The organism is Corynebacterium sp. HMSC074C11 (genome assembly GCF_001809455.1).
In the GTDB taxonomy this organism is placed as follows: Bacteria; Actinomycetota; Actinomycetes; order Mycobacteriales; family Mycobacteriaceae; genus Corynebacterium; species Corynebacterium amycolatum.
The window spans coordinates 234,852-346,179 of record NZ_KV797729.1 but is presented as its reverse complement, the minus strand read 5'-3'; the positions used below and the strand labels follow the sequence as shown (position 1 = coordinate 346,179).

At 57.1% G+C, this 111,328-nt stretch carries 97 protein-coding genes, 2 tRNA genes and 1 pseudogene; 62 read left to right on the top strand and 38 right to left on the bottom strand.

Going from position 1 to position 111,328, the window contains the following annotated elements:
• The 3 genes and pseudogenes from HMPREF2614_RS05345 to HMPREF2614_RS05335 form a co-directional block, all read left to right on the top strand.
• Positions 1-347 (top strand): annotated as a pseudogene (locus HMPREF2614_RS05345) (cobyrinate a,c-diamide synthase); the annotation flags it as partial.
• A 10-nt stretch (positions 348-357) separates the two neighbouring features.
• Positions 358-1,449 (top strand): uroporphyrinogen-III C-methyltransferase, encoded by a 1,092-nt coding sequence (gene cobA / locus HMPREF2614_RS05340; protein WP_038628700.1) that lies wholly within the window; start codon positions 358-360, stop codon positions 1,447-1,449.
• The gene (locus HMPREF2614_RS05335) at positions 1,442-1,723 is read left to right on the top strand and encodes a hypothetical protein (protein ID WP_224786668.1); all 282 of its coding nucleotides are present in this window, start codon (positions 1,442-1,444) and stop codon (positions 1,721-1,723) included. Before cobA ends, HMPREF2614_RS05335 begins: the two co-directional genes overlap by 8 nt.
• Here HMPREF2614_RS05335 and HMPREF2614_RS05330 read toward each other — a convergent pair.
• On the bottom strand, positions 1,720-2,457 hold the full coding sequence (locus HMPREF2614_RS05330) for a YaaA family protein (RefSeq protein ID WP_052155635.1): 738 nt from the start codon (positions 2,455-2,457) through the stop codon (positions 1,720-1,722). The two genes, HMPREF2614_RS05335 and HMPREF2614_RS05330, sit on opposite strands and share 4 nt — an antisense overlap.
• Positions 2,458-2,517: 60 nt before the next feature.
• Between HMPREF2614_RS05330 and HMPREF2614_RS05325 the strand changes: the two genes are divergently transcribed.
• A complete protein-coding gene (locus HMPREF2614_RS05325) occupies positions 2,518-4,290 on the top strand; it encodes a proline--tRNA ligase (RefSeq protein ID WP_038628703.1) in 1,773 nt (590 codons plus the stop codon).
• On the opposite strand, the gene HMPREF2614_RS05320 is transcribed toward HMPREF2614_RS05325, so the two are convergent.
• Positions 4,287-5,252, bottom strand: a complete 966-nt coding sequence (locus HMPREF2614_RS05320) for a DUF4439 domain-containing protein (RefSeq protein WP_224786669.1) — start codon at positions 5,250-5,252, stop codon at positions 4,287-4,289. The two genes, HMPREF2614_RS05325 and HMPREF2614_RS05320, sit on opposite strands and share 4 nt — an antisense overlap.
• Positions 5,253-5,353: 101 nt before the next feature.
• Between HMPREF2614_RS05320 and rimP the strand changes: the two genes are divergently transcribed.
• The 9 genes from rimP to HMPREF2614_RS05275 all read left to right on the top strand — a co-directional run bounded on the left by rimP (position 5,354) and on the right by HMPREF2614_RS05275 (position 15,133).
• Entirely contained in the window at positions 5,354-5,926 is a 573-nt protein-coding gene (rimP, locus tag HMPREF2614_RS05315) for a ribosome maturation factor RimP (protein ID WP_038628707.1), read from the top strand.
• Positions 5,923-6,909 carry a transcription termination factor NusA gene (gene nusA / locus HMPREF2614_RS05310; RefSeq protein ID WP_038628709.1) on the top strand — a complete coding sequence of 329 codons (987 nt, stop codon included), beginning with the start codon at positions 5,923-5,925 and terminating at the stop codon, positions 6,907-6,909. The genes rimP and nusA overlap by 4 nt, the downstream gene beginning before the upstream one ends.
• 171 nt (positions 6,910-7,080) lie before the next feature.
• The gene (locus HMPREF2614_RS05305; protein WP_038628710.1) at positions 7,081-7,473 is read left to right on the top strand and encodes a YlxR family protein; all 393 of its coding nucleotides are present in this window, start codon (positions 7,081-7,083) and stop codon (positions 7,471-7,473) included.
• A 129-nt stretch (positions 7,474-7,602) separates the two neighbouring features.
• A complete protein-coding gene (gene infB, locus HMPREF2614_RS05300) occupies positions 7,603-10,320 on the top strand; it encodes a translation initiation factor IF-2 (RefSeq protein ID WP_070560375.1) in 2,718 nt (905 codons plus the stop codon).
• Positions 10,321-10,340: 20 nt separating this feature from the next.
• Positions 10,341-11,069 (top strand): hypothetical protein, encoded by a 729-nt coding sequence (locus tag HMPREF2614_RS05295; RefSeq protein ID WP_049181202.1) that lies wholly within the window; start codon positions 10,341-10,343, stop codon positions 11,067-11,069.
• Between the two features lie 455 nt (positions 11,070-11,524).
• The gene (gene rbfA, locus HMPREF2614_RS05290) at positions 11,525-11,956 is read left to right on the top strand and encodes a 30S ribosome-binding factor RbfA (RefSeq protein ID WP_016422588.1); all 432 of its coding nucleotides are present in this window, start codon (positions 11,525-11,527) and stop codon (positions 11,954-11,956) included.
• A gap of 42 nt (positions 11,957-11,998) precedes the next feature.
• Complete coding sequence (locus HMPREF2614_RS05285; RefSeq protein ID WP_038628714.1) at positions 11,999-13,060, top strand: DHH family phosphoesterase; 1,062 nt, start codon at positions 11,999-12,001, stop codon at positions 13,058-13,060.
• Between the two features lie 4 nt (positions 13,061-13,064).
• A complete protein-coding gene (locus HMPREF2614_RS05280) occupies positions 13,065-14,441 on the top strand; it encodes an MATE family efflux transporter (protein ID WP_080972860.1) in 1,377 nt (458 codons plus the stop codon).
• On the top strand, positions 14,420-15,133 hold the full coding sequence (locus tag HMPREF2614_RS05275; protein WP_038628715.1) for a 4'-phosphopantetheinyl transferase family protein: 714 nt from the start codon (positions 14,420-14,422) through the stop codon (positions 15,131-15,133). Before HMPREF2614_RS05280 ends, HMPREF2614_RS05275 begins: the two co-directional genes overlap by 22 nt.
• Positions 15,134-15,149: 16 nt before the next feature.
• On the opposite strand, the gene truB is transcribed toward HMPREF2614_RS05275, so the two are convergent.
• The gene (gene truB / locus HMPREF2614_RS05270; protein WP_038628717.1) at positions 15,150-16,136 is read right to left on the bottom strand and encodes a tRNA pseudouridine(55) synthase TruB; all 987 of its coding nucleotides are present in this window, start codon (positions 16,134-16,136) and stop codon (positions 15,150-15,152) included.
• Between the two features lie 64 nt (positions 16,137-16,200).
• On the opposite strand from truB, the gene HMPREF2614_RS05265 reads away from it, so the two are divergent.
• The 7 genes from HMPREF2614_RS05265 (at position 16,201) to galK (ending at position 26,179) form a co-directional block, all read left to right on the top strand.
• Positions 16,201-17,196, top strand: coding sequence for a bifunctional riboflavin kinase/FAD synthetase (locus tag HMPREF2614_RS05265; RefSeq protein WP_038628719.1), 996 nt, complete (start codon positions 16,201-16,203; stop codon positions 17,194-17,196).
• 141 nt (positions 17,197-17,337) lie between these two features.
• Positions 17,338-17,607 carry a 30S ribosomal protein S15 gene (gene rpsO, locus HMPREF2614_RS05260; RefSeq protein ID WP_016422594.1) on the top strand — a complete coding sequence of 90 codons (270 nt, stop codon included), beginning with the start codon at positions 17,338-17,340 and terminating at the stop codon, positions 17,605-17,607.
• Between the two features lie 526 nt (positions 17,608-18,133).
• The gene (locus tag HMPREF2614_RS05255; protein WP_038628721.1) at positions 18,134-20,401 is read left to right on the top strand and encodes a polyribonucleotide nucleotidyltransferase; all 2,268 of its coding nucleotides are present in this window, start codon (positions 18,134-18,136) and stop codon (positions 20,399-20,401) included.
• A gap of 158 nt (positions 20,402-20,559) precedes the next feature.
• Entirely contained in the window at positions 20,560-21,516 is a 957-nt protein-coding gene (locus tag HMPREF2614_RS05250) for an aldose 1-epimerase family protein (RefSeq protein WP_049181206.1), read from the top strand.
• A gap of 282 nt (positions 21,517-21,798) precedes the next feature.
• Positions 21,799-23,460, top strand: a complete 1,662-nt coding sequence (locus HMPREF2614_RS05245) for a sodium:solute symporter family protein (protein WP_210384471.1) — start codon at positions 21,799-21,801, stop codon at positions 23,458-23,460.
• A 16-nt stretch (positions 23,461-23,476) separates the two neighbouring features.
• Complete coding sequence (locus HMPREF2614_RS05240; RefSeq protein WP_038628733.1) at positions 23,477-23,758, top strand: hypothetical protein; 282 nt, start codon at positions 23,477-23,479, stop codon at positions 23,756-23,758.
• 9 nt (positions 23,759-23,767) lie between these two features.
• Positions 23,768-26,179, top strand: a complete 2,412-nt coding sequence (gene galK, locus HMPREF2614_RS11400; RefSeq protein ID WP_081914019.1) for a galactokinase — start codon at positions 23,768-23,770, stop codon at positions 26,177-26,179.
• Between the two features lie 29 nt (positions 26,180-26,208).
• Here the strand turns inward: galK and HMPREF2614_RS05230 are convergent, their stop codons facing one another.
• Positions 26,209-27,597: a DHA2 family efflux MFS transporter permease subunit gene (locus HMPREF2614_RS05230; RefSeq protein WP_246815676.1), complete on the bottom strand. Its 1,389-nt coding sequence runs from the start codon at positions 27,595-27,597 to the stop codon at positions 26,209-26,211.
• 265 nt (positions 27,598-27,862) lie between these two features.
• Here HMPREF2614_RS05230 and dapB point away from each other — a divergent pair, with 265 nt between their 5' ends.
• From dapB to HMPREF2614_RS05175, 11 genes are all read left to right on the top strand, one after another.
• Entirely contained in the window at positions 27,863-28,615 is a 753-nt protein-coding gene (gene dapB, locus HMPREF2614_RS05225; protein WP_083300200.1) for a 4-hydroxy-tetrahydrodipicolinate reductase, read from the top strand.
• 20 nt (positions 28,616-28,635) lie between these two features.
• Positions 28,636-29,388 (top strand): FAD-dependent thymidylate synthase, encoded by a 753-nt coding sequence (thyX, locus tag HMPREF2614_RS05220; RefSeq protein ID WP_070560368.1) that lies wholly within the window; start codon positions 28,636-28,638, stop codon positions 29,386-29,388.
• Positions 29,389-29,446: 58 nt separating this feature from the next.
• A complete protein-coding gene (dapA, locus tag HMPREF2614_RS05215; protein ID WP_038628744.1) occupies positions 29,447-30,352 on the top strand; it encodes a 4-hydroxy-tetrahydrodipicolinate synthase in 906 nt (301 codons plus the stop codon).
• Positions 30,352-32,451, top strand: coding sequence for a ribonuclease J (locus tag HMPREF2614_RS05210; RefSeq protein ID WP_038628746.1), 2,100 nt, complete (start codon positions 30,352-30,354; stop codon positions 32,449-32,451). The genes dapA and HMPREF2614_RS05210 overlap by 1 nt, the downstream gene beginning before the upstream one ends.
• An 89-nt stretch (positions 32,452-32,540) precedes the next feature.
• Positions 32,541-33,158 (top strand): TIGR03085 family metal-binding protein, encoded by a 618-nt coding sequence (locus HMPREF2614_RS05205; protein WP_016422602.1) that lies wholly within the window; start codon positions 32,541-32,543, stop codon positions 33,156-33,158.
• A 105-nt stretch (positions 33,159-33,263) separates the two neighbouring features.
• A complete protein-coding gene (locus tag HMPREF2614_RS05200) occupies positions 33,264-36,560 on the top strand; it encodes a DNA translocase FtsK (RefSeq protein ID WP_070560365.1) in 3,297 nt (1,098 codons plus the stop codon).
• Between the two features lie 236 nt (positions 36,561-36,796).
• On the top strand, positions 36,797-37,930 hold the full coding sequence (locus HMPREF2614_RS05195) for a TerC family protein (protein ID WP_016422604.1): 1,134 nt from the start codon (positions 36,797-36,799) through the stop codon (positions 37,928-37,930).
• A gap of 31 nt (positions 37,931-37,961) precedes the next feature.
• A complete protein-coding gene (gene pgsA / locus HMPREF2614_RS05190; protein WP_016422605.1) occupies positions 37,962-38,528 on the top strand; it encodes a CDP-diacylglycerol--glycerol-3-phosphate 3-phosphatidyltransferase in 567 nt (188 codons plus the stop codon).
• A gap of 24 nt (positions 38,529-38,552) precedes the next feature.
• Complete coding sequence (locus HMPREF2614_RS05185) at positions 38,553-39,095, top strand: CinA family protein (protein ID WP_038629583.1); 543 nt, start codon at positions 38,553-38,555, stop codon at positions 39,093-39,095.
• A gap of 51 nt (positions 39,096-39,146) precedes the next feature.
• Positions 39,147-39,581, top strand: coding sequence for a helix-turn-helix domain-containing protein (locus tag HMPREF2614_RS05180; RefSeq protein ID WP_038628748.1), 435 nt, complete (start codon positions 39,147-39,149; stop codon positions 39,579-39,581).
• A 141-nt stretch (positions 39,582-39,722) separates the two neighbouring features.
• Positions 39,723-40,550, top strand: coding sequence for a PspA/IM30 family protein (locus HMPREF2614_RS05175; protein WP_038628750.1), 828 nt, complete (start codon positions 39,723-39,725; stop codon positions 40,548-40,550).
• A 5-nt stretch (positions 40,551-40,555) separates the two neighbouring features.
• Here the strand turns inward: HMPREF2614_RS05175 and HMPREF2614_RS05170 are convergent, their stop codons facing one another.
• From HMPREF2614_RS05170 to HMPREF2614_RS05160, 3 genes are read right to left on the bottom strand one after another with little or no spacing between them, the layout of a single operon-like run.
• Positions 40,556-41,176, bottom strand: a complete 621-nt coding sequence (locus HMPREF2614_RS05170; RefSeq protein WP_038628752.1) for an energy-coupling factor transporter transmembrane component T family protein — start codon at positions 41,174-41,176, stop codon at positions 40,556-40,558.
• Positions 41,173-41,874, bottom strand: a complete 702-nt coding sequence (locus HMPREF2614_RS05165; RefSeq protein WP_038628754.1) for an energy-coupling factor ABC transporter ATP-binding protein — start codon at positions 41,872-41,874, stop codon at positions 41,173-41,175. The genes HMPREF2614_RS05170 and HMPREF2614_RS05165 overlap by 4 nt, the downstream gene beginning before the upstream one ends.
• A gap of 33 nt (positions 41,875-41,907) precedes the next feature.
• A complete protein-coding gene (locus HMPREF2614_RS05160) occupies positions 41,908-42,525 on the bottom strand; it encodes a biotin transporter BioY (RefSeq protein ID WP_038628756.1) in 618 nt (205 codons plus the stop codon).
• Between the two features lie 79 nt (positions 42,526-42,604).
• Between HMPREF2614_RS05160 and HMPREF2614_RS05155 the strand changes: the two genes are divergently transcribed.
• The 5 genes from HMPREF2614_RS05155 (at position 42,605) to HMPREF2614_RS05135 (ending at position 47,228) form a co-directional block, all read left to right on the top strand.
• Complete coding sequence (locus HMPREF2614_RS05155; protein ID WP_080972864.1) at positions 42,605-42,838, top strand: DUF3046 domain-containing protein; 234 nt, start codon at positions 42,605-42,607, stop codon at positions 42,836-42,838.
• Between the two features lie 304 nt (positions 42,839-43,142).
• Entirely contained in the window at positions 43,143-44,246 is a 1,104-nt protein-coding gene (recA, locus tag HMPREF2614_RS05150; protein ID WP_038628758.1) for a recombinase RecA, read from the top strand.
• Between the two features lie 43 nt (positions 44,247-44,289).
• Positions 44,290-44,898 (top strand): regulatory protein RecX, encoded by a 609-nt coding sequence (locus HMPREF2614_RS05145; RefSeq protein ID WP_038628760.1) that lies wholly within the window; start codon positions 44,290-44,292, stop codon positions 44,896-44,898.
• Positions 44,899-45,004: 106 nt separating this feature from the next.
• A complete protein-coding gene (miaB, locus tag HMPREF2614_RS05140) occupies positions 45,005-46,552 on the top strand; it encodes a tRNA (N6-isopentenyl adenosine(37)-C2)-methylthiotransferase MiaB (protein WP_049181215.1) in 1,548 nt (515 codons plus the stop codon).
• Positions 46,545-47,228, top strand: a complete 684-nt coding sequence (locus HMPREF2614_RS05135; protein ID WP_246815674.1) for an Rv2732c family membrane protein — start codon at positions 46,545-46,547, stop codon at positions 47,226-47,228. The genes miaB and HMPREF2614_RS05135 overlap by 8 nt, the downstream gene beginning before the upstream one ends.
• A gap of 235 nt (positions 47,229-47,463) precedes the next feature.
• Here HMPREF2614_RS05135 and HMPREF2614_RS05130 read toward each other — a convergent pair whose 3' ends face one another.
• Positions 47,464-48,828 carry a DUF349 domain-containing protein gene (locus tag HMPREF2614_RS05130; RefSeq protein ID WP_038628764.1) on the bottom strand — a complete coding sequence of 455 codons (1,365 nt, stop codon included), beginning with the start codon at positions 48,826-48,828 and terminating at the stop codon, positions 47,464-47,466.
• Between the two features lie 161 nt (positions 48,829-48,989).
• Here HMPREF2614_RS05130 and HMPREF2614_RS05125 point away from each other — a divergent pair, with 161 nt between their 5' ends.
• Genes HMPREF2614_RS05125 through dapF form a run of 3 tightly spaced genes read left to right on the top strand, consistent with a single transcriptional unit; the run spans position 48,990 to position 51,619 of the window.
• Positions 48,990-49,694 (top strand): class III extradiol ring-cleavage dioxygenase family protein, encoded by a 705-nt coding sequence (locus HMPREF2614_RS05125; RefSeq protein ID WP_038628766.1) that lies wholly within the window; start codon positions 48,990-48,992, stop codon positions 49,692-49,694.
• Between the two features lie 43 nt (positions 49,695-49,737).
• On the top strand, positions 49,738-50,664 hold the full coding sequence (miaA, locus tag HMPREF2614_RS05120) for a tRNA (adenosine(37)-N6)-dimethylallyltransferase MiaA (RefSeq protein WP_081914046.1): 927 nt from the start codon (positions 49,738-49,740) through the stop codon (positions 50,662-50,664).
• Positions 50,665-50,695: 31 nt separating this feature from the next.
• Positions 50,696-51,619: a diaminopimelate epimerase gene (gene dapF, locus HMPREF2614_RS05115; protein ID WP_038628768.1), complete on the top strand. Its 924-nt coding sequence runs from the start codon at positions 50,696-50,698 to the stop codon at positions 51,617-51,619.
• A 60-nt stretch (positions 51,620-51,679) separates the two neighbouring features.
• On the opposite strand, the gene HMPREF2614_RS05110 is transcribed toward dapF, so the two are convergent.
• Positions 51,680-52,459: a hypothetical protein gene (locus HMPREF2614_RS05110; RefSeq protein ID WP_038628770.1), complete on the bottom strand. Its 780-nt coding sequence runs from the start codon at positions 52,457-52,459 to the stop codon at positions 51,680-51,682.
• 280 nt (positions 52,460-52,739) lie between these two features.
• Between HMPREF2614_RS05110 and HMPREF2614_RS05105 the strand changes: the two genes are divergently transcribed.
• From HMPREF2614_RS05105 to HMPREF2614_RS05090, 5 genes are all read left to right on the top strand, one after another.
• On the top strand, positions 52,740-52,997 hold the full coding sequence (locus HMPREF2614_RS05105) for a FeoA family protein (protein WP_052155604.1): 258 nt from the start codon (positions 52,740-52,742) through the stop codon (positions 52,995-52,997).
• A gap of 44 nt (positions 52,998-53,041) precedes the next feature.
• Positions 53,042-55,027: a ferrous iron transport protein B gene (gene feoB, locus HMPREF2614_RS05100; protein WP_038628772.1), complete on the top strand. Its 1,986-nt coding sequence runs from the start codon at positions 53,042-53,044 to the stop codon at positions 55,025-55,027.
• A 102-nt stretch (positions 55,028-55,129) separates the two neighbouring features.
• The gene (locus tag HMPREF2614_RS11040) at positions 55,130-55,447 is read left to right on the top strand and encodes a hypothetical protein (RefSeq protein WP_141737497.1); all 318 of its coding nucleotides are present in this window, start codon (positions 55,130-55,132) and stop codon (positions 55,445-55,447) included.
• 75 nt (positions 55,448-55,522) lie between these two features.
• Entirely contained in the window at positions 55,523-57,076 is a 1,554-nt protein-coding gene (gene hflX / locus HMPREF2614_RS05095; protein ID WP_224786652.1) for a GTPase HflX, read from the top strand.
• Between the two features lie 36 nt (positions 57,077-57,112).
• Complete coding sequence (locus tag HMPREF2614_RS05090) at positions 57,113-58,456, top strand: uracil-xanthine permease family protein (protein WP_083300199.1); 1,344 nt, start codon at positions 57,113-57,115, stop codon at positions 58,454-58,456.
• 91 nt (positions 58,457-58,547) lie between these two features.
• On the opposite strand, the gene HMPREF2614_RS05085 is transcribed toward HMPREF2614_RS05090, so the two are convergent.
• From HMPREF2614_RS05085 to lexA, 5 genes are all read right to left on the bottom strand, one after another.
• A complete protein-coding gene (locus HMPREF2614_RS05085; protein WP_038628774.1) occupies positions 58,548-58,820 on the bottom strand; it encodes an HPr family phosphocarrier protein in 273 nt (90 codons plus the stop codon).
• A 140-nt stretch (positions 58,821-58,960) separates the two neighbouring features.
• Positions 58,961-61,120, bottom strand: a complete 2,160-nt coding sequence (locus HMPREF2614_RS05080; RefSeq protein ID WP_052155605.1) for a PTS fructose transporter subunit IIABC — start codon at positions 61,118-61,120, stop codon at positions 58,961-58,963.
• A gap of 35 nt (positions 61,121-61,155) precedes the next feature.
• On the bottom strand, positions 61,156-62,127 hold the full coding sequence (locus HMPREF2614_RS05075) for a 1-phosphofructokinase family hexose kinase (RefSeq protein WP_038628776.1): 972 nt from the start codon (positions 62,125-62,127) through the stop codon (positions 61,156-61,158).
• Entirely contained in the window at positions 62,124-62,903 is a 780-nt protein-coding gene (locus HMPREF2614_RS05070; RefSeq protein ID WP_016422628.1) for a DeoR/GlpR family DNA-binding transcription regulator, read from the bottom strand. The genes HMPREF2614_RS05075 and HMPREF2614_RS05070 overlap by 4 nt, the downstream gene beginning before the upstream one ends.
• A 93-nt stretch (positions 62,904-62,996) precedes the next feature.
• Positions 62,997-63,698 carry a transcriptional repressor LexA gene (gene lexA, locus HMPREF2614_RS05065; protein ID WP_038628778.1) on the bottom strand — a complete coding sequence of 234 codons (702 nt, stop codon included), beginning with the start codon at positions 63,696-63,698 and terminating at the stop codon, positions 62,997-62,999.
• An 865-nt stretch (positions 63,699-64,563) separates the two neighbouring features.
• Here lexA and nrdR point away from each other — a divergent pair.
• The gene (gene nrdR / locus HMPREF2614_RS05060; protein ID WP_038628780.1) at positions 64,564-65,046 is read left to right on the top strand and encodes a transcriptional regulator NrdR; all 483 of its coding nucleotides are present in this window, start codon (positions 64,564-64,566) and stop codon (positions 65,044-65,046) included.
• Here nrdR and hrpA read toward each other — a convergent pair.
• The 3 genes from hrpA to HMPREF2614_RS05045 all read right to left on the bottom strand — a co-directional run bounded on the left by hrpA (position 65,043) and on the right by HMPREF2614_RS05045 (position 71,688).
• Positions 65,043-69,098 (bottom strand): ATP-dependent RNA helicase HrpA, encoded by a 4,056-nt coding sequence (gene hrpA, locus HMPREF2614_RS05055; RefSeq protein WP_038628782.1) that lies wholly within the window; start codon positions 69,096-69,098, stop codon positions 65,043-65,045. The two genes, nrdR and hrpA, sit on opposite strands and share 4 nt — an antisense overlap.
• A gap of 93 nt (positions 69,099-69,191) precedes the next feature.
• Entirely contained in the window at positions 69,192-70,124 is a 933-nt protein-coding gene (locus HMPREF2614_RS05050) for an oxygen-dependent tRNA uridine(34) hydroxylase TrhO (RefSeq protein ID WP_038628784.1), read from the bottom strand.
• A gap of 61 nt (positions 70,125-70,185) precedes the next feature.
• Positions 70,186-71,688, bottom strand: a complete 1,503-nt coding sequence (locus tag HMPREF2614_RS05045) for a DUF1846 domain-containing protein (protein WP_070560360.1) — start codon at positions 71,686-71,688, stop codon at positions 70,186-70,188.
• A gap of 215 nt (positions 71,689-71,903) precedes the next feature.
• Here HMPREF2614_RS05045 and HMPREF2614_RS05040 point away from each other — a divergent pair, with 215 nt between their 5' ends.
• Both HMPREF2614_RS05040 and HMPREF2614_RS05035 read left to right on the top strand, forming a co-directional pair.
• Entirely contained in the window at positions 71,904-74,006 is a 2,103-nt protein-coding gene (locus HMPREF2614_RS05040; protein ID WP_038628790.1) for a neutral/alkaline non-lysosomal ceramidase N-terminal domain-containing protein, read from the top strand.
• Between the two features lie 143 nt (positions 74,007-74,149).
• The gene (locus tag HMPREF2614_RS05035; protein ID WP_070560359.1) at positions 74,150-75,367 is read left to right on the top strand and encodes an MFS transporter; all 1,218 of its coding nucleotides are present in this window, start codon (positions 74,150-74,152) and stop codon (positions 75,365-75,367) included.
• Between the two features lie 125 nt (positions 75,368-75,492).
• Here HMPREF2614_RS05035 and HMPREF2614_RS05030 read toward each other — a convergent pair whose 3' ends face one another.
• Together HMPREF2614_RS05030 and HMPREF2614_RS05025 are read right to left on the bottom strand one after the other, a co-directional pair.
• Positions 75,493-76,017 carry an alkylhydroperoxidase, AhpD family gene (locus HMPREF2614_RS05030; protein ID WP_038628796.1) on the bottom strand — a complete coding sequence of 175 codons (525 nt, stop codon included), beginning with the start codon at positions 76,015-76,017 and terminating at the stop codon, positions 75,493-75,495.
• 5 nt (positions 76,018-76,022) lie between these two features.
• Positions 76,023-76,619 carry a peroxiredoxin gene (locus HMPREF2614_RS05025; RefSeq protein ID WP_016422637.1) on the bottom strand — a complete coding sequence of 199 codons (597 nt, stop codon included), beginning with the start codon at positions 76,617-76,619 and terminating at the stop codon, positions 76,023-76,025.
• A 105-nt stretch (positions 76,620-76,724) separates the two neighbouring features.
• On the opposite strand from HMPREF2614_RS05025, the gene HMPREF2614_RS05020 reads away from it, so the two are divergent.
• Complete coding sequence (locus HMPREF2614_RS05020; RefSeq protein WP_038628799.1) at positions 76,725-77,657, top strand: hydrogen peroxide-inducible genes activator; 933 nt, start codon at positions 76,725-76,727, stop codon at positions 77,655-77,657.
• Between the two features lie 75 nt (positions 77,658-77,732).
• On the opposite strand, the gene HMPREF2614_RS05015 is transcribed toward HMPREF2614_RS05020, so the two are convergent.
• Positions 77,733-80,252 carry a DEAD/DEAH box helicase gene (locus tag HMPREF2614_RS05015; protein ID WP_141745471.1) on the bottom strand — a complete coding sequence of 840 codons (2,520 nt, stop codon included), beginning with the start codon at positions 80,250-80,252 and terminating at the stop codon, positions 77,733-77,735.
• A 42-nt stretch (positions 80,253-80,294) separates the two neighbouring features.
• Entirely contained in the window at positions 80,295-81,512 is a 1,218-nt protein-coding gene (locus HMPREF2614_RS05010) for a PAC2 family protein (protein ID WP_038628806.1), read from the bottom strand.
• 229 nt (positions 81,513-81,741) lie between these two features.
• Here HMPREF2614_RS05010 and HMPREF2614_RS05005 point away from each other — a divergent pair, with 229 nt between their 5' ends.
• The gene (locus HMPREF2614_RS05005) at positions 81,742-82,854 is read left to right on the top strand and encodes a DUF4192 domain-containing protein (protein WP_224792282.1); all 1,113 of its coding nucleotides are present in this window, start codon (positions 81,742-81,744) and stop codon (positions 82,852-82,854) included.
• Between the two features lie 26 nt (positions 82,855-82,880).
• Here the strand turns inward: HMPREF2614_RS05005 and galE are convergent, their stop codons facing one another.
• The 6 genes from galE to HMPREF2614_RS04975 form a co-directional block, all read right to left on the bottom strand.
• Positions 82,881-83,864, bottom strand: a complete 984-nt coding sequence (gene galE, locus HMPREF2614_RS05000; RefSeq protein ID WP_038628810.1) for a UDP-glucose 4-epimerase GalE — start codon at positions 83,862-83,864, stop codon at positions 82,881-82,883.
• The gene (locus HMPREF2614_RS04995; RefSeq protein ID WP_038628813.1) at positions 83,861-84,541 is read right to left on the bottom strand and encodes an iron-dependent transcriptional repressor DtxR; all 681 of its coding nucleotides are present in this window, start codon (positions 84,539-84,541) and stop codon (positions 83,861-83,863) included. The genes galE and HMPREF2614_RS04995 overlap by 4 nt, the downstream gene beginning before the upstream one ends.
• A gap of 304 nt (positions 84,542-84,845) precedes the next feature.
• The gene (locus HMPREF2614_RS04990) at positions 84,846-85,835 is read right to left on the bottom strand and encodes a sigma-70 family RNA polymerase sigma factor (protein WP_049181537.1); all 990 of its coding nucleotides are present in this window, start codon (positions 85,833-85,835) and stop codon (positions 84,846-84,848) included.
• Positions 85,836-85,971: 136 nt separating this feature from the next.
• Positions 85,972-86,406 (bottom strand): D-aminoacyl-tRNA deacylase, encoded by a 435-nt coding sequence (dtd, locus tag HMPREF2614_RS04985; RefSeq protein ID WP_070560354.1) that lies wholly within the window; start codon positions 86,404-86,406, stop codon positions 85,972-85,974.
• Positions 86,407-87,972: a DUF7782 domain-containing protein gene (locus HMPREF2614_RS04980; RefSeq protein WP_070560352.1), complete on the bottom strand. Its 1,566-nt coding sequence runs from the start codon at positions 87,970-87,972 to the stop codon at positions 86,407-86,409.
• A 38-nt stretch (positions 87,973-88,010) separates the two neighbouring features.
• On the bottom strand, positions 88,011-88,550 hold the full coding sequence (locus HMPREF2614_RS04975; protein WP_016422647.1) for a DUF3099 domain-containing protein: 540 nt from the start codon (positions 88,548-88,550) through the stop codon (positions 88,011-88,013).
• A gap of 174 nt (positions 88,551-88,724) precedes the next feature.
• Between HMPREF2614_RS04975 and HMPREF2614_RS04970 the strand changes: the two genes are divergently transcribed.
• From HMPREF2614_RS04970 to HMPREF2614_RS04955, 4 genes are all read left to right on the top strand, one after another.
• Positions 88,725-88,973, top strand: a complete 249-nt coding sequence (locus tag HMPREF2614_RS04970) for a DUF3039 domain-containing protein (protein WP_005509477.1) — start codon at positions 88,725-88,727, stop codon at positions 88,971-88,973.
• Positions 88,970-90,715, top strand: a complete 1,746-nt coding sequence (locus HMPREF2614_RS04965; RefSeq protein WP_070560350.1) for a DEAD/DEAH box helicase — start codon at positions 88,970-88,972, stop codon at positions 90,713-90,715. Before HMPREF2614_RS04970 ends, HMPREF2614_RS04965 begins: the two co-directional genes overlap by 4 nt.
• Positions 90,716-90,754: 39 nt before the next feature.
• The gene (locus HMPREF2614_RS04960; protein WP_049181533.1) at positions 90,755-91,195 is read left to right on the top strand and encodes a hypothetical protein; all 441 of its coding nucleotides are present in this window, start codon (positions 90,755-90,757) and stop codon (positions 91,193-91,195) included.
• A gap of 282 nt (positions 91,196-91,477) precedes the next feature.
• A complete protein-coding gene (locus HMPREF2614_RS04955) occupies positions 91,478-93,085 on the top strand; it encodes an SLC13 family permease (protein WP_049181532.1) in 1,608 nt (535 codons plus the stop codon).
• 412 nt (positions 93,086-93,497) lie between these two features.
• Here the strand turns inward: HMPREF2614_RS04955 and HMPREF2614_RS04950 are convergent, their stop codons facing one another.
• Positions 93,498-95,084 (bottom strand): RNA polymerase sigma factor, encoded by a 1,587-nt coding sequence (locus HMPREF2614_RS04950; RefSeq protein WP_070560347.1) that lies wholly within the window; start codon positions 95,082-95,084, stop codon positions 93,498-93,500.
• Positions 95,085-95,480: 396 nt separating this feature from the next.
• On the bottom strand, positions 95,481-96,236 hold the full coding sequence (gene ppgK / locus HMPREF2614_RS04940; protein WP_070560345.1) for a polyphosphate--glucose phosphotransferase: 756 nt from the start codon (positions 96,234-96,236) through the stop codon (positions 95,481-95,483).
• A gap of 118 nt (positions 96,237-96,354) precedes the next feature.
• Here ppgK and HMPREF2614_RS04935 point away from each other — a divergent pair, with 118 nt between their 5' ends.
• Positions 96,355-97,248: an inositol monophosphatase family protein gene (locus tag HMPREF2614_RS04935; protein ID WP_049181526.1), complete on the top strand. Its 894-nt coding sequence runs from the start codon at positions 96,355-96,357 to the stop codon at positions 97,246-97,248.
• 10 nt (positions 97,249-97,258) lie between these two features.
• On the opposite strand, the gene HMPREF2614_RS10885 is transcribed toward HMPREF2614_RS04935, so the two are convergent.
• Positions 97,259-97,867, bottom strand: coding sequence for a LytR C-terminal domain-containing protein (locus HMPREF2614_RS10885; protein WP_158407486.1), 609 nt, complete (start codon positions 97,865-97,867; stop codon positions 97,259-97,261).
• Positions 97,868-98,070: 203 nt separating this feature from the next.
• On the opposite strand from HMPREF2614_RS10885, the gene HMPREF2614_RS04925 reads away from it, so the two are divergent.
• Complete coding sequence (locus HMPREF2614_RS04925; RefSeq protein WP_038628842.1) at positions 98,071-98,367, top strand: DUF4193 family protein; 297 nt, start codon at positions 98,071-98,073, stop codon at positions 98,365-98,367.
• A 109-nt stretch (positions 98,368-98,476) separates the two neighbouring features.
• Here the strand turns inward: HMPREF2614_RS04925 and HMPREF2614_RS04920 are convergent, their stop codons facing one another.
• On the bottom strand, positions 98,477-98,953 hold the full coding sequence (locus HMPREF2614_RS04920; protein ID WP_038629599.1) for a DUF3093 domain-containing protein: 477 nt from the start codon (positions 98,951-98,953) through the stop codon (positions 98,477-98,479).
• Between the two features lie 166 nt (positions 98,954-99,119).
• On the opposite strand from HMPREF2614_RS04920, the gene dut reads away from it, so the two are divergent.
• From dut to HMPREF2614_RS04905, 3 genes are all read left to right on the top strand, one after another.
• Positions 99,120-99,572, top strand: a complete 453-nt coding sequence (dut, locus tag HMPREF2614_RS04915) for a dUTP diphosphatase (RefSeq protein WP_038628845.1) — start codon at positions 99,120-99,122, stop codon at positions 99,570-99,572.
• A 118-nt stretch (positions 99,573-99,690) separates the two neighbouring features.
• The gene (locus HMPREF2614_RS04910) at positions 99,691-100,470 is read left to right on the top strand and encodes a DUF3710 domain-containing protein (protein WP_038628848.1); all 780 of its coding nucleotides are present in this window, start codon (positions 99,691-99,693) and stop codon (positions 100,468-100,470) included.
• A gap of 134 nt (positions 100,471-100,604) precedes the next feature.
• On the top strand, positions 100,605-101,870 hold the full coding sequence (locus HMPREF2614_RS04905) for a class I SAM-dependent RNA methyltransferase (protein WP_038628851.1): 1,266 nt from the start codon (positions 100,605-100,607) through the stop codon (positions 101,868-101,870).
• Here the strand turns inward: HMPREF2614_RS04905 and HMPREF2614_RS04900 are convergent, their stop codons facing one another.
• Positions 101,871-103,172, bottom strand: a complete 1,302-nt coding sequence (locus HMPREF2614_RS04900; RefSeq protein WP_049181522.1) for an HRDC domain-containing protein — start codon at positions 103,170-103,172, stop codon at positions 101,871-101,873.
• A 40-nt stretch (positions 103,173-103,212) separates the two neighbouring features.
• Positions 103,213-103,803, bottom strand: coding sequence for a DUF3000 domain-containing protein (locus HMPREF2614_RS04895; RefSeq protein WP_038628853.1), 591 nt, complete (start codon positions 103,801-103,803; stop codon positions 103,213-103,215).
• A 134-nt stretch (positions 103,804-103,937) separates the two neighbouring features.
• Between HMPREF2614_RS04895 and hemE the strand changes: the two genes are divergently transcribed.
• The 3 genes from hemE (at position 103,938) to hemQ (ending at position 107,416) form a co-directional block, all read left to right on the top strand.
• Positions 103,938-105,047, top strand: coding sequence for a uroporphyrinogen decarboxylase (hemE, locus tag HMPREF2614_RS04890; protein WP_070560342.1), 1,110 nt, complete (start codon positions 103,938-103,940; stop codon positions 105,045-105,047).
• Between the two features lie 105 nt (positions 105,048-105,152).
• A complete protein-coding gene (gene hemG, locus HMPREF2614_RS04885) occupies positions 105,153-106,631 on the top strand; it encodes a protoporphyrinogen oxidase (protein WP_052155607.1) in 1,479 nt (492 codons plus the stop codon).
• Between the two features lie 86 nt (positions 106,632-106,717).
• The gene (hemQ, locus tag HMPREF2614_RS04880; protein ID WP_016422664.1) at positions 106,718-107,416 is read left to right on the top strand and encodes a hydrogen peroxide-dependent heme synthase; all 699 of its coding nucleotides are present in this window, start codon (positions 106,718-106,720) and stop codon (positions 107,414-107,416) included.
• Positions 107,417-107,507: 91 nt separating this feature from the next.
• Here the strand turns inward: hemQ and msrB are convergent, their stop codons facing one another.
• From msrB to HMPREF2614_RS04865, 3 genes are read right to left on the bottom strand one after another with little or no spacing between them, the layout of a single operon-like run.
• Positions 107,508-107,933, bottom strand: a complete 426-nt coding sequence (gene msrB / locus HMPREF2614_RS04875) for a peptide-methionine (R)-S-oxide reductase MsrB (protein WP_016422665.1) — start codon at positions 107,931-107,933, stop codon at positions 107,508-107,510.
• Positions 107,926-109,314 (bottom strand): glycosyltransferase family 87 protein, encoded by a 1,389-nt coding sequence (locus HMPREF2614_RS04870; RefSeq protein ID WP_224792280.1) that lies wholly within the window; start codon positions 109,312-109,314, stop codon positions 107,926-107,928. The genes msrB and HMPREF2614_RS04870 overlap by 8 nt, the downstream gene beginning before the upstream one ends.
• A gap of 11 nt (positions 109,315-109,325) precedes the next feature.
• The gene (locus HMPREF2614_RS04865; protein ID WP_038628857.1) at positions 109,326-110,138 is read right to left on the bottom strand and encodes a dihydrofolate reductase family protein; all 813 of its coding nucleotides are present in this window, start codon (positions 110,136-110,138) and stop codon (positions 109,326-109,328) included.
• Positions 110,139-110,241: 103 nt separating this feature from the next.
• Between HMPREF2614_RS04865 and HMPREF2614_RS04860 the strand changes: the two genes are divergently transcribed.
• Entirely contained in the window at positions 110,242-110,739 is a 498-nt protein-coding gene (locus HMPREF2614_RS04860; RefSeq protein ID WP_016422668.1) for a ferritin, read from the top strand.
• Positions 110,740-111,056: 317 nt separating this feature from the next.
• Here HMPREF2614_RS04860 and HMPREF2614_RS04855 read toward each other — a convergent pair.
• Positions 111,057-111,129 (bottom strand) — tRNA-Gly (locus tag HMPREF2614_RS04855).
• 27 nt (positions 111,130-111,156) lie between these two features.
• A tRNA-Val gene (locus HMPREF2614_RS04850) sits at positions 111,157-111,231 on the bottom strand.
• Between the last annotated feature and the right edge of the window lie 97 nt (positions 111,232-111,328).

The following is a 111,328-nucleotide window of genomic DNA, read 5'->3' as shown; positions in this document are numbered from 1 at the left end:
ATCTCGGTGGGCGCCGTATGTGCGGCATCATCCCGGGGCGAGCGCACATGGCACGGTTGAAGTTGGGGTACCGCGAGGCTGTGGCTCTGACTGATTCTGCATTGTGCCCGGTAGGTACGCGCGTACGCGGTCACGAGTTCCACAAGACAGCGCTCACTGATGACACCGCAAGTGTCGCTGCTGCGGCCGGGTGGCAACCCGCCTGGGGTTGGCGTGGATATCAAGGCGAGACAGTTCGCGACGGCTTCGTTTCCGAGTCTGGGCGGATTCATGCCGGTTACCTGCATGTTCATCCGGCGGGTGCGCCGGGCAACGTCAGTCGCTTTGTTGCTTCGTGCGCCGGGTAAAGTATTAGCTATGAGTTTGCTTCTCAAAGACTACGGTGTGTTGGTGATTGGCGGTTCCACGGCTGCAGAGCGCGTGATTCCTCGGTTGTTGGACTCTGGCGCTGACGTCACTGTGTGTGAGGGTGGGGAAGTAACAACTGCGATTGAGGCCTGGGCTGCAGACGGCCGTATTACTTTGACCCGCACTGGTTTTACCGAGGCGATGAGCTGGGGCAAGGCTCTCATGGTCTGCTGTGACGAGTCGTTGCTGCGTGAGGTGACACTCGAGGGACACCGCCGAGGTATTCTCGTCGACGATGAAACCGGGACATCCAGCCCGCTTACTCCTGCGGCGCTGACCGGCCGTCGCGCGTCGCGCGCAGGTGACCTGGCAGGTCAGGTCGCACTCGTAGGCGGTGGCCCGGGCGATCCTGGTCTGATTACCGTTGAGGGGCGTCGCCTGCTCCGGCTTGCCGACGTCGTCGTCGCAGACCACCTCGGTCCACTGTCGCTGCTCGGTGACTTGGAGCCGGATGTCGAGATCATTGATGCCGGCAAGCTTCCTTACGGTCGCGCCATGGCTCAGGAGCGCATCAATGAACTGCTAGTTCATCGTGCCCGCGAGGGCTACTTTGTGGTCCGGCTCAAAGGTGGCGATCCGTACATCTTCGGCCGCGGTTTTGAAGAGCTTCACGAGCTGCAGAAGGCAGGGGTACCGGTTCGAGTTGTGCCGGGTATCACCTCGGCACTGGCGGTACCGGGGACGATTGGCATCCCAGTTACCATGCGTGGCGTCAACCACGAATTCACTGTCGTGTCCGGTCACGTCCCACCGGGGCACAAGACTTCGCTAGTCAATTGGGATGCGCTTGGCCGCATGCACGGCACTATTGCCATCATTATGGGAGTTAAGAACGGGCCGAAGATTGCCGAGGCTCTGATGAAGGCCGGCCGCAGCCCGAAGACTCCGGCTGCAGTCATCCAGGACGGCACGCTGCCGAATCAGAAGTCGCTACGCTGCACGCTCGGTGAACTGGGTGAAAAGATGGTCGAAGAAGGAATCAAGCCGCCCGCAGTTATCGTCATCGGTGAAGTCGCCGGTCTGGATGAGGGCGATGAGTAAGAGCAACAAGTCGAGCAACAACAAGTCGAAGAAGCGTGAGCCAGAGCAGCAAAAGGCAGGGCTTGTTACCCGACTGCTTGCCGACGACCAGCTGCGTAGCGCCATCTGGATGGGCGCTGCGACCTTCCTCGTGTTCTACCTCGGAGCCATGATCATCTTCCGCCTCCTTCTCCTCGGCGGAGAAGGCTCGCGATACGACAGCATTTTCATCGCCGTCATTGCGCTCATTGCTGCCATTGTGGCAGGCCGGAAGCGCTACAACGACGACATTTAGTTTTCCGGGACGCGGAAGATGAGGGCGCCGTCGTCAAGCGAGACGTTGTATCCTGCGGCGCGCGCGATGTCGACGGCCTCTGTGGGGGCGGTCGGTGCTGTGTCGGAAAGGGCGATGGCACGGGCAAATAGGCCCTTGTAGTGCTTGTTGAAGTGGCTGACGATTTTGCCCTCGGCGGTGAGCACGGTCATCGTTGTCGCGGTCTTGACTTTGCCCAAATTGGCGTAGGTGCCGGAACGAAGGTCGATGAGGAAGTCGACATCATTGAGAGCCTCGGTGATGGCGGTGCCCCAGCGGCGCTTCATCGTGGGAGCTGCGTCGGCAGGCTGATCCGCGAAGGGGAGCTTGACCGTGCCAGAGAGACGGTAGCGGGGGATGAGGTCGTCCCCGCCAATGACGCCGAAGAGCGCTGATCCGATGGCGAGTCGAGCACGGCCGGTTTCCGGCAGGTCGCTGGGGGAGAGTGCGTCGTAGAGAACCCCCGTATAGCGCTCGAGAGCCGGCATGGTCGGCGACTCTAGGAGTGCAGCATTAGCTGTGACTTCGTCAGCGAGACGTGGCCCCAGTTTCAGTGTTTCCATCGCGGCTTCCCTGTTCGCACTTAACGCCACGAGATCGGCTGCAATGTGCTCGCGGATGGAGTTGAGGGAGCCGAAGCTCAGCGAGGAAAAGTCCACTGCGGGATGGCTGCCACCAGTGGCTTTGGTTTCAGATGGGGGTAGGACTACGAGCATGGGCACCATAGTAATGCCCCGCATGTTGCGAAGAATGATCGACGGGTAAAATCAGCATTCATGATTACGCGAATGTCCCAGCTGTTCCTACGCACACTGCGCGAGGATCCTGCTGACGCCGAGGTCCCTAGCCACAAGCTGCTCGTCCGTGCCGGCTACATCCGGCGAACTGCCCCTGGTGTGTACTCCTGGCTGCCCCTGGGCTTGAAGGTTCTGCGCAACGTAGAGAAGGTTGTGCGCGAGGAGATGGAAGGCATTGGCGCACAGGAGCTGGCATTCCCTGCACTGCTCCCGCGTGAACCGTACGAGGCGACGAATCGGTGGACCGAATATGGCCCCGAGCTGTTCCGTCTGAAGGATCGCAAGGGCGCGGACTACCTGCTGGGGCCGACGCACGAAGAGATGTTCGCGCTGGCTGTCAAGGATCTTTTCAGCTCCTACAAGGATTTCCCGACAACGCTGTTCCAGATTCAGACCAAGTACCGCGACGAGGCCCGCCCGCGCGCGGGTATTCTGCGTGGCCGCGAGTTCGTGATGAAGGACTCCTACTCCTTCGACATGGACGACGAGGGGCTGGCGAATTCTTATCAGCTGCACCGCGGTGCGTACCAGCGAATTTTTGACCGGCTGGGCATTAAGTACGAAATCTGCCACGCCACCTCCGGCGCTATGGGCGGTTCGGCCTCCGAGGAGTTCCTGGCTGTTAGCGAAAATGGCGAAGACTCCTTCGTAGTCTCCACCGACGGTGAGTACGCCGCCAACGTTGAAGCCGTGAGAATCCCGGCAGTCGAACCGCAGCCGATTGAGGGGCAGCCGGAGGCGAAGGTTTACGAGTCTCCGAACTGCACCACCATTGCAGCGCTTGTTGATTGGGCCAATGGCGCGGACCTCGGATGCGAGGTCACCGCTGCCGATACTTTGAAGTGCGTTCTCGTCGCCGTCGACCCGAAGAAGGTCGATAAGGAGGGCAACGCCCTGCCGGAACAGCTCACCGCAATCCTGGTTCCCGGTGACCGTGAGGTCGATGAAAAGCGTCTCGAAGTCGCATTTGAACCGGGTGAGGTGCGCTTGCTGGAGGACAAGGACTTCGCAGCCAATGACTTCCTGATTAAGGGCTACGTCGGCCCGCAGGGGCTCGCTGATCACGGCGTGAAGGTCCTAGCTGACCCACGCGTAGCGGAGGGCACGAATTGGATTGTGGGCGCCAACGAGGAGGGTAAGCACATCGTCGGTGTGGTCGCCGGTCGCGACTTCCAGATCGACGGCATTTGCGATGTCGCCGAGGTTCGCGACGGCGATCCGGCACCGGAGGAACACGGCACACTGAAGATTGAGCGAGGCATTGAGATTGGCCACATCTTCCAGTTGGGCCGCAAGTACACCAACGCCTTTGAAATTGACATCCTCGATGTCAACGGTAAGCGTGCTCGTCCGACGATGGGGTCCTACGGCATTGGTGTGTCCCGTCTGGTTGCTGTCCTCGCAGAACAGCAGTTGGATGAAAAGGGCCTCAAGTGGCCAGTTGCCGCAGCACCGTACAAGGTTCACATCGCTGTGGCCGGTAAGAACGCCGAAGCAGCTGAGGCCGCTGAACGTCTGGCGGAAGACCTCAGTCAGCAGGGCATTGAGGTGCTTTTCGACGACCGTCCGAAGGTCAGCCCCGGTGTGAAGTTCAAGGACGCTGAGTTGCTGGGTACGCCGTTTGTGGTCATCTTTGGCCGTGGCTACGCGGACGGCAAGGTGGAGCTGCGTAACCGCCTGACCAACGAGACCGACGAGGTCGCCGCTGACGGCATTGCAGATCACGTCGCGGAGTTGGTTCGCAAGGCTTAGAGTCCCGGCAGCGGCTCCAAGTTGTTGCCACCTAGCGCTGCCACTCCGGCGGCAGCCACGCCAGCTGCCTGCAGTGCGAACATACGTATCCGAGGGTTATTGGCAGCGAGCAATACGTCTTCCCACGCCTGGGCGCAATAGCGCTCCAACGCAATCATGTAATCGACGGGTGCCGTGTCCGGTGAAGGAGCATCTTCCGGCATATAGCCAGGTGCGCTCTTCGGCACCTCAACGTCGGAATCCTCCAAAATTAGCCGGGCACGATCGCGCAAAATACGGTGGCGCTCGCCACGAGCCAAAAGAGCAGTAGTGGTATCGCCTCCGACACGTGGTGCGGCGACGCCAACACCGTAAATCATCATGTATTCGGCTTGCAGTGCCTTAGTCATCTGTTCTCCGGCACCCGAGATTTCATCCCTGTCACTGGGAATCAATGGGACAATCTCCTCCCACTTAGCGCCCGCAGCACGCAGAGCGAGGACTATACCGCCATCGACAGCCGTGGCAAGGCGCGCAGTGTGCTCCTCCCGCAATGCAGTGCGTGAATCCAGAGCCTTCGTCAGTACTGGACTATTTCGCGAGTCCGTGAGCAGTAACTTCGCATCGACACCGGCAGCCAGGGATCCTGGGACTGCGACGTCCGAGCCGCATTCATCGACAGGTTTACCGTCCTTGCGGGTACCGCAGGCGCGTGTGATTTCCTTATCCAGTTCGGTGACCTGCGCGGAGCGCACAGCTGCGAGGTCAGGATCGGCGTCGGTAAGCGAATGTGCATCGCGCGCCGCCAGTGCGTGGAGAACCTCAATGGCGTAATCCGGGCGTGGTGCCACCAGATGCGAGCACGCGGAGAGCGCGGGAAGTGATCCCACGGCGAGGGCAGCAGCGAGGAAGCCACGGCGCGAGAGAGTGCGAGTGCGACGCGATGCGGAAGCAAAACTGGGGGCGGGAGGTTCAACAATCACCTCACTATGGTGCCACGGCGGGCGGCACTTTGTATCAATGCGGTGCGTGGCAAGTGCCCAGGTGCGCAATTCCTAGCACTTGACCTGTAGACTCTACGACTATGGCGATACCCGCACCCGAGAAAATTGAACAGTTTGTGAGCCCGGCGCTCGCACAAATCGGCCTGGCTGTGGAAGATGTCAAGGTCGTTCGCGCCGGCGCAAAGTCACAGGTCATTGTGTTGGTTGACGCAGATGAGCGTCCTGACCTCGATGTTCTGGAACAGGCCACGCATGAAGTATCTTCCGCTCTGGATGCCGCGGAGGCACGTGGCGAAGCCGACTTCGGCGCTCAGGGCTACACCTTGGAAGTTTCCACTCCTGGTATTGACGCACCGCTGACGCAGCCACGACACTGGCGCCGTAACCGTGGTCGCATTGCGGAAATTTCGCTTGCCGACGGTTCCGCGATTGCAGCCCGCATTGGTGCGCTGTCGCCGGATGAAGAATCCATCATTCTCGTTACCTCTAAAGGGCCAAAGGGGCGGTTGAAGGCTGTTGGTCAGCGTGTCCAATTAACCAATGTGGCCCGTGCAGTGGTACAAGTTGAATTCTCTAATCCGCCCGCAGCCGAGAAAGATTTTGCGGGACTAGACTATGACGATGCCTTGACCAGGCTGGAGGATAACAAGTGAAGATTGAATTAGCTGCCCTGCGAACCTTGGAAAGGGAAAAGGGTATTCCTGTCGACGAAATGCTGGGACTGGTCGCCCGGGCATTGCGTGAAAGTTACCGTAATACCACCGCACCGGCACAGTATGCGCGCGTCGAAATCGACCGTGAGACCGGTGACGTCATAGTCTTTGCTCAGGAGCGAGACGACGAGGGCAATCTCATCTCCGAATGGGACGATACTCCGGAGGACTTTGAGCGTACCGCTGCATTCGCTGTTCGTCAGACCATCCTTTCGCGTCTGCGGGATGCGGAAAGCGACAAGGTTCTCGACGAATACGCAGACCTGTCTAACCAGGTCATTTCCGGCGTGGTCCAGCGCGATGTCTATGCCAATGAAAAGGGCATTGTCGTCGTCCACATCGGTTCGGAGGCCAATGGTCGCGACGGTATTCTGATGCCGGCTGAGCAGCTGCCAGGTGAGGAACTCAAGCACGGTGACCGCATCAAGTGCTACGTCGTCGGTGTGAACAAGACACCGCGGGGTGTCGCGATTCACCTGTCACGCACGCACCCGGAGCTCATTCGTAAGCTCTTCGAACTTGAAGTTCCGGAAGTTGCCGATGGGGCAGTGGAATTGATTTCGATTGCACGCGAGGCTGGTCACCGCACCAAGGTTGCTGTACGTCCCACGGTCAAGGGGCTCAACGCTAAGGGCGCCTGCATTGGGCCGCGCGGTCAGCGTGTGAGCTCGATTATGAATGAGCTCAAGGGCGAGAAGATTGACATCATCGACTACGACGAGGATCCGGCGAAGTTCGTTGGTAACTCGCTGGCGCCAGCCAAGGTCGTTAGTGTCAAGATTTTAGACATGGATGAGCGCCGTGCACATGTTGTGGTGCCCGACTACCAGCTCTCGCTTGCTATCGGCAAGGAGGGACAGAATGCCCGTCTGGCGGCTCGTCTGACCGGCTGGCGAATCGATATCCACTCCGACGCGGAGTAGACGCAACGTCAGCGTCCCAGCGGTTGCGAAAGTGGCGGGAAAGTGCCTAGGGGGTTGGCACTTTTCCGCCTTTTCGGGTTATGCTGGGAAGTGGCCAAACGACAAGGCGTGATTTTTCTATGCGAATTTTCGCGCTGAATTTCTTAGCAGGAAGGTGGGTGCGTCAGGAGTATGACGGCTTCGCGGGTGACAAACCCGAATTCGACAACTCATACACCTGCACCCACACGTACCTGTATTGCAACTAAGCAGCGTCGCAATTGCTCGGAGCTGCTGCGCATTGTCGCTACCACCCGTTCAGATGGCTCAGTAGCCGTCGTTGCTGATCCGCGTCGTCGGATGCAGGGACGAGGTGCCTGGATTACCCCAACACTAAAAGCTTGGGAGATCGCCGACAAGCGCCGTGCATTTGGCCGCGCACTGAAGGTATCTACGCAGGTAGATGCGTTTCCGGTTAAACAGTTTATCGCCACGCACTACGAAGCGGCGGAGGTTTTCGCCCCCGCTGGCGATGTGCGTGTCGCTAAGCAGGGAGGCAGGAAAAATGACAACAGAAAGACCTGAACACTGATGAGCACACGATGAAGCATCAGCGATGAACGGCAATAGATAAGAGGGAGCCCTGCAGGCGCTCTCGGTGCGTGGACGAATCCGCCATCGGGCGCTGCTCGGCCCCCACTAGTGAGGAGAGCAGTGTCCGGAAAGCTACGTGTCCATGAGCTCGCTAAGCAGCTCGGGGTCACCAGCAAGGAACTACTCGCCGAGCTGAAGGCTCAGGGCGAGTTTGTTAAGACCGCTTCTTCGACGGTGGAACCACCCGTCGTCAGGAAGATGAAGAAGGTCTACGAAGAGAAGAATGCTGGTGCAGGTGCTGACGCGTCTGCACAGACCCCAGCTACGAAGGCTGCAGCTAAGCCTGCTGCTAAGTCGGGTGCCAAGCCAGCAGCTAAGCCAGGCGCTAAGCCGGCTGCACCAGCGGCGGCAAAGCCAGGTGCCAAGCCAGCAGCACCGTCCCGTTCGCCGAAGCCGGGACAGGAAATGCCACGCCCGCCGAAGCCTGCTGGCCCGAAGCCGGGGCCGAAGCCAGGCGCACGCGCACCGCGTGTGGCGAACAACCCATTCTCGACCGGCGGATCTTCCCGTCCGGCACCGCGGCCGTCCAACATGCCGCGTCCGCAGGGCGGTCCTGGCCGTCCGGGGCCGAAGCCGGGTGGACGCCAGGGTGGTCCTCGCCCGCAGGGCGGAAACGGCCGTCCGGGGCCGAAGCCAGGAGCACGTCAGGGTGGCCCGCGTCCACAAGGTGGACAGGGCCGCGGTAATAAGCCGGGCGGCAATCGCCCGACTCCGGCGATGATGCCTTCGCACCCGAACCCGGGACAGATGCCTGCAAAGGCAAGCCGCGGTGGCGGCGGCGGCTTCGGCGGCCGTGGTCGCGGCCCGGGTGGTCCGGGTGGTGGACCGCGCGGTGGTCGCGGCGGACGTCGCGGTGGAACTGCAGGTGCATTCGGGCGGCCAGGAGGCGCCCCGCGTCGCGGACGCAAGTCGAAGCGTCAGAAGCGCAACGAGTACGAGGCGATGCAGGCACCATCCGTGGTGGGTGGCGTCAAGCTGCCTAACGGTAAGGGCAAGACCATTCGCCTCGCACGCGGCGCATCGTTGTCTGACTTCGCTGAGAAGATCAATGCCGATGCCGCAGCACTGGTTCAGGCATTGTTCAACCTCGGTGAAATGGTTACGGCAACTGCATCGGTATCCGACGAGACCCTGCAGCTGCTCGGCGACGAGATGGACTACAAGGTCCAGGTTGTTTCGCCAGAGGATGAGGACCGCGAACTGCTTGAATCCTTCGACCTCCAATTCGGTGAGGATGAAGGCGACGATGAGGACCTGGAACAACGCCCGCCAGTGGTAACTGTGATGGGTCACGTCGACCACGGTAAGACGCGCCTGTTGGACACGATTCGTAAGGCCAACGTTGGTGGCCACGAGTCCGGTGGTATTACCCAGCACATCGGTGCCTACCAGGTGCCGGTGGAGCTCGACGGCGAGAAGCGCAAGGTTACCTTCTTGGATACCCCTGGTCACGAGGCGTTTACCGCCATGCGTGCTCGTGGTGCCAAGTCGACCGATATCGCGATTCTGGTTGTTGCAGCTGATGACGGCGTCATGCCGCAGACGGTTGAGGCTATTAACCACGCCAAGGCCGCTGATGTGCCGATTGTCGTTGCAGTCAACAAGATTGATAAGGAAACTGCAGATCCGCAGAAGATTCGTGGTCAGCTGACTGAATACGGTCTCACTGACGAAGAGTGGGGCGGCGACACTATGTTCGTCGATATTTCCGCTAAGCAGGGCCTCAACATCGATCAGCTTCTCGAAGCAGTGCTGTTGACTGCCGACGCTTCGTTGGATTTGCGCGCCAACCCGGATATGGACGCTCAGGGTGTCGCCATCGAGGCTCACCTTGACCGCGGCCGTGGTCCGGTGGCAACCGTTATCGTTCAGCGCGGTACGTTGCGCGTCGGTGACTCCATCGTTGTCGGTGACGCATATGGTCGTGTTCGCCGCATGGTCGATGAGTACGGCAACGACGTCGATGAGGCCGGTCCCTCCCGTCCGGTTCAGGTGCTCGGCCTGACCTCCGTGCCGGGTGCTGGTGACAACCTCCTGGTTGTTGACGAGGATCGTACGGCCCGCCAGATTGCAGACCGCCGCGACGCACGTCGTCGTAATGCACTGCAGGCACGTCGTCGCAAGCGCGTCTCCCTGGAGAACCTGGACGAGATCCTGAAGGAGACCAACACCCTCAACCTGATCCTGAAGGGCGACAACGCCGGTACCGTCGAGGCACTGGAAGAAGCCTTGCTCAAGATTGAGGTCGACGACGAGGTCGCACTGAACATCATCGACCGTGGTGTCGGTGCTGTTACTCAGACCAACGTCACGCTGGCTGCTGCGTCTGACGCCGTCATCATCGGCTTCAACGTTCGCTCCGAGGGCAAGGCCACCGAGGTTGCCAACGCTGAGGGCGTTGACATCCGCTACTACACGGTGATTTACCGTGCTATCGAGGATGTCGAGGCTGCTCTGAAGGGCATGCTCAAGCCGGTCTACGAGGAGAAGGAGATTGGTCGTGCAGAGATTCGCGCCATCTTCAAGTCCTCCGCAGTTGGCCTCATCGCCGGCTGTATGGTCGAGTCCGGCAAGGTCCGCCGCAACGCGAAGGCTCGCCTGGTTCGTGACGGCAACGTCATTACGGATTCGGCGACTATCGAGTCGCTGAAGCGAGAGAAGGACGATGCTACCGAGGTGGCAGCCGGTTACGAGTGCGGTATGGTGCTGTCTTACCCGGACATCCAGGTGGACGACGTTATCGAGGTCTACGAGATGGTCGAGGTTCCGCGTACGTAGCAACGTAGGCTAAACACTGCGTGAACTTTGATAAGGCGCTCCCTTCGGGGAGCGCCTTTTTGCGTATGGTGCTCGTTATGGGCTTAAAAACTAATCTCTTTGCGCTCTCGGATGAGCTGCCGCGAACGAATATTTTGAGTTATCCTCCTGCGAGCGCAGAGGAGACTCTTGCGCAATTGGACAAGATTTGGCCAGGGAAGTTCGCCTTTGATTCCGAAGTAACCATTGAGGATGGTCATAATTGGTACTTCCACGCGGTAGCGTTTGGGCCAACGCTGCTTTTCGGGACCGACGACGTATACGACCTAATTGAGGACGCAGCGTTGGCGAATGATCCGCGTGCAAGTTGGTCACTATGCATCAATAGTGTTGTCGATTCGTGCCACTATACGACTCCCACCAGAGAATTAGGGGCAAGCTGCGAAGACTATGATTTTGACATGCAGCGGTTTTTCAGCTCGGGAAGATTGTTGGATTTCGAGGTACCGTTCGCTAACGGTGAACACGTCGAGGTACTACATCCGACGGATGTGGCTGAATGGGAACAAACCCATGGCAGCGTAGCGCCCAAGGATAAAAACGGTGAGGTAAGTTATCTTTTTCATCCGCTGGAGCTAGGTAATGCTGCGGTTAAATGGATTTTCGGTATCGAGGGAGAAACACCATTGCAGGACAGCGTGATGGATTCACTGCCTGACTGTTCTCATGTTAATGGGTTACCGATGTACAACTTCGTGGAGCGCCGTTAAGAGCATACGGGTAGGCCGTTAGCTGTAGGCAAAGATTCTGAGCTGCTCCCTGGCGTGACTTTTCCGACCGTTGAATTGGTGTGGGGCAGCGGGCTTTGCTTTTGAGGAGACCACGTTTCAGCTGCGCAATTCCGTGGTAGCGACCCCAAGCCGTCGATGACATCGATGATGGCGGCAGTGTTGTCGTGATGATTAATAGGCTATTAACAAAGGGCGAGCGTGCGGCGAAGCAAGTGGCTGCACCCGGTAGACGGGCTTAGGCGAAGTCGCGAAAAATGCGGTTCGAAGTTGAGTAGTGTTTTGCGTGTTAGTATTAGCAGTCCTTTGTATTGAACCGTTTTTGCCGGATCCCAAATGGGTCTTTGTCAGCGAAGGGGCACTTCAGGCCTCACGCTATATGGGGTCTAGCTACGAATGGTTGCGCACAGATATAGATAGATAGGGAGTAGCCGAAAATGGCAGATCCAGCACGCGCGCGCAGGCTGTCCAAGCGTATTCAGGAGATTGTCGCCAGCGCAATCGAGCGTGAGATTAAGGACCGGCGTCTGGAGTTTGTGACTATCACCGACTGCCGCGTCACCGGCGATTTGCACGACGCCACAGTCTTTTACACTGTGCGCGGACGTACACTCGACGAGGAACCGGACTACGAGTCGGCAGCAGCAGCGCTGGAAAAGGCAAAGGGGCAGCTGCGTTCCCTAGTCGGTCGTGGCACCGGTGTGCGCTACACACCGACGCTGGCTTTTGAGGTTGACACGGTGCCGGAGATCTCCGCGCACCTTGAGGAGCTGCTTGATAAGACTCGCGCGCGCGACGCGGAATTGGCTGAGCAGGCCAGAAACGCAAAGCCCGCAGGCGATGCCAACCCATACCGCGACGAGGAGTAAAACTCTCCGCCGGCCACATCTATCGATGAAAGGGGCACCCACGTGACCACTTCTCCGCAGGCTCAGGAGCAGGCAGCTCACCAGCTTTCCCAGGCGATTAATCGCCGCATGTCCAAGCCGATTCAGCAGATGCAGGATATGCTTGCCGACGCTAAGAAAGTCGGCGTCATTGCCCATGTTCACCCTGATGCGGATGCGATTGGTGCCGCATCTGCGATGGTCATGGCACTTGTACAGCGTGGCATTTCGGCTGTCGCCAGCTACGGTGAGAGCGATTTGCCTGCCAAGTCGCTGCTGACCATCCCCGGATGGGAACGCTTCGTCGAGTACACGGACCTGGATGAAGACATTGACACGTGGGTGACTGTCGACTGCGCAAGCCCGGGGCGTCTCGGTGCGCTCGAAGATCGCGTGATGGCCTCCGATCGCGTTATCAATGTTGACCATCACGCGACCAACACTCGCTTTGGGTCCGTCAACATGATTGATGAACTCGCAGAGTCCTCGACCATGGTGCTCCTGGACTTCTTTGGGGTCTGGGGTATCAAGCTGACCACGCCGATGGCTCATGCTCTCTACGCCGGGCTGTTGACGGATACCGCGTCGTTCCAGTTCGGCCGTTCTCGCATGCACACTGCAGCGGCGCGCCTGCTGGATAAGGGGCTCGATCCGCGCACGATTGGTGCACAGCTGCTGGAAGAGCATCCGTTTGCCTACCTGCCGTTCCTGGGCACGGTGCTTTCCACCGCGACATTGGTGCCCGAGTGGGGCGACGGCGCAGGCCTAATCCACGTCGTCATTGAGTACGACCAGACCGCCGAAGTTGGCCACGATGAGATTGAATCCGTCGTGGACATTGTGCGTACGACCAATGCGGCCGATGTCTGTGCGGTACTTAAGGAGTATGAGCCAGGCCAGTGGGCGGTCTCGCTGCGTTCTCGCGAGCTTGTCGATGTCTCCCAGGTCGCCCTGGAAATTGGCGGCGGTGGCCACGAGCGCGCAGCCGGCCTGACTCGCGAGTGCAGCAAGGATGAGCTGTTGCAAGCCATCCTGGACACCAGCGATGTCGCAGCCCAGGCACGCCGAGGCACAAGCGAGGCCTAGGGGATTGTCGGACTCGCGAGAAACTCAGGAGCGCACTGAGATTGAGCAAACTGGCATAGAGCGAACCGGGCACAGTGCGAAGTCAGATGTCAGCCTTCGCGCAATCGTTTCGCTGGCGCTGCCAGCGTTGGGCGTTCTTGCTGCGCCCGCACTCTATGTGCTGCTGGATACGGCTGTCATCGGTCGGCTCGGAGCCGTCCAGCTTGCGGCGCTTGCTGCTGGTTCGACGGTATTTTCCGTGGTAACTACGCAGCTTACTTTCTTGGCTTACGGCACGACTGCCCGATCAGCGCGAGCCTTTGGCAGGGGCAACGTGGACGAGGCGGTCGAAGAGGGGGTGCAAGCGACGTGGGTCGCCATCTTTGTGGGCCTTAGCCTCTTTGCCATCATCGTGGGGTTGGCACCGGTATTTACCGGTTGGTTAGCTCCTCATCCGGAGGTCGCTCATGATGCCGGGCAATGGTTGCGAGTTGCTGCTTTCGCCATTCCGCTGACGTTGATTGCGCAGGCTGGAAATGGTTGGTTACGAGGTATCCAAAACACCCGCTCGCCGCTGCTATTTGTGCTCTCAGGCCTTGTTCCGGCCGCCATTGTGATTGTGCCTCTAGTCCGCGCCTTCGGTCTCGAGGGCTCTGCAATGGCCGTCCTTTTCGGCGAATTGATTACCGGCGGGCTGTTCCTCCGCAGTCTTTTCAAGGAGTGCTCTAACCGCAAGCTCTCCATGCGCCCGAATGGCGCCATTATCAAAAGCCAGCTGGTCCTCGGTCGCGATCTCATCGTTCGCTCCTTGTCCTTCCAGGTAGCGTTCCTCTCTGCCGCCGCGGTTGCTGGCCGCGTTGGGCCGACCACGCTAGGTGGGCACCAGGTCATGCTGCAACTGTGGAATCTGATCTCGTTGGTGCTCGACTCGCTAGCGATTGCTGCACAGACGCTCGTCGGTGCAGCGTTGGGCGGTAGCTCCACGGCCGTTGCCCGCTGGACTGGCAAGCGAGTTACTGTCTGGTCAAGCGTCATTGCTCTCGGCCTAGCGGCCGTCTTCGCAGTGGGTAATGCCAATATCGTCCGCATTTTTACCGACTCCATAGGCGTGATTGACGCAGTCACCGCCGGACCATGGTGGATTCTTGTCGCAATGATTCCTATCGGCGGTGTCGTCTTCGCGCTCGATGGCGTGTTGCTCGGCGCCGGCGATGCAGCCTTCCTCCGTAACGCCACCGTTAGCGCGGTCCTGTGCGGATTCCTCCCGCCGGTCTGGCTGGCTCAGGCATTTGGTTGGGGGCTGACCGGCGTATGGTGTGGTCTCTTGGCATTCATGATTCTGCGACTCATCTTTGTCGCTACCCGTTTCCGTGGAGAGAAATGGTACGGCATCAGCGCATGAGTGTGCTTGCCGACGTTCAGGAGTACCTGGCCGGGCATTTACCCGCCGGTAGCCGGCTGGTCATTGACTCCAATGCCGAGCGTCCTTTTAGTGATGCGGAATTGCAGCAGCTCCGTAGTGCTGAATTGAGGCTGTCTGATAGTGCAGCACCTGCTCGAATCCGTGATTTCACCCGAGGACGCCTCGCTGCACATGAGGCGTTGCAACGGCTAGGAGAGTCTGCCCCAGGTGGGATTGGCGTGTCGACCACTGGAGCGCCGCTGTGGCCGCGAGGAGTCGTGGGGTCAATTAGCCACTGCGACGGGGCCGTGGCAGCTGTGTCCGCGAGCGCTGAACAGCTGCAGGGGATTGGCATCGATGTCGAGGTCGAGCAGACTCTAGAGTTAGGAATCATCGATGCAGTCTTGCGCACTGACGAAGCTCGCCTGGATCCGCTGGTGCAATTTAGCGCCAAGGAATCAGTGTACAAACTCTGGGAGCCGATAGTCGGGCAGTGGCTAGACTTCGACGAAGTTTCCGTGCAACCGAGGAAGAGACGGATAGCAGCGCGAGGTTTTTCCCGAGGACTCGCAGGCGGACCTCTACAGCTAACATTTCACCGTGAGATTCCCGACGCCTTCCGCGGAGTAAAGGGCTTCTGGGCCCGCGGCGCAGGCGTCGTTGCCACCGCGGTGTGGCTCGAGCAGTGTTAAAAGCCTTGAGAAGTAGTTACAGCGTGGCCGGGCGTACCACGAAGACCGTCTTGGCCCGTTTGCCGGATTCTGTGAGCAGCGCCGGGACCTTTCCCGTCGGAGACACCGCCGCATAGACTCCAGGTTTTCCGATTGGCTCCAGCCACTTGCCCTGAGCCAAATCAGCCGCCTGCTGTTCAGTTATTTCGCGGGAATCAAAGCAACGCAGGCAGGCCGCGTCCAGACTCATCGGCAGCAAGGAAGCGGCGCGCTCCGGAAGGGGGCGTCGCATCTCAGCAATTTCTGGATTGGCGGTGTCGAATTGCTCGGCTTTCGCTGTGAGCTCGTCGATAGTCAATGCTTCTTCAATAGTGAAAACGCCGGCGGCAGTACGTCGCAGAGCGGTGAGATGACCACCGACTCCCAGTGCATCCCCCAAGTCACGAGCTAAGGCGCGGATGAAAGTGCCAGCAGAGCAGTCGACCTCCACGTCGATATCGATGCACTCCCCGGGACGGGAAGGATTGGAGTCGTGGCGGATGTCCAGAACCTCATAGCGGGTGATTGTCACCGGGCGCGCTGGGATATCGACCTTCTCGCCACGGCGGATGCGCTCGTAGGCGCGGACACCGTCAATCTTCACTGCGGATGCCGCCGCAGGTTTTTGCATGATCGTGCCGGTGAACTTCGCAATTTCCTCTCGAACCATTTCATCGGTCACCGATGCCGCTGACGATTCGGAGAGCAACTCGCCTTCGGCGTCGTCGGTAAGTGTGGCAGCGCCGAGCCGAATGGTGGCTTGGTAGGACTTCGTGTCCGCGTGGACATGGGGTAGGAAACGCGTGCCGCGGCCGATGCCGAGGACGAGCACACCGGTGGCCATTGGGTCGAGGGTGCCGGAGTGGCCGACCTTCTTGGTGCGGAAGATTCGACGGAGTTTGCCCACTACATCGTGGCTTGTCCAGCCTTGGGGCTTGTCGACGATGACAATGCCGGAGTCTGCAATCGGATCGAAGTCGGTCATAGACGCAATCCTATGTTGCGCTATATGCGGTGTGTTAAACGGTGACCAGTTACACTAGCTCTTTGTGGAGATTTGGTATGGCTTGGACAATGCACCCGAAGACCTGGGGGACACGGTCGTAACCATCGGAGTGTTCGATGGTATTCATCTAGGGCATAAGCGCCTGATAGCTGCTGCGGTCAGTGACGCTCGCGCTCGTGGCGTGAAGTCGCTGTTGATGACTTTCGACCCCAACCCCGTAGCGCTGTTTGCCCCGGATAAGGTGCCGCCGGCACTGTCCACCGTGTCCCGTCGTGCCGAGCTGGCAGAAGCGGAGGGAATTGATGCCATGCTCGTCGTGCCCTTCGACAAGAACTTCTCCAGCATCCCCCCAGAAGACTTTGTACGCACCGTTATCCGCGACAAGCTGAATGCACAGGCCGTCTTTGTTGGCCAGAACTTCACCTATGGGCAGAAGGCCGCAGGTACTGCCGAGACTATGCCGGAGCACGGCCGTAAGTGTGGGGTCGACGTCACCATCGTCGACCTCCTCGACGTCACTGCCGCGGATTCGACCGAACGCGTTTCGTCGACACGTATTCGCGGTTTGCTTGCCGACGGAGCGGTGTCCGCAGCCGCCTCGTGTCTCGGGTACTTCTACCGTGTCGATGGTGACGTTATTCCCGGTCAGGGGCGTGGGGGAGCGCAGCTGGGTTTTCCGACCGCCAATATTGACTTCGCTGAGGGCTTGGCAGTCCCGGCTGATGGTGTCTACGCGGCATGGTTTACGGCTCAGCCGACGGCAGCCCGCCCGGAGCCGGACCCGAAGGGCGATATCGAGTTTGGGGTGCGCTACCCAGCAGCCGTGTCGGTGGGCACTAATGTGACCTTTGGAGACACTGATCGAACGGTCGAGGCCTACGTGATTGACCGTCACGCGGACCTCTACGGCATCGCCGGGCAGGTTGAGTTTGTCGATCGGATTCGCGGAATGGAGAAGTTCGACTCGGTCGAGGAGCTCATTGACCGGATGAACCAGGACGTAGTAGACACCGAGGCCATTTTGGCAAAGACCGATTAGCTGTTAAAGTAAAACGTCGGCTGTGACTGCGGTCCACAAGTAGTTGCGAGGAACCAGCTGCCAGACGCTGTTTGGTTCCGGGAAAGCCGAGAATGTGGACTGAAAAAACGACCATAATTTGATTCAAGGAGTTAGATTTACATGGCTTTGAACACTGCAGAAAAGGCTGAGATTCTCAAGGAGTTCGGCCTGCACGAGACCGACACCGGTTCCCCGGAGGCTCAGGTTGCACTGCTGACCGCTCGTATTCGTCAGCTGACCGAGCACCTGAAGTTCCACAAGCACGATCACCACTCTCGTCGTGGTCTGCTGCTGCTGGTCGGTCGCCGCAAGGGCCTGCTGCAGTACCTGCAGGACAATGACGTTGAGCGCTACCGTAAGCTGATCGAGCGCCTTGGTCTGCGCCGCTAAGGTTTCCCTTAAGGTCCTGTTTGTCAGAGCGTCATTGGTGTAAGTTGCTCTGTTAATTCAAGGCTTTTAAGCTTTTAGACCCGCCGTTTGGATTTCCATTGAATGGAAGCTCACGGCGGGTCTTTTTGGTCACTTGTCGTTGTGGTATTCACTCATCGATGCGCTGTAGCGTGGCCACAAGTGAATACCTCATCGACATGTGGAGGGGGCTGATCGACAGCGTGCGCATAAGTGTCGGGGCACCATCGATAAGACACGGTAATTCGTCGACAAGACACGGTAATTCGTCGACAAGACACGGTAATCCATCGATGAGTGAAGAGAAGTCATCGATAAGTGCCCCCGCTCCGCAAACTCCTAGAACCCCGCGTAGGTGCAAGAACCCAGATGGCAGTGAGAGATCTCCGATCCGTCCAATACGAGAACTTTCTGCGTTAGCTGGTAGAATGCGTGACGCAAACGAAGTTCATTCGATCTTTTACAGGCGACATCGATGATCGCCGCTATTTCTAGGAGTAAGAAACCTATGGCCAACAGCAAGGCTGTTGAATTTTTCTTTGATGAGGATTTCGGTATTACCGAGGCCGTTGCTACCATCGACAATGGTGATTTCGGCACCCGCACCATTCGCTTTGAAACGGGTCAGCTGGCTCGTCAGGCCGATGGTTCGGTGACCACCTACCTGGACGAGGAGACCATGCTCCTGTCCACCGTCACCGCTTCCAACCAGCCCCGCGAGGGCTTTGACTTCTTCCCGCTGACCGTCGACGTTGAAGAGCGTATGTACGCTGCGGGCAAGATTCCGGGTTCGTTCTTCCGCCGTGAGGGCCGCCCGTCCACCGACGCCATCCTGGCATGTCGTCTGATTGACCGTCCGCTGCGCCCGACCTTCGTCAAGGGCCTGCGCAACGAGGTACAGGTTGTCGTCACCGTCATGTCCTGGGATCCGAAGGATTGCTACGACGTCGTCGCAATCAACGGCGCGTCAGCTGCAACTCAGCTTTCCGGGCTGCCGGTTTCCGGCGCTGTCGGTGGTGTCCGCATCGCGCTTGTCGCCGATGACAAGCATCCGGAGGGTGCATGGGTCGCTTTCCCGACCGAGGAGCAGCACGAGCAGGCTCTGTTCGAGATGGTCGTCGCTGGCCGCATCGTCACCCGTAAGCGTCGCGGTAAGAACGTCGAAGATGTCGCCATCATGATGGTGGAGGCCGGAGCAGGGGAGACCGTCGTCAAGCGTATTTCTGACGGCGCACCGGCACCGACTGAGGACATCGTCGCCGCGGGCCTCGAGGCTGCAAAGCCGCACATCAAGGTTCTGTGTGAGGCACAGAAGGGGCTGGCTGAGCGCGCAGCGAAGGAAACGCAGGAGTTCCCGCTGTTCCCGGCATACAGCGATGAGATTTTTGATGCAGTCGAGAAGAAGTCTGCTAAGAAGCTGGCCAAGCTGCTCACCATCCCGGGTAAGCAGGATCGAGATGACGCCACCAACGAGTACATGGAGGACGTCGAGGGGCAGCTGCTGGAGCGCTTCGTCTCCGATGATGTCGACGAGCAGGCTGCATCTAAGCAGATTCGCGCTGCATACAACGCAGTGATGAAGCAGATTGTCCGTGAGAAGATTCTGGCTGAGGGCTTCCGCATCGATGGTCGCGGTGTTACCGACATTCGTGACCTGGGCGTTGAGGTCGGCTTGATTCCGCGTGCCCACGGCTCTTCGCTGTTTGAGCGCGGCGAGACCCAGATTCTGGGTGTCACCACTTTGGACATGCTGAAGATGGAACAGCAGATTGACTCGCTGACCCCGGTTACTTCCAAGCGCTACATCCATCACTACAACTTCCCGCCGTACTCCACCGGCGAGACCGGTCGTGTTGGCTCTCCGAAGCGCCGCGAGATTGGTCACGGGGCACTGGCTGAGCGCGCTCTGCTGCCGGTCGTGCCGTCCCGTGAGGAGTTCCCGTATACCATTCGCCAGGTCTCCGAGGCCCTTGGATCTAATGGTTCGACGTCCATGGGTTCGGTCTGTGCTTCGACTCTGTCGCTGTACAACGCCGGTGTGCCGCTGAAGGCTCCGGTTGCCGGTATCGCCATGGGCCTGGTTTCCGGCGAGGTTGACGGTGAGAACCGCTTCGTCGCGCTGACCGATATCCTCGGTGCCGAGGACGCATTCGGTGACATGGACTTCAAGGTCGCTGGTACTGCGGACTTCATTACCGCACTGCAGCTGGACACCAAGCTCGACGGTATTCCGTCGAAGGTTCTGGCCGATGCCCTGTCCCAGGCTCGTGACGCACGTCTGGCCATCCTGTCCACCATGGCCGAGGTCATCGAGTCTCCGGACGAGATGAGCGGTCTTGCTCCGAAGATCACCACCGTTAAGGTTCCGGCGTCCAAGATCGGTGAGCTCATCGGCCCGAAGGGCAAGACAATCAACGGCATCACCGAGGAAACCGGTGCTGATATCTCCATCGAGGACGATGGCACCGTATTTGTCTCGGCAACTTCCGGTAAGGCTGCGGACGCTGCAATTGAGCAGATTAATGCAATCGCTAACCCGCAACTGCCGAAGGTGGGCGAGCGCTACCTGGGAACTGTCGTGAAGACTGTCGCTTTCGGTGCTTTCGTCTCCCTGACTCCGGGCCGTGACGGTCTGATTCACATTTCCAAGCTCGGTGGCGACAAGCGCATCGAGAAGGTTGAGGATGTCATCAATGTCGGCGACAAGATTCAGGTCGAAATCGCTGATATCGACAACCGCGGCAAGATTTCGTTGGTTCCAGTCGAGGACGACTAATGCTTGGCGACGGAGGATGTGCTGTATGTAGCCTCCGACAACGCGAGTAGCGATGGCGCGGTTAGGTCACAAATTGACCTAACCGCGCTTTTTGTTTTGGGTTAATCTCGGGTTTCGAAGGGATTAATTTTCGAACCCACGTGGAAGGTGATTTGCGCATGCAACTTGTCGCGCACGATCATGAATTCATCGACATTTCCGCCGGTGACTACGTCGCAAGTATTTCCCAGTTCGGTGGTGGCCCGAGATCACTGGAGTACTGTGGTCTGCCACTGCTGACAGACTATCCCAAGGGATTCAATCCACCGTTGTCCGCAGGTACGCTCCTGGCTCCGTGGCCGAACAGGGTCGCTGACGGAGTGTTTATCTTCGGTGGGGAAGTCCATCGGTTAGATATTTCGGAGCCGTCCCGGGCGAATGCTATTCACGGGTTTGTTGCAGATCGCATTTGGACCGTGGTCGATGCTGATGACAGCAGCGTCACCTTGCATGTGGAAGTTGAGCCGCAGTCGGGCTGGCCTTGGGAACTCGGTATGACCGTGCGTTGGCAAGTCACCGCTACAGACGGCCTATCGGCTGAGTTCACAGTGCATAATCGCAGCGATAGGGAGTGCCCGTTTGGTCTGGGCTGGCATCCTTACCTAAGCGCTTTGGGCGCTGATTTCGACAGTTGCACACTTCGGTTGCCCGTTGATAAAAACCTGCCACTGGAACCAATTCGAAACCTGCCCGCTGGCCCAGCGGTGCCAGCGGAGACAGTGATTCCCAGCCTTCGAGAGGGAGTATCTCTGGATGGACTGTGGCTGGATCACTGCTTCCTTGCTGCCGAGGAAACAGCCGAGAATGGCTCACCGCGCCGTCGTGAAGCGCATTTGGTTGGACCAAATGGCAAGGGTGCTGTGCTCTGGGCCGATGATGAATTCCGGTTCTTCCAGGTCTATGTTGCCGACGCTGGACGACGAGAAGGATTCCCTGGGCACGGGAATGCGATTGCGGTGGAACCAATGACATGTCCGCCAGATGCGCTCCGCTCCGGAACCGGGTTGCTGCGACTTCAGGCTGGAGAGACAAAAACTCTTGCCATGGGACTGCGCGCGGAGACGGGCGGAAAATAGTTTTACTCAGCTCAGAGGACTGCAGCCCCCTCAACTGGGTTAAATCCGTCTTAATTAATTCACCTTGAATTAAGAAAGGAAACTACACTAGGGGACGAATGTAAAAGAATAGGTCTTCCTTTTGTGCAGGGTAGTGGCGATTTGCCCCTACGGTTTGCGGTAGGTCTAGCCACTTTCATGGCCATTGTTGGGCGTGCGCCATATCAGGTGCCGAAATAAGGGAAATCCCTATTCGTGCATTTTCTGAATACGTATCAACCGCCTAACCGCAAGGAGGCCGTCGTGATAGTGGCGCAATCAGCCTTAAGACTCGACGCGACATGGGTGGATTACTCCATCGTTGCTCTGTACTTCCTATTCGTCCTCGGTATTGGCTGGGCTGCACGAGCCAAAGTGTCCAGCTCCATTGACTTTTTCCTCTCGGGGCGCTCACTGCCGGCTTGGGTGACGGGGTTGGCGTTCATCTCAGCCAATCTCGGTGCCGTGGAAATCGTGGGCATGTCCGCAAATGGTGTGCAATACGGTTTCCAGACCATGCACTACTTCTGGATTGGTGCCGTCCCAGCCATGGTGTTTTTGGGCATTGTCATGATGCCCTTCTACTATGGCTCCAAGGTTCGCTCAGTTCCGGAGTTCATGCTGCGTCGTTTTGGTCCCGGTGCACACCTGGTCAATGCAATCTCTTTCGCTATCGCGCAGCTGCTGATTGCAGGCATTAACCTTCTGCTTCTGGCCAAAGTGGTCAATGCGCTACTCGGCTGGCCGCTGTGGCTGACGTTGGTAGTCGCCGCAGTCATCGTGCTGTCCTACATCACGCTGGGCGGACTGTCCGCAGCAATCTACAACGAGGTACTTCAGTTCTTCGTGATTGTCGCAGCTCTGTTGCCACTGACTCTGATCGGCCTGCACAGCGTCGGCGGATGGTCCGGGCTGAAGGAAAAAGTTGCCACTGAATCGCACTTCCACACTTGGCCGGGCACGGATATTTCCGGTTTTGATAACCCCGTGATTTCCGTCATTGGACTGGTCTTTGGCCTCGGCTTCGTGCTGTCGTTTGGCTACTGGACAACCAACTTCGTGGAAGTTCAGCGCTCCATGGCCGCCGACTCACTGTCGGCCGCCCGCAAGACTCCAATCATCGGTGCTTTCCCGAAGATGTTCATCCCGTTCATCGTCGTGCTGCCGGGCATGATCGCCGGCGCCACCGTCGCACCCATCATGGATCAGACCGCCAAGCCTAACGACGCAATTCTGTACCTAATGAGAGATCTGCTTCCCAACGGCCTGCTGGGCATCGCTATTGCAGGGCTGCTAGCAGCTTTTATGGCAGGTATGGCGGCGAATATTTCCGCGTTCAATACAGTCTTTAGCTACGACATTTGGCAGACCTACGTCGTGAAGAATCGAGCAGATGATTACTACCTCAAGGTTTGCCGTATCGCTACCATTGGCGCGACCGGCATCGCAGTGTTCACCGCACTGATTGCCGATAATTTCGGCAATGTCATGGACTACTTGCAGACTCTATTCGGCTTCTTCAACGCACCGTTGTTCGCTACCTTCCTTATCGGTATGTTCTGGAAGCGCATGACGCCGACAGCAGGTTGGACGTCTCTGCTTGCAGGAACGGGCGCTGCAATCTTGTACTGGTACATCTCCGAGTTCACGTCGGCAAGCGCAACTATCTTTGAGCTACCGGGGCAGGGCACTGCGTTCGCTGCCGCCTCCGTGGCATTCGTCGTCGATATTGTGGTGGCCGTCGTCGTTTCTCTCATGACAAGGCCGAAACCCGATGAGGAGCTGGTCGGTTTCGTCAAATCCGTCACCCCAAAGGCTCACTTCACAGACGCTGCTGAGGCAGAGCTGCCATTGCTACAGCGAACTGTTCCGCTGGGTATCTTGTGCCTGGTGATGGCCGTAGTTCTCAACATCGTTTTCGCATAGGAGCTAGTGAGAAATCATGTCACGGACGCAAAACAACTCAACTGTAAAAGCGACTGTCAGCGCCGGTAAAAAGAAAGCAGGTGCCTTTGACATTCGCAACGTCATTGGGGCGATGCTTGGTCTTTACGGCATCATTTTGCTGCTATCGTGGTTGTTCCTCGATCCTGGGGTCAACCCTGAGACCAATGTTGCCAAAGAGCCGACGTATAACCTGTACAGCGGAATAGCCCTGCTCCTCTTTGCAATCGTTTTCTATGCCTGGGCAAAACTACGCCCAACGGTTGTCGAAGAATCATAAGGAGGATAAATGACAACCGACGACCAGCACTCTCACGCTTTTTCGGTAACGCGCACTACGCTTGCCGACGGTCGCGAGCTAATCTACTTCGACGATGAACCGGACTATGTCTCGGGCAAGAAGACCCGAAAATTAACCGACGAACGTGATTTGCCACAGGCGATTACAGAGTCGGAGCTGCGCCAAGATCCGCTGACAGGTGATTGGTACTGCTACGCGGCACACCGCATGAACCGCACCTTTATGCCTCCTGCTGGCGAGAACCCCTTAGCTCCGACGCTGCCGGGACAACTTCCCACAGAGGTGCCTGCCAGCGACTACGACGTGGTGGTTTTTGAAAACCGATTCCCATCGCTTTCTATGCACATGGAAGTTCCGGATGACTTTGCTCAGACTGTCGACGGCGCCGAGATTTTCCCGCGGAAGCCGGCCTTGGCTCGGTGTGAGGTTGTCTGCTTTACCCCGAATGTTTCGGACTCCTTCCGGGATCTGACTTTCACTCGTGCTCGCACCGTTATTGAAGCGTGGGCGCACCGCACTGCGGAACTCAGCAAGCTCGAAGGTGTGCGGTTGGTGTTCCCCTTTGAAAACAGGGGCAAGGAAATTGGGGTAACACTGCAGCATCCCCATGGGCAGATTTACTCCTACCCCTATCTGCCATCTCGTGCGGCGGCCATCGCTGCACGCGCGAAGGCTCACTTTGAAACCACCGGCCGCGACCTTTTTGATGATGTCCTGGAGGCCGAAAAGGCTTCAGGTCGACGAATCATCGCAGAAGGGGAGTACTTCACCGCATTCGTCCCAGCTGCAGCTAAGTGGCCAGTCGAAGTCATGCTGATGGCAAATCGCGCTGTCGGTGACTTCCAGGAGCTGACCGATGCGGAAAAGGACGAACTGGCAGCAATGTATCTTGACCTGCTGCGACGTATTGACCGATTCTTCCCCGGCATCGATAAAACGCCGTACATCGCTGCCTGGAACCAAGCTCCGGTAGGCGAGGATCACCAGTTTGGGCGCCTCCATTTGCAGCTCTATTCCATGATGCGCTCTGCAGGACGCATGAAATTCCTCGCTGGTTCAGAGTCCGGGCAAGGAGCCTGGATTTCGGATACAACACCAGAGGCAATCGCTGACCGCTTCCGGGAGCTTGGCCAGACTCGCTGGCTGCGCACTCGTCCCCATAAGCAGGCCGTATCTGATGTAACAGAGCAATTTCGGCGCAGCTTCGGTTCGGAACCACAGGGTGTCTTTCGCGCCCCAGGCAGAGTCAACCTAGTTGGCGAACATGTCGATTATGCCGATGGCATCTGTCTGCCATTCGCGTTGGCGCAGAGTACTTTTGCAGCGGTGGGTGCTCAGAATGCCAGGGACTCGTGGACAGTGCGAATCGTTTCGGACTTGATGGACAAGGACGATGCCGCAGACGGTGACAGGCCGGTTAATATCGCAATGTCCGATGTCGGTCCGAACTCTCCTGCAAATTGGACGGGATACGCAGTTGGCACTATCTGGGCTATGCGTGAGGCAGGGCTGTTGCCTGCAGATTGCCCAAGCCTTGACATTGCGATTTCTTCCGATGTGCCGGTCGGCTCTGGGTTGTCTAGCTCCGCCGCTCTGGAGTGTTCTGTCGGCGTTGCAGCCTTTGAACTCGTCCACGGTCGTGCACCAAACGATGAAGAGCAGCAGGGAATTGTTGAGGCGGCTATCCGCGCAGAAAATGAGGTCGTTGGTGCCTCTACCGGCGGTCTGGATCAGCGTATATCCATCAAGGGCAAGGAAAAACATGCACTGGCCATTGACTTTGCGAAGAGTTCTGACCAGCTTGTCAAGGCTGCTTTCGCAGACGAGGATCTAGAAATTTTGGTGATCAACACCAATGTTCGACATAGTCTCTCGGATGGTCAGTATGCGACGCGTCGCGGAATCATTGATGCCGTGAAAAATGGTGTTGGGGCATCTGATTTCCGCGGCCTGGATGATGCAGTTGGTGCTGCTATCAATTGGGCGAAGGAGAACGTCCCAGCTGAGGCAGATAGGGATCAGTGGGTTGATACGGTGGCGCGCCGAGTGCGTCACGTTGTTACCGAAATTGACCGGACGGCACAGGCGATTGAAAAGCTTTCCGAGGGGGACTTCGAGGCTTTTGGCACTTTGATGGTGGCAAGCCATCTTTCGCTGAGGGATGACTACGAAGTTTCCTGTCCAGAGCTGGATATTGCTGTAGACGTAGCGCTTGAGCAGGGCGCGCTCGGTGCCCGAATGACTGGCGGTGGCTTTGGTGGCAGTGCCATTGCGCTGCTGCCACACGACCGTGTCAATGCTGCAGCGAATGCAGTTGCGTCGGCTTTCCGTGACCGAGGAATGCCGGAACCGGAGTTTTTCGTTGGAAATCCGGGGCCGGGAGCAAGCCGCCTAGTCTAGGCGGTATTACTCCCGGTCTCGGGGGGGGGCTACTGCAATGCGATCTTCTTCCGCTGCGGCTTGAGCAGCGTGGTCAGGAATATCAGCACCACGCCAAGCCCCGCGGCGGTAAACATCGCAATGCTATAGCCACGAATCAGGTCGGCGGTTGCAGGAGCTGCTGCACCAGCGCCGGAAAGACCCGCGGCAATGACAGTCGACAGTGCGACAAAAAGTGCAGTACCAACCGCGCCTGCAACCTGCTGCAGCGTGTTCAGGATCGCTGAGCCATCCGGGTAGAGGTTCTTGGGAAGATCGCCAAGGCCGAATGTGAACAGTGGAGTAAACAGCAGGCCCAGACCGATCTCAAAGACGATGTGGCAGGCGACAATCCACCACAGCGGAGTGGACGCCGAGATAAAGCCGAGCCCGAAGAGACCGAGGGCGAGAACAATAGAACCAGGGATTGCCAGCGGACGCGGACCGTAGGTGTCGAAAAGGCGGCCAACAGTCGGACCCATAAGCCCCATAATCAGCGGGCCGGGCATCACAATTAGTCCAATGGTCTTGACATCAACACCGCGCAGGTTGAGGTAGAGCGGCAGAATGATGATCACACCGAACATCAGCATAAAGCCGAAAGTCAGGATGGTTGTGGACAGTGTGAAGCTCTTGGTACGGAAGGTCCGAAGGTCCAGCAGAGCTCGGTTTCGTGGTGCCAAGCGGCGCTGACGCATGATGAAGAGCACCAGTAGCACGATTCCGGCTGCGCAGAGGATTCCGTCGATAAGCGAAAATTCGGCACCCACACGGCTGAGCGCATACACGAGCGGACCGAATGCGCCTGCGCTGAGGAACACCGAGAGAATATCGATGGGCTTGGCGGAGTTTTCCTCGATGTTGGGCACGAGGATGACACCGACCACGAGCACAATCAGGCCGAGCGGCAGCATCGTGTCGAAGAGCGCATGCCAATTGTTGTTTGCAATCTCCAGAATTAAACCGGAGAAAGTGGGGCCGATAGCAGGTGCGACGGCGATGACTATGCTCATGCGTCCCATCATGCGACCGCGCTCATGTTCCGGTACCACATTGAGAACCGTGGTCATCAGTAGTGGCAGCAACACTGCGGTGCCGGAGGCTTGAACAACGCGTGCGAGCAGCACGATTGCAAAACCTGGCGCGAAGGCACCGATGAGAGTGCCTACGACAAATAGCCCCTGGCTGATCGCGAAAAGAGTGCGGAAGCGCACTGAGGCAATGAGAAATCCAGTGACTGGAATGACAACAGCCATGGTCAGCAGGAATGACGTTGTCAGCCATCCGGCAGTCGCTGCGCTGATGTTAAGGTCCGCCTTAACGACGGGAATTGCGACACTCATGACCGTCTCGTTCAAGATAGCCATAAATGCCGCAGCTAGTAGCACATAAATGGCCATGTAAGCGTTTTTCGGCGCTTTGGCCTGTGCTGCTTCCGAACTTGGGCTCAATTCGGAATCTTCAGATTCAGAAACCAAGAGAAGTCACTTTCTAGATATAGGTACTGAAATAAGTAATTTTCTAAGATGTTGCGGCTTAGCGCAAGAAAATCCCCATCGTAAGCCGACAAAACGGCAAAGCCGACGGGGCATTGGCACACAAGTTGCCCAACACATTCTAAGGTAAGGGATAGAGATGAACCCGTTGGGAAAGGACAAGAGAGCTGTGAGCAATATCAAGGTCGGCGTACTTGGCGCCAAGGGCAAGGTAGGGTCCACCATCTGCGAGGCAGTTGAAGCCGCCGACGATTTGGAGCTGGCAGCGGGTCTCGACTCGGGCGATGACCTGAATGAACTTGTCACCGCTGGTGTGCAGACCATTGTTGACTTTACTCAGCCCGACGCTGTGATGGGCAATCTTGAGTTCTGCATTAAGAATGGTATCAACGCCGTCGTGGGTACCACGGGCTTTACCAAGGAGCGCCTCGATCAGGTGCAGCGCTGGCTTGACGACGCCGACGGTGCCGTCAATGTCCTTGTTGCACCGAACTTCGCAATCTCCGCAGTATTGACCATGAAGATGGCAGAGCTAGCCGCTCCGTACTTCGAGTCCGCTGAAGTTATCGAAATGCACCATCCTTTTAAAAAGGATGCCCCCTCGGGCACCGCTATCCACACTGCTGAGGCTATTGCCCGTGCTCGCAAGGAAGCAGGCATGGGGGAGCAGCCCGACGCCACTGAGCAGACTCTGGATGGTGCTCGCGGCGCCAATGTCGAGGGCATTCCGGTGCACGCAGTCCGTATGACCGGTTCGGTGGCTCACGAGACCGTTATCTTCGGTGCTGAAGGACAGTCGCTAACCATTAAGCAGGACTCCTACTCGCGTACCAGCTTCGTACCGGGCGTACTGCTGGGCGTGCGTAAGATTGAGGATTTTCCGGGTCTGACTGTGGGACTGGAGCCGTTCCTGGGTCTTTAATAGCCGGGAGTTAACTTAAAATGTCTGAAAATGTCACTCTCAAGGCGCAGCTAATCGCCGCGACCAGCTTCTTCCCGCCAGAGGACATCGACTTTGATACCGATGCCGACGGTGGGGAAGCATTAATTGAGTTCTCTGGCCGGGCTTGTTATGAAACGTGGGACAAGCCTAATCCGCGAACTGCGACGAATAGGGGATATCTGCGGCATGTGCTCGAGGTAGGCCACACCTCACTTTTTGAACACGCAAGTGCAAGCATCTATGTCCGTGGGCTGTCGCGCTCGTGTGCACATGAACTCACACGGCACCGTCACTTTTCCTTTTCGCAGTTGTCGCAGCGGTTTGTGCCGGCTAGTTCCAACAATGTTGTGGTTCCTCCCGCAATTGCGGAGGACCCGGATCTATTGCGAGTTTTCGAAAGCGCGGTTGATCAGTCCCGTTTCGCCTATGGTGAGTTATTAGACGCACTGGAAGAGAAGTGGGCCGATGAGCCCAACGCTATCTTGCGGCGAAAGCAGGCACGCCAGGCAGCCCGGGCGGTTTTGCCCAATGCCACCGAAACTCGAATCGTGATTACTGGTAATTTCCGGTCTTGGCGCCACTTCATTTCGATGCGTGCGACCGAGCATGCCGATGCTGAAATTCGGGAGTTGGCGGTGGCTTGTCTGCGGGAGCTGCAGCGCTGCGCTCCTGTTGCTTTTGGGGATTTTGAGATCAACACTCTGAAGGATGGGTCGGTCGTCGCGTCGAGTCCTTACGCCTTCGAGGGGTAATCGCACGTACAGTGTGAAGATATAGTCGATTGAGATTTTTAAGAAAAGGTAGTCAACAATGAGCACAGGAATTGCGTCAACTCGCGGTGCTGACATTTTCGGCACTGTCGCCGTAGCTATGGTGACCCCTTTTGATAAGGACGGAAACCTCGATGTCAAGGCAGGTGTGCAGCTCGCTGGGCATCTTGTAGACGGCGGCTGCGATGCACTCATTCTGGCCGGTACTACTGGCGAGTCGCCTACTACGACCGTTGAGGAAAAGCTTGAGCTTCTCCGAGCTGTCCGCGCAGAGATGGGCGATAAGGTCAAGCTTGTGGCCGGTGCCGGCACCAATGACACGGCCGGGTCCATTGAGCTGGCAAAGGCTTCTGTGGAGGCGGGCGCGGATGCGCTGCTCGTCGTCACGCCGTATTACTCCAAGCCGTCCCAGGAGGGCCTGTACCGCCACTTTACGGCGGTGGCCGACGCAACCGAGGCTCCGGTGTGCCTGTATGACATTCCGCCGCGTTCGGTTATTCCGATTGAAGTTGATACCATTTACCGGTTGGCGGAGCACCCGAGAATCCAGGCTGTTAAGGACGCCAAGGGGGACTTGGGAGCTGCCGCCGGCATTATCGCTAATACTGATTTGGCGTGGTACTCCGGTGACGATGTGCTGAACCTTCCGTGGCTGTCGATTGGCGCCACCGGGTTCATTTCCGTTATTGGACATGCAGCCCCGCAGCTGCTGGCTGAGGTGCGCTCTTGCTTTGACAAGGGAGACCTTGCTGGTGCGCAGGCTGCCCACGCAAAGATGACTCCGCTGTTTGCCGCTCAGGCTGCACTTGGCGGTGTAAGTTTTGCTAAGTCCGCTCTGCGTCTGCAGGGCATTGAGATAGGAGATCCACGCTTGCCGCAAATTGCAGCAAATGACCAGCAGCTTGAGGTGCTTGAAGAAGCTATGCGGAAGGCAGGTGTTCTGTAGTGGCTGAAGGACGCAATCGCGCCCGCAAGGTAACTCGTAAGGCCGGTCCGCCTTCCGAGTCTGACGTGGCTGCAGCAGAGCAGTCCAAGAACTCTGCATCCAAGGGCTCCGACAAGGGTGGAGCTAATTCCAACGGCTCGAAGTCCTCGCAGCGTTCCGAGCGCTCTGAGCGTTCCGGTGATCGTAAGAACGCCGGCAACGCTAAGAAGTCCCAAGGTTCGTCGAATTCTTCCAACCGCGGTTCTCGTGGTGGTCGCGGTGGCCGTGGCGGTAACCGCGGAAATAATTCGCGGGGTGGCCGTGGCGGGCGTGGCGGTAACCGTCGTAACGTAGTGCAGTCGATGCAGGGTGCAGACTTGACGCAACGTCTGCCCGCGCCGCCAAAGGCCCCCAAGGACGGTCTGCGCGTGGTCGCGCTGGGTGGTATTTCCGAAATCGGTCGCAATATGACCGTGTTGGAGTACAAAAACCGACTGATTATCGTCGACTGTGGCGTGCTGTTCCCGAGCTCGGATGAGCCGGGTGTTGACCTGATTCTGCCTGACTTCTCCTACATGGAAGACAAGTGGGATCGCGTGGAAGCTCTCGTGGTCACCCACGGTCACGAGGATCACATCGGTGCTATCCCTTGGTTGCTCAAGCAGCGCGCGGACATCCCGATTATTGCTTCCCGCTTTACCTTGGCACTGATTCAGGCCAAGACACAGGAGCACCGTCAGCGCCCGAAGGTCATCGAGGTCAACGACACCAGCCACATTCAGCGTGGTCCGTTCGATCTGCGTTTCTTCAATGTCAACCACTCGATTCCGGAGTGCCTTGGCATCGTCATTAAGACCGGAGCTGGCATGGTTGTCCACACCGGTGACGTGAAGATGGACCAGACCCCGCCGGACGGAAAGCCGACTGACCTGCCGGCGCTGAGCCGCTACGGTGATGAGGGAATCGACCTCTTCTTGTGTGAGTCCACCAACGCCACAATCCCGGGCTTCTCCGGTTCCGAGGCGGAGTTGGCTCCGACCCTGCGTCGTCTGATTATGGACGCAAAGCAGCGCGTTATCGTCGCGGCCTTCGCGTCGAATGTCTACCGCGTTCAGGCTGTTATCGATGCAGCTGTCAAGTCTGGACGAAAGGTCGCGTTCAACGGCCGCTCCATGATTCGCAACATGCGTATCGCGCAGGAGTTGGGTCTGCTGACCGCGCCAGAGAACACCATCGTGGAGATGAACGAGGCCGCTCGCATGGCGCCCCACAAGGTCGTGCTGGTGACTACCGGTACGCAGGGTGAGCCAATGGCTGCGCTGTCTCGCATGGCCCGTCGTGAGCACCGTCAGATTACCGTTCGTGATGGCGACCTGATTATCCTCAGTTCTTCGCTGGTACCGGGTAATGAAGAGGCGGTCTTCGGCGTTATTAACATGTTGGCCCAGATTGGTGCCACGGTTATCACTGGCAAGGAAGCCAAGGTTCACACCTCCGGTCACGGGTTTGCCGGCGAGCTGCTGTTCCTCTACAACGCAGCCCGTCCGTCGAATGTCATGCCAATTCACGGTGAGTGGCGCCACATTCGTGCCAACAAGGAACTGGCTGTGTCCACTGGTGTGAAGCCAGAAAACGTTGTCCTCGCTCAGAACGGTGTGGTTGTCGACCTCGTTGACGGCCGCGCTCGTGTAGTTGGCCAGGTTCCGGTTGGTAACCTCTACGTTGATGGCGTCACCATGGGTGACGTCGACGCTGACGTGCTGGCAGACCGTGCTGAAATGCGTGAAGGTGGTCTTATCACCGTCACAGCCGTCATTGATAACCGCACTGGTCGTCCGTTGGAGAAGCCACGGGCTCAGGCTCGCGGTTACTCGGACGACGCCAAGGAAGTGCTCGCAACCGTCGAGCAGGTAGTTGACGATACTCTCTTTGACCTGGCTGGCAGTGGCGAGAACAATCCATACCGTATGGCTCAGGAAGTTCGTCGCCGCACCGAGCGCGTCATTAACCAGAAATGGCGTCGCAGCCCGATGGTTGTTCCGACCATCGTGCCGATGTCCTCAGAGGCAGCCGAAGAGGTCACCGATGAGGAAATCAAGGAGTCGCGCGAAAGCATCTAAGTTTCTAGAGGGTCTTTTAGCGTAAGAGCCCGCATCCACCTAAAGCCGTGTGGATGCGGGCTTCTCCGTGCCTGGTCTAGTCTGGAGCTATGACTTTTGCTGAACGGGAACGTGAAGACCTAGCTAATCTACTGCTCAGCGTCGGTCCCGACGCACCGACCTTGTGCGAGGGCTGGACAACCCGGGATTTGGCCAACCACCTTTACATTCGCGAAAACCGTCTGGATGCCGCTGGCGGGATGTTCGTCAAGGCGCTTTCGGAACGCCTCGATGCTGTTACCGCTGAGGTCAATCGAATGCCCTACGTCGAAGTGGTGGGGAAGTGGGGCAGTGGTGCTCCGCGATGGAATCCAATGAACTGGGCAGACCGCTACGTCAACACTGCGGAGAACTTCGTTCACCACGAGGATGTCCGTCGTGCCCAGGAAGGTTGGACCGTTCGTCAGCTACCACCCTCCGGAGTTTCAGACCTGTGGCGCCTGGTCACTACTGCCGGCCGTATGATGTTGCGCGGGTCGACCTCGACCGTGGTGCTAATGCGCGACGACGGGGTTGCGGTGACCCTAATCGACAACAGCGCTAAAGGTGCTCCGGTTGTGACTGTCCGCGGTAGCGTCGGGGAACTGGTGTTGTGGCTCTATGGCCGTGACGAGGTACGCGTCACCATCGACGGCGACGAATCGGGCATCAAGCGCAACAGCCTTTAAGATCGCGTTCTCAGTTCTGGACGGTCGTGGCAGCCCACCTGTTAAACAATGACATGCGTGTGACTAATGTGAAAACGATCCGGTGTTAGCTGTAAGGTAATGGTCATGTCTGCGACCAGCCGAACCAGAACTGACAATCGTCGTGGATCTTCCCGCTCTGCGGAGACAGATGCCACGCGGCGATACCCCGTGCACAGTGCCACGGAGGAATTCGAGCGCACTCCTAGCGCCATGTCGTTCGTGGGCAATAGCTTGGCCAGCGCCTGGACTGAAACTGCCCGCGGCGTGGCCGGTCTTGCCCGTCGGGTAGGCGGTCGCAAAAATAAGCGAGATGAAGAGGAGAATATGTCGCGGCGCGAAAGTGACGCCGATTTTTCGACGAAGCCCCGTAGGAAGCGTCGTAAAGCTGCTAGCGGCTATGACGATGTAATTGAACCGCCGGCACAGGCCTCCGTGCCAGCTGACGAGTTCGACGCAGACTTCGATGAGGGTGGCGATCCGGGATCGAAGGATGGCCTCGCACTACTCGTGCTGGCGTTGGCGATTGTGCTCGCTGGCTCGACATGGTTCCACCTGGCAGGGCCAGTGGGGGAGTTCATTGAAACGGCAGTGCGCACGCTCATTGGTATCGGCGCTTTTGTACTTCCGGTGCTGCTCGGTGTTGTTTCCGTATTAATGATGCTGGATGCTATGCCACGCCGTGAACGTCTGACACCTACCATCACTGGAGCTTCGCTGATCGTGGTGGGGCTGCTCGCAATTGTGCATATCGGCTCGGGTCGTCCTGCGGACTGGCAGGGGCGACGTGCAGCCGGTGGCGCAATTGGTGGCTATATCGGTTCGCCGCTAGCAGCCGGGTTTACCTCGTGGGTCGCCGTGGTTTTGTTGCTGGGTATCGTTTTTTACGGCGCTCTGGTGCTCTCTGGCGCGACGGTGCGCCAGCTTATCGATGCCACTAAGGAATACTTCAATTTTTCCGAATGGTCTTCGCGTCGTGCCGGCGACGAGGCGGAATCGGACGATCCTTACGGCAATGTCGATGACATGCTGGAACGTCGTGCGAGCTGGGATTCCGATACCGCATATGCCGATGAGGACTTTGACCAGCCGACGCAGCTAATTGAGCGTCGCCCAAGCCACAGCAGCCGCACGCAACATTCCTCGTCTCGTTCGACCGATCGCTCTGCTTACCGAGCGCCTCGTCGTGGCGCGGATAGCCGTATGTCCGCACCCGAACCCGCGCCTTACGACGAACCGGATACTGACGGTAACCTCTACGATCTTTTGAACGAAGAGCCGCAGAGGAACCGACAGGCTCCGCGACGTGCCCGTCAGGTTGAGGATGTCGACTACGACTCGGCAAAGACCACAGTGTTCGATGTCCGGAATGGGGCACCGCACTCCAATCGAGTTTCCCCAGTGGAGCCGGCGTTTCCGGCAGCTGAGTACGTGGAGGAAACTCAGTCGGATGCAGTACATCGCGACACCGCTGAGACAGAATCGACTATTCCAGCTGTCGGGGGCACGAACTACCACGCTGTCGACGAGGATTATGACGAGTACTCCGAGTACCCGACGCAGGAGGCTGCTGCAGCTAGTAACAGCGAACGGAATTGTGTTTCCGATTCCCGAGCTCCGAAACAGCCCGCTGTTCAACCTGAGGTCGTAGAGCCGGCGAGCGCGCCGCAGGGCGAGTCGTCTGTCGATGATTCGCGGGATGCAGTGTCTGAGGCTACCCGCCGCACAATGGATGCCATTGCCGCTCGTTCTGGTATCGATGCCTCTAAGATTCCGGCCACAACTCCGAAGTCTGAATTGGAAAAGGATGCCGAGGGTACTTCCGGTTCGTCGGCACGCACGCCGGAATCTGACTATCACCTGCCATCGACTAACTTGTTGATTCCAGGTGAGCGTCCCAAGACACGTACGGCGACGAACGACCGCATGATCGAGGCGATTACTGAAGTATTCGCAGAATTCAAGGTCGATGCTGCGGTGACTGGTTTCTCTCGCGGTCCGACGGTGACTCGCTACGAGGTCGAGCTTGGCCCGGGCGTGAAGGTCTCGAAGATCACGAACCTGCAGTCCAACATTGCCTACGCGGTAGCGACCGACAATGTCCGCTTACTGACTCCGATTCCGGGGAAGTCGGCCGTTGGTATCGAGGTGCCGAACAACGACCGTGAGATGGTTCGGCTTGCCGACGTACTCAACGCGCCCAAGACCGTTGCGAACGATGACCCGATGCTGATTGGTCTCGGTAAGGATATTGAGGGCGAGTTTATCTCGCACTCCATCCAGAAAATGCCGCACCTTCTCGTTGCCGGTTCGACCGGTTCGGGTAAGTCCGCATTCGTAAACTCGATGTTGGTGTCACTGCTGACTCGTGCGACCCCGGAGGATGTCCGCCTGATTCTGGTGGACCCGAAGATGGTCGAGCTGACTCCATATGAGGGGATTCCTCACCTCATTACGCCAATCATTACTCAGCCGAAGAAGGCCGCGGCGGCTCTGCAGTGGCTGGTTGAAGAGATGGAACAGCGCTACATGGACATGAAGGCCGCCCGCGTCCGTCACATCAAGGACTTCAACCGTAAGGTCAAGTCCGGTGAGATTACGACCCCACTTGGCTCGGAGCGCGAGTACCGTCCGTACCCGTACATTGTCTGTGTCGTTGACGAGTTGGCAGACCTGATGATGACCGCACCCCGCGATATCGAAGATGCGATTGTGCGCATCACGCAAAAGGCCCGTGCCGCCGGTATCCACTTGGTGCTGGCTACGCAGCGTCCGTCTGTGGATGTGGTCACCGGCTTGATTAAGACGAACGTGCCATCGAGACTGGCATTCGCTACCTCGTCGCTCACGGACTCCCGCGTCATTCTTGACCAGGGCGGTGCTGAAAAGCTCATTGGTATGGGCGATGGCCTGTTCATCCCACAGGGTGCAGGCAAGCCGCGACGTCTTCAGGGCGCCTTCGTCACAGACGAAGAGATTCAGGCAGTAGTCGATGCAGCTAAGGCGCAGGCCGAGCCGGATTACGCCGAGGGAGTCACGGAGGATAAGAGCGCTGAGGCTGAGCGCAACATTGACCCTGATATCGGAGATGACCTGGAAGATTTGCTTCAGGCAGTCGAGCTGGTGGTCACCGCACAGCACGGGTCGACCTCGATGTTGCAGCGCAAGATGCGAGTCGGTTTCGCCAAGGCCGGTCGACTGATGGATCTGATGGAAACTCGCGGAGTGGTTGGACCGTCAGAGGGATCTAAGGCACGTGAGGTGCTGGTCAAGCCAGAGGAGCTCGAAACCATTAAGTGGATGATCAAGGGCGCAAACCCGGAGGATGCTCCTAAGGAAGAAGTAAACGTAGTCGACGCGGATCCGAATCAATCTATGGCGTAGGACGACCCAGCCTTACCGCCGTTTCTGATTGCGTGTATAGTCGGCACACGTGGAGGGGAGTATCCCCGGTAAAAGCGGATGTTTTCCGCTAGCCCGTGACGGTTATCGTCAGCACGGATTGGACGCACAGACTCGTCTTGTGCACATCGAATCCCGGTACCGTCACTTTTGCCACTATGGCAGAAGCAGGAGAGACCTCCGGTTCATGTTCGCACGACCGGAGGTCTTTTTTTAATATGCATGTCCCCGCATTGGTATGGATTATCACCATTGTGGTCGTCATGGGTTTTATCGCCTTTGACTTCTATGCACACGTTCGCACGCCGCATAACCCAACTATGAAGGAAGCCGGCATCTGGACCGCTTTCTACGTAGTCTTGGCATTAATTTTCGGCGGAATGGTGTGGTTGTTATGGGATCACCACCGAGGCATTGAGTTTCTATCGGGCTATATCACCGAAAAGGCGCTCAGCGTAGACAACCTATTTGTCTTTGCACTCATCATCGGCGCATTCAAGATTCCGCGCCAGTACCAACAAAAGGTTTTGCTGTTTGGTATTGCGATGGCGCTGGTATTCCGAGGCCTGTTCATTTGGGCTGGTGCGGCAGTTATTGCCAAGTGGTCTGACGTTTTCTACCTGTTTGCAATCTTCCTGATTTACACGGCTATCAAGACGGTGTACGACGAAGCCGTCGATAAGCCGGAACCCGATCCGTCGGATATGAAGCTGATTCAATGGCTGCGTCGAATCGTCCCAATTTCGGACCATTACAACAAGGACAAGTTGACCGTTAAGGAAAACGGCAAGCGTTACTTGACTCCACTTGCCATCGCGCTGGTGTCCATCGGTTTTATCGATGTGATGTTTGCGTTTGACTCTATCCCGGCTATCTACGGTCTGACGGATGAGGCATACATCGTCTTTACTGCAAATGCCCTTGCTCTCATGGGTTTGCGACAGATGTACTTCCTGCTCGACGGTCTGCTGGATCGCTTGGTGTACCTGGCTTATGGCCTGGGTGTCATCCTGGCCTTTATTGGTGTGAAGTTGCTGTTGCACGCACTGCATGAAAACAACCTGCCGTTTATCAACAGCGGTGAGAACGTGTCGGTGCCTGAAGTATCGACCTGGGCGTCGCTGGCGGTCATCGTCATCGTTCTGGTGGTGACTGTCCTGGCATCGTGGCTCAAGAGCAAGCGTGATGAAAACATGGGTGCGATTGCCCTTCCGCGTGTTCACCACGATGATGATGGAAGCCGCGATGGCCTCGGCTCTCACGCCTCCTCTACTTCTGTCAGTGAGGGGTCAACGTCGGCCGGAAGCGAAACTAACGGTTCACACACCGGTAAGAACGAGCCTGGGCGTTAATCGAACACGATTGTGAGATAAGGTAACAACTGTGACTGCTCCAAGTGCTGATACAAGCCGTGTTTCCAACTGGAACTTGCCCAATTTCCTGACCGTGCTTCGCATCCTCGGAGTACCGGTGTTCCTGTGGGTACTTCTTCAGGAGGGCGGCGAAGCCACCAATTGGCGCTGGTGGTCGTTTGTCGTATTCGCGCTTCTGATGGCGACTGACAAGTTGGACGGGCACCTCGCACGTAGCCGTAACCTCATTACCGACTTTGGCAAGATTGCCGATCCGATTGCCGATAAGGCTCTAATGCTGGCTGCGCTGATTGGTATGAACATCATCGACATTCTGCCGTGGTGGGTGACTGTCATCATCGTGATTCGCGAAGGTGGCATCACCATCTGGCGTATGTTCGCCCTGCGTCAGGGGCGTGTTGTTCCGGCTTCTCGGGGCGGCAAGATAAAGACGGTCCTGCAGTCTGTAGCAGTGGGGCTCTTCCTGATGCCAGTGGACTGGTTGTTCTGGCCGTCCTGGATTGTGATGGTTGCCGCCATTGTCGTTACCGTCGGTACTGGTATCCAGTACATTGTGGATGCGCGAAAGGTCTCGTAGAGAAATTAAGTGGAGGGTAAAGCTGTGAACACAGTCGAACGCCTCGCCCAGAGCGACGAAAACGCTGACGGTGTCGATGGCGTTTCGCTTCAACTCGTCCAAACGCTTACGGCTCGTGGCGAGACTTTTGCAGCCGCAGAATCACTTACCGCAGGTCTTCTCTGCGCTACAGTTGCCTCCGTACCGGGAGCCTCCGCCGTTCTCCGCGGTGGCGTGGTCACTTACGCCACTGACACGAAGGCATTGCTTGCCGACGTGCCAAAGGATGCTTTGGCCGCATATGGCCCCGTGTCCGAGTTGACGGCCCGGTATATGGCACTTGGAGTGGCAAATAAAGCAGTGGCGGACTGGGGGATTTCGCTAACTGGCGTTGCTGGTCCAGCGATGCAGGATGGGCACCCAGTAGGTGAAGTCTGGTGTGGTCTGAAACCGCCGGGAGTTTCGTACCTTGATGGGGTAACTGCTGTTAGGTTGCCGGTGAATAAAGAGGGGTCGCGCGCGGAGATTCGTCGTCAAGCAGTGGTATTGGCGTTAGAACTGTTGTTGCAGAATCTCGAGGGTGAGTAGAATTTTTGAAAATTGGGAACAGGTCGGCCCTCTAAAGCGTTAGAGAAAGTGATGACCAACAATACTGCACTTATGACCATTCGCTACCCAGAGGTAGATAGCGCTGCTGCTTTGCAGGCTTCCATGGATGCCACAGCGCCGTCGGCACGGGTGGCTGTAGCGGAGCAGCCTGAATCGGTTGCAAAGTTAACGGCACAGGATTTGGCGGAACGGGGAGAATCTCGTGAGCCACTCCTGCGAGAGGCACTGGGGGAAACGCTGCGTGATATTCGTTCGCGCAGTGGACAGACGCTGCGTGAGCTTTCTGAACATGCGGCTATTAGCCCTGGTTATTTGTCCGAGCTTGAGCGTGGACGGAAAGAAGTCTCATCTGAGCTGCTGGCGTCCGTATGTGCGGCGCTTGGTGTGACGGTGTCAGATTTGATGATGGAGGCGGCCACAGCGATGGCTCTGCATTCGGCGAGCCCGGAATTGGCAGCGATGTAGAAATTGGTTGCGGCGGTGGAATTTCACTCCACTGCTCCGGCACTTAGCACCCGAAGATGCTTGGCTTTAGTTAAGATTGGGTGCGCGATAAGCACAGACCTGCTTTGAGGTAGTTGCAATAAGAAAGGTGTATGGGACGCTATGGCTAATCCATTTGTAAAGCTGTGGAATTACTTGATGGCCGCTTTTGATTCCAAGATTGAGGAAAACGCTGATCCGAAGGTGCAGATTCAGCAGGCTATCGAGGATGCCCAGCGGCAGCACCAGGAACTATCGCAGCAGGCAGCGGCGGTGATTGGTAATCAGCGCCAGCTGGAAATGCGCCTTAACCGCCAGCTCGCTGAAATTGAAAAGCTGCAGGGGAACACTCGTCAGGCATTGCAGCTCGCTGACAAGGCTCGTGCTGAGGGGGATACCGCCAAGGCTACGGAGTATGAGAACGCAGCTGAGGCTTTCGCAGCTCAGTTGGTTACTGCTGAGCAGTCGGTAGAAGATTTGAAGGCTCTGCACGATCAGTCGCTGCAGCAGGCAACTCAGGCTAAGAAGGCCGTCGAGCGTAATTCCATGCAGTTGCAGCAGAAGGTCGCGGAGCGCGCAAAGCTCCTCAGCCAGCTGGAGCAAGCAAAGATGCAGGAGAAGGTCTCTGAGTCCTTGCAGTCGATGAATCAGATTTCTTCGGGGGCTACACCTAACCTGGATCAGGTTCGTGACAAGATTGAGCGTCGTTACGCTAACGCTCTTGGCCAGGCTGAGCTGGCTCAGAACTCGGTTCAGGGGCGTATGGCTGAGGTAGAGGCCGCAGGCGTTCAGCTTGCTGGGCACTCTCGCCTGGAGCAGATTCGCGCAGAAATGAACGGCGGCAACGAGCTCTCTGGTGGCGAGGCTCAGAAGTCCATCGAGGGAAATGCTGCCTCCAACGTTGACCCTGCTGTTGCTGAGCGCATGCGCCAGCTGCGTGAGGGCAATTAATTCTGCTACTCACCTTCGCCACGTGCGATTAGCGAATCACCCATTGCCTTCGAGCGGTTAATGGTTCGGATGACCACAGGTACGCCGAAGGCGATGATTGAGCCGGCAGCCCCTCGGGCTTTTCGAGCCTCCAGTACCTCGGCAGCGGCCATAACTTGAAGCGGAATCATACGCAGCGTCAGCGATAGTGCGAGCGCGATGGTGTCGACTGGTAGGCCGAAACGAGCGAACGGTTGCATCGCAGTGGTCAAAGTATCCATGATGTCGCTGACGCGGGTCGTCAGCGTTAGCAATATTGCCGCTGCGATTGCGGCGAGAAGCGCGAGGAAGGTCGTCAGCGCTTGCTCACCCCCGGCGCGCCACCATAGGAGAAGCGAAAGCAGCGCCAAAATGATTACGGCTCCACGGAGCTGTCGGAAAGCAACCATGGGTGGCACCTTGGCCACCGCATAAGCGAGGGTGACAATTGCCAGGGCAATCGCCCCGCCTAACCAGGTATCCACGAGGATCCCGGTGAGCAATAAAAATGCGATGACAATGATGAGCTTGGGGGCCGTCGGGAGCCTGTGCGCAGGCGACTTATGGTTGAGGTAAAGCCCTAACGGGACATCGGCTGGATGAATCATGAGCGGCCTTCTTCTGCACGAGTCATATCGCTGACGTATCGGTCAATAACTTCCTTGGGCGCACCGTCGTCGACGATTTCTCCTGCGCTTACACGGATAACCCGGTCGAAGTCCATAAGAAAATCCAGATCATGAGTGACCACGATAATTTGCTGCTCAAGCTGGGCGAAAATTTTCCGAATGTGGAGACGATTACGCAAGTCGAGGAGCGTAGTGGGCTCATCGGCAATAATGGTCGTGGGATTAAGAATTAACACTGCCGCCAGCGCCAGAAGCTGTTTTTGTCCACCCGAGAGCACGTGCGGCGAGGCGTCAGCATGATCGGCGAGCCCAAATCGCTCGAGGGCTTCCTGCACCAGCTGGTTGCGCTCATCCTTTGTTAGCTTTCGCTTGCGTAGTGAAAAGGCAATGTCCTCTGCGACTGTCGGCATCACAATTTGGTTATCCGCATCAGAAAAGATGAAGCCGACCTTCTTGCGAATTGCCTTTGCCTGCTTTGCGACATTCATGCCCTCATACGTAACCGTGCCGCCAGTGACCGGGCCCAGGCCGTTAATAAGTCGCACCAGCGTGGACTTACCGCCACCGTTTTCGCCGATAATGCCGATACGGTTCTCTGTGAGAGTTAGCGTGGTTGGCCTCAATATCTGGCGTCCCGAATAGGTTGCGGAAGCGCGGTCAAAAGCGATGGTGGGCATAGTGCGACTCGAGGACCTTTCTAAGTCTGTGGGTTAATTGCCCGAGGTGGCTGCTTCCTTAACCAAACGACTTTGCTTACGGTTGGCAGCGTCGGGAAGCAAATCAGGGAAAGCCTGCAGTACGGCAGTAGCAATAAGCGCGGCTACGACAACCTTTGCAACGTCGCCCGGGATAAACGGGACGTTGGTAATCAGTGCGTCGGTGAAGCTAAGTCCCATACGCCATGCCAAGCCGACAGATCCGAAGAAGTACTGCAGTAGAACTCCGACGAGGCCCGCGCCGATGAAGACGCTGATTCGTGAAACCTTCGCCCGCGGTGCTTGCTGGGCAATCGCGCCGATTGCGAAACCGGCAATTAAGTAGCCGACAATGTAACCCACGGTAGGGCCGGGGAGTGCGGCGAGAAGTGGTTTCCAGCCCGCCATGTTTGGGACACCCACGAGCCCAACAGCCAGGAACAGGGTAGTGGCGAGGCCGCCGCGTTTGAATCCGAGAATCATCCCTGCCAGTGCGATGCCCATGTTCTGTAGCACGATTGGCACGCCGAGACCGCCAACGGGAATGGCAATCCCGCCGAGTACGATGATCAGTGCTGCGAAAGCAGCGATAATAGTGAGGTCATACACCTTGGAATTATTCACAGCTCTCATCTTAATCCCCTGGGTTGAGCACTGTTCAGGCAGGGGAGCGGGGATTAGGTTATGAACAGAGGGGGCCAGGTAGGTATCAGTGACAGGTATCTTGTACGTTGGTCTCATGCGATTGGCCGATTTTCACAACTTCGTCAATTACGAATTTGGGCCTCAGCACGGCCCGTGGCTGTTGCATTCCCACGTGCTGATGGAATATGGAAAGACTCCCGCGGAATTGCTTGAGGACGGGGTCGAACCTCGAGATATCTGGTGGGCGCTGTGTAGGGAACACGATATTCCTGAAGACCGCTGGTACGGCCCTGACGAATAGGTTCCGGCGTAGACAACGGCGAATGCTTGCCGACGGCACTTGCGTGTCGTTGCCATTCGAACAGGGTTTCGCATATTATCGAAAGTGCTGATGAAGTCAATCCGTCTGATTCGGTATAACTTCCGGGTGTAACCGGCAGTAGAGATGTCGCGGACCAATTTGGAACCGGAACGGCTAGTTTCGCGCCTAATTAAGTGTGAGCGAAGTTTCTGTTTTGGATGAAAATCGGGACACACATTCTCTGAGTACGGCTCCAGAACCCGATACCGTACGCGACAATGACAATGAGGAAGAACAACGAACTATGGCTCGTAAGAAGGCTACGGCTTCGAACCAGGGCAATGATCGCCTGAAGGCGCTCGATGTAGCTCTGGCGAATATTGAGAAGGACTTTGGTAAAGGTGCAGTTATGCGCCTGGGGGATGACAATCGTCCTCCAATTCAGGTTATTCCCTCCGGCAATATCGCTATCGACGTGGCTTTGGGCCTGGGTGGGTTCCCACGTGGTCGTATCGTAGAGATCTATGGTCCAGAATCCTCAGGTAAGACCACAGTCGCACTGCATGCTATTGCAGAGGCACAGCGGCAGGGCGGTATTGCCGCATTTATTGATGCGGAGCATGCGCTGGATCCGGTTTATGCGCGCAAGCTTGGAGTAGATACGGACAACCTTCTGGTATCCCAACCAGATACCGGTGAGCAGGCACTTGAGATCACAGATATGTTGGTGCGTTCCGGTGCTATTGACATCATTGTGGTTGACTCGGTGGCCGCGTTGACTCCGAAGGCTGAAATCGACGGTGAAATGGGCGATTCCCACGTTGGTCTGCAGGCGCGGTTGATGAGTCAGGCGCTGCGAAAGATGACGGGCGCCCTGTCTAACACCGGCACCACTGCCATCTTCATTAACCAGCTGCGTGAAAAGATTGGCGTCATGTTCGGCTCTCCTGAGACCACCACGGGTGGTAAAGCACTGAAGTTCTACGCTTCCGTTCGCTGCGACGTACGCCGAATTCAGACGTTGAAGGACGGCCAGGATGCCGTGGGTAACCGCACGCGCTTGAAGGTAGTCAAGAACAAGGTGTCGCCGCCGTTCAAGCAGGCAGAGTTTGACATCATCTACGGCGAGGGCATTTCGCGTGAGGGCTCGTTGATTGACATGGGCGTTGATAACGGCATCGTCAAGAAGTCGGGTTCGTGGTTTACCTACGAGGGCGATCAGTTGGGCCAGGGCAAGGAAAAGGCTCGTATGCACCTGCGCGAGAATCCAGAAATTGCCCAGGAAATCGAAGTCAAGATTAAGAAGAAACTCGGGGTCGGGGAATTCGCTGAGGTCGAGGACGAGACCGATATCGATGCCCCTGTCGATGTCGTGCCGGACATCGACTTCGATGATTTGGAAGACTAGCTGGCTCGAGGCGTAGTGCCGGGACACATGAAAAGTGAGGACCGTGGAGGATCGTAACGGCCGCGATGTGCGGGAGACTATCGAAAAGCTTGCTCAGCAGATTGCGGAAGCTGACGGTAGTTCGCTCTACGATGCGGGTCGTGAGGAATCCAAGGCTCCGATTCGTGCTAAGGCGCTGCGCTTGCTCGATCAGCGAATGCGCTCCCGCAAGGAACTCGTAGAAAGGCTCGAGGCAGTCGAGGAGTTTCCAACCTCGATGATTGAAGAAGTCGTTGATGACCTGACCCGAAGTGGTTTGGTTAATGACGAGCTTTTCGCATCCGAATGGGTGCGGCAGCGCTTTGCCAGTCGCGGCAAGTCGAAGATGGTTTTGAACCGGGAGCTGCAGGAAAAGGGTATTGATGCTTCGCTTCGTGCTGATGCGTTGGAGCAGATCACGCACAACGCGGAAGAAGAAGTCGCACGGAAGCTAGCGGCGAAGAAGGCGGCCACTATTAAATCAGTAGCGCCTGACTTCAACTCCAAGCAAAAGGATTTACGCAAAGTTGTCGGTGTGCTGGCGCGGCGCGGTTTCCCCTCTGAATTGTCCATGAGCATTGCTCGGGATCAGTTAGAAGAGCGATACCGGAAACTCGAAGAGGACACAGATTAGCGCCGGTACCATTTCACGCTGGATTAGCACGCCGGCTGCGGACCGGTCAGGTTTAAAGGAATCGCTGATTGGGGAAATGGGCCATAAACAGCTAACCTAAACTGCCGTGACTACCCCTTCTTTGAACCCTCAGCAGCAGTCTTCGCCTCGCACATATGAGGTGCGTACGTTCGGTTGTCAGATGAACGTCCATGACTCGGAACGACTGTCTGGCTTGCTGGAAGAAAACGGTTATGTAGCGGCTGCAGAAGGCGAGAATCCCGATCTGGTCGTTTTCAACACCTGTGCCGTTCGAGAGAATGCGGACAACCGACTCTATGGCACATTGGGACAGCTCAAACCGGTCAAGGATGCTCACCCAGGCATGCAGATTGCCGTCGGTGGCTGCTTGGCCCAGAAGGATAAGGACGTCGTTGTAAAGAAAGCCCCATGGGTGGACGTCGTCTTCGGTACGCATAACTTGGGTTCGTTGCCAGCATTGTTGGAACGCGCCGCTCATAATGACCGGGCTGAAGTCGAGATTAAGGACGCGCTGGAAGAATTTCCCTCGGTGCTGCCGGCCAAGCGTGAATCCACTTACGCAGGTTGGGTGAGTATCTCCGTAGGCTGCAACAACACGTGCACCTTCTGCATCGTCCCCAGTTTGCGGGGTAAGGAACGCGATCGTCGGCCAGGCGAGATTCTCGCTGAGGTCCAGGCACTCGTGGAGCAGGGCGTTACTGACGTCACCCTCCTCGGCCAGAATGTCAACGCCTATGGTGTTAACTTCGCCGACCCTGACATGGAACGCGACCGCTCGGCTTTTTCCAAGTTGCTGCGCGCCTGCGGCCAGATTGAGGGGCTGGAGCGGGTGCGCTTTACATCTCCGCACCCAGCTGAGTTCACCGATGATGTCATCGACGCCATGGCGGAGACACCGAACGTGGTTCATCAGTTGCACATGCCGCTACAGTCCGGTTCCGACCGAGTGCTGAAAGACATGCGCCGTTCCTACCGCACCAAGAAATTCCTGGGAATTCTGGAGAAGGTTAGGGAAAAAATGCCGGATGCGGCTATTACCACTGACATCATTGTCGGTTTCCCTGGCGAGACTGAAGAGGACTTCCAGCAAACTCTCGACGTGGTGGAAAAGGCTCGCTTTAGCTCGGCTTTCACCTTCCAATACTCGCCCCGCCCGGGAACTCCGGCGGCGACCATGACTGAGCAGGTTCCACCAGAGGTAGTGAAGGAACGCTATGGTCGGCTGCTAGCGCTTCAGGAGCGTATTTCCGAGGAAGAAAACGCCAAGCTAGTCGGCCGGGAAGTCGAGCTGCTGGTCAGCCAGTCCGATGGCCGTAAGAATGCGGAGACTCATCGCATGTCAGGTCGGAGTCGGGATGGTCGCCTGGTGCACTTCAGCCCGTCGGAAAGCGAACCTGGTGTCGTTGACCGAAAGATTCGCCCAGGTGACTACGTGACAGTGTGCGTGACCGACTCTGCACCCCACTTCCTGATTGCCGACTCCGGCGTGCTGACGCACCGTCGCACTAAAGCGGGGGATAATGTGGAGGTCGGTCAGATTCCGACGACCGCTCCGATTGGAGTTGGTCTGGGCTTGCCAAAGATTGGGCGCCCGGAGAAAACGAAGGTAAGTGAGGGATGCGGTTGTGAGTAGTGACAAGGCTTCGCCGGAAAGTGATATGGAATCCACTAGCGAGCAGTCCGTGGAATCCGCGCAGGCATTGCGGGTTCAGGAGCGCAAGGCCGCCGGCGAGCTGGATCTCGGCCGTGCGGTGATTCCGATGATGGTTGCCGTCATCGGCCTTATTACGAGCTTCTTCCTTCCACATTCGGGCGTCGTTTTGGGCTTTGATGTGCTGCTGGATACGGATGTTGCACATCAGTACTTCACGACGCGCCCGGAACGAATTTACTCCATTCTTGTGGTGGTAGGCGTACTGCTGGCTATTGCCACGCTGATTACGCGGACGACGATTCTCGCGTTTGTCACCTGGTTTTTTGCCTGCATTCAGATGGTCTACTCAGTCTTCGCTGGCTGGATGCGCCAGTCTCGTCCACAGGAACTGGCCGGCGAGGGTATTTCCTTTGGCCTGATGCTCGGCATTTTCTGCAGTTTTCTACTGGCCATTTCCGTGACTTTCATCGCTTTCCGACGCAGTAAGGAGCAGCTCGCAATCGCGACGAAACGTCGCAAGCACGCTGACACCGATCCGGTACTGCGAGCGCAGCAGGTTTACCTGCGTGCGGGCCTGACACCGAATACAACTACTGATGTAGAGGTCGTCGACGACCGCCGTGAACGCGCACGCCGACGCAATCGTGGCCAGTAGGGCAGTAGCGCGGACAATGTCTCTCAACGGGCTGGCGAACAGGACGAGCAGATCAGCGACGAGTAGTGAGATTCTTTAACTAGCGCAGTAAGAAAGGGGCTCTCTTCCACTGCACTGCTCCCCACTAGTCGGTAACTGATTTCTCAGTCCAACTTTCGGGGGCTAGTTCACGGAAGAGAGCCCCTTTCTTTTAATCATCCACGCGTTGCCAGAGCATAGCTGAGCCAAGCTTCTGTTAGAGCTCCTTGAGAGTCGCCGCGGCCTGCTCTGCCCACTGTCGCCACTGTTCGGCCTGCTCCCGAGCCTTGGCGGCCTGAGAAGCCTTGCCCTTCGCCTCGAGTTCGGCGGCCTTCTGCTCAAACTCCGCTGCGCGGTCGGCGAACTGCTGGACGCGAGCCTGTGCTTCGGGGTCGGTGCGGCGCCACTGCGAATCAGCCGCATCGGAGACGCGCTTTTCCAGTGCACCAATGCGGTTTTCATACTCACGCACACGACCACGCGGCACAAAGCCGATGGCCTCCCATTTCTCTTGCAACTGACGCAGTTCGTTGCGAGCGTGATCGAGGCCCTTGGACGGATCAATGCGGTCTTCATATTCAGCCAGCAGTGCGTCCTTGGCCGCAGCGTTTTCCTCGAACTCCTTGTCTCGAGCTTCGTTGACCGCGTTGCGAGCACCAAAGAACTCATCCTGAGCGGCCTTGAAATGCGCCCACAGCTTGTCATCGACCTCGCGTGGCGCTCGACCAGCGGCCTTCCACTCAGCCATCAGGTCGCGGAAGGCAGCAGCGGTGCCACCCCAATCAGTGGAGGTCTTCAGGGCCTCAGCTCGCTCAATGATGTCCTCCTTAACGCGGCGAGCAGCCGCACGGTTGCGGTCCAGTTCCGCAAAATGGGCACCGCGGCGGCGGTTGAAAGAATCACGCGCGCGGGAGTAACGGCGCCAGAGTTGATCATCAGTTTTGCGGTCGATGCCGCGAATCTGCTTCCACTCCGTGAGAATCTCGCGGATACGGTCGCCGGCGACTTTCCACTCGGTGGAGTTCTCTGCGAGCTCCTCGGCCTCTGCGGCGAGCTCTTCCTTACGTGCGATGGCGTTCTTACGGCGCTCTGCCTTGTCGTGAGCGACTTTTTCCTCTGCGACGTGGGAGGTGGCAATGACCTCTGCAAGGCGCTTATCCAGCGCATCGATATCGCCGAGGACTGCGGCGGTGGAAAGGCTCTCACGCAGTTCAACTGCGTTGTGGGAAATGGTCTTTGCCTCCTGCGGGTGGGAGACTACACGAGATTCCAGTAACTCGACCTCGGTGGCCAGATCCTCGTAGCGCTTGCCGTAGTGGGCATAACCCTCTTCTACGGTGCCGGCCTGCCAGGAACCAATATTGCGCTTTCCGGCGTTGGTGACCAACCAAACAGTGCCGTCTTCGTCAATGAGGCCAAACTTCTTTGGATCATTGTGGACGGCATGTGTCACAGCGGCCGACCCCGCAAGCGCTTGAGTGGTTCCAGGGGCCTTACGATGAGCCGGCATTGCGCCTGGTCGAGGTCCGGGACGTGGACCCGGGCGTGGACCTGGCTTAGGGGAATTGCTGGTACCGGTCATAGTGGGTAAACCTCTTCCAATCTTCATGCAGAACTGCCGCGCGACACGGCTGCCATCAAACACTTACGGTATGTGCTCGAGTATCCCAAAAATTTTGGCACAGCGCGCGTAACACCGCCGGAATAAGGCATCGACTAGCCCCTCACGGTAGCGTTGAGGACGTGAATTCGCGTTTGCCTCGGCTTGTTATCGTTCCGCGTGCGCTCCTCATCGTCGAGGAGCTGGGTGGTTTTGCAGCTATCGCCACGAAATTGCGCCGTCAAACCCGTGAAACTGTTGCGACGCTGTGGACAGATGACGAACCCGGGGAGCCCGGCGCGGTCGCCATTATCACTGGCAGAATGCAGGCGAAGTCCCCGCATCAGAACAGCACACCCGGCAGTTTCTCCCCGTATGGGGTTGATGTCACGGTGTCCGGCGGAACCGAATTACCTGAGCTGCTGGGGCGCTGGCTTATCGAAGACTACGCGCGACGGAATTCTGAAGGACACACTGGCCGCGTCATTCAGGCAACGTGCTTCGAGTCTATCGACGAGGCACTCGCTGCCGGTCACACGCGTCTGCTTGTGCTTGTCGACGGCGCATTCGGCCTTGCAGACGATTCCCCGGTCGGCGTAATTGAGGGTGCAGCGGAGGTTGATGCGCTGTGCAGTCTGATTGCTGGGCAGGACTGCTCCACCGTTAACGTGGAAAATATTGTGTTTCCAGCTCCCGGCGCGTACGCAGCCGAGTTATGGCAGCAGCTGAGTAAAGCTGCTGAAAGCTGGATGGGGTCTGGAATGACCGTCGTAAAGCGTTCTTACTATGACGGAGCGCCTTATGGCATCGGTTACCACGTGGCCAGCTGGCAGTGTGTTGCGGAGTAAGAGCTCGCGTTTTTAGTTTTTGTGCAGGAGTGTGAACTGGGTCGTGACGGCTTTCGAGAGTGAGAGCTTGCCGGTGCCGATTGCTGTGGTGGGGCCAACGGCATCGGGAAAGTCGGATTTGGGGCTGGTACTTGCGGAGCAGCTTGGCGGTGAGGTCGTCAATGTTGATTCGATGCAGCTGTATCGAGGAATGGATATCGGAACAGCAAAGCTGTCGGTAGATCAGCGGCGGGGGATTCCGCACCACCAACTCGATGTTCTGAACGTGACGCAGCCGGCGAGTGTGGCGACGTATCAGTGTGAGGCGGTCGCGGATGTTGAGGCCATTCGCGCGCGGGGGAAAGTCCCGATCCTTGTCGGCGGGTCGATGATGTATGTGCAGGCGTTGGTGGACGACTGGCAGTTCCCGCCTACGGACCCTGAGGTACGTGCGAAATGGGAGGCAGTGCAGGACGAGATCGGTCCGGCGGCGTTACATGATCGGCTGGCAGAGATTGATCCGGATGCGGCGGCGATTATTGAGACCAACGACCCGCGACGCACCGTCCGAGCTTTAGAGGTTATCGAGCTGACAGGCAAGCCGTTTGCAGCGTCGAAACCGTCAATTGATAATCCGCCGCGGTGGAACACCCGCATATTGGGATTGCGCACGCAGGCGGAATGGCTAAATCCGCGGATTGAACAGCGCACGCGGGGCATGTTTGCCGCTGGTCTGGTGGAGGAAACTGAGAGTTTGATGGCGCAAGGGTTGCGCGAAGGTGTGACCGCTAGTCGCGCGATCGGCTATGCACAGGTGCTGGACTACTTCGATGGGGTTTACGACCTGGATACGGCTTGTGAACGCACGATTACTGGTACGCGCAGGTATGTGCGGCGTCAGCGCTCTTGGTTCAACCGTGATCATCGAATCACGTGGCTAGACGCTGCCGGCGACGTGCCGGGACAGGCTTTTTCTGCGCTTGGGCTTTAGCCGGTTCGGCTGTCCCGCTAGCATCGAGGGCATGGTTTCATTTGCCAAAGGTCACGGTACGCAAAACGATTTTTTGATTTTTCCAGATGATTTGGTGTCGATCGAATTGACCGAATCATTGGTCGCAGCAGTGTGCGATCGACAACGTGGTCTTGGCGCTGACGGCGTCCTGCGGGTTGCCCGTGCGGGGAAACTCGTGGATGCCGGTGTTTTGACGGCATTGCCGGAGGGGGTTGAAGCCGACGATTGGTTTATGGACTACCGCAATAGTGACGGTTCTATTGCTGAGATGTGCGGTAATGGCGTGCGTGTCTTTGCACACTATATTGCCGCGATTCACAGCCCGGACAGTGTCGTCGACGGAACATTGCGGGTGGGCACTCGAGCAGGACTGCGCGCTGTCTCGATTGATGAGCTCAGCGGTCGGCATGCGGTTGTCGGGGTGGACATGGGGCAGCCGGAGGTCCTCGGCCTCGCTACTGCGTTCATCGGTTCGGGCAACAACGCGCAGAAATTCGCCGGGATTGGTGTCGACGTGGGAAATCCGCATTTGGCCTGTGTCATTCCTGGTCTGAATGCCGCCGCTCTGGCGGAGCTAGAATTGGAAGCGGCGGGTAGTGCTGCGAAGCCAGTGCGTGCCGACGAAGCCATGTTCCCGAACGGCCTCAACGTGGAAATTGTCACCCCGCTGGATGCCTCTGATTCGGTGTCCATGCGAGTAATTGAACGCGGAGTTGGTGAAACCCGCTCGTGTGGCACCGGCACGGTTGCGGCAGCTATTGCCGCGCTGGCCGATGCCGGCCGGACCGAGGGAGCTGTGACAGTCAAGGTGCCCGGTGGAGCGGTGACTGTGGATGTACGCAAGGCCAGCAATACTGATGGGGCCTTCTCAGCAACGTTAACTGGACCGAGCGTGATTCACACTCTCGGCGATATTGAACTGGAAGCCCTGTGACTGGTAGCTAGTGCAGCAGGAGAACTAGCAGGGTAGCGGAAGCAGTGGGGAGTTAGCGGACTAGTGTCCGCCGCAGCCACTATCGCCACAGCCGCAGCCACCATCGCCACAACCGCCGCCACAGCCCTGCGGCGGGATAATTTCACCCGTCAGCAAGAAGGTGCCGGAGACGACCATGCCCGGCTGGGGAGCTTCGTCGCCGCCGGGGACAAGTACGTCCATGGGAGTCGGCAGAGCAAGGTTGAGCACCCAGAACTTCTTTCCGGTTAGCTCATTGACATGCTTGCGGGAGTTATTGATAACACCAGCCAGTTTCACGGTTGCGCTAGGCGATGCCTTGCCGACCTGATCTCCGACAATCGCCTTAGCACCTTCGAAGTCCAATGATGTCGGGGTCGCCCCAGTGCGCTTTTCGTACTCCTCAGCGGATGCGTCGAGGGTGAAATCGGTTGCCAGAGCTGACAGCGCGACATGCTCAAAAGTCTGAGTTCCGGCATCAACAATCATTGGCCCCTGTGACAGCAGGCAGCTGGCTACCTCGATGACCTTGTCAAAGTCATCAGAGGAGGGATCATCCTCGACGATTTCCACGAGTGCCAAGACGTCGTCCACGCTGGATACATGGGCGGTGACGGTCGGGCTGCCCGCGAAGCCGGCGTAGGTAGAATATGGTTCAACACCAAGGATGTGCAAACGCGCACCAGAGGAATCTTCGAAACGGACCAGCTGGCCACCGCGGACCTCGCCGATGACCGACAGATTTTCACTGGCAATCGCGGCTTCCATCGCGTCTCGCCAGCTGGGGTAGTCCATGCCAATGCTTCGCAAGTCAGTAGTCATACTTTTCGATGATACTTCCCATATCTTCATCTGCGAACTAACGAATCGCACGTGAGCACATTGTGCTCTGGGGTACCTAAAACCATTCCTTCACACCGCGGCAACTATTCGGATGGGACTAACAATTCTGCCACGCTAAATAAGCAAATGTTAAGTGTGGCATAAATAACTTTCCTTAGGTGCGCCCGGTTTATTCCATTTAGGCATACCTAAGAGTAGGCTCGTCCCTGTAAACATCATTTGCTTAGCTTAATTCTTATCTATATAGGCGAGGTTTCTCATGCTCGGATTACGGTCGCGAAAACAGTCGGATGACATTCAGTCGCTTGCCGACGTCCCGGTGGGGGAAACCGTCACTCTGGGGGTGTCGCATGTGGATGAGCGCCTGTGTCGCAGGCTTTCGCAATTGGGGCTTCGTCCTGGAATGAGTGTCACGGTGGGACGGAGCACCAGCGGCGGTGGGCGAATCGTCCATGCAGGCGCAACGCGCTACGCCATCGACGCCAGTACGCTGCACAAGATGTCCGTCGTGGGTTAGGTCCCCTACAACTCTTTTTCTCACCTCCCTCCTGAAAGTTAACAATGACAACACCTACGGATTCCTCAACGCGAAAATTCGCATCCACGCCCAGCTGCCATGCATGCAGCGGCGGAGCACCAGCAAAGGATGGTGCACCTGTTGTCGCAGTCGTAGGCGCACCGAACTCCGGTAAGTCAACACTGTTCAATAGTTTGACTGGCGCGAAAGCGCAGATGGGCAATTGGCCTGGTACGACCGTGGAGGTCAGCCGTGGCGCGTGGAAGACCGATGCCGCTGAGTACGATGTCATCGACTTCCCGGGCGCCTACTCGTTGGATGCCATGAGCCCGGACGAAGAGCTCACTCGCGAGATGCTCATCGAGAAACCGGAAGAAGAACGCCCGGATCTCGTCGTCGTTGTTGTCGATGCCACGGCACTGGGGCGTGGCCTCTACATGGCCGCGGAATTGGCGGAGCAGCCTCAGCGCATCGTTCTGGCGCTGACCAAACTCGATGTGGCCAAGGCCAAGGGCATCGATGTGAATCCGAACGCATTGCAGTCAGCTATGGGGATGCCAGTGGTGGCGCTGGATCCCCGTCGTAAAGCGGGAATGGCACGATTGGCCGACGCGGTAGCAGCGGCTCTGGACGGATGCAGTTCGGTGTCGTCACCGATTCGCCAGGCCGATGGTGAATCGATTGAACGCCTGGACGACGCACGCTTTGCCGCGATTGATGCGGCGGTTGCGGCATCTACGGGCGGGGTAGAAGATCGCCAGACTTTCTCCGACCGTATTGATAACGTGGTTCTCCATCCGGTGCTCGGACCGATTGTGTTCCTGGCAGTTATGTGGACAGTCTTCCAGATCACGACGACGGTTGCAGCACCGTTGCAGGACGGTTTGGAAACCCTTATTACCGGTAATTTCGCAGATCTGGTTACCCGTGGATTGGAAGCAATGGGATGGGACCATCCGATTGTCACGGGGCTGCTTGTGAACGGCATCATCGGCGGTGTCGGCATGGTGCTGACCTTCGTTCCTCTGATGGCACTCATGTTCCTGTGCCTTGCGGTGCTCGAGGATTCAGGGTATATGGCGCGTGCAGCCGTGGTGGCCGATCGTGTCATGCGAGCAATTGGTCTTCCGGGGAAGGCATTTATTCCGCTCATCGTCGGCTTTGGTTGTAACGTGCCAGCGATTTCGGCGACACGTGTGCTGAGTAATCCGCGCCACCGCATATTGACGGCACTACTGGTTCCGTTTACCTCCTGCTCGGCGCGCCTAACCGTTTATGTCATGTTGGGTGCGGTGTTCTTCCCGGAACACGCGGGCACAGTTGTCTTCGCTATGTACGTGATCTCGATTCTGTTGATCGTTCTGACCGGCCTTGCACTGCGTAATACCTTGTGGCGCACCATGCCGTCGGAACCGCTGGTCATTGATCTGCCAACCTATCAGTTACCGACCGCACGACTGGCACTATCTGTGATGTGGATGCGCCTGAAGGGCTTCCTGCAGACCGCTAGTGGAATCATCGTCAGCACTGTCATCGTCGTTTGGCTACTGATGTCTATCCCGGTTGTCTCCGGGCACTCCTTTGCCGATGAAGATCTGGCACCGCAGGACTCCGCATACGGTGCAGTCAGCGCAACTATTGCTCCTGTGTTTAACCCGGCAGGTTTCGGCACATGGTCCCTGACAGGTCCGTTGGTGACGGGCTTTGTGGCCAAGGAAGCCGTCATTTCTACCTGGGCACAGACCTATGCAGTAGAGGACGTCACCGACTCGGATTCGACCGAACAGGCCTCCAGTCCACTCGCGGACAATATTCGACGCGATTTTGACAATGCATCCGATGGACACGGATTGGCAGCAGTCTGGGCATACATGATCTTCCTGCTGGCTTACACACCATGCGTGGCTACGCTCGCGGCACAACGTCGCGAGATCGGCTGGAAGTGGACGGGCTTCGGTTTGCTAGCGCAGCTGGTCGTAGCATGGGCACTGGCCGTGATTGTTTTTCAAGGGTTGAAACTGTTCCTGTAAAGCCTCGTAGATTCCTAGTAGCTTCGGCCAAGCTACTAAGTCACACTTGCGAACTAGAAATCAGGTCCAACAAGAATCCCGATACGGAAAGGAGCTATCGCCGTGGGACTCTTTAGAGCCAAGAAGAATACGACGGTCACTCGTCGGCCTTCAGAAGCTGTCCAAGATGCAATTGCGCAGGGTATTAGCTCCCGACGCAAAATCTGCGAAATCACCGGCCTGCAGCGAACAACGGTAGACCTCATCCTTGACCGAATGGAATACACCGGACAACTGCGAAGGGAATCCCTCGGCGGCATGTGCCCAGGCGGAGGCTGCTCCAACTGCGGAATGTCCGACAGTGGTACGTGTGCTGGCGGTAGTTCTAATAGTGGTCCGGTCGCACTGGTTCTGACTCGCAGGCCACCTTCTGCAGCCTAAGTCTTGAGCTTCGGCTCGGTATTCTCCGCGCACAATGCGGAGAATTTGGCTTGTCATGCGACAATAGCAGCTAGTATGACGAATTTTTCCAACAACTTTGATGAGGTCAGCGACGCAATGTCGCAGCAAGCCAGCACCTCGCACGAGATGGACGATTTTTTCATCGACGCTAATGATGCTGACAAAAACGCCGATAGTGCCTCCGGGGATGCGTTCGCGACGAACGTCGGCACGCAAAGGGAACCTACCGTCGGTGACTTGGATCTGGAGGCGCGATCCTCTCTGCGCCGGCTGACCAGGTCAGTAGCGCATACTGAGTCTGAAGAGGTGATGGTCGAGTACCGTCAGCTCCGACTGGAACGCGTTGTGCTGCTCGGTGTCTGGACATCCGGGACCCTACAGGAAGCCGAAGTGGCGATGGAGGAGCTCGCTGCGCTGGCGGAGACTGCAGGTTCGGAAGTTCTAGAGATGGTGCTGCAGCGCCGCGATAAGCCAGACCCTGGTACTTACGTGGGATCCGGCAAGCTTAACGAGCTTCGCGATATTGTCGCCTCTACCGGCGCAGATACAGTTATTTGCGACGGTGAGCTGTCTCCTGGCCAATTGGTGGCGCTGGAGGACCGGCTTGACGCCAAGGTTATTGACCGCACCATGCTGATTCTGGACATCTTCGCTCAGCACGCGAAGTCCAAGGAGGGCAAGGCGCAGGTTTCGCTGGCACAGATGCAGTACCTCTACACGCGTCTGCGCGGTTGGGGTGGCAACCTGTCGCGTCAGGCTGGTGGTCGCGCGGGCTCCAACGGCGGCGTGGGTCTGCGTGGTCCAGGTGAAACTAAGATCGAAACCGATCGTCAGCGACTACGCCAAGATATGGCGCGGATTCGCAAGGAATTGGCTGGTATGAAAACTGCGCGTGAGATTAAGCGCGCACGTCGTAAGGCTGGTCACCTGCCGCGCGTGGCAATTGTCGGCTACACCAACGCGGGGAAGTCTTCGTTGCTCAACGCACTGACAGGCGCTGGTGTGCTGGTGGAGGACGCGCTGTTTGCAACGCTAGATCCGACGACTCGTCGCACCAAGCTTCGCGACGGTCGCACGGTGATTATGACCGATACGGTCGGATTTGTGCGTCACTTGCCGACGCAGCTCATTGAAGCTTTTCGCTCGACCTTGGAAGAGGTACTCGAAGCCGACGTCATCATGCACGTCGTAGACTCCTCTGACCCATTCCCGCTGGAGCAGATTAAGGCTGTCAACAAAGTCATCAACGAAATCGCGGAGGAAGAAAACGCCGAGATTCCGCCCGAACTGTTGGTAGTCAACAAGGTTGACAAGGCCGATGGCATCACTCTGGCCCAGCTACGCCACCAGCTCGATGATGCGGTCTTTGTCTCTGCGCGAACGGGTGAGGGGATTGGTGAACTGGAGACCCGACTCGAGCTTGCTCTCAATGAGCTGGAGTCTCACGTTCACATGTTGATCCCCTATGACAAGGGCAATATTGTCTCCATGCTCCACGAAGATGCGACCGTGCTGTCGGAAACATGGACGGAGCAAGGCACCCAGATGGACGTGCGTTTGCCCACTAGCCTCGCGGATGAACTGTCGGCATACCACATCGAACCGTAGCGGGAACTGCGGTGGGCATCCACTAGCATTACAACCATGAATTCTACTTCTGACGCGGAGACCCAACAGGGAACCTCCGCAAATCCGCCTGCTGAAAATGCCGAACGTGGCCGTCTTTTCGGTTGGGATATTCACGGTGACGGTCGAAAGATTGCACCGGGAGCCGTGGTGGCTCCCAACGAACGCCTCGATTGGCCTCGCACGATTGGCATTGGCGCACAGCACGTCATTGCCATGTTCGGTGCAACTCTTCTGGTGCCGCTGTTGACCGGCTTTCCAGTCAACACCACACTGCTGTTCTCGGGTATCGGCACGATTGTCTTCCTGCTGATAACCCGAAATCGCTTGCCCTCTTACCTGGGCTCGTCGTTTGCCTTCATCGCGCCACTGACCGCGACACAGGCGCAGGGCATTAGTGTTCAGCTCGGTGTCGTGCTCTGCGCCGGCATCGCGCTCATGCTCGTTGGCTTCGTAGTAAAGTTCGCCGGCAAGCGTGTCCTCGATGCAGTGATGCCACCTGCAGTAACAGGAAGGATCGTCGCTCTCATCGGACTTAACCTGGCGCCTGCTGCCACGGAGAACTTCGCCACTCAGCCGTTGGTCGCATTTGTCACGATGGTATCCATTGTCTTTGCAACCGTCGCTGGCCGCGGTATGGTCAGCCGTCTGGGTGTTCTCATCGGCGTACTAATCGGCTGGGTCTTCGCCGCTGCCACCGGAAATCTCTCGCCCGAGGCTACAGAAACCGTCGGCAATGCCGCCTGGATTGGTCTGCCCGCATTCCACGCGCCGGAGTTCCACTTCAATGCGATGCTGATTGGTCTGCCCGTCATCGTAGTGCTCATCGCCGAGAATGTCGGTCACGTCAAGGCTGTTGCTGCCATGACCGGCCGAAACCTCGATGACATCGCTGGCGATGCTCTTATTGCAGACGGTCTAGCCACCACCATCGCCGGTTCAGCTGGTGGTTCTGGTACCACTACCTACGCTGAGAATATCGGGGTTATGGCCGCTACCCGTGTCTATTCGACTGCCGCTTACTGGGTGGCAGCTTTCACGGCCATTGCACTGGCTTTCATTCCAAAGTTCGGCGCACTCATTTTGACCATTCCTACCGGCGTGCTCGGTGGGGCAACGATGGTGCTCTACGGCCTGATTGGTCTGCTCGGTGTGCGCATCTGGATGGACGAAAAGGTCGACTTCAACAACCCGGTCAATCTCACCGCTGCCGCCACCGCGCTGATTGCGGGTATCGGCAACCTCACCCTCGACATCGGTTCGCTGACGCTGGAGGGCATTGCTTGGGGTTCGGTCGGCATTATTATCGGCTATCCAATTTTAAACTGGCTCTATAACCGCATCGGCGAGAACCGCTCGTAGGCCACCCGTCCAGAGCAGGATCTTGTACGAATGCTTTACGATGGAACCCCGTGACCGTTGCCACGATGTTCCGTCGTTAAGCATATTGCTTTTAATCGCTCAAATCTTGGGCGATCAGCTGTGCAATCTGCTCCACCGCAACCGCGTTTGTACTGGTGATTGTGACTTCATCGCCATATCCTGCGCCGAGTGCCATCAGCATCAACGTTGAGGAAGCATCAGCCGGTTCGTTGTCGGGTTCGGGTGAATCAATGAGTTCGATCAGTATTTCTTCCTGAAATCGGGAGGCACGCTCAGCGATTACCGACGCGGGGCGGGCGTGAATACCCACCTTGGAGCCGACGTGGACGTGTTGCGTAGCCATGGGGCGGCACCTTGCCTTTCTGCTTCTCGATTTCCTCGACACCTGTTCAGAGCTTAATCGCTTGGCAGGTTGGGATGGGGCATGTTTGGTGAAGTTTGCAGGAATGCTTCTGCGGACGCAGCTGGGTTTAGCGAAAGAATTTAGGCGTCCGCTGAAATGTCTGCTTCTAGGTTTTGATTATCGGTACTGACTTGCCGCGGACACAGGCTTTTAGCTGCCACAACGAGAATTGCTGCCACTATGCTGCCCAAGACGATTGCAGCAAGCCATGCGACAGGATTGTCGATTGCAAACAGCACGAAAATACCTCCGTGTGGAACGCGTGTGGCGGCTCCTAAAACCATTGAAGTGCCACCGGTGACGGCACCGCCAATCACAATCGACGGAATCACTCGCAGCGGATCTGCGGCGGCGAAGGGAATCACTCCCTCTGAAATGAAGGCCGCACCGAGCACCCAGCCCGCTTTGCCGTTTTGACGCTCAGCTGAACTGAACAGCTTTGGTCGGAGTACAACTGCCAGCGATGTCGCCAACGGAGGTACCATGCCCGCCGCCATCACAGCGGCCATAATCTTCCATGATGCTGGATCTTCCGAGGCGATGTTTGCGACGGCAAAAAGATAAGCAGCCTTGTTGATCATTCCGCCCATATCTACGCACATCATTGCGCCGAGAAGACCACCGAACAGGAACGCCGCTGTCGTATCCAGTGATTGCAGCCACTGCTGCAGGGCCGTCATCAGCCATGCCAGCGGCATCCCGAGAAGCAGGTACATGGTGAGCCCAACGGCCATAGCCCCGAGCATAGGAATCACGACAACCGGCATCAGCGGTCGCAGCCAGTCCGGGACCTTCATCCTCAACAGTAGGGCTACAACTAGTCCCGCCAGAATGCCTGTCACCAGGCCCCCAAGGAAGCCGGCGCCAACCGTGACCGCGATGGCACCGCCAATGAAGCCGGGTGCAATACCGGCTCTGCCAGCCATGCCAAAGGCGATATAAGCACTCATTACAGCCACAATGACCTGCATGCCGTGGTTACCGATTGCAAAAAGCGTCGAGCCGAGATACAGCCACAGCCCACTACGGTCAACTAGCACGGTGCCGAGATTTTCTGTCGGCACAGTAATCGGAGCATCGAGTCCGATAACCTCCGGCAGCCGCAAATCCCTAGTCACGGCGTCAGCTACTAGACCAACCTGATGACCGCCGACGAGGAATCCCAGCGCAATCAACAACCCCGAAGCGGCTACGAACGGCACCATATAGCTGACACCGGTCATAATGGCGTCACGAACCCAGTGTCCGAAGGCTTTATCGCCGCTTAACGACGATTTACGCGCCCCCACCTTCGTAGTTGCTCGTACCCTCTCAGATGTAGGGCCTGCACCTGCATTACCGGTTTGCGAAGCGGCCTCTTTGTCGTGGTCATTCTTAGGTTGCGGCGCCTTTCGGTCGTAGGCGCGAACACGTGATTGTTCTGCTACCGCCTTCGCTTGTTCAATAACCGCAGTGGGCTCATTGACTGCCTTACGAATTGGCACTTTGACCTGTGGTTTATCGCTGAAGCGCTTAAGCCCCGTAACTCCAATATCGGCTGCGATTACTAGCACGTCGGCCCGGTCAATTGCTTCTGCGGGGGCTTCCTGGGTTCCTGCCGAGCCCTGAGTCTCTACAGTTAGCGTGACATCAGCCATGCTTTCTGCCGCGCCAGTAAGCGCTTCGGCTGCCAAATAAGTGTGAGCGATGCCCGTGGGGCAGGCCGTAATGGCGACAATATTGGTCTTCGCCGGAGGTTTTTTCGCTTTCCGACGAGGCGCCTTGGTGATGTGCTCGCTAATAATCCGGGCGGCCTCTTCATCGCTTTCAGCACCGCGAAGAGCTGCTCGAAACCCCTTATCGCGAAGTGCTTTTGCGAGTGCAGCCAGAATATCGACGTGGACATCGCTGTTGCTGGCTGGGACACCAATGAAAAAAAGCAGGTCCGCCGGCCCATCTGGTGTGGTGAATTCCGTAGCGCTTGTTAAGCGGACAAACATCAGGGTCGGCGTCGACCAGTCCTCATGGCGGCAGTGGGGGATGGCTATTCCGCCCGGCAGACCTGTCGGGGCCTTCTCTTCGCGTTTGAGGGCTGCCGCGACGATGCCGTTGCTGTCGGTGGCGCGGCCGGTCTCTACGGCTTTAGCGATGAGGTAGTTAAGGATCTTCTCCTTTTGTGGACCGACATCTAGGTCAAGGTACACTGTCGACTCATCGGCCAGGTCTGATGCAATAGCGGAAGAATCTGCCGAAGAAGACATGGTTTTCTAATGTTCCTTATCTAGGCATCGAAAAGCTAAGCGTCGAGCTGCCATAACCGGCCAGCCTCGGGGCGAACCTGTTCTGGATAGGGGATGGTCGTACCGGGAAGACTGGTTGCCGCCGCCCCATAAGCCACGGCGGTGGTTAGTGAATCTTGGTGACTATCACCGCGTTCGCGGGACATAACGTAGCCGGCCAAAGCACAGTCTCCAGCACCGACCGTGGACTGAGCGACTATCGAGGGTGAGGTAGCAGCGAAACAACCGCCTGACTTCACTGAAAGTACCGCCCCTGCCTCGCCGAGAGTGGCAAGGACTTCGGAAACACCAAGTTCGTTCAGTGCACGAGCAGCTTGCGCTACGGGAAGATAGTTCCCTTCGGCTGCAGCGGCCTCAAGTTCTTCGCCGTCCTGATCAATGATTTGGCCAAGTTCGTAGGCGTTTGGCTTCATCAAAAAAGGCCGCACCTTCGGAAATGCGCGAACGACCTCAGTCAGTGGGCCGTCGCTAGTGTCCATAGCAACACGAATATTCGGGTTGACCGAATACACCGCTTCGGTGCATTGAACGTAAAAATCCCGGGGGACGCCAGGGGGCAGTGAACCTGCGAAAACTACCCACGTGGCGCGTTTAGCATGGTGGATAAGCTTCTCCAGGACACGTCTACGGTGCGCTTTTGTCAATGTCATGCCAGGGGAATTGAGCTTGGTGGTCGTCCCATCTGGCTCTGCGAGTGTGAGATTAACGCGGGCTTCGTTAGTCGTGTTGATGGCTTCGTGGGGGATGCCAGAGACTTCCAACAGACGTGTGAATTTTCCGGAGTCTGATGCCGGGTAGAGCGCGAGCGTCTTTTCTCCCGCGTAGTGCAACGCCTTGGACACATTAATTCCCTTGCCGCCAGCCATGTCCTCAGCCATTGGTAGGCGGAACACTCCACCTCGCTTGAGCTCCGTATCGAGGCGAGCAAGTCGATCGATTGACGGATTTACAGTCAAGGTCAGGATCATGAAGCAACCACGACCTCGACACCTTGCTCCCTGAGATCGTTCACGAATTGCTCCGGGGCAGAGGAATCTGTAATCACGACGTCGATATCTTCCAATGCCGCAAAACTGACAAGGAAGTCACGGCCGAGTTTCGTCGAGTCCGCCATAACGATGACCTTGCGCGCATTCGTGATCATCGCGCGCTTTACCGCTGCTTCCTGCGGATCAGCAGTAGAAAGACCGTGGTCAATTGTCAAGGCATTAGAACCAATGAAAGCGACATCGGCACGCATAACCGCAAGAGTACGGAGTGCGGTATCGCCAGCAACCGCCTGAGTAATGACGCGGACTTGGCCGCCAAGGAGTTGAAGCTCAATGCGGTTCGATCCTGCGAGTGTGATGGCGTTGGGAAGAGAGTTTGTGACAACCGACCAACGGCGGTTATCAGGGGAGTGGACCATCAGCTCTGCAAGAGCCTCGGTGGTAGTTCCGGCATCGAGAAAAATTCCACCACCAGAGTCAGGTAGAAAATCGGCAGCACAGCGGGCAATAGAGAGCTTCGCGTCTTTCTGCGCGTTCTTTCGAGCGGCAACTGAAAACTCAACAGTCTGAAAAGAACGAGTAGCTACAGCGCCACCGTGTACACGGTGAACTGCGCCCTCTGCATCCAACTGAGCTAGGTCACGGCGAATCGTCTCTGCTGTGACATCGAAAGCTTCCGCAAGATCAGCGACCGTCACGCGCCCTTCGACTGCTGTCAAAGACGCAATCTTCCGGCGGCGTTCCTCTGCGTACATTCCCCGCTCCTTAGCTGTTAAGAATTCTCAGCTTTACTACCTGTTTCCAGTATGCCCGTTTGTGTCTGTTTCGGGCAACGAAAATGTGGGAAATTAGAGACTGCGTAGGACGCTGACAATCTTGCCGAGGATCTTGGCGTGCTCTGCGGGGAGCGGGTCAAATGCGCGATTATGGGGCATTAGCCACTTGCCAGCAGCGTCTTCGTGCCATTCCTTGACTGTTGCTTCATCTTCAAACAGGGCTGCAACAAAGTCGCCCTGTTCGACCACGTCTTGGGAACGGACTACCACCCAGTCTCCGTCGAGAATGCCTGCGTCAACCATGGAATCACCCACGACCTTGAGTAGGTACAGCTGACCAGAGCCCGTAATCTCCATCGGAAGTGCCATATGACTTTCCACATGCTGTTCCGCCAAAATGGGGTTGCCAGCCGCAATCTGTCCAACGATAGGAACGAAGATTGGCTCTGGCATGTCCTCTGGTATCTCGGGAGTTTGGGTGCTGCCAGTGGCCTTTGGCCCAGGCTTTACCGGAGTGAAAGTGCCAGCTGAGGATTTCGAATCCCTTACGTTTACCGCACGGGGTTTGTGTGGGTCGCGGCGGAGAAAGCCCTTCTTTTCCAACTCCTTGAGTTGGTATGCCACCGACGAGGTGGAATTCAAGCCCACGGCATCTCCAATTTCTCGAATGCTCGGTGGGTATCCGCGAAGTACGACGGCATCCGAAATGACATCAAGAATGCGACGCTGCCGATCGGTGAGTGTTTTAGGGTTCGCTTTCTTCTTTTGAGCCATGGAACATCCCTTCTCAAACTCTTTCGAATGAATGATAGCTCAAAACTGTTCGAATCGTCGAGCATCGAACACCGCACGTCCTTGGATTCTTTGGAAAAAGTCTGCGTAATCCGTGCTCGGAGGCCGTGGCGGTTCCGAAAATCGAAAATAAAACCGGATAGCAGTAGACAACGTTCGAACATGGTGTTATAAATCGAACATGACAAGTTACTCGAACAGTCGTTTGATGAAAAGGTCTAGACGGATTCTCTGCATCCGCCCTTGGACATAGTCTCCAGAGCGTCGGGAAACGGTCGTACAACTCTTATTCTCTCCAGGCCGGCAACGGTGGGAGAGTCAACGTTGGAAAGGGAGAAAACATGATGTCTACGGTTTCAACCGCACTAGGTGTTAGCAGCGCATCTGATATTGACTTTTCTCAAGTTTCCGAGCCCTCTGCTCGGACGACACGGAAAGCCCCGTTGGTGTGGGGTGAACGTAGTGCGTCTTGCACGCAGCACATCGTTCGGCCCGGTCAGCGTGCACGTATTGCACAGCGCAATCGCGATGGGGCTTCATCGGCGCGAATGCGGAGGGACAGGTCGCGGCCTAGTCATGTCTCGGTCAACTACGGGCGCCCGTCTCTACCTGTTAGCAGGGCGCAGCAGTCCAATCGTAGTGATGTATCCTCAGGCACTAACCTGACTCGTTTGATGGCGGTATGGGCTCTAGGGCTTGGTGTTTTCTTCGGAGTTTTCGGCAGCGTGGTCTTTGAACAAGGGGAAAGTGAGACAGTCGAAAGCACCTTTACGTCTACGTACGCTTCCTACTCCGCGCAATAATCATTCCGGTTTCCGGCGTTGGGGTTGGACGTAGACTGGAGGCTGTGTATTGCCAGTTTTGTCACCATGATCAGACACGAGTCTTGGACTCACGGTTAATAGATAACGGTATGGGGATTCGTCGCCGGAGAGAATGCCTGAATTGCGGTAAACGTTTTTCTACGATTGAACGCTCGCAGCTGATGGTTGTTAAACGGGATGGAATCCCTGAGGAGTTCAACCGTGAAAAGGTTATCCAGGGTGTTCGACGTGCGTGCCAGGGGCGTGAAGTATCAGAGTCTCAGCTGAAGAAGCTTGCACAAAAAGTGGAGGAGAGCCTCCGCGAGAAAGGCACGCCTCGGGTGGACTCAAATGATATCGGTCTCGCCATCCTTGAACCATTGAAAGAATTGGATGAGGTGGGTTACCTCCGGTTCGCTTCCGTCTACAAGTCATTTTCTTCGGCGGATGACTTCATCCAGGAAATCTCCAGCATGCGCAAAGGAAAGAAACCACAGGCGCATGGCAAGGAAGCGGAGATGCCTTAGCGCAGCTTATCCACACGTTTTTTTATTCGGGTCAGGGAAACACTGTGGGCTGTTCCCAAACGCTGGGCAAAGAGGCTGACGCGTAGCTCTTCGATAAGCCACTGAATATCCCGAACTTCCGCAGAATGCGCTCGCCCCTTGGGCAGCCGCTCGAGTTTCGCAGCTAAATATTCACGAGCCTCAGTAACCTCATCTTCACGGTCCGCATCACGGCCGGGATCGCGGTTCATTTCCTCAAGGCGAATCTCCATCGCTTGTAGATAGCGTGGCAAATGACGCAGGTGCTGCCATCCGTGCTTGGCCACCGCTCCCTTGGGGAACATGAACTCCAGCTGGCGACGCATATCGTCAATAGCATCGCCTTCCCACTTATCCAGCTGATTAGTCACCGAGACATAGGCCGGCATGGCCTGAGCAATGCCGACAACCAACTGGCGTACCTCCGAGGCGACACCGGAGCGAACCTGTTCAAGTAGCTTGTTGAATTCTTCGGGGGATCGTACCGGGCCACCAGCAGCTATCATGCAATCGCGGATTACTGCGACGCGGCAGTCTTCGACGAGTCCATCTGCGCCGCCATGCGGCCACGCATCCACACCAACGCGTTGCTGAAGTGGAAGTCCCTTAGTCATTTGTGCAGCGTTGACGGGGCATTCGCGCAACAACATAGTCAGGTTGGTAGTTGCCAATGTGGCCTCGGCCTGGGCCTTAGTTGGTTTGACTTCGACGGCCACGCCATCCTTAGTGGTCACAAGCGTCGGATACATGGTGACCGATTGACCGTCGACAGTACTTTTGACTGTCTCTGCCACAGTGCCGAGATTGTCCGAAGTCCATTTTTTCACGGCTTCGTGGGCTGCAGACTTTGCACGCTTCGAAACGGCAGTCGAGACAGTTGCCGCGTGCTTAGCGCGCAAGGGGGCGAGATCACGGCTCTGATCGACAATATTGCCGTGTCGGTCGATAACCGCATAGTTAAAGCGCAGGTGCGCTGGCAGCTTGGACGGGTCAAAATCGGCTCCATTGATGCCGGAGCCTCCGAGCCGTCGTAAAGCATCGGCGAAAACATCAACGAAGCGCCCTGAATACGGCGTCATTGTCTCCAGCGCGCGGCGTGCGAAATCCGGCGCGGGGACAACTGACTTACGCAGAGCCTTCGGGAGAGTGCGAATATAGGCTTCTGCGAGCTCGGCGCGCAGACCGGGAACCTGCCAGTCGAAGCCATCTTCACGCAGACCCGCCAGGAGAGGAACCGGGACGCGAAGGGTTACGCCGTCATCAGGAGCTCCCGGTTCGAACTTATAGGACAGCGAGAAATCGACGGAGCCCTGCTGCCACATTTCGGGGAAGGCATTGTCATCGATATCGCCGGCATCCGGATTGAGCAGCTTGTTCGGATCGAAATCGAGGAGATTCGGCTGCTTGGGTTTGGTCTTTTTCCACCAGCGGTCAAAATTGGCTGCAGTGGTAATGGAAGCAGGCAACTTGGAGTCGTAGAACGCGTAAAGAACATCGTCGTCGACGACAATCCCGCGGGACCGCTGCTTTTCCTCGATCTTCGCAGCTTCGGCCAGCTTGTCTTGGTTGTTCTTGAAGAACTCATGATGAGTGTTCCACTCGCCGTCGACAAGTGCGCAGCGGATGAACATAGAGCGTGCGGCATCCGCATCAACACGGTGATAAGGCACCAGTCGGTCAACGACTACGGGCACGCCGTAGAGCGTCGACTTCTGGTAAGCCATAGCCGCACCGCGTTTAGCCGACCAGTGCGGTTCCGAGTACTGATGTTTCAGCAGGTGAGGAGCCACCTTTTCGACCCATTGAGGCTGAATGGTGCCAACGTTTCGAGCGAAAGTTCGAGAAGTCTCGACGATCTCCGCAGCCATCACCCAGCGGGGTGGCTTCTTCGCCAGCGCGGACGAGGGGTGAATGAGGAACTTCGTGTTTCGGGTGCCAGTAAATTCCTTGCCCTCGCCCTCGCGCGTACCAATCATCGATAACAGACCCGGTAACAGCGACTTTGCCACCTCGTCGGGATCGTCGACACCGCTGGTTAAGCTGCGGGCCGAAAGACTCCAGCCCAGCTCAGCCGTTGCCTGGTGGAGCTGACGCACCAAGTCCTGCCACTCGCGAACGCGCAGATAGTGGAGGTACTCGCGTTTGCACATCTTGCGGAACTGGTTACCGCTAAGCTCGCGGCGCTTTTCCTCCAGGTATTCCCAGAGCTTCAGCAGGGAGTTGAAGTCGCTGGTGGTGTCCTTAAAACGGGCATGTAGCTGATCTGCCTGAGCTTGGAACTCCAGCGGACGTTCGCGAACATCCTGCAAAGACAACGCGGCGACAATGACGGTCACAGCCCCAAGAGTGGTGTTTTCGTACCCTTCGACCAGCATGCGGGCAAGGCGCGGGTCGACAGGTATACGGGCAATCTGTCGGCCGATGTCCGTCAGCTCGGGGGCGTCGGCACTGGCGCCGGAGTCAGATTCACGGCCTCTCCCAGACGCCGACGTGGTGGTAATAGCCTGAAGCTCTGTGAGCAGGTTAATGCCATCGCGCACTGCCTTGTGCTCTGGTGGCTGGACAAAGGGGAAGGCCTCAATCGCGCCAAGCCGCAACGAAATCATTTGCAGTACAACCGAAGCGAGATTGGTGCGCAGAATCTCCGGATCCGTAAACTCGGGGCGAGAGAGAAATTCCTCCTCGCTGTAGAGACGAATCGCCACGCCATCAGCTACACGACCACAGCGTCCAGAGCGCTGATTCGCGGATGCCTGGCTGATGTCCTCGACTGGCAGGCGCTGCACCTTCGTGCGGGTGGAGTACCGGGAAATGCGTGCGGTACCAGTATCGACGACGTACTCAATACCCGGCACCGTCAGCGACGTCTCCGCGATATTGGTCGCCAGCACAATGCGGCGCCCGGAGTGCGGGGTGAAGATTCGGTGCTGCTCTGCATTAGATAGCCGACCGAACAGTGGAACGGCTTCTACACCCTTCCAGCGCCTGCCCTCGATGGCTTCGGCTGCTTCTCGGATCTCGCGCTCACCCGAAAAGAACACCAGGATATCGCCGTCGCCAAGCCGCATGAGCTCCTCGCACGCAGCGATAACACCATCGATCTGCTCGATGGCGACTTCCTTTTCTTGCCCATTTTTCGCAACAACAGTCCGCACCAGAGGGCGATAGCGGATTTCCACCGGGTAGGTGCGCCCTGACACCTCGATGATGGGCGCAGTGTGCTCGTCGTCAGGCGCGAAATGACGGGCGAACCGTTCCGGATCAATCGTCGCCGAAGTGATAATGATCTTCAGATCTGGGCGCTGCGGCAGAATATGCTTTAAATATCCCAGCAGGAAGTCGATGTTGAGGCTGCGTTCGTGCGCCTCATCGATGATGATGGTGTCGTACTCACGCAACAGTCGGTCGCGGCCAATTTCGGCCAGCAGGATACCGTCGGTCATCAGTTTAATGCAGGTATCCTTGCCCACGCGGTCATCAAAACGCACCGCATAACCGACGTGCTGTCCAATCTTCTCGCCCAGCTCATGGGCAATTCGCTCCGCCACCGAACGCGCCGCAATACGACGTGGCTGCGTATGGCCAATCTTGCCCCGCACCCCGCGTCCCAGTTCTAGGCATATCTTCGGGATTTGGGTAGTTTTACCAGAGCCAGTCTCACCAGCAATAATGACGACCTGATTGTTCTCAATCGCCTCTGCAATATCGTCGCGGCGGGCGGACACCGGCAACTGCGCCGGGTAGGTGATGCGAGGAATCGCATTACGACGATCTTCTAACCGCTCCAGCGCAAAGTCGAGGTCTGCAGAGATTGCAGACAGCGCCTTCGGCGCGGATGCTCGCTTTAGCCGACGTCGGAAGGACTGGGCCTCCCGAATAGGTAATTGATCAGCGAGCTGGTAGAGCTCCTTTTTACGCGTGTCCTTAGCAGGCTTGTCAGAGCGCTGCGGCCTGGCGGAATTGCGATGGCGGGAGTGGTGGTTTCCCGACTGGACACGTGGAGCTGGTTTATCAGAACGGCTAGGAGTAGTCATGGTTGCCTACTAGATTAGCCGTGTCTTGGTAGACAACCCACATCTGTGCTGATTGGAGACGCTCAAGATGGTCCGATGGCAGCAGGAAGCGTCCTACTTTGCGGCTGCTAGCTCTTCGGCAACTTCCTTGCAGTCCTCGCGCCCACAGTGCTGTGTCTCGGTATCCTCCCAGCAGTCATCGCAGATAAGCACCTGTCGACGGCAGGTGTCTTCGTTGATGCAGTTTTGGAAGGTGTTTGTGGGCTTGCCGCAGTGGACGCAGTGTCCGAGCTGTACGTAGTCCTCATCTTCGATGCCATCGCCAAACTCCATATGCATGCGCTTGTCGAAGACATAGAGAGAGCCTTCCCACAGCCCCTTATTGCCAAACTTTTCGCCGTAGCGGACAATACCGCCGTCGATTTGGTAGACCTCTTCGAACCCGCGGTTCTTCATAAGCGCGGAGAGGATCTCGCAGCGGATGCCGCCGGTGCAGTAGGAAATAATCGGCTTGTCCTTCATCCAGTCGTACTTGCCGGATTCCAGTTCGTCGATGAAGTCGTGCGTGGTCTTTACGTCCGGGACGACGGCGTTTTTAAACTTGCCAATCTCGGCTTCCATTGCGTTGCGGCCATCGAAGAAGATGACATCGTCGCCGCGTTCTTCGACCAGTTTATTGACCTCTTCTGGCTTCAAATGTGTGCCGCCGCCAATGACACCTTCGGTATCGACTTTAAGCTCGCCCGGAGCACCGAAAGCGACGATTTCGTCGCGAACCTTGACGGAGAGTTTCGGAAAGTCATCAGCGCCGCCTTCGCTCCACTTGAACTGCATGGAGTGAAAAGCGGGGTACTGCTTGGTTTTCTTGATGTACTTCTTACAGGCATCGAGATCACCTCCGACGGTGCCGTTGATGCCGTGCTCGGACACCAGAATGCGACCTTTAAGCCCTAACGATTCGCAAAGATCGCGCTGCCACAGCATAATGGCACGCGGATCGGACAGCGGGGCGAACTGGTAGTACAGAAGAATCTTGCTGATGCTCACGGGGACTATTCTAGTCTGCTCTCCCAGTTATCCTATTTTCGACGTGAGCTGGTGGTCTGGTTTAGTGCTTCTGATAGAGTGCCTTTTTCTGGTACTTGGGCTCGGAAGTAACTAGGACACTGAGGTTGCGGAAAATTGTTTCGTCCACGCTGCCGAGAATAGTGGTGGTGTGGACATCGCAGTTTCGAAGGTTCTTCAGCTCGGCGAGGGCTGCGCGGGCGTCGTCGCTGGTGGCCGCCGACACGGAAAGGGCGATAAGGACCTCGTCGGTATGCAAGCGGGGGTTGCGGCTGCCCAGGTGATGCGTCTTAAGCGTTTGAATTGGCTCGATAGCAGCAGGGGAGAGCAAGTGTAAGTCCGGGTCGATATTGGCGAGCTTCTTGAGAGCGTTGAGCAGCATTGCTGCTGAGCATCCGAGCAGCTCAGAGGTCTTGCCCGTGATGATTGTGCCATCGTGCAATTCGATTGCACTGCCCGGCGCCCCGGTAGATTTCTCAACTTCAAGTGCTGGTGCGACGACTCGGCGGGCAGCTGTCGACACGTTGGCCTTGCTCATAATCATGGCAATGCGCTGCGAAACTTCGTCGTCTGCGCTGTTCTTGTGTTCGTCGACAAGAGCCTTGTAGTAACGGCGAACGATTTCTTGGTTGGATGCCTCTCGGCACACTTCGTCATCGTCGATACAGTAACCGGCCATATTGACGCCCATGTCGGTCGGTGACTTGTACGGCGACTCGCCCGCGAGCTTCTCCAGCAGGGTGCGCAGCAGTGGGAAGACCTCGACATCGCGGTTATAGCTGGTGACCTTGGTGTCATAGGCGGCCAAATGAAAAGGGTCGATGAGATTGATGTCATCGAGATCAGCCGTTGCCGCCTCGTAGGCCAGATTTACCGGGTGTTCGAGCGCCAGGTTCCAGATAGGGAAGGTCTCAAACTTTGCGTAACCGGAACGAATCCCGTGTTTGTGGTCGTGGTAAATCTGCGATAGACAGGTCGCCAGCTTTCCGGAGCCCGGGCCCGGCGCTGTGACAACGACCAAGTCCCGCGTCGTTTGCGCCCATTCATTCAGTCCGAAGCCGGCTTCACTGACAATTTTCTCGGTGTTTGTTGGGTAGCCCTCGATATTGCGATGGCGGATTACGCTCAATCCGAGTCGCTGCAGGCGCTCAATGAAGTTCTTTGCCAGGGTGTTGTCGTCGGAAAGCTGTGTGACGACGACGCTGCCGACAACAAACCCGCGTTCACGAAAAACATCGACGAGACGCAGCACATCGTCTTCGTAAGTGATGTCGAGGTCAGCGCGGACCTTGTGGCGCTCCAAATCCTTGGCATTGATGCACACCATGATTTCCAGATCGTCCTTGAGGCGATCGAGCATAGCGATTTTATTGTCAGGTGTGAAGCCTGGGAGAACACGCGAGGCATGCATATCATCAAATAGCTTGCCGCCCATTTCGAGGTAGAGCTTGCCGCCTTCACCTGCGATGTCTGCGCGCCGCTTCTTAATATGAGCGGATTGCATTTCGATGTACTTCTCGCGGTTAAAACCGACAGCCTGACCCATGGTGCCCTTTCTGAAGTTGTGTCTGCGGGGAGCGCGCTAAATATTGCGAAATTCTACTGTGCCCATGGTAGTGATACCGCCTTGCGAATGTCGTATCGGTTACTGCTGTCGCGGGGGGATTTTGGAAACTTTGGTGAATTAGGCCACGCGTAGGGGATTGTCTGATTAAAGTCCAGCATATTGATATTCAAAAAGAAATATGAAGAGGATGTGACATGCTCGATCCCCAGATGGCATCATCGTCGAATTCGGCAGAACCAACCGCACGCGCCCCGTACCAAGTGGGCAGGCGAGGCTTCCTCGTCGGAGCAACTGCCGTGTCAGCTGCGAGTATGATGCCTGCCGTAAGTGGTGCACCTAAGGCAAACGCCGCTCCTGCAAACGGGGCTTCTGCCGCCGCGGGGAATTCGACCACCAATTTGAATGTCGGTCGAGGAATGGCCGATATGACAGGCGAGCCACTCGGCGCTGGCATGAACGGGTATGCGGTCATGGATCAGATCACCTCGGGTCTGCGTCTTCGCCAGATGGCGCGTGCATTCATCTTCGGCGATGACAACGACAACCGTGTCGTCCACGTCACCGCAGACATGGGGCTCATGTTCCAGTCCATCCAGATGGAAGTTCTGCGGCGTCTCCGAGCTCTTTTCGGAGACCTCTACCATGAGGGCAACGTGCTTATCTGCGCATCTCACACGCATGTTGCGCCGGGAGGTACGTCGGGCCATCTCATGGTTGACCTGACTACCCTCGGATTCCGTCCCGTCACTTTCGAAGCTGTAGTCGTCGGTGTGGTCAAGGCTATTGAACGTGCACACGCTGATTACCAGCCGTCGACTATCCACCTGACCAAGGGGATTGCCAAGGATGCGGGTGTCAACCGCTCCCTGCAGGCATTTAAGCGTAACCCTGAAGAAGAGCTGCGTCGCTTCCCCGACGGAGTCAACCCGGAAAGCCATACACTGCACGTGAGTCGCGGTGGCCGCGAAGTCGGATTCATTAACTGGTATGGAATTCATCCGACCACCTTCGGTCCCGAGCACACCATCATCGACGGCGACAACAAGGGCTACGCAGCATGGAAGGTCGAGGTCGACCGCGGGGTTACCCACCGTGAGCCGGCCGATGCCCCCTTTGTCGCCGCATTTACCATGTCGTGCCCGGGTGACATCAGCCCGAACATGGGGCTCGTGCCAAATTCGGGCCCAGGCAACGGAGACGAAGCAGAGTCCGCCCGCATTCTCGGTCAGCGTCAGATTGACGCTACCCAGGGACAGACCATTGCACTGCCAGGAGGCGGTATCTCCACTGTCCACAAGTGGGTCAACCTTGGCGATGTCGACATCGACGGCCAATTCACGCCCGACGGCCAGCCGCACCGCACTGGACCTGCAATCCTCGGTGCGGCCTTCGCAGCCAGTAGCCAGGAGGATGGCGGTGGAGAACCAGCCCTCGGGTTCAACGAAGGCGAGCGCGGCGGTACGCCGTGGGTGCACCAGCTCAATAACGTCGTACTCCCGAAAAACATCGGGGAGATTCAGGGCAACAAAGAGTGCCTGCTGCCAGTCGGCTACATCGATGGTCTTCTCCAGCAGACCCACATGTTCTCCATCACCCGCATCGGTGGCTTCACCTTGATCACCAATGGCCTTGAACCCACCACAATGTCGGGCTACCGCATGCGTCAGCACGTCGCTGAAGTCCTCGGTGTTCCAATCGATACTGTCATCTGCCAGGGCTACACCAACAGCTATGGCCACTACGTCGCTACCCCAGAGGAATACGATCAGCAGGACTACGAGGGCGGCGCAACGGCTTTCGGCAAGTACACGCTCAGTGCGATGATTTCCATTTATCACAATCTCGCTCACGCGCTTGCCGACGGCATTGCGGTCGAGCCAGGCCGTGCGGCAGGCGATCTCACTGGCATCATCCCGCCGTCGCCAGCAGGAGGAAAGGTTATCGATTCCGCTCCAATGGGCAAGAATTTTGGTGACGTGCTTGAATCCACGGCAAGCGTCACGGTAGGGCAGAAAGCCGTTGCCCAATTCGTCGCGGCAAATCCGAATAACGACTTGCGACTGGAAGACGGCTACCTACTTATCAAGAATGACCGCGGTGAGATTGTTTCCGACGACTGGGACCAGGCAACTGTCATTGAATTTGCCAAGGACGGTATTTATACCACCGCCAAGGTCTCTTGGGAGACCGGAGGAGTCGCGCCGGGCAAGTATGACATCATCGTGCGTGGTAGCGCGTTGGGTGTTGGTGATTCATTGAACGAATTCGAGGGAGTCGCTTCGGTGGAGCTCGTGTAAGAACGTCCAATTAAATACATTAATGCGCACAACGTGACTTATACTTTGGCCCATTAAAATCTCATCAAGGGCTTGTCTCACGTATAGTCCGTTGTGCGCATTATTTGTATGTATCCGTCAATTTGGCAGGAGCAGTCTGCTTCATGAATACCCCAAACAATCCATACAGCAACAACGATCCTTACGGTGACGGCAGCCGGGACAATGAGTCCAGTAACTATGACTCCCAGAGCCACGGTTTTCCCAACAATGGTTCGCAGGACTACAACCCTTACGGGGTCGATTCGGACGCACAACATGGCTCGCGTGGACCAGAGGATTCGCCACAGTGGAATCAGGCTCACGGTAGGGAACAGGCCTATGGCGATATTCCGTCCTACGGAACTGGCGAGCCAAGCGAGAACTATGGTGGCCAGCCCTATGGTGCGGGATCAAGCTACTGGCAGCAACCGGCAGGGGGGAATCCTGCAGCCGGTGCACTTGCTCCCGGAGTCAACCTGCCAGGTGGCAATGAGCCACCGGTGAAGCCTGTGGCACAAGGGCCGACGAAGGTCGACATTGGAAGTGCCTTTTCCGCAGCGTTTCGTAGTCTAAATAGCAATTTTGCTTCTTGGCTTGGCGTCATGCTGACGTTCTTCGCCGTACTAGTCGCCCTGATTGTTGGCGCAGCGGCAATTCTCTTTGCCTCTGGTGACTTCGATCCGGAATTTGAGCCGAACTATCCAGGCGATGTTCCGTTTGAGGATCTAGGGTCAATGTTCGCGACTGTCGGCGCGATGGCACTCCTATTTGCCGTGGGCATGTTCGCGATGCAGGCATTTATGCTGCGCGGTGCATTCGAAGCTGTCGATGGGAGAGTGCCGAACTACGGTACTTTCTTCCGTGTAAACAGGTGGGGATCTCTTATCGGTGTCTACATTGTCACGTTCCTGGTGGGACTGCTCGCCATGCTGCCGGGGATGGTGCTCTTCATCGCTGGAGTATCCCTGTCCGCCAATGGCAGTGAAGCTGCCGCGGCGATGATTCCACTGGGCTACTTGGTTTTGTTGTTGACGTCGATTTTCATCATGCCAATTACAGCGACTATGCCACTACTTGTTTTCGATGGTCGAGCAACTGCGCTTGAGGCGCCGGTTGTCGCTTGGCGCCTGGTAAAGCCCCAATATTGGACGATGCTTGTTGCATTCATACTGACGTCGATTGTTTCTTCCGCAGGTGCGATGCTCTTCTATATTGGCATCTTGTACACAATGCCGCTGGCTATGCTGGTTCAGGTGCACATCTACCGCCAGCTCATCGGTGGCCGTCGAGTTATTAATGAAGCGCAGGAGAATCCGGGCTATTACCCTCCGCAGCAGTAGCCGAAACGAATAAGAAAAAGCGCCCAAGGAACCGGTACAAATTGGTTCCTTGGGCGCTATTTGATCAGCAGGAAATCCTGCGGGGGAGCGTTCGACTATCAAAGCCGAACGTATCCTCCTAATATTTAGCGGGTAGCCTCAGCGAAGACAGCCTGTGCAATACCAGAGACGGTGCCTGCAATCTTCACAGCTTCCCAGACCTGCTCCTTGGTCAGACCAGCATCGCGGACGACCTTTGCGTGGGAGGTCACGCATGCTTCACAGCCGTTGATGGCAGAAACTGCCAGAGACCACAGCTCGAAGTCTTCCTTCTCGGCACCCGGATTGGAGATGATGTTCATGCGCAGACCGAACTTGACCTGTGCGTAGTCATCACCGAGCATGTGGCGAGTGCGGTAAGCGACGTTGTTCATGCCCATAACGGTAGCCGCACCAAGCGCAGACTCGAAAGCCTCGTCAGACAGGTGCTCCTTGGCTTCCTCAGCAATCTCGGAGAAGACGGTCTCGTTGCGGGTGGCAGCAGCAGATGCAAGCAGGGTACCCCACAGCTGCTGCTCGGAGAGTTCCGTAGAACGGGTGAGAGTGCCAAGGTTCAGCTTCATGTCCTTGGCGTACTCCGGTAGGCCGGAACGAAGGTTATCGATGCTCATATGAGTTACTTCAGCTCCTGCTTCAGAACATCCATCTTGTCGATGTTCTTGGTCGGGTCATTCTTCTGCCAGTTACATGCGCAGACCTCTTCAGACTGAAGAGCGTCGAGAACACGCAGAACCTCGTCAACGTTACGACCGACAGCGTCCGGGGTAACGGAGACGAACTGAATGATGCCGTCCGGGTCAATGATGAAGGTTGCGCGATCTGCAACACCGTCAGCGTTCTCGACGCCGAGTGCACGCATCAGGTCGTGGCGGATGTCGGAGAACATCGGGAACGGGATGTCCAGTAGTTCCTCGTGGGTTGCACGCCAGTTGAAGTGGGAGAACTCGTTGTCGCCAGAGCCACCGAGAATAACGGTGTCGCGGTCTTCGAATTCCTCGTTCAGCTTGCCGAATGCAGCAATCTCCGTCGGGCAGACAAAGGTGAAGTCCTTCGGGTAGAAGAAGACGACTTTCCACTTACCCTCGTAGGACTCATTGGTTACCTGCTCGAAGTAGTCATCCGGAGAAGAAGCGTTTGCATCACGCAGGTTGCCGCCCTTGAGAGCGGTTAGAGAAAACTCGGGGAACTTGTCGCCAACAGTCAAAATTGCCATGGAATCCTCCTGAATGTATTCCTTCTGGGGTCACACGCCATTATGCCTATGGATTCCCAAACCGTCAAGAGGAAAAAGTTAATAAGCTCGTGTAAGCTTATAGGTATGCGTAATAGAGATTATCGGCCCACTTTGCCTCAGTTACGTGCCTTTGTCGCGATTGCCGATACCGGTCACTTCGGTCAAGCCGCTGCCCGTCTCGGCATTTCACAGCCCAGCCTGTCACAAGCGCTTTCCACCCTTGAGCAGGGACTGGGGGTGCAGCTTGTAGAGCGTTCGACTCGCCGAGTGCTGGTGACGCCACTCGGTCGCGGTCTGATTCCTTATGCACGCCAAGCATCTGAAATTGTTGACGAGATTGTTGCTCGCGCATCTGGCCGTACAGATGATTTGTCCGGACCACTATCCATTGGTGTTATCCCTACGGTTGCTCCATACGTGCTGCCCAACTTCCTCCAGTTAGTTCGTGACGAGCTGCCAGATCTAAGGCCTAGGATCGTCGAGGAGCCGACCGAGCGCCTCATCGAATCACTTCGTTCCGGCACCATTGATGCAGCCATCATGGCACTGCCGTCCGATGTGCCTTCCTTTGAAGAAATTTACCTCTACGACGAAGAGTTCTACATCGTCGTGCCAGACGATCATCCGCTGGCAGGTAAGGAAGACGTAAAGCTTGAGGCAATCAGGGACTTGGACTTGCTCCTACTTGACGACGGTCATTGCCTGCGTGACCAGGTGTTGGATATCTGTCGCAAGGTCGATGCTGTTCACGGCGAGACCTCCGGCTTGGAAACACGGGCGGCTTCTCTATCGACCGTCGTGCAGTGTGTTGCCGGTGGGTTGGGGCAGTCGCTTGTGCCGGAATCGGCTGTCAAGATTGAGGCGGACCGTCCCGGTCTGGCTGTTGCGCGATTCGAGGGTCCGGCACGGCCGGGACGCACCATTGGGCTGGTTCACCGGGCATCATCGGTACGCGGCGGCGAGTTCAATCGAATTGCCGAACTGGTACGGCAGGCATACATAGACGCTATTGCCTAAAGCTCTCTTGGCGCATGTTGCAGTAGCGTACGAAGTAAGCCAAACCGGGCTGGCAGTTCCAGCCCGGTTTAGCGTTTATCCCTGAATAATTCGCAGTGATGCCAACCTGACTTCGCCGCATTCATCAGATGCAGCCAAGTCAACGTTCGCTTCAAAGCGCCAACCGTGGTCACCCTCAGGATCATCGAGTATCTGGATCACATGCCATAGGCCCTCACCAGCCTTGCGGTCAATCGAAATCATATCGCCGCCGCGAGCCTTAGCATCGATGCCTAGGTCATCGTATTCATCGAAGTAGTCATCCATCGCGGCAGGCCAATCTGGTGCGTCGTCGAGGTAGTTGTCCAGGTCGGCCAGCTCCTCCTCCTTTTCAAAGGCAAAGAGCTGCACGTGGCGGAACATGAGATTGCGCACCATACGGGTAAATGCACGCTCATTGCCGGTAAGAGGCCGCGACTCGTCGGTGCCAAAAGCCGCTTCCTTGAGAGTTTCTTCGTCCAATGGCTTGTCCGGATCGGCCATCTGCGCCCATTCATCTACCAGGGAGTTATCCACCTGCACAACGAGCTCGCCGAGCCATTCCACAATGTCCCGGAGCTCCTCGTTAGCAGCTTCCGGTGGGAGAGTGTGTCGCAAAGTGCGCCAGGCATCGGTGAGGTAGCGCAAGAAAATACCTTCGGAGCGGGCGATTCCGTACTCAGATACCACATCTGAAAAAGTCATGGCCTTTTCCACCATCTCGCGCACCACAGATTTGGGCGACAGCGAAAACTCACGCACCCACGGGTGACCTTGGGCATAGGTGTCGAATGCGCCCTCCAGCTTGTCGGCAAGCGGCATCGGCCATGTGATGTCTTCGACGATGTTCATACGTTCGGTGTAATCAACGCCTTCGGCCTTGAGCGCGGCAATTTCTTCACCGCGTGCCTTTTTCTGCTGCGCGATGAGCAGCGGGCGAGGGTCTTCCAGAATTGACTCAAACACACTGATGACATCGAGTGCGTAGTTCGGGCTGTCCTTATCCAGCAGTTCGAGCGCGGCGATGGCGAAAGGCGACAGTGGTTGGTTGAGCGCGAAGTCACGCTGCAGCTCCATTGTCAGCTCGGGGCGGCAGTCATCGCCCTCGCCATGCGTGACGACGATTCCCGCGTTGACCAAACCGCGGTAGAGCTCAATTGCGGTCAGAATAGCCTCGTTTTGCTGGTGGCGGGTGTCGTGATTGGTGCGCAGCAGATGACGCATGTGTTCGTAGGTATCGCCCCCACGTGCAATGACGTTGAGCAACATACCGTTGGTAACTGCAAAGCGACTGGTCAGCGGCTCTGGTGGCTGAGAAACGATTTTGTCGAAGGTCTTCTCCGACCATGTCACTTCGCCCTTGGGAACGGACTTCAGCCGCAACTTCTTCAGTTTGGCCTCATCCTGGCCGGCACGGCGACGCAGCTTGGCATTTTCGATTTCGTGTTCAGGTGCTTCGACAACTACGGTGCCCTCGGTGTCGTAGCCAGCACGGCCGGCGCGTCCAGCAATCTGGTGGAACTCGCGTGACTTGAGAATACGGCTACGGCGGCCATCGAATTTGGCCAAACCGGTAATTAGCACCGTACGAATAGGCACGTTGATGCCGACGCCGAGGGTATCCGTGCCACAGATAACCTTCAGCAGACCAGTCTGAGAGAGACGCTCAACCAAACGACGGTACTTCGGCAGCATTCCCGCATGGTGGACGCCAATGCCCTGGCGCACCAACTTGGAAAGAACTCGACCAAAGGCCGTGGTAAACCGGAAATCGCCAATCTCCTCGCGAATCCGCTCCTTTTCCTCCTTCGTCAGCAGCTTCAGACCGGTCAGTGCTTGAGCCTGTTCAGCTGCTTGGCGCTGGGAGAAAAAGACGATGTAGATTGGGGCTTTTCCGGATTTCAGCAACTCCGCCAGCGTGTCATGAACTGGCGTGTAGACATAGTGGAAATCCAACGGCACCGGGCGCGTCGTACCTGTAACGAGGTTGACGTCGAGGCCCGTGCGTTCCTTCAGATCCGTCTCAAACTTTTGAGTATCGCCGAGAGTGGCGGACATCAACAAGAATTGGCAACGGGAAAGCTCGAGCAGTGGCACCTGCCATGCCCAGCCGCGGTCGGGATCCGCATAGAAGTGGAATTCATCCATTACCACCTGGTCAATATCGGCGTCGGCCCCGTCGCGCAGGGCGATATTGGCGACAATTTCCGCAGTTGCGCAGATGATGGGGGCGCCGCCGTTGACGGTGGCATCGCCGGTCATCATACCGACATTTTCAGCGCCAAAGACCTCGCAGAGGGCAAAAAACTTCTCGCTGACCAAGGCCTTAATAGGCGCTGTGTAAAAGCTGCGCTGACCACGGGCAAGCGCGCAGAAATGGGCGGCTATAGCTACCATCGACTTGCCCGACCCCGTTGGAGTGGCAAGGATGACATGGTCGCCACCAGCCAAACCGATAGCGGCCTCTTCCTGCGCCGGGTAGAGCGTGATGCCCTGGTCCCTGGTCCAGGCAATGAATGAGTCCATAATCGCATCGTCGAAAAGGGACTCAGGAACCTCAGCTAGGTCGGGAAGCATTTCAGATAGTGACACGCTTCCCACCCTAGCGGTAACCCCGGATTAGAAGCGGAACCAGGGCTTCCAGCCACGCCGACGACGAGGCTTTTCCGGTTCACCGGATTCTTCGCTTTCTGCCTGCTCTTCCCGAGGCTGCTCTTCCCGGGGCTGTTCAGACTCAGGCTGTTCGGCAGTTTCGTCTGCAGAAAACTCCGCAGACTTATCATCCGCCGAGGTCGACTCGGGTTCTTCCGACTGTGCGTCAGCGTCCTCTGATGTAGTTGCCGAGGAATCCGCGTTGGCCGGGGTTTCCGCCTCGGTGTCAAGCGAGGAAGAGTCCTCTACTGGACGCAGCGGTTGGGAAGCGAGAAACTTCTCGAACTCAGCGCCAATCTCGTCGGCCGAAGGCATCTCGCCGTTAGGCCCAAGCAGGGGAGACGTCTCCAGCTCTTGACGACGTTGAACTTCCTGGTCGTACTGTTCCTCGAGAAGATTGACCAGCTGAGAGACCTCGCCGGAATCATTCGTCTGCGTATTGAGCAGCTCCGCCACCCGCGCGGATTCCTTCTCCAACGCCTCAAGCGGGAGCTTGAGCTTGGCTAGCTTTGCTACCTCCTGCAACAGCCGCAGTGATGCCAGCGGATACTCAGAGGCCGCGACATAGTGTGGTACCTGCGCGGTGAAACCAAAGGCATCACAACCGCGGCTTGCGAGCTCGTACTCAATGTTCAGGCTCGCAGCACCCGGAACCGTGACGCGGTTGCCCCAGGTATGCATATCACTGAGTTTCCGCTTATCTGTGCCATGGGCGATGATGCCCAGCGGTCGGGTGTGCGGAACCGTCATCGGCGCCGAGTACAGTGACACGGTCCGACCGACATCGTAGCGCTTAGCCAAATCTGCGACCGCAGTCGAGAAAGCCTCCCACCGCATGTCTGGCTCGGGGCCAGACAGCAGTAAGAACGGCTTGCCGACGTTGTCGCGAACCACATTGAGCGACAGGTTCAAATCGGATACATCCACGATCTGGTCGCGGTTCATCGTCACAGCGGGACGGCGGGAACGATAATCAATCAGCTCGTCGATAGAAAAGTTCACCAATGGACGGTGCTCGAGAGCATCCAAGAGGAAACTAGCTGATTCCGAGACTGCATTACCGGCATCCGCATAACCGCTAAGCGCAATGACCAGGGTCAGATGCCCCTCGCTTCCCGTTACGTCAGGAACCGGGAAAACTACCTCGTACATATTGCCCTGAGGCTTGTCGGTCGGATCACTCACGTACGACTACCTCCTGCATCACATTTTTCGTCATTTGAAGTAAGCAACCAGGATACCGCAGAAAATATTCCAGTTATCCACAAGTCGAAAGTAGTCCACAGATGCGCCGATTCTTCCGGTCGCGCACAAGCAAGGCTGTTGCGGATTCGATAACAATGAGAGCCACCAGATGGCGAGAGGATTGTCCGCTGTCGAGCTATCCCAATGGGGGAAAAGGGGTAAGGAATCAATGGGAAACAAAAAGAATTTCGGTGCAGGAAAGATGCCTGAAATTGAGCCGAGTGTCTTTCTGACGAACCTGCCAGGAATCGTTGGATTCTATCCGCGGGGGCAGGTAGTGATTGCGGCGTTGTACCGTCAGCAGGTCGAAGATTTCATCGACGGCAAGGTCGAGTTTGACCCGACAGCGCATGCTGGCCCGATGCTGATCAAGGATGTGGCCTCGATGGAGAGCAATCCTGACTTGGTGCGGGCAGCTGCGGACTTCTTGCTCGATGAAGGCTGCACTCACGCAGATGTGTTTATCATCGACGAATCCTGGGGGATTGAAAAGGACTCGACACCTATTACAGGCTGGCTGCGAGAAGGCGGTCTGCATGAGGTGCGTTTGGCGGGCGTTGCCACTATTGCTGCGGGGGAAGTTGTCACGGACGAGCAGGGAGAGATTGTCGGCATTGTCGGTGACAGTCTGATGACCGAGAATGCAAATCTAATCTCTCGGCAGGGAGAACAGATTTTCAAAAACTATGAGGAGTACCGCAGTTATTTTCGAGGTGGTCAATTCCGCGACAGTAAAGATAGGGCTCTGATTGAACGCCTCCGGGAACGAGCGATAGCCGTTGAGCAGCCGAGGAAGCTCAAAATTGGTTCGGACAATCCCGCGCTCATTGAGCACTTCGACATGCTAAAAACCGCCGTCGAAAACGTGGCCGATGGTGTGATGGAAGCACATGAGGCTGTGCGCGATGAAAACGCAGGATATGCCATTGCTGCAGCACTGACCAACGTTACCTTGCGCGATATGTCCATGATTTTCATCACTACGCAGTTGGCGCAAGCAATGGGAGAAATCTGGCGCGAGGCCGCAATTGTCCACCGCGGCAGCCTGCGTGCAAACGCTTTAGCGTGTTTTGCCATCGCAAAGTTCGCGGCTGGACTGGAGAACTATGCGCAAACAGCCCTCGATGAGGCAGCGGGGGAGCAACCGAATCATTCACTGACTCAGTTGCTGGAAATTGCGGTCGCCAATCAAATTGTGCCGAGGTGCGTCGGCACAATTCTTGGGGCAGCACAAGAGGTACTGCGCAGGGTATACAAGGTGAAAATGCCGCGAATTGAATAGCGACCCTGCAAGCTGTGCTGCCGTACCTAGCGGTGCGCCGAGTGGGCTCGGTCGCCGAGGGTCTTGGTGTACTCCCATGCATCGGCGACGATGGTTTCCAGCTCCGTGTGATTGGGCTTCCATCCGAGCTCGTCCATGGCACGCTGGGAAGAGGCAATAAGAGTTGCCGGATCACCGGCTCTGCGCGGTGCATCCTCAGCGGGAATCGGGTGACCGGTGACCTTACGGCAGGTCTCGATGACCTGGCGAACCGAAAAGCCGTCGCCAGAACCGAGGTTAAAGATACGGTGCGTACCCGGCGCGTTGGACTCCAGTGCCAATACGTGCGCATCCGCGAGGTCTTTGATGTGGATGTAGTCACGAACCGCGGTGCCGTCCGGAGTCGGCCAGTCATTGCCAAAGACCATAATCTTGTCGCGATGACCAAGCGCAACCTGGAGTACCAGTGGAATGAGGTGAGTTTCTACCTCACGGTTTTCGCCAAAACCGTCCCAGGCACCCGCCACATTGAAGTAACGCAAGCTGGTAGCGCCGATGTTGTATGCCTTGGCGTAAGACGCGATGGCGTAGTCCATGGCCAGCTTAGTGGCACCGTAAGGGTTAGTCGGTGCGGTTGGCATGTCTTCGGTAATTGGTGTCTTCTCTGGCTCACCGTAGGTTGCGGCTGTCGAAGAGAACACCAAGCTATTCGTACCGGTATCACGCATCGCGTCGAGTAGCTTCAGGGTTTGGCCCACATTGTTGTGCCAGTAGTCGGAAGGAACTTCGACGGACTCGCCAACAAGCGATTTCGCAGCGAAATGAACGACACCGTCGAAGCTGTCGGAGGACAGAACCTCGTAGGCCTTGTCCGCCACATCACCTTCGACTAGGGTTGCGCCCTCCGGTACCGCATCACGGTTGCCAACAGAGAAGTTGTCCAGAATGGTGACGTCGTGGCCAAGAGAAATCAATACTGCCGAGCAAACGCTACCGACGTAGCCGGCGCCACCAGTGACTAGGAGTTTCATTTGGTAATCACCATGATCGCGTGAGACAGAGTATCCGGAATGTCAAGAGAATGATCACCGCGGGCAAGAGTCACGCGGCCAGCGGCAACCTCGGCAAGTGCTTCAGTACCCGGCATAATTCCGGCCTTGTGGAGACGCTTCATGTAGCTCTGCTCGACCTGCAGGATTTCGTTAATCTGGACGATTTCAATCGTGTACTCACCGGGGTTTAGGTCGGAGAGCCGGCGAACGTTCTCTAACGGCTTTGGTGACTGAGTTCCACCGAGGTCTTCCAAACCGGGAATCGGGTTGCCGAATGGGGAGCGTGTGTAAGAGTCGAGCACGTCGAGAAGTTTGCGCTCAACCTCGTCACTCATTACGTGCTCCCAGCGGCAGGCTTCATCGTGAACCTTGTCCCATTCGAGGCCAATGACATCCGTAAGTAGGCGCTCAGCTAGGCGGTGCTTACGCATGACAGCTGTGGCCAGCCTGCGGCCCTCGTCGGAAAGCTGCAAGCTGCGATCTGGGGCAACTACAAGAAGGCCATCGCGCTCCATGCGCGCAACGGTTTGGCTAACGGTCGGCCCCGACTGCTCAAGGCGTTCGGCAATGCGAGCACGCAAAGGAATGATGCCCTCTTCTTCGAGTTCGAAAATCGTACGTAAGTACATTTCCGTGGTGTCAACCAAATCCCTCACGGTTTTCCTCCGATAACGCAGTCTTAAAAGTTTTCACTCAAGTATTAGGATAACCACATTTGCGTAAGAAAGATGTTAGGGCTCGCAAATCCAGTGGCTGTGGTGCTGATTAGGCAGCGAAAAGCTTGGTTCGGTGGGCGCTGCTGAGATGTAAGGGAGCGTACGCGATGTCGAAAGTTCGACTTGCAGTCGAAAACGCCGACCGCCAGTGTGGATGAAACTCCCGCACGGGGGTCGGCATTGCAGTCCAGCTCTATCTCAGGGCTGAAATTGGGAACCCTATCGATGTCACCGCCATGTGGCGTTAGCTTGCGTACTCACGCAGCTTGTCAGCACGGTCTCCCTCGCGCAGCTTGGACATAACTTCCCGCTCAATCTGGCGGACGCGCTCGCGAGACAGGCCGAAGTGGCGGCCAATCTGATCCAGCGTGCGGGGTAGGCCATCGTCGAGACCGTAGCGGAGCTTAATAACTTCCTGCTCTCGAATCTCGAGAGTGGACAGAACCTTGCGGACATCGTGGTGACGCAGGGAAGCGACAACTGCTTCCTCAGCATCAGTTGCCTCTGAGTCCTCGATGAAGTCTCCCAGGGGAGCTTCCTCGTCAGTGCCCACTGGCATGTCCAAGCTCACCGGATCGCGGGACTGACGCAGCAGCATCTCAATCTTGGCTTCTGGAATGCCGGATTCCTCTGCCAATTCCTCATTCGTAGCCTCACGGCCGAGCTGCTGGTAGAGCTCACGCTTGATACGAGAAATCTTGTTGACCTGCTCAACCAAATGGACAGGGAGGCGAATAGTACGCGACTGATCAGCCATACCGCGGGTAATAGCCTGGCGAATCCACCACGTTGCGTATGTGGAGAACTTGAAGCCCTTGGTGTAGTCGAACTTTTCCATGGCGCGGATGAGGCCCAAGTTGCCCTCCTGGATTAGATCCAGCAGCGGCATACCGCGGTTGGTGTAGCGCTTCGCCAGCGAGACCACAAGACGGAGATTGGCTTCGAGTAGGTGGGCGCGTGCGGCCTTACCTTCCTTCGCCAAAATCTTGACATCACGCTTCTTTGCACGGGTCATTTTTGCGCCGGTCTGCAGCAAATGCTCGGCGTATACACCGGCTTCAATGCGCTTAGAAAGTTCCACCTCTTCTTCAGCGCTGAGAAGAGCAGTCTTTCCGATGCCGTTCAAATACACACGAACCAAATCGGCGGACGGGTTGGAGTTATTGCCGGTGCGGCGCCCCTTGTCCCTTGTCTGACCTTCCAGTTCGTCATTTTGAATATCGGCACTCTTCATGAATCTGCCTCCTGGATTTTTAAGTGGACTCAATAACTACAACGCACGGAGTTACGAAAATGTTCCCGTGAAAGGTGATGAATGTCAATAGGGTAATTTTGCCATGCAAATATAATGTTAAGAAAAACTACCGTCACTAGCATTCCACAAGAACTGTAAAGGGGCCATCGTTGACTGATGTCACCTCCATCATTGCCCCAAATTGTCCTGTTTCGACCGTCAAGCCACGATTGCGCAAGTTCTCGACAATTGTTTCAATGACGGGTTCGGCCTCTGGGCCCGGAGCCGCGTCTACCCACGACGGCCGCCGTCCCTTCTTTGTCGCCCCCATCAACGTGAATTGGCTAACGACGAGCACCTGGGCGCCAGCATCGACAGCGCTGAGTTCGCCATCCAGGATGCGCAGCTCCGCGATCTTGCGGGCCATCGTTTCCCAAGCATCAGCAGAGTCCTCGCGGCCAACGCCTACGAGCGCCAAAATGGCACCAGTATCGCCTCCGTCAACGTGCCCAACAACGGAACCGTCGACAGTGACTGACGCGGATTTAACTCGGGTGAGAACGGCTTTCATTTACTGTTTATCCTCCAAGAGCTCGGTGGGGAGAATCAGACCATGGCGAACCAGGTCAACGACAATGGGAACTAGGGCGTCTTTGATGGCAGGTACGTCGGACTCATCGAAGGCTCCAAACATTGCCATGATGTCGATGACTGAGCCCAGAGCAGCTTCGGGATGCAGCGCACCCAGAATGGTTGCCACGGACTCATCGATTGAGTGTGTCCAGGCGGGGCCATCGGTGCGTGAGAGGCGCGTATCGAACTCAGTGAAGCCCTGGCCGCTTTCGACGTCGGCAAGCGAAACGCGTTCGATGGCGACACCGGGGCGCACGGTAAAGGAAGCTTCGAGGATGGTGTCGGCAGTTTGTGCACGAAGCCATTCGGCGCGGCCGAGATACTCCTCGGCTTCGGCGGCGAAGGGAGCGGCCAAAGGCTGCGGCATTTCCTCGCACACGGCGGAAGTCGGGCCGTTGATGCGTTGGACTGTGATGTAGCCGAACCCGATGCCTGTCACGCCGCTGTTGCGAAAGTGCTCCAGCCAGGCACGAGAGCGCTCGCACCCCTCTGGACTGCGGGGGTCGATGGACTCGTCTCGAAGCCAGGTGCCAATGTATTCCGCCGGCGTGGCGACATCTCGTTGTGTTATCCACACTTCGAGGCCTTCAGCAGGGAGCCAAGAGGCGATGCGCTGTTGCCAACTTTCGCCTTCGATATGGGCCCAAGCACCGAGCAGATGCGCCGTGCCGCCGTCGGTGAGATGGTCGGCCAGACCGCGGATCATAAGTTCGGTGGCACCGTCCAGATTCAATCCTGAGTCACGGTAAACATGTTCCACACTTGGCAGCCCTACGACGAACGGCGGGTTCGCCACAATGCGGTCAAACTTCTTGCCTGCAACCGGTTCAAACCACGAACCTTCGACGGCCTGCGCCTGGTCGAAGCCATTTGCGGCGAAAGTAGCGTGGGCAAAAAACAGCGCCCGGGGGTGAATGTCCGTCGCGACAATCGACTTTGCATCCGGCTGGGCAAGACTCTGGACGCCACAACCGGCACCGAGGTCGAGTACGGATTCCACCGCCGAGGTCGGCGAAATATCGAGGAGGGAGCGGGAAGCCCGCCCTACGCCCAAGACATGATCGGGTCCAGGAACGTGATCGCTCATAGAGGCATCGCGGTCGGAAAAGACAATACGGTCGACTCCCGCAATCTCGACCGGGCGCACATCGATACACACCTGTGCGTTGGTGGCGGTGCCGGCAAGTATGCCGCTGCCCAGTAACTTGGCTGTCAGCTCAGCCCCAAATAGCTGCTGTGCGTCGGCGAAATCGCCCAGGATGAAAAGACGCAACGCGGTCACAGTGTCCGCAGAAACGCCCTCAGTTTCGGTAAGTAGAACATCGACAACGCCGGGCTCACCGCGGTCCAGCGCGGCCAGTCCCTCGGCGCCTAGGACTCGACGCAGTGACTCACTGGAAAACTCAAGGCGCCTGAGCGCGGTGGCAAATTCCTCCGCACAGTCGACAAAATCACGAAGCTGCTGATCAGTCGGTGGGGTGAAGGTGGAGGGGGAAAAGGTCATCGTAGGCACTACCTTCGTCGTAAAGCGGGGCGGAGGGGCTAGTTAGGGGAGCTTGACGACGAATCGTCGTCTTCCGGCATATCGATGACATTTGCGTCATCGAAGGGATTTGAGGTGGTCTCGTTACCGGACTGCGTCGGTGCGTCGGTGTCTTCGGTACTGGCGGCAGAACCGAGCGCGCGCATCTCTGCTTCCTTGAGGGCGCGCTGGCGTTGCTGCTCCTCCCATTTGCGGTTTTGCTCGCGTACAACTCCAGGCTTGTAGACGCGCGGCTTACGCTTGTCAGCGGGTTCTCCAACGCCATTGGCGATGACAACCGCGATCCACGGCATGGGTACGGAGACGACCATGAGAATCGCTGCAATCCACGGCACATCCCACCACAGATAAAAAGCGCCGGAAAGAAGCAGCAGCGGAATGCGAGACCATTGCAGAGCCGCGTAGACGTGGCGGCGGTGGTCATAGTTGCGAATCCGAGAGCCGCGGGCGTCGGTAATCAACGCCGCGTCTTTCTTGCGTCGCCGGGAACTTCCGCGTTTCGGCAGCGCGGAGTCGCGACGGTCATTGATTCGCGCCATGGTTGTCTAGCATACGCCTGTGGCGTGGGGTCGTCTCAACTAGCTATGTCCGTTGCAGCCGCATGCTCGCGTAGTCGTAGCGATGTTGTGGATGGCTGTGGAAGGCAGCAGTCAGCAGCGGCCAGCACCTGGGTCACTGGGCATAATTTGACCGATGGGGCACAATTGGAATCTGTGAGCACTCCATTGAAGACGACAAAGACGATTGAACGCACCGATACCCGCGTCGATGAGTCGACGAGGGACGATACCCCGAAGTTCTTCCATTACGTCAAGAAGGACCAGATCGTGAACTCCGCGGTCAACGGCTCCTACGTCGTTGCTCTGTGCGGTGAAACCTTCCCTGTGAAGAAGTCAGCGAAGCCGGGTTCACCGGTATGCCCTGACTGCGAGCGGATTTACAAGTCCCTGCGTCGCAAGTGAGCGGGCTTCGTAAATGGCAGCAGGAGGCCCTCGACAAATACCTGGCGACTAACCCCAAGGACTTCCTTGCAGTGGCGACACCGGGCGCAGGTAAGACGACCTTCGCCTTGCGTATCGCCAGTGAGTTGCTGTCGCGCCGGATCGTCGAGCGCATCATCGTCGTGGTTCCCACTGAGCACCTGAAAGTGCAGTGGGCTGCTTCCGCTGCTCGTTCGGGGATTGCGTTGGATCCCAAATTCACCAACGCCAAGGGTGTGGTAAACCCCTCCTACCAGGGAATTGTTGTGACCTACGCCCAAGTCGCAGTGCATCCGTTTAAGCACCATGCCGTAGCCACCGCTCGGCCGACATTGGTGATTCTGGACGAGGTGCACCACGGCGGCGATGCCAAGAGCTGGGGCGACGGTATTTCCGAAGCTTACGGCGATGTCGAACGCCGCCTGTGCCTAACTGGTACGCCGTTCCGCTCCGATGACGCAGCGATTCCGTTTGTTCGCTACTCGCCGGACGGCGATGGTTACTCGCGTTCCGTCGCCGATTACACGTACGGCTATTCCAATGCGCTTGCCGACGGCGTCGTGCGCCCAGTGGTCTTTTTGGCTTATTCCGGTGAAGCTCGCTGGCGTGATAGCGCGGGTGATGAGTTCGCTGCGCGACTGGGCACCGTGATGAGCCCAGAGGAGACCACGCGTGCTTGGCGCACCGCGCTTGACCCAAAGGGCGAGTGGATGCCATCTGTGCTGCGGGCAGCGCACACCCGGCTCTCGCAGATGAGGCAGCATATCCCGGACGCGGGTGGCCTGGTTATCGCCTCCGATGCGGCAACTGCCCGTGCGTACAAACGCATTCTCGAGCAGATTGCCTCTACGCCGGTGGCGTTAGTGCTCTCGGATGAACCGGGCTCGTCGGAACGAATCAAGACTTTCTCCGAGTCCACCGATGAGTGGATGGTAGCCGTGCGCATGGTCTCCGAAGGCGTGGACGTGCCGAGGCTGGCGGTCGGTGTGTACGCGACAAGTTCCTCGACTCCGCTATTCTTCGCGCAGGCTATCGGACGATTCGTGCGAAGCCGCATGCCGGGGGAGACTGCTTCCGTCTTCTTGCCGTCGATTCCGGTGCTGCTCGACTTGGCCTCGCAGATGGAGGTGCAGCGCAACCACGTGCTCGGCAAGCCGGATCGGCCTTCGGAGGGCTGGGAAGATGACTTGGTCGCTGAGGCCAATCGCCGCAAGGATGAGCCCGATGAATTGCTGCCGGCCTACGAATCCATTGGCGCGGATGCTGAACTCGACTACCTGATCTACGACGGTTCCTCCTACGGCACCGCAACCGTTGCCGGTTCCGCTGAAGAAGCTGACTACCTTGGCTTGCCCGGGCTTCTCGACGCTGAGCAAATGCGACTCTTGCTGCGTCAGCGGCAGGATGAACAGCTTAAAGCCGCCAGTGCCCGAGAGAAGGAAGCCCGCGAGGAGGCGAGGGAATCGTCGTCAAGCGGAGGCGAAGGCGGCGCGGTCCACCGCATTGAGGGATCGGCGTACCCGAGGCCGCAGAAGGTGGCCAGTGAGGTGTTGCCGAAGTTGCGGAAGGAACTCAATACGCTGGTGTCGATGACGGCGGCGCGAACCGGTAAGCCACATGGTCAGGTGCATAACGAGGTTCGGCGCGCCTGTGGTGGCCCGCCGACTGCGCTGTGTACGGAGGAGCAGTTGCGCGATCGCATTAGCTACCTGCGTAATTGGTAGGGTTTCAAGCGAACTGAGCAATCTATGGTGGAGAGAAGAATGTCGGCAAGCAGTGATAAGTCGAGGCCGTCGGAATTGACCGGCGGTGGTTTGTCGGCTGTACCAGGCAATGACAGTCGGACTATTGGCGTGCTGGCACTGATCTTTGGTGTCGGCGGACTCTTGATGTCCTGGATAATCGTTGGTGGCATCCTCGGTGTCTTTGGCATTGTTCTGGGCATCATCGCGATGGCGAAGGCGTTGAGCGCGAAGAAGCGCGTGCAGGCTGCTGGGGAAGACGCGGTCATCAGCGGTTCGTTCGGATTGGGCGTTGTCGGCATTGTGACGGGTATTGCAGCCGCCGTGGTGTCGCTGATGCTGTACTGGTCGACATCAGACGCGATGTCGAAGTGCGAGAAATTCGAGCGTACCTCTGGAGAGTATGCCGAGTGCATCTCCAATCAGATGGGGACTGACCAGCCAAAGAAGCAATCGGAGTGAGTTCGGACGCGAAGTCAATGGCGGTGTTACTTTGTGCCCGGAGTTTTCGGTTAATGCCAGATGCGCAATGAGGAAATGAGCTAACCCCGTAATCCACCCCCGAAGTCCAACTGCCTGCAGTTTCGGCCGGGGGTTTCTTAGTGAAATCTCATATTTGGCCGAGTGTTGGTAATGATATTGGTGTCAGAAAGTACCCACATTTGGCATCCCCTACATGCGGTAAACGTTTGAACATGCGTGCAATACAGGATGTCTGCTGATTATTAAATAGGAGCGTGAATCGTGGCAGCGACATCTACGCGCGACAACTCCCCGGAACTGTCACCTGGCCAACAAGACCGTGGTTACCTCAGCCGGGAGCTTTTCCGTAAGCGCACCGGTCTAGGACTCGGTATCATCCTGTCCTTGCTCGTGTACTTCTTTATGCCGGCTGAGCTCGATCACAACCTGCGTGCAACCGCAGGTGTAGCAGTGCTTATGGCCGTGTGGTGGATGTCCGAGGCTATCCCGATTGCCGTTACGGCTCTGCTGCCGCTGGCGCTATTCCCGATTCTCAACCTCGCGGAGATTAAGGATTTCTCGGGCAAGTACACAGACCCGACCATCTTCCTCTTTATGGGCGGCTTCCTGTTGGCACTGGCGATGCAGCGTTGGAACCTACACAAGCGTGTCGCATTGTGGGTCCTGGTGCTCATGGGGTCGTCACCAAAGATGCTGATTCTAGGCTTCATGGTGGCTACTGGCTTCCTGTCGATGTGGGTATCCAACACGGCCACGGCCGTGATGATGCTGCCAATCGGTGTGTCCGTGCTGAGCCTGATTGTCCGAATGCTGCACGATGAGAAAGTTGCTGCAGAGGATGCGGGATCTGCGAGTGAATCGGTCGCCGAAACCCCTGGTGGGGATGCGCTGGAGGAGGCGGAGGAGTCGTCGTCAAGTTACGACCCGATGCCAAAGTCGAACTTCGGTATCGCGCTGATGCTGGGTATCGCTTACGCGGCATCGATTGGTTCGTTGGGCACGATTATTGGTACTCCGCCGAACGCGATGCTGGCGGCCTACATGGCGGAGCAGGGTGTCAACATTGGGTTTGGCCAGTGGATGCTGCTGGGTGTCCCGGTGGCGGTTGTGCTCATGCTCTGTGCATGGTTCCTGCTGACAAGTGTTCTGTTTAAGCCGGAGATTGCGCATATTCCAGGCGGACGCGAACTCATGCGTGACGAGCTGAAGCGTCTCGGCCGTATGTCGGCGGGTGAGCGTCGCGTGCTCATGGTGTTTATCGCGGCTGCGCTGGCGTGGGTCTTTGTTCCGGTGCTGCTGCCAGACACCAAGATTGCCGATGCGGTAATCGCGATGACGGTAGGTATTGCACTGTTCCTGATTCCGGGTGGCCCTGATGGCGTGAAGCTCATGCGCTGGGAAAATGCGTTGGAGCTGCCGTGGGGTGTGCTGCTGCTGTTCGGTGGTGGCCTGGCGCTGTCCTCGCAGTTCGGTGCCTCTGGGCTGTCGGACTGGATTGGCGAGCAGCTGTCTACCCTCGGCTGGATGCCAGTGGCTGCACTCGTGGTTGTCGTCGGCGCCGTTGTGCTGTTCCTGACCGAGTTCACGTCTAACACCGCGACGGCCGCGACCTTCCTGCCGCTGGTTGGTGCGATGGCAATCGGCTTGGGCCACGACCAGATGATCTTCGCTGTTCCAGTTGCACTGGCGGCTACTTCGGCGTTCATGATGCCGGTTGCAACACCGCCGAACGCCATCGCCTACGGCTCCGGCTACGTCAGCATGGACAACATGGTCAAGACCGGTGTTTGGCTGAACATCGTTGCGCTGATTGTGATTTCTGTGGCTTCGCTGACGCTGCTGCAGTGGGTATTCGGCGTCGTGTACTAGCTGGGTATGTAGTAGCCGGTATTGGATGGTGGTCCAGTTTGCTGGACCGCCAGCGGACTGCTTCGCCTAGCGTTGTTTAGATGCTCCTTCGCCCCGTTCCACCTTGGTGGTTCGGGGTTTTGCTTTTGCCTCCAGCTGGCCCTACGCCGTTCAGTCCGGCAGTAGATTTGTGCACATGGCAGCTAGTCCCAAAATTGACAACCGTAGATATTACGCGCTGCAAATGTGAAACTGTCGGAGTTTATGACACTTTCAGGCCATTTTTGTGGGCCATTTTGTCATAAACGCAGTCGCTAACTCGCTAGCCCAGCTCCCGAAGAAAAAAATCGGGCTCGAATAAGGGGCGCAACCTTATCCAAGCCCAATTTTCTGGGCTTAGCAGTTAGCCCAATTACGACTCCAGGTTAAAGCTTTACTCCAAGTAGTCACGCAGAACCTGCGAACGCGATGGGTGACGTAGCTTGGACATCGTTTTGGACTCAATCTGACGGATGCGCTCGCGTGTCACACCGTAGACCTGGCCAATCTCGTCAAGAGTACGTGGCATGCCGTCGGTAAGGCCGAAGCGCAGACGGACGACACCGGCTTCACGTTCGGAGAGAGTCTCCAGAACGTCGCCAAGCTGATCTTGGAGGAGCGTGAAGCTCACGGCGTCCACGGCGATGACTGCCTCGGAGTCCTCAATGAAGTCACCGAGCTGGGAGTCGCCCTCGTCACCGATGGTCTGGTCTAGCGAAATGGGTTCACGAGCGTACTGCTGAATCTCGAGAACCTTTTCCTCGGTGATATCCATTTCCTTAGCGAGCTCTTCCGGAGTGGGCTCGCGGCCGAGATCCTGGAGCAGCTCACGCTGGATACGGCCGAGCTTATTAATGACCTCGACCATGTGAACCGGAATACGAATGGTTCGAGCCTGGTCGGCCATTGCACGAGTAATGGCCTGGCGAATCCACCACGTTGCGTACGTGGAGAACTTGTAGCCCTTGGTGTAGTCGAACTTCTCGACGGCGCGAATCAGGCCGAGGTTGCCCTCCTGAATCAAGTCGAGGAAAGCCATGCCACGGCCGGTGTAGCGCTTTGCCAGGGATACCACGAGACGGAGGTTGGCCTCGAGCAGGTGGTTCTTGGCGCGCTGACCGTCGCGAGAAATCTCGCGCAAGTCGCGCTTCTGAGCGTAAGCGATGCGCTCGCCGGCTTCCTTGGCCTCGTCAATCTTGTACTGCGCATACAGACCAGCCTCGATGCGCTTTGCCAGACTGACTTCTTCCTCGGCAGTCAGCAGCGCGACCTTACCAATCTGCTTGAGGTAGGCGCGGACAGAGTCAGCGGAGGCGGTGAGGGCAGCATCCTTGCGGGCCTGACGCAGACGAGCGGACTCGTCCTCGTTCCAGACCTCGTCGCCCTCGTCCTCTTCATCCTCGTCTTCGTCTTCGTCCTCGTCGTCCTCGTCGTCCTCTTCTTCATCATCTTCGAGGTCGTCATCATCCAGATCGTCGTGAAAATCATCGTCTTCGAGATCATCATCCAGATCTGGGTCGTAGTCCCGCTCCTGCTCCAAGTCGTGATCGAGTTCCTCGTCCTCGAGCTCTTCGTTCTCAGTTGCGTCGAGAGCCTGCGCGTCCTTCGCCTTCGCTGCAGCAGCCTTCGCTGCAGCAGCCTTGGCCGCAGTGGCCTTCGCAGCCGTTGTCCGCTTAGTTGCCTTCTTGGCGGCGGCCTTACGTGTGGTCTTCTTAGCGACCGACTTCTTAGCCGCCTTCTTCACGGTCTTCTTGGCCGTTGCCTTCTTAGCGGTCGCCTTTTTCGCCGCAGTCTCGGTAGCAGCTGTCTTTTTGGCAGCCGTCTTCTTGGCGGCAGTTTTCTTCGCGGCAGTCTTCTTTGCCACGGTCTTCTTCACTGCTTTCTTGATGGCCTTCTTTACAGCCTTCTTTGCAGGAGTAGCTGAACCGGTGCCACTCCCGGTGGATTGGTCCTGAGCTTGCCCCAGTTCGTTGCCTGCCACGAACGCCCTTTCACGATGTACGTTGTGTGCGCCGCCAAAGCCGCCGCCAGCTTCTCTCGGTCAGAGAGAAGCTCAACGCGCCAGTGGTGCGCCTTTACTTCGTCTGCAGCCAGCTAGCTGAATGGAGAACATTCAGCGCTGACCTTTTCGTGCCACGGTCATCAGTGTTGCTTTTCTGGCTCCTAGCGAAGAAGCAATCGGTGAAAATCCTCATCGAAGCAGTGCGCTTGAATTCGATTTTCCCAATCCTCCTCGAGCCTGTTGATTATTCAACCTTGCCGTGAGTCAACTTCTTATTGTAAACCAATTCTGAAAATCGCCGCCACGGGGCATGGCTTCAACCACGTGTCACGCCCGACGCGTAGCTACCAATCCCCACCCAAGAAATGAAACTGTTTAAGGGTAAAGCCCCTGGTCAGCTGCAAATGCGGCGCCAGCAATACCCGCATTATTATCCAAACTTGCCGGGACAACTGGAGTCTTACATGTCAACAGCGGAATCCACTTTTCGTGTTCGCGGCTGATTCCGCCGCCGACGATAATCCGTGACGGCCAAAACAGCGCCTCGTAGGTCCTAAGCACCTTGCTCACGCGCTCAGCCCACTCTTCGAAGCCGAGCCCCTCCACATCTTTAATTCTCGCGGATGCAAAGTGTTCGGCCTCCGTGCCATCGATGACGAGATGGCCTAACTCCGAATTGGGGTAGAGCAATCCGTCATGAATAAGCGCGGAGCCGATGCCGGTACCAAAAGTTAGCAACAACACGGCGCCAGTTTTATTGCCCGGATCGCCAAACTGGACTTCAGCGAGGCCGGCAGCGTCAGCGTCGTTAAGCACGTGCGCTTTGTTGTTGGGCAGATGTTTAGCGAAGAGCTCTTGGCAGTTCGTATTAACCCAAGAACCGTCAATATTGGCGGCCAGCAAGGCAATCTGATTCTGTACGACGGACGGAATCGTGATGCCGACATCGGAATCCCACTGCGCAATGTCCACAATTTCCGCAATGGTCTTCGCAACCGCCTCCGGGGTTGCCGGCTGTGGCGTGAAAATCTTAATGCGGTCGCCAATAAGCTGCCCAGTATCAAGGTCCACGCGGCCACCCTTGATTCCAGAGCCTCCGACGTCGATGCCAAATCCAATTCGTTGTCCCATAGCTCAAATTGTACGAAACAGACACAATGGGGGCATGAGCATTAACTCGCGTGGCACCGAACAACTCGCTAGCAGGGCAGATAATAGGGGGTTTAGTGCACCGAATAGCCCCGGATCTGTGCGACCCAGCGTCAGGGAATTGCGCGATCGCGCGGTATTTATTGCCCGCGCAGCCGCGGCGCACATCGCCAGTCGTCGGGTCGAACTCGGCTCCGATGGCGTTTTAGCAAGCTCCGAAACGAAGTCCTCAGCTGTTGACCCGGTCACCGTCGTCGACCGTGAATCTGAGGAGCTCATTCGTTCGCTCATCAAGGCGTTTAGCAGCTCCGACCGTATTTTGGGCGAAGAAGGCGGGCTTGACGACGGCCCGGGCTCTCAAGCGCAAGCTACTGACGCGGCCGAAGCGGTGACCTGGATCGTAGACCCCATCGATGGCACAGTGAATTTCCTTTACGGATTGCCCAACTTTGCTGTGAGTATCGCCTGCGCCGTAGGCGATGAGGTCGTGGCGGGTGCAGTGGCAAATGTGTCCTCGGGAGAGATTTACAGTGCAGCAAAGGGAGAGGGCGCTCAGGTTTCTCGGCGGGACGGCACTGTGCAGACGCTTAGTTGTTCCCCAACGGCCGAGCTGGAAAAGACACTTGTGGCAACAGGATTCAGCTATTCCGCTAATCTCCGGCAGGTGCAGGGGCGGATAGCGTCGCAGTTGTTGGGGGAGTGTCGAGATATTCGGCGCATGGGATCGGCGGCGCTCGATTTGTGCATGGTGGCGCACGGCCGTGTTGATGCGTATTACGAACACGACATCAAGATTTGGGACTATGCAGCAGGTGCTCTGATTGCGGCTGAAGCAGGCGCAAGAATTAGGGTCCCGGAATTCACGCAGTGTGCCAACGCTGCTGGCCGGCCGGAGGGAGACCCGCTCGACTTCGGTGTCGGTGCGGCGAATCCTGAAGTTGCCGATGCGTTCTTCGAAGCATTGGATGGTGCGACCGCGAAGGCTAGGAATTAGGGGCGTCTGTCTAGGAACAGGTGCTCGAGCTTAATGAGCTTAACCCCTCTAGATCGGCTTGTTCTCCACGGTTCAATGCGGACAACGTTTCCTCAACCTGGCTGACTACTTCGAGGTCCTTAAACCCCTTACCCAACGACACATCGACGGTTGCATCCGGCCGACCATCGTGGATGAGCTCAAAACAGGGGAAAAGAGCGTGAAGCGCTGCGGCGTGGCCATTGAACTGCTCGCCATAACGCAGCTGGCCGAAGCAGCCGAGGTCTTGGTTTTCCACAATAGGGTCGTTGCCGTAGGGAACCTGCTCATCGAGAACAAAATCGAGTTGCCGCAATTGTTCGGCGACGGTTGTAGCCTGGCCGACTTTGCCGTTGGCGTTATAGACGCGCACATGAACATCCGACGGTGGAACGACGTGTTCTCCGATTAGCGTGGTGGAGGAAACAGGGGTGCCAGCTGCGGGGAGGGAACAGGGGACCGGATAACTGGCCGGTTGGCTGCGGAATGCCAATACCCACGACGTAGCGGCAATCACTACAGCTACGACGGAAACCACCACGTAGGGAACAATTTTTCGTCGATGTGATGCGCTCGAAGTGCTCGCGGGGCCTGAACTCATGACCATCATGTTATCCTCTCCTCGACTAATGGGCATAGAAATCTGTTCTGACCTGCAGAGATGACAGATAGCGTGAATTGCCTTAATATCCGCTGAGAAAGGCACTGGAGAGTACAGGGTGTCAATCGTCTCAACGCGTTGTATTCTCCGAGAAAAAGTCAGTTCACAATGTCTAGCAAAGGTCCAGAAAGAAGGTTTGGGACATGGCTGTAAACTACGATGCCCCGCGTACTCGTGAAACCGAAGAGCTGGAGACCGATTCCCTCGAGGGCCTTCAGGCTGCATCTGCTGAGAAGGAAATCGACGACACCGACGACGGCGAAATTGTCGAGCCGTTCGAGTTGCCGGTCGCCGACATCGCGGGTGAAGAATTCGATATGGATGTCGCCCCGAAGGGAGACGATGAATTCACCTGTGGCTCCTGCTTCATGGTCATGCACCGCTCGATGATTGCAATCGATAACGGCGATGGTTTCCCCATCTGCCAGGACTGTGCCTAATCCCCGCACAACTGGGATAACTTCCTAGGAAAAGGAAAACCGCCACTACCACGGTTATGGCGGCGCTGGGGTCGTCGGCAAGCGTGTAGCGGCGGTGAGAGATTGTGACCTAGCGGTCGAAGAGACTGTCAAGTAGTGCCTCGGGGCGGCGGGTGGAGACCAGCCAATAGGGGGTTGGGTCGTCTGGATCGTCGAGGACTAGCAGCACCATCGTGGGAATCCACGTGTGCGTAACCAGGAATGCTGCTGGATCGAGCTGACGGCCCAACGCATTGCGCTGCGCGGACTTCGGGACCACCAGGGATTTGGCAACGACCGATGCTGGCAAAACTGCCGTGCCAGCGTGAAGCCAGCGTTCACCAGTGCTGTCCACTTCCACGGACACCGTGGTCTTCGACATAGTCAACAGCACCCACACGCCTACGGCTAGACAAATAATGCCGCCGATGACAAGCCAAATCGGTGAACGGTTAAAGCCAATCTGAGCCGTGCATACGAAAACGGCAACACCGCCGAGTACCCAGAACCACCAGGGAACCCAGAGCTTTTCGGAATAGACAATCGATGAATCTCCGCTCGAGCTGATTGTTATTGCCGCACCTTCAGAGACGGATGCTGAGCTGTCGTCGCGACGAGGCTGCAGGTTATCTTTTCCACTCACGGTTATCCATTCTAGGGCACGGCTATGCTCGGTACTGACAAGGCCGAAGTGCGGTTCTTAAAAGACGCGACAGCGAAGGATATACGAAGAGATGACTTATGCTCCGGTGCAAGTGAAAAAGCTCACTAAAGACGCAGTGATCCCCCAGCGTGCGCATGCTGATGATGCCGGTGTGGATTTGAGCTCAGCGGAGGATGTCGTCCTAGCACCAGGGCAACGGGCACTCGTCGGAACCGGAATTGCCATTGCCTTGCCGGCGGGCACAGTGGGATTGGTTCATCCACGCTCCGGATTGGCTTTCAAAAAGGGGCTATCCATCGTCAACGCTCCCGGCACGATTGATGCCGGTTACCGTGGTGAGCTTAAAGTCTGCCTGATCAACTTGGATCCGACCAATGCGGTGGAGATCACCAAAGGTGATCGAATCGCACAGTTGGTTGTGCAGAAGGTCGAGCTCAGTCCGATGGTGGAGGTCGATGAACTCGATGAAACTGAACGCGGTGCGGGCGGTCACGGGTCAACCGGAGTGTCCACGACGCTTTAAAACGTCTCTGACAGCGCGGGGACCCCACCAAGTGTGGTTCAATGCGTGAAGAGCTCAATAAAGCGTTTACAAAGGTGTATACAAAAATTTCTTTTTAGCGAGGTGTCAATAAACCACCATGTGGCCATTTGGAAAGAAGAACCAGCCAGAAGAACCAGCTGCTGAGGCAGAGGCCGTTACCACCGACTCTGCGGCGCCAGCTTCTGAGGAAGCTACCGCAACCCTGCATGACGACGCGTCGGAAACCGCCGCGGAGAACGCACCAGCAAACGGCCCCTTCGATATCAGCAGCGCTAGCCCGACGCAGTTTGATTTTTCAGACTTCGCTAAGGCCAGCCTGAACCTCGGTTCGATGCTGCTGCCTATTCCTCACGTTGGTGATATTCAGGTGGAGATGGGGCCGACAGGTCCAACCATGCTGCACGTCGCCACTGAGCATGGTCGCGTAACTCCTGTAGCATTCGCTGCTCCGACGTCGGGTGGCCTCTGGGAGGAGTCCGCTCAGGAAATCAAGGACGGTCTTGAGTCCGATGGCCTCGATGTCCACGTTGAGCAGGGGCCGTGGGGTTCTGAGGTCGTTGGCCGCACCTCCGATATGGAGATGCGAATCATTGGCGCCGACGGCCCGCGTTGGATGCTTCGCATGACGGCCTCCGGTCCGGCTGATCGGGCGGAGGAACTTGCGGACCTCGCCCGCGGTCTCCTTGCCCGTAGCTTCGTCTCTCGCGGTGAGAACCCGATGCCGGCAGGTCAGCCGCTTCCGGTTACGCTGCCGTCCCAGATGGCGGAGCAGATTCGTCAGGCATACCAGCAGCAGACCCAGGCTGCTCAAGCTGAAGGTGAACCAGGGCAGGTGCCAGGCGCTACTGGTATCAACCCGGATGGTTCCACCAATTAGTTTGGTCAACCCGCCAGCACAGAGAAGCTAGCTGCTTGTCCAGTTAGAAAAGGATTTGCAGGCGCCACTGTGCGCTGCCCGCCGCCGTCACCCGACGGCGGCTTTTCTCTTGTCAGCGGGTAGTATCACACTGCGTGAACATCGAAGTGACTATTGACCGTCCCGCTGCCGGCGGAGAATTCATTGCCAGCTATGACGGACGTATCGGTTTCGTCACCGGCGGCATCCCCGGCGAACGCGTTGTTGTCGAAATTGCCAAACCTGATGCCAAGCTGTGGCGCGGCAATGTCGTTGAGGTTCTGGATGCCTCAGAGCATCGAATTTCACAGCGTTGCGAAGCAGCTCGGCAGGGCGCGGGTTGTTGCGACTGGGGTTTTATTGATCCTGAGCACGCGGCGCGTCTCAAGGTTGATGTCCTGACCGATTGCCTGCGCCGGCTTGGACGTTTCACCGCCGACGAACTGCCAGCTATCGATGTCCTTCCACTGGCTCCCACCTCCCGTTGGCGCACGCGCGTGCGGCTGGGCGTGGATTCCCAGGGACGAGCGGGGTTACGTCGTTCCCGTTCCCACGAGCTCGTCATCGGCTCCGAGTGCGTCCAAACAGTTCCCAATCTCATCGCTGGCTTTTCGACGGCCGGAACCATCCCCGTTGCTAAGCCCGCTAGCGGTCGAGGTCGCAAGAAGCCGAAGCTGGGAGAACTCCATGTGGCAATGGATGCCGAGGGTAACCGAAGCGCTGTGTACGTCTCCGGCAGTGGCCGGAATCGCAAGCAAACAGTGATTGAAGGCGAGCCAACCACACAGCACACTGTTCACGGCATTACTTTCGATGTGCCGACTACCGGTTTTTGGCAAGCTCATCGCTATGCTCCTGAGTTCTATGGCTCGCGCATCATTAGCCTGTTGGCCGGTCAGTCCTTCTCCTGTGCTTGGGATCTCTACGGCGGCGCAGGCGTTCTGGCGGCGGCGCTGCGCAAGCTAGTAGACGCTGAGGGATCAATTCTCTCTGTCGAGGGGTTTGCCGCGGCAGCGACGGCGGGGCGCAGGGCCTTCACTGCAGCTGATCACAGTGGGAATGCGACACCTGCGGCACCAGTTCGGTTCGTTACTGGGGATGTCACCAAGGTTGTGCGCCGCGAAGTTGCTAATGAGAAAACACCAAATCCGGATGTCGTCGTTCTCGACCCTCCGCGCTCCGGTGCCGGTAAGGATGCCATTGCCGCTATTGCTGAGGCCAAGCCACGCACGGTTGTACATTTCGGTTGCGATCCGGCGACTTTTGCGCGCGATGCCCGGTACTGGGCTGACCACGGCTACGCGTTCAAACACCTCGAGGTCGTAGACGCATTTGGCCTAACACATCACTTTGAAACCATCGCGGTGCTAGAGCAGCTGTAGCTAGAGTGGGTGCCGCATGGGCGCAAGGACGTTGGCGCCGATTACGTCGGCAAGCAAATGTGCCTGCCATGGGCGGAAACCCTGTTCGCTGAGGTGGGCGGAGATTTCTGTAACGGCTGGCAGGCCGCCAGCGTAGTTGTCGTGGTGGCGGAATACGAATGAGCCGACTGCGCGGCTGTGAATCCACCAAACAAGTTCACGTGTCTGCGCGGAAGTGATGAGTGTGTCTTTGCGCAGGTGTATTTGGGCACAGACGTTGTCGATGCAGTCTCGCGTGGTTTCGAAAATCTCGGCGGCTTGTGGGGCATGTTCAGCCCAACGCCGAAAGTGTGGCATCTCGTTGCGAGGCGGCTTTTGAGGCTTCGGCCATGATGACCTGGGTTCCTGACGGGCTTCATTAACGATCTTCAACCAAGCATCCGCAGCACCGCGACGGCGACGTGGAAATCCACGGATTGCAGTCAGCTCACGCTGCGTACCTGGGAGTTGTTCTGCGATTGTACGTAGAACGCTGTGCCCCATGATGTGTGTTGGGGAGACATCACGTTGCTGCGCGATTTCGTCACGCTCAGTCCACAGTGCACGGGCGACGTGGAGTTGTTCGGAAGTGCGCAGCTTCCCAATGCCTTTGAGTCCTTGCCACGAGTGTCCGACGTGTAGACCATCGAGGTATTTACGGTTGGTAGCGAGTTCGCGTTCGCATTCCTGCTCTAGCCATTCCAAACGGTCGAGCTCAGCTAGCGCCTGACAAAGAACCTCGGCGAGTTCGATAAGCAGCTCGACATCCAGGGCTGCGTAGTCCAGCCAATCCGCTGGCAGTGGACGAGTAGACCAATCCTCTCGACCGTGCCCCTTGGCAAGTCCAACTCCGAGGAGTCGTTCTGTCAGAGCTGCTAAGTTGACTCGCTCGAGTCCGAGAAGGCGACCGGCCAGCTCAGTGTCAATGACTTTGGTGGGGTAGAGGCCCAGGGCTGCGAGGCAGGGAAGGTCAGAATGAGCTGCGTGAATAATCCAGGTCAGGTCGTTGACTGAGGAACCGAAAACGGCCATCGCCTTGCGCCCGTCTTCGGGATCGATGAGAAAGGTGCCCGCTCCACGGCGGCGAAATTGAAGCAGGAAGGCGCGGTCATCGTAGCGATATGCCGAAGCTCGTTCAGTATCGACTGCGAGCCAACCGTGTCCTTTGGCTAGCTGCTCACCGGCGTCAATAATTTCGTCGATGTCGGAAAGCACGCGTGGAGTTCCCTCGGCGGGGGCAAGTCTTACCTCTACGTCGGGACTAGTTTCCACGTCGGAGCTCATCGCTCGCCTCTTCGGTCGTCGGTATCAGCAGTTGCCAGTATCAGCCCAGCAGGGATACGCCGACGGGTGGCAGACCGGCGACGTTCGCTAGTACCTGAGCGAAGGATTCAACGTGAGTGCGCAGGTCGGTACCACGAGCAGTCCACGATGCGCGCATTTCTAATTGAAAGGCCTGTGGCTTGCCACCAATCTCGCCGTAGCGGACAGAGTTCGTAGTTGTCACCGTGCCACCCAAGTTCGACAGTTCGGCGTTGTTCTCAGCCAGAGCCTCGGTGAGCCATTGCCAGGCAACCTGGGGAAGCAGCGGATCTTCCGCGAGGGAGGCATCCATATCTGCCTGGATGTATGCAACCAAGCGCATGTCACCGTCCCAGGTTTCCTCACTGCGGGGGTCATGGAGCAAAATTAAACGACCAAAGGCATCATCGTCCGAGGACTCGGGGACAATATCAGCTTCGGGCTGCGTGACCTCAAGCGAGACAGCGTGGCTAAACGGTGCCAGCTTCTGCGGTGGCCGAACGGTGCCCAGAGCAATCTCAGGTCGCAGTTCAGCAGAGTGCATTGACTCGACCGCGGCGCGGAAGTTCTGTGGCGTTGAATCGGTTCCATTCACGTGCCTGAACTTAGCCATATGACGCTTGCGTTAGTGGGAGGCGCGCCGAACAGAGCGGAAAGCGACCAAACGCTTCGCCGAAAACGCACAGCAGGGCGAGCGATTTCCCTGTTCTTAGTACCCCACACATTAATTTCTAAGGTAAGTGGGGCATGATTGTCGGTATGAACAATCGTCGCACTTTGACTGATGCCCCGATTCTTGATGCAGCTTACGGTCGAACTCCTTCGCGCCGCCCGGTGTGGTTTATGCGGCAAGCCGGTCGTTCACTGCCTGAGTACCGTGAGGTGCGCAAGGACATCGGTATGTTGGACTCCTGCTTCCGTCCGGAACTGCTCGCTGAGATTACTATGCAGCCGGTACGTAGGCACGACGTTGATGCTGCGATTCTTTTTTCCGATATTGTCGTGCCGCTGAAGGCCGCGGGTGTCAACCTGGATATTGTTCCTGGTCGCGGTCCAGTATTGGATACTCCGGTGCGCTCAGAATCAGACATCAAGGCGCTACCGGAAGTCACAGAAGAGCAACTCGCTCCGGTGGCCGAGGGTATCGGCCTCATTCTGCAAGAGCTGACTGATACCCAGGCACTCATTGGTTTCGCCGGTGCACCATTCACCTTGGCATCGTACCTGATTGAAGGCGGTCCATCCCGCAATCACGAGCGCACTAAGGCGCTGATGCACTCGGACCCTGAATTGTGGGGTCACCTGATGCAGAAAATCACTCCGATGGTGATTGCTTTCCTGCGCGCGCAGATTGGCGCTGGCGTGGACGCTATTCAGCTCTTCGACTCCTGGGCTGGCTATCTTACCGAGCGTGATTACCGCCGCTTTGTGTTGCCGTACTCGAAGCAAATCTTCCAGGCCTTCGCCGACGTCGGCATTCCGCGCATCCACTTCGGTGTGGGGACCGGCGAGCTTCTCGGTGCGATGGCTGAAGCCAGCCCAGAAGTCATGGGTGTCGACTGGCGCGTGCCACTGGACGTTGCTGCCAACCGCATTCGTGCCACGCTTTCCGACGTTCACCGAGGCGCAGACCCGGCGCAAAACAGCCTTGCATTGCAGGGTAACCTTGACCCGGCGATTCTCTTTGCCGGTGAAGCTGCAATGACCCAAGAGATCCAGCGCATCTGTTCTGAAGCGGACCGTGCAATTAAGCGTGGTGATGCCCGTGGACATATCTTCAACTTGGGTCACGGGGTGCTACCGAATACCGATGCCGACGCGATTACGCGCGCCGTTGAAATCATTCACGCAACGTAATAGCCGACGCAACAGGCGTGTAAAACACGCACTAGCTAATTTTCTACAAGTCTTATCGACCGTGCCCGCTCGAGGGGCGGGCATAGAGAAAGCGTACGAAATACCGTGGTTGCACAACCTTCTACCATTGCCGTCGTAGGTGGCGGTATCTCCGGCCTGACCGCAGCGTATGAGTTGCGTAAAAAGCTCGGACCCGCCGCAAGAATTATTGTCATCGAGTCCAGTGCACAGGTCGGCGGCAAGCTGAAGACTCGACCAGGAGCTAACGGCCCTCTTGAAGCGGGCGCTGAGGCGTACCTGGCATTCCGTCACGATGCCACCGAGTTTTTCAAGGAACTCGGTTTGGCGGATCAGCTAGTCGCCCCTTCGGGGTTGCCTTCCAAGCTCTACATTGGCGGTGAGCTCAAGGACCTTCCGCGCAATACGGTCACCGGTATTCCAGGAAGCTCAGAGGGGTTGGGCTATCTCCTCAGCGAGGCCACCCTCGCCAAGATTGATGCTGAGTCGAACCCCGAGCTCACTCCAGCCTTGCACTGGGTACTGGGCGACGACATGAATGTCGGCCAGCTGGTCGCGGCGCGTCTCGGTGAAGAAGTGGTTGACCGCATCGTCTCCCCGCTGCTCGGGGGCGTCTACTCAACCACCGCATACAATCTGGGCCTGCGTGCGACCATCCCACAGCTGGCGGCAGCGCTTGATGAAATTGCCAGTGTCGGTGATCATGTCAGCCTCACCGGCGCTGTCCAGCGCGTTCTGGAAGCACGTAAGCAGGCGCAGCAGGCGCGTCTGAGCAGTGAGGCTGCGACAGACTCTGCGAAGACGAAGCAACCGGTAGTCTTCCAAACGTTCCGAGATGGCTTCGAGGTCCTCTACAACACGCTTGCCGACGAATCGGGAGCCGAACTCCTCTTGTCGACGAAGGCTGCTGGCTTGCGGCAGCATGACAATGGCTTTGAGGTGACAGTGGAAGCGCCGTCGGAAAGCGGCACGAGCGTTAACACGATCGACGTCGACGGTGTTGTCCTGGCGGCACCTTCTGCAACCACATCAGAGCTGTTGAGCAGCCTTGCTCCAGAGGCGGCAGAGCTTATCGGTGGGGTAGACACGTCGAACTCGGCGGTGGTCGGTATGTGTTTCGACACATCGGACGGACTGCCGGAGATCAACGGCGTGTTGTGTGAGATTGGTGCGGACCTGTCCGCGAAAGCTTTCACAGTGTCGTCCCGAAAGTGGCCACATATTGGTGAGCGCTACGGTGCCGTTGTGAGGGCAAGTTTCGGCCGTTTTGATGATGACTCGCACGTGCATCGCAGCGACGAAGACCTCATCGCCAGGGCAAAGGCGGATTTGGCTAAGGCGACTGGCTTTGATGCTGAACCGACAGCGGTTTTCGTCCAGCGTTGGTGGGCAGGGATTCCACGCTTCGATATGGGGCATGGAGGTTTGATGGATTTTGCTCGCCACGAGTTGGACGAGGTGCCTAAGCTTGCAGCAACAGGGGCATGGCTCAGTGGCCCGGGCATTCCGGAGTGTATTTCCAACGCCAAGGCTGCGGCTAACAAGATTGCTGCGGAGCTGGGATAAAGCTGCGAGATTGGTGCTGAGTACGAAACTGGCGCCGAACCATTGAATTTTTGAACAGACTTTTCAACCGAACTAGGAGAGAACTGATGACCAAGCTCGATTACAAGAAGCTCAACGACACCATCCGCTACACCATGTGGTCTACCTTCAAGGTGACCCCGGGCGCACTCGGAGAAAACCGCGAAGAGGCAGTGGCTAAGACCAAGGAATTCCTGGCTCGTTACGAAGACACCGATCTGATCATCCGTGGTTTCTACGACGTTTCGGCCATGCGTGCTGAAGCTGACTTCATGTTCTGGATTCACGCAGAGAAACTGGAAGATCTGCAGGCGTTCTACAACGCTTTCCTGCGCGAGACTCCGCTGGGCCAGGCATCCACCCCGCACTGGTCGAACGCTGCGCTGCACCGTCCAGCTGAGTTCAATAAGTCGCACCTGCCGTCGTTCATCATGGGTGAAGAGCCAGGACGATGGATTGCGGTTTACCCATTCGTCCGTTCCTACGACTGGTACCTGCTGGAGCCAACCGAGCGTCGCCGCATCCTTGCTGAACACGGTATGGCCGGTCGTGACTACCCGGATGTGCGCGCCAATACTGTCCCGGCGTTCGCACTCGGCGACTACGAGTGGATCCTTGCATTCGAGGGGCCGGAGCTCGACCGCATTGTGGACTTGATGTGGAAGATGCGTTACACCGAGGCTCGTCTGCACGTCCGCGAAGAGATTCCGTTCCACACGGGCCGTCGCGTCGATGACATCGCGGAGATTATCAACGTTCTGCCGTAGCCCGTGCAATCTACGAGAAAATCAGCAGCGCCGCTGGTCAAGCCCCGTTAACTGACGGGATTGTGACCAGCGGCGCTGTTTCTTTATCCGGTTATTCAGCCGTCTTGTCCGGTTCCAGCGTGAGTGAAATTGAATTGATGCAATAACGCAGGTCGGTTGGAGTATTGTATCCCTCTCCCTCAAAGACGTGGCCGAGGTGAGACTTGCAACGACTGCACAGCACTTCGGTGCGGACCATACCGAGGCTCGTATCTCGTCGCTCAATAATGCGGTCTCCTGCTAGTGGAGAGAAGAAAGATGGCCAACCGCAGTGAGAGTCGAACTTCTCGTTCGAGCGAAACAGCTCGTAACCACAAGCCCGGCAGCGGTATACACCTTGAGTTTTAGTATCGGTGTACTCACCGGTGAAGGCGCGTTCAGTACCTGCCTGACGCAAAACCTGGTACTCTGCGACACTGAGGAGTTCGCGCCATTCTTCTTCGCTTAGATTCCAGTCTTCGCTATGCGAATTATCCATTCTGAATAGCCTCCTCAGACTTGAGATCAGATTCCTGATTAAACTTCCCGCCTGCGATCTTCCAGTCACCCAGCCAGCTGAAGCCGGATGCAAAGCTACGCCCATTGACGGCATCCACAATCGTCATTCGAATCAGTGCTGCCGTGATGGAGAGAATAAGAACGGCCCATCCAATACCGCCGATTGCAACCGTGAACCACGGGAAAAATAGGTCATCCTCATCAATCCACCAATTGGCGTAGAAGAAACAGAGTACGACTCCGAGTCCTGCGCCCCAATTCAACATGACAGTCGAACCAATATTTCCTTCATTGTCGCAATCCAAAACCAATGGGCGAAGCACGGTGAGAACCATTGGCAAGAGCGTCATCGAGTAGTACTGCTGTCCTAGGCTGGAAAGGAAGAACGCGCCGGTGAAGAGAACTCCGGAAGTTGTAGCAATCCAGAATTTCTCATCCCTTTCGAGCCAGCGAAGAAGGAGAACGACAGATACCAAGACAAAAATGCCGAAAAAGATTTGCCACAGCAAGATCAATGTCGGGTGGGCACCCAGCCAAACAAGCTGCCCAGTCAGTGAAGCATTCGCAAAGTCACGGACAACTCCCAGGTAGGGGATAGTGATATCTAGGTAGTCACGTGGTTGGACCATGAGCGGCCACGCAACGGCATTGGCTGCAATTACCACCCCGATACTGGTCAGTATCGTAGAGAACTGCCTGCGCATGAACGGTAGGAACAGCATTGGCAAGAATACGGGCTTGATAGTGATTGCGATACCGATAATCAGGCCGGCCAGGATATTGCGTCGCTCGGTCAGTGCAATAAAAAACAGCACTAATGCAAGGAACAGTGAACCGTTGACGTTCGTAAAATCAAGCGTGTTGGTAACGGGTTCCGTGAGGTAAAGCAGTGCTATCGACGCTGGAATGATGGGGCCAGAGCGCGCAATACCAAGCCACCTGAGTAGCAACACAATTGCCGCAATGATTGCAGCTGACTGAAATACCGCAAACCAGATTCGGCCCGATTCAAGCGAGCCGAACAAATCAATCGGGGCTAAAAGTAGGGTAGCGCCTGGGGAATACAGATAGTGCGGATCGGCTGTTACGTAGTCTTCCGAATAAACGGGTACCTGCGACACGAATCGATTAATTGCTGACCAGACCGTCGTAAAGTCATCTGTGCCAGACACGTCTTTCGGCAAAACCCAGGTGCGGTGAAAAATTACCACAGCTGCGATAGGCCACAAGAAAGCGCTGAGTCCTCGCGACACCTGCCGAGACAGAGGGCGTGGAGCCACCGAAGGTGTTCCTGGCGTGTCCTTGGACGTTTGCGTTAATGCCGTTGCGCTTGCGCTCACGTCGATTTTTGGTTTACTCACAATACTCCACCCTACTGGGTGAAGCTGCGGGAATAGCGTAGGAAGATGTGTGAGTCGGAACGTAGGATACCCCGCACTTCAAAAGCCTGCGGGTTCGTCGAGTTCGATTCCTCTTCAGGGTCGTTCTCGCCGAAAGTCAGGGGACCGTTACCCACCCACGTCGGCGACAACGTCAGGAACACTTCGTCAACGCACCCTTGCTGCAACGCCTCTCGATACATCGTCGGACCACCCTCTACGACAATGTCGCGGTAGCCGTGCTCGGCCAGCCACGTTATCGCCGCACCTACTGAGGGGTTAGGGAGCTTAACGACGAGCGCCCCGGCTGACTCTATCTTTTTAACTTTGTTCTCGTGCGCGGCTGTTTCCTCTTCGCTATTAAAAGTGTCCTCAGTAGGGGTGAAGATTATCGGAGGATTCGCTTCTGCGTTTGTAAAAAAGTCGGACTCTACGTCCAAGTCCAAGGAACGCGAGAGCGTGGACATTGCCACATGCTCAGAGCGACCAAGCTTTTGACGAACGGCCTCTAGGTGCTCCGGTATCTCAACTGGGCCGTAGTCTTCTGCGACAATGGTGCCCGTGCCGACGAAAACGACGTCGGCAAGCGCACGAAGCGTGTTGAAAATTGTGGCGTCGGTGTCATTGCCAAGCTGTCCTGAGGTGCCTTCGATGGCGCCACGTCCGTCCATACTGGTGACGGCGATGGCGGTGACTGTGGGAGTGGCGGGGAGCTCCGGCGCTGAAGCAGGTGTCGTTTGTGCTGGTCGGGAAAGAAAGTGAAGAAGTTCATCGGTAGATGGGTTTGCGGATGTGAGTGTAGCCATACCGCTGAGGTTAAGCTCACGATTGCAAAGTAGGCAAGGCCTGGCTTATAAGGGCAGCGCCATAATCGTTGTTGTTTACGAGGGTTTTGCCTATAGTGGAGGTATGCGACTCACAGATACCCTTGAAAAGGCATTCAACGACCAGATCACTATGGAGCTCACCGCTTCGCACGTCTACCGTCAGCTCGCTATCGAGCTGGACCTGCTGGACCTTTCTGGTATGGCAGAGTGGATGCGTGCACAGGCGGAGGAAGAAATCGATCACGCCAACCAGTTCATTAACCACCTTGACGCTCGCGACAATCGCCCGCAGATCGGCGCCGTCGAGGCGCCGGAGGTGAAGGTCACATCCGCTATCGATGCATTCCGCATTGCGCTCGAGCACGAGGAGAAGGTTTCGGCATCTATCCGTAACCTGCGCAACCTTGCTGACAGCGAAGGTGACATCGACTCTCGTCCGCTGCTGGATAGCTTCGTAGTTGAGCAGATTGAGGAAGAGGACACCGTCCGCGGCATCATCGGTCGCCTGGAGATTCTGGGTGACGATGGCGCTGGCCTGCTGCGCCTGGACAAGGAGCTCGGCGCTCGCGACGCAGCGTAACCTCGAGTTCAGTTCACAAATTTGATAGAAAAGACCGCTTCAGGGCTAAGTGCCTGGGGCGGTCATTTCTATTCAGCTGGAGCCTCAATCGATGAGTCAAACCTAAATTCGTGGAGCTGCCATGGGCTGATCATTCATAGTCCTAAGCGAGTGAGCTGCTCAGCAAAGCCCGCCGAATTGGAAAACTTGGCAGCCGAGACGCCCGGTGAAAGACATGTCTTGCTACTTAACACGGGGGGTAAGGCTCAATGAAATTGGTTGCTTGACTGAGGTTAAACGAAAACTCCCTCCCGGATACCCGGGAGGGAGTTAGTCTGAGCGGATGACGGGACTCGAACCCGCGACCCTAACCTTGGCAAGGTTATGCGCTACCAGCTGCGCTACATCCGCAAATACGTTCGCCCATAAGGGCTTACGTGGTGCGCGATACTAGGATTGAACTAGTGACCTCTTCCGTGTCAGGGAAGCGCTCTCCCACTGAGCTAATCGCGCTGGGTTAAAAGCTATATAAAAGCTTTCATGCGCAACCCCCTTCTGAGAGAAGGGGGCTTTGCACTGAGCGGATGACGGGACTCGAACCCGCGACCCT

Excerpts from the sequence above, each read along its gene's own strand:
- cobA (WP_038628700.1), top strand. The coding sequence starts at position 358 with ATGAGTTTGCTTCTCAAAGACTACGGTGTGTTGGTGATTGGCGGTTCC.
- HMPREF2614_RS05335 (WP_224786668.1), top strand. The coding sequence starts at position 1,442 with ATGAGTAAGAGCAACAAGTCGAGCAACAACAAGTCGAAGAAGCGTGAG.
- HMPREF2614_RS05330 (WP_052155635.1), bottom strand. The coding sequence starts at position 2,457 with ATGCTCGTAGTCCTACCCCCATCTGAAACCAAAGCCACTGGTGGCAGC.
- HMPREF2614_RS05325 (WP_038628703.1), top strand. The coding sequence starts at position 2,518 with ATGATTACGCGAATGTCCCAGCTGTTCCTACGCACACTGCGCGAGGAT.
- rimP (WP_038628707.1), top strand. The coding sequence starts at position 5,354 with ATGGCGATACCCGCACCCGAGAAAATTGAACAGTTTGTGAGCCCGGCG.
- HMPREF2614_RS05305 (WP_038628710.1), top strand. The coding sequence starts at position 7,081 with ATGACGGCTTCGCGGGTGACAAACCCGAATTCGACAACTCATACACCT.
- rbfA (WP_016422588.1), top strand. The coding sequence starts at position 11,525 with ATGGCAGATCCAGCACGCGCGCGCAGGCTGTCCAAGCGTATTCAGGAG.
- HMPREF2614_RS05275 (WP_038628715.1), top strand. The coding sequence starts at position 14,420 with ATGGTACGGCATCAGCGCATGAGTGTGCTTGCCGACGTTCAGGAGTAC.
- truB (WP_038628717.1), bottom strand. The coding sequence starts at position 16,136 with ATGACCGACTTCGATCCGATTGCAGACTCCGGCATTGTCATCGTCGAC.
- rpsO (WP_016422594.1), top strand. The coding sequence starts at position 17,338 with ATGGCTTTGAACACTGCAGAAAAGGCTGAGATTCTCAAGGAGTTCGGC.
- HMPREF2614_RS05255 (WP_038628721.1), top strand. The coding sequence starts at position 18,134 with ATGGCCAACAGCAAGGCTGTTGAATTTTTCTTTGATGAGGATTTCGGT.
- HMPREF2614_RS05250 (WP_049181206.1), top strand. The coding sequence starts at position 20,560 with ATGCAACTTGTCGCGCACGATCATGAATTCATCGACATTTCCGCCGGT.
- HMPREF2614_RS05240 (WP_038628733.1), top strand. The coding sequence starts at position 23,477 with ATGTCACGGACGCAAAACAACTCAACTGTAAAAGCGACTGTCAGCGCC.
- galK (WP_081914019.1), top strand. The coding sequence starts at position 23,768 with ATGACAACCGACGACCAGCACTCTCACGCTTTTTCGGTAACGCGCACT.
- HMPREF2614_RS05230 (WP_246815676.1), bottom strand. The coding sequence starts at position 27,597 with ATGGCCATTTATGTGCTACTAGCTGCGGCATTTATGGCTATCTTGAAC.
- thyX (WP_070560368.1), top strand. The coding sequence starts at position 28,636 with ATGTCTGAAAATGTCACTCTCAAGGCGCAGCTAATCGCCGCGACCAGC.
- dapA (WP_038628744.1), top strand. The coding sequence starts at position 29,447 with ATGAGCACAGGAATTGCGTCAACTCGCGGTGCTGACATTTTCGGCACT.
- HMPREF2614_RS05205 (WP_016422602.1), top strand. The coding sequence starts at position 32,541 with ATGACTTTTGCTGAACGGGAACGTGAAGACCTAGCTAATCTACTGCTC.
- HMPREF2614_RS05200 (WP_070560365.1), top strand. The coding sequence starts at position 33,264 with ATGTCTGCGACCAGCCGAACCAGAACTGACAATCGTCGTGGATCTTCC.
- HMPREF2614_RS05195 (WP_016422604.1), top strand. The coding sequence starts at position 36,797 with ATGCATGTCCCCGCATTGGTATGGATTATCACCATTGTGGTCGTCATG.
- HMPREF2614_RS05180 (WP_038628748.1), top strand. The coding sequence starts at position 39,147 with ATGACCAACAATACTGCACTTATGACCATTCGCTACCCAGAGGTAGAT.
- HMPREF2614_RS05175 (WP_038628750.1), top strand. The coding sequence starts at position 39,723 with ATGGCTAATCCATTTGTAAAGCTGTGGAATTACTTGATGGCCGCTTTT.
- HMPREF2614_RS05170 (WP_038628752.1), bottom strand. The coding sequence starts at position 41,176 with ATGATTCATCCAGCCGATGTCCCGTTAGGGCTTTACCTCAACCATAAG.
- HMPREF2614_RS05165 (WP_038628754.1), bottom strand. The coding sequence starts at position 41,874 with ATGCCCACCATCGCTTTTGACCGCGCTTCCGCAACCTATTCGGGACGC.
- HMPREF2614_RS05160 (WP_038628756.1), bottom strand. The coding sequence starts at position 42,525 with ATGAGAGCTGTGAATAATTCCAAGGTGTATGACCTCACTATTATCGCT.
- recA (WP_038628758.1), top strand. The coding sequence starts at position 43,143 with ATGGCTCGTAAGAAGGCTACGGCTTCGAACCAGGGCAATGATCGCCTG.
- HMPREF2614_RS05130 (WP_038628764.1), bottom strand. The coding sequence starts at position 48,828 with ATGACCGGTACCAGCAATTCCCCTAAGCCAGGTCCACGCCCGGGTCCA.
- dapF (WP_038628768.1), top strand. The coding sequence starts at position 50,696 with ATGGTTTCATTTGCCAAAGGTCACGGTACGCAAAACGATTTTTTGATT.
- HMPREF2614_RS05110 (WP_038628770.1), bottom strand. The coding sequence starts at position 52,459 with ATGACTACTGACTTGCGAAGCATTGGCATGGACTACCCCAGCTGGCGA.
- HMPREF2614_RS05105 (WP_052155604.1), top strand. The coding sequence starts at position 52,740 with ATGCTCGGATTACGGTCGCGAAAACAGTCGGATGACATTCAGTCGCTT.
- feoB (WP_038628772.1), top strand. The coding sequence starts at position 53,042 with ATGACAACACCTACGGATTCCTCAACGCGAAAATTCGCATCCACGCCC.
- hflX (WP_224786652.1), top strand. The coding sequence starts at position 55,523 with ATGACGAATTTTTCCAACAACTTTGATGAGGTCAGCGACGCAATGTCG.
- HMPREF2614_RS05090 (WP_083300199.1), top strand. The coding sequence starts at position 57,113 with ATGAATTCTACTTCTGACGCGGAGACCCAACAGGGAACCTCCGCAAAT.
- HMPREF2614_RS05085 (WP_038628774.1), bottom strand. The coding sequence starts at position 58,820 with ATGGCTACGCAACACGTCCACGTCGGCTCCAAGGTGGGTATTCACGCC.
- HMPREF2614_RS05080 (WP_052155605.1), bottom strand. The coding sequence starts at position 61,120 with ATGTCTTCTTCGGCAGATTCTTCCGCTATTGCATCAGACCTGGCCGAT.
- HMPREF2614_RS05075 (WP_038628776.1), bottom strand. The coding sequence starts at position 62,127 with ATGATCCTGACCTTGACTGTAAATCCGTCAATCGATCGACTTGCTCGC.
- HMPREF2614_RS05070 (WP_016422628.1), bottom strand. The coding sequence starts at position 62,903 with ATGTACGCAGAGGAACGCCGCCGGAAGATTGCGTCTTTGACAGCAGTC.
- lexA (WP_038628778.1), bottom strand. The coding sequence starts at position 63,698 with ATGGCTCAAAAGAAGAAAGCGAACCCTAAAACACTCACCGATCGGCAG.
- hrpA (WP_038628782.1), bottom strand. The coding sequence starts at position 69,098 with ATGACTACTCCTAGCCGTTCTGATAAACCAGCTCCACGTGTCCAGTCG.
- HMPREF2614_RS05045 (WP_070560360.1), bottom strand. The coding sequence starts at position 71,688 with ATGGGTCAGGCTGTCGGTTTTAACCGCGAGAAGTACATCGAAATGCAA.
- HMPREF2614_RS05040 (WP_038628790.1), top strand. The coding sequence starts at position 71,904 with ATGCTCGATCCCCAGATGGCATCATCGTCGAATTCGGCAGAACCAACC.
- HMPREF2614_RS05035 (WP_070560359.1), top strand. The coding sequence starts at position 74,150 with ATGAATACCCCAAACAATCCATACAGCAACAACGATCCTTACGGTGAC.
- HMPREF2614_RS05030 (WP_038628796.1), bottom strand. The coding sequence starts at position 76,017 with ATGAGCATCGATAACCTTCGTTCCGGCCTACCGGAGTACGCCAAGGAC.
- HMPREF2614_RS05025 (WP_016422637.1), bottom strand. The coding sequence starts at position 76,619 with ATGGCAATTTTGACTGTTGGCGACAAGTTCCCCGAGTTTTCTCTAACC.
- HMPREF2614_RS05020 (WP_038628799.1), top strand. The coding sequence starts at position 76,725 with ATGCGTAATAGAGATTATCGGCCCACTTTGCCTCAGTTACGTGCCTTT.
- HMPREF2614_RS05015 (WP_141745471.1), bottom strand. The coding sequence starts at position 80,252 with ATGCTTCCCGACCTAGCTGAGGTTCCTGAGTCCCTTTTCGACGATGCG.
- HMPREF2614_RS05005 (WP_224792282.1), top strand. The coding sequence starts at position 81,742 with ATGGGAAACAAAAAGAATTTCGGTGCAGGAAAGATGCCTGAAATTGAG.
- galE (WP_038628810.1), bottom strand. The coding sequence starts at position 83,864 with ATGAAACTCCTAGTCACTGGTGGCGCCGGCTACGTCGGTAGCGTTTGC.
- HMPREF2614_RS04990 (WP_049181537.1), bottom strand. The coding sequence starts at position 85,835 with ATGAAGAGTGCCGATATTCAAAATGACGAACTGGAAGGTCAGACAAGG.
- dtd (WP_070560354.1), bottom strand. The coding sequence starts at position 86,406 with ATGAAAGCCGTTCTCACCCGAGTTAAATCCGCGTCAGTCACTGTCGAC.
- HMPREF2614_RS04980 (WP_070560352.1), bottom strand. The coding sequence starts at position 87,972 with ATGACCTTTTCCCCCTCCACCTTCACCCCACCGACTGATCAGCAGCTT.
- HMPREF2614_RS04975 (WP_016422647.1), bottom strand. The coding sequence starts at position 88,550 with ATGGCGCGAATCAATGACCGTCGCGACTCCGCGCTGCCGAAACGCGGA.
- HMPREF2614_RS04960 (WP_049181533.1), top strand. The coding sequence starts at position 90,755 with ATGTCGGCAAGCAGTGATAAGTCGAGGCCGTCGGAATTGACCGGCGGT.
- ppgK (WP_070560345.1), bottom strand. The coding sequence starts at position 96,236 with ATGGGACAACGAATTGGATTTGGCATCGACGTCGGAGGCTCTGGAATC.
- HMPREF2614_RS10885 (WP_158407486.1), bottom strand. The coding sequence starts at position 97,867 with ATGAGTTCAGGCCCCGCGAGCACTTCGAGCGCATCACATCGACGAAAA.
- HMPREF2614_RS04925 (WP_038628842.1), top strand. The coding sequence starts at position 98,071 with ATGGCTGTAAACTACGATGCCCCGCGTACTCGTGAAACCGAAGAGCTG.
- dut (WP_038628845.1), top strand. The coding sequence starts at position 99,120 with ATGACTTATGCTCCGGTGCAAGTGAAAAAGCTCACTAAAGACGCAGTG.
- HMPREF2614_RS04910 (WP_038628848.1), top strand. The coding sequence starts at position 99,691 with ATGTGGCCATTTGGAAAGAAGAACCAGCCAGAAGAACCAGCTGCTGAG.
- HMPREF2614_RS04900 (WP_049181522.1), bottom strand. The coding sequence starts at position 103,172 with ATGAGCTCCGACGTGGAAACTAGTCCCGACGTAGAGGTAAGACTTGCC.
- HMPREF2614_RS04895 (WP_038628853.1), bottom strand. The coding sequence starts at position 103,803 with ATGGCTAAGTTCAGGCACGTGAATGGAACCGATTCAACGCCACAGAAC.
- hemE (WP_070560342.1), top strand. The coding sequence starts at position 103,938 with ATGATTGTCGGTATGAACAATCGTCGCACTTTGACTGATGCCCCGATT.
- hemQ (WP_016422664.1), top strand. The coding sequence starts at position 106,718 with ATGACCAAGCTCGATTACAAGAAGCTCAACGACACCATCCGCTACACC.
- msrB (WP_016422665.1), bottom strand. The coding sequence starts at position 107,933 with ATGGATAATTCGCATAGCGAAGACTGGAATCTAAGCGAAGAAGAATGG.
- HMPREF2614_RS04865 (WP_038628857.1), bottom strand. The coding sequence starts at position 110,138 with ATGGCTACACTCACATCCGCAAACCCATCTACCGATGAACTTCTTCAC.
- HMPREF2614_RS04860 (WP_016422668.1), top strand. The coding sequence starts at position 110,242 with ATGCGACTCACAGATACCCTTGAAAAGGCATTCAACGACCAGATCACT.